Source organism: Streptomyces sp. NPDC021093 (assembly GCF_044333135.1).
In the GTDB taxonomy this organism is placed as follows: domain Bacteria; phylum Actinomycetota; class Actinomycetes; order Streptomycetales; family Streptomycetaceae; genus Streptomyces.
In genome coordinates, this window is the sequence record NZ_JBIRQJ010000014.1 from 197,396 (window position 1) to 306,298 (window position 108,903).

The 108,903-nt window shown below is 70.4% G+C and carries 94 protein-coding genes and 3 pseudogenes (1 of these 97 running past the window's edge); 43 read left to right on the forward strand and 54 right to left on the reverse strand.

Annotated features, from left to right (window positions below; translation table 11 throughout):
• On the forward strand, window positions 1–225 hold the end of the coding sequence (locus tag ACH4SP_RS36105; RefSeq protein ID WP_398421528.1) for an NlpC/P60 family protein. The gene continues 1,032 nt to the left of window position 1, outside the view; only the last 225 of its 1,257 coding nucleotides appear in the window; the start codon falls outside the window, past its left edge; it ends in the stop codon at window positions 223–225.
• 19 nt (window positions 226–244) lie between these two features.
• On the opposite strand, the gene ACH4SP_RS36110 is transcribed toward ACH4SP_RS36105, so the two are convergent.
• From ACH4SP_RS36110 to ACH4SP_RS36130, 5 genes are read right to left on the reverse strand one after another with little or no spacing between them, the layout of a single operon-like run.
• Entirely contained in the window at window positions 245–1,528 is a 1,284-nt protein-coding gene (locus tag ACH4SP_RS36110) for a styrene monooxygenase/indole monooxygenase family protein (protein WP_398421530.1), read from the reverse strand.
• A 33-nt stretch (window positions 1,529–1,561) separates the two neighbouring features.
• Complete coding sequence (locus ACH4SP_RS36115; RefSeq protein ID WP_398421532.1) at window positions 1,562–2,182, reverse strand: GTP-binding protein; 621 nt, start codon at window positions 2,180–2,182, stop codon at window positions 1,562–1,564.
• Window positions 2,163–2,597: a DUF742 domain-containing protein gene (locus ACH4SP_RS36120; protein ID WP_398421534.1), complete on the reverse strand. Its 435-nt coding sequence runs from the start codon at window positions 2,595–2,597 to the stop codon at window positions 2,163–2,165. Before ACH4SP_RS36120 ends, ACH4SP_RS36115 begins: the two co-directional genes overlap by 20 nt.
• The gene (locus tag ACH4SP_RS36125) at window positions 2,594–3,073 is read right to left on the reverse strand and encodes a roadblock/LC7 domain-containing protein (RefSeq protein ID WP_398421536.1); all 480 of its coding nucleotides are present in this window, start codon (window positions 3,071–3,073) and stop codon (window positions 2,594–2,596) included. Before ACH4SP_RS36125 ends, ACH4SP_RS36120 begins: the two co-directional genes overlap by 4 nt.
• Window positions 3,070–6,069: a nitrate- and nitrite sensing domain-containing protein gene (locus tag ACH4SP_RS36130; protein ID WP_398421538.1), complete on the reverse strand. Its 3,000-nt coding sequence runs from the start codon at window positions 6,067–6,069 to the stop codon at window positions 3,070–3,072. The genes ACH4SP_RS36125 and ACH4SP_RS36130 overlap by 4 nt, the downstream gene beginning before the upstream one ends.
• A 376-nt stretch (window positions 6,070–6,445) precedes the next feature.
• On the opposite strand from ACH4SP_RS36130, the gene ACH4SP_RS36135 reads away from it, so the two are divergent.
• On the forward strand, window positions 6,446–7,225 hold the full coding sequence (locus ACH4SP_RS36135) for a protein phosphatase 2C domain-containing protein (protein WP_398421540.1): 780 nt from the start codon (window positions 6,446–6,448) through the stop codon (window positions 7,223–7,225).
• Window positions 7,226–7,439: 214 nt separating this feature from the next.
• Here ACH4SP_RS36135 and ACH4SP_RS36140 read toward each other — a convergent pair whose 3' ends face one another.
• Complete coding sequence (locus ACH4SP_RS36140; protein ID WP_398421542.1) at window positions 7,440–7,871, reverse strand: MarR family winged helix-turn-helix transcriptional regulator; 432 nt, start codon at window positions 7,869–7,871, stop codon at window positions 7,440–7,442.
• Between the two features lie 265 nt (window positions 7,872–8,136).
• Here ACH4SP_RS36140 and ACH4SP_RS36145 point away from each other — a divergent pair, with 265 nt between their 5' ends.
• A complete protein-coding gene (locus tag ACH4SP_RS36145; RefSeq protein ID WP_398421709.1) occupies window positions 8,137–8,901 on the forward strand; it encodes a lysozyme in 765 nt (254 codons plus the stop codon).
• Window positions 8,902–9,010: 109 nt separating this feature from the next.
• Here the strand turns inward: ACH4SP_RS36145 and ACH4SP_RS36150 are convergent, their stop codons facing one another.
• A complete protein-coding gene (locus ACH4SP_RS36150; RefSeq protein WP_398421544.1) occupies window positions 9,011–11,929 on the reverse strand; it encodes a M4 family metallopeptidase in 2,919 nt (972 codons plus the stop codon).
• Between the two features lie 98 nt (window positions 11,930–12,027).
• Between ACH4SP_RS36150 and ACH4SP_RS36155 the strand changes: the two genes are divergently transcribed.
• Window positions 12,028–13,038 carry a helix-turn-helix domain-containing protein gene (locus ACH4SP_RS36155; protein ID WP_398421546.1) on the forward strand — a complete coding sequence of 337 codons (1,011 nt, stop codon included), beginning with the start codon at window positions 12,028–12,030 and terminating at the stop codon, window positions 13,036–13,038.
• A 102-nt stretch (window positions 13,039–13,140) separates the two neighbouring features.
• Here ACH4SP_RS36155 and cspE read toward each other — a convergent pair whose 3' ends face one another.
• The gene (gene cspE, locus ACH4SP_RS36160) at window positions 13,141–13,344 is read right to left on the reverse strand and encodes a transcription antiterminator/RNA stability regulator CspE (RefSeq protein WP_398421711.1); all 204 of its coding nucleotides are present in this window, start codon (window positions 13,342–13,344) and stop codon (window positions 13,141–13,143) included.
• 314 nt (window positions 13,345–13,658) lie between these two features.
• On the opposite strand from cspE, the gene ACH4SP_RS36165 reads away from it, so the two are divergent.
• Window positions 13,659–14,054 (forward strand): VOC family protein, encoded by a 396-nt coding sequence (locus ACH4SP_RS36165; RefSeq protein ID WP_398421548.1) that lies wholly within the window; start codon window positions 13,659–13,661, stop codon window positions 14,052–14,054.
• A gap of 94 nt (window positions 14,055–14,148) precedes the next feature.
• Here the strand turns inward: ACH4SP_RS36165 and ACH4SP_RS36170 are convergent, their stop codons facing one another.
• The 3 genes from ACH4SP_RS36170 to lon form a co-directional block, all read right to left on the reverse strand.
• Window positions 14,149–15,048: a hypothetical protein gene (locus tag ACH4SP_RS36170; protein ID WP_398421550.1), complete on the reverse strand. Its 900-nt coding sequence runs from the start codon at window positions 15,046–15,048 to the stop codon at window positions 14,149–14,151.
• A 74-nt stretch (window positions 15,049–15,122) separates the two neighbouring features.
• Window positions 15,123–16,010 carry a TIGR03619 family F420-dependent LLM class oxidoreductase gene (locus ACH4SP_RS36175; protein ID WP_398421552.1) on the reverse strand — a complete coding sequence of 296 codons (888 nt, stop codon included), beginning with the start codon at window positions 16,008–16,010 and terminating at the stop codon, window positions 15,123–15,125.
• A 157-nt stretch (window positions 16,011–16,167) separates the two neighbouring features.
• On the reverse strand, window positions 16,168–18,585 hold the full coding sequence (gene lon, locus ACH4SP_RS36180) for an endopeptidase La (RefSeq protein ID WP_398421554.1): 2,418 nt from the start codon (window positions 18,583–18,585) through the stop codon (window positions 16,168–16,170).
• Window positions 18,586–18,766: 181 nt separating this feature from the next.
• Between lon and ACH4SP_RS36185 the strand changes: the two genes are divergently transcribed.
• Both ACH4SP_RS36185 and ACH4SP_RS36190 read left to right on the forward strand, forming a co-directional pair.
• Window positions 18,767–19,417: a GNAT family N-acetyltransferase gene (locus ACH4SP_RS36185; RefSeq protein WP_398421556.1), complete on the forward strand. Its 651-nt coding sequence runs from the start codon at window positions 18,767–18,769 to the stop codon at window positions 19,415–19,417.
• Window positions 19,418–19,603: 186 nt separating this feature from the next.
• Window positions 19,604–20,161 (forward strand): hypothetical protein, encoded by a 558-nt coding sequence (locus tag ACH4SP_RS36190; protein WP_398421558.1) that lies wholly within the window; start codon window positions 19,604–19,606, stop codon window positions 20,159–20,161.
• A 46-nt stretch (window positions 20,162–20,207) separates the two neighbouring features.
• Here ACH4SP_RS36190 and ACH4SP_RS36195 read toward each other — a convergent pair whose 3' ends face one another.
• The gene (locus ACH4SP_RS36195) at window positions 20,208–21,134 is read right to left on the reverse strand and encodes a rhomboid-like protein (protein ID WP_398421560.1); all 927 of its coding nucleotides are present in this window, start codon (window positions 21,132–21,134) and stop codon (window positions 20,208–20,210) included.
• Window positions 21,135–21,762: 628 nt separating this feature from the next.
• Here ACH4SP_RS36195 and ACH4SP_RS36200 point away from each other — a divergent pair.
• The 3 genes from ACH4SP_RS36200 to ACH4SP_RS36210 all read left to right on the forward strand — a co-directional run bounded on the left by ACH4SP_RS36200 (window position 21,763) and on the right by ACH4SP_RS36210 (window position 27,920).
• A complete protein-coding gene (locus ACH4SP_RS36200) occupies window positions 21,763–22,500 on the forward strand; it encodes a response regulator transcription factor (protein ID WP_362418308.1) in 738 nt (245 codons plus the stop codon).
• Window positions 22,497–23,771 carry a sensor histidine kinase gene (locus ACH4SP_RS36205; RefSeq protein ID WP_398421563.1) on the forward strand — a complete coding sequence of 425 codons (1,275 nt, stop codon included), beginning with the start codon at window positions 22,497–22,499 and terminating at the stop codon, window positions 23,769–23,771. Before ACH4SP_RS36200 ends, ACH4SP_RS36205 begins: the two co-directional genes overlap by 4 nt.
• Window positions 23,772–24,050: 279 nt before the next feature.
• Window positions 24,051–27,920 carry a multifunctional oxoglutarate decarboxylase/oxoglutarate dehydrogenase thiamine pyrophosphate-binding subunit/dihydrolipoyllysine-residue succinyltransferase subunit gene (locus ACH4SP_RS36210; RefSeq protein WP_398421565.1) on the forward strand — a complete coding sequence of 1,290 codons (3,870 nt, stop codon included), beginning with the start codon at window positions 24,051–24,053 and terminating at the stop codon, window positions 27,918–27,920.
• 121 nt (window positions 27,921–28,041) lie between these two features.
• On the opposite strand, the gene fxsT is transcribed toward ACH4SP_RS36210, so the two are convergent.
• From fxsT to ACH4SP_RS36240, 6 genes are all read right to left on the reverse strand, one after another.
• Window positions 28,042–31,032 carry an FxSxx-COOH system tetratricopeptide repeat protein gene (gene fxsT, locus ACH4SP_RS36215; protein WP_398421567.1) on the reverse strand — a complete coding sequence of 997 codons (2,991 nt, stop codon included), beginning with the start codon at window positions 31,030–31,032 and terminating at the stop codon, window positions 28,042–28,044.
• Between the two features lie 25 nt (window positions 31,033–31,057).
• Window positions 31,058–32,272 carry an FxsB family cyclophane-forming radical SAM/SPASM peptide maturase gene (locus ACH4SP_RS36220; RefSeq protein WP_398421713.1) on the reverse strand — a complete coding sequence of 405 codons (1,215 nt, stop codon included), beginning with the start codon at window positions 32,270–32,272 and terminating at the stop codon, window positions 31,058–31,060.
• A gap of 37 nt (window positions 32,273–32,309) precedes the next feature.
• On the reverse strand, window positions 32,310–32,570 hold the full coding sequence (locus ACH4SP_RS36225) for a hypothetical protein (RefSeq protein ID WP_398421569.1): 261 nt from the start codon (window positions 32,568–32,570) through the stop codon (window positions 32,310–32,312).
• Window positions 32,567–36,088: an SAV_2336 N-terminal domain-related protein gene (locus tag ACH4SP_RS36230; protein WP_398421571.1), complete on the reverse strand. Its 3,522-nt coding sequence runs from the start codon at window positions 36,086–36,088 to the stop codon at window positions 32,567–32,569. The genes ACH4SP_RS36225 and ACH4SP_RS36230 overlap by 4 nt, the downstream gene beginning before the upstream one ends.
• A gap of 4 nt (window positions 36,089–36,092) precedes the next feature.
• Window positions 36,093–37,154, reverse strand: a complete 1,062-nt coding sequence (locus tag ACH4SP_RS36235) for an AAA family ATPase (protein ID WP_398421573.1) — start codon at window positions 37,152–37,154, stop codon at window positions 36,093–36,095.
• Between the two features lie 217 nt (window positions 37,155–37,371).
• Window positions 37,372–39,351: a trypsin-like peptidase domain-containing protein gene (locus ACH4SP_RS36240; RefSeq protein WP_398421575.1), complete on the reverse strand. Its 1,980-nt coding sequence runs from the start codon at window positions 39,349–39,351 to the stop codon at window positions 37,372–37,374.
• A gap of 194 nt (window positions 39,352–39,545) precedes the next feature.
• On the opposite strand from ACH4SP_RS36240, the gene ACH4SP_RS36245 reads away from it, so the two are divergent.
• Window positions 39,546–39,731 (forward strand): DUF6104 family protein, encoded by a 186-nt coding sequence (locus ACH4SP_RS36245; RefSeq protein ID WP_007266501.1) that lies wholly within the window; start codon window positions 39,546–39,548, stop codon window positions 39,729–39,731.
• Between the two features lie 64 nt (window positions 39,732–39,795).
• On the opposite strand, the gene ACH4SP_RS36250 is transcribed toward ACH4SP_RS36245, so the two are convergent.
• Window positions 39,796–40,647 carry a hypothetical protein gene (locus ACH4SP_RS36250; RefSeq protein ID WP_398421577.1) on the reverse strand — a complete coding sequence of 284 codons (852 nt, stop codon included), beginning with the start codon at window positions 40,645–40,647 and terminating at the stop codon, window positions 39,796–39,798.
• A gap of 192 nt (window positions 40,648–40,839) precedes the next feature.
• Between ACH4SP_RS36250 and ACH4SP_RS36255 the strand changes: the two genes are divergently transcribed.
• Window positions 40,840–41,817 carry a DUF4097 family beta strand repeat-containing protein gene (locus ACH4SP_RS36255; RefSeq protein WP_398421579.1) on the forward strand — a complete coding sequence of 326 codons (978 nt, stop codon included), beginning with the start codon at window positions 40,840–40,842 and terminating at the stop codon, window positions 41,815–41,817.
• Between the two features lies 1 nt (window position 41,818).
• Window positions 41,819–42,916 carry a helix-turn-helix transcriptional regulator gene (locus tag ACH4SP_RS36260; protein WP_398421581.1) on the forward strand — a complete coding sequence of 366 codons (1,098 nt, stop codon included), beginning with the start codon at window positions 41,819–41,821 and terminating at the stop codon, window positions 42,914–42,916.
• Window positions 42,917–42,999: 83 nt separating this feature from the next.
• Here ACH4SP_RS36260 and ACH4SP_RS36265 read toward each other — a convergent pair whose 3' ends face one another.
• From ACH4SP_RS36265 to ACH4SP_RS36305, 9 genes are all read right to left on the reverse strand, one after another.
• Complete coding sequence (locus ACH4SP_RS36265) at window positions 43,000–43,734, reverse strand: N-acyl homoserine lactonase family protein (RefSeq protein WP_398421582.1); 735 nt, start codon at window positions 43,732–43,734, stop codon at window positions 43,000–43,002.
• A 367-nt stretch (window positions 43,735–44,101) separates the two neighbouring features.
• Window positions 44,102–44,659, reverse strand: a complete 558-nt coding sequence (locus ACH4SP_RS36270; protein ID WP_398421584.1) for a hypothetical protein — start codon at window positions 44,657–44,659, stop codon at window positions 44,102–44,104.
• A 102-nt stretch (window positions 44,660–44,761) separates the two neighbouring features.
• Window positions 44,762–45,322 carry a Clp protease N-terminal domain-containing protein gene (locus ACH4SP_RS36275; RefSeq protein ID WP_398421715.1) on the reverse strand — a complete coding sequence of 187 codons (561 nt, stop codon included), beginning with the start codon at window positions 45,320–45,322 and terminating at the stop codon, window positions 44,762–44,764.
• Window positions 45,322–45,531 (reverse strand): helix-turn-helix domain-containing protein, encoded by a 210-nt coding sequence (locus tag ACH4SP_RS36280; protein ID WP_398421586.1) that lies wholly within the window; start codon window positions 45,529–45,531, stop codon window positions 45,322–45,324. The genes ACH4SP_RS36275 and ACH4SP_RS36280 overlap by 1 nt, the downstream gene beginning before the upstream one ends.
• 126 nt (window positions 45,532–45,657) lie before the next feature.
• On the reverse strand, window positions 45,658–46,050 hold the full coding sequence (locus ACH4SP_RS36285) for an ASCH domain-containing protein (protein WP_398421587.1): 393 nt from the start codon (window positions 46,048–46,050) through the stop codon (window positions 45,658–45,660).
• 55 nt (window positions 46,051–46,105) lie between these two features.
• The gene (locus ACH4SP_RS36290; protein ID WP_398421589.1) at window positions 46,106–47,563 is read right to left on the reverse strand and encodes a glycoside hydrolase family 5 protein; all 1,458 of its coding nucleotides are present in this window, start codon (window positions 47,561–47,563) and stop codon (window positions 46,106–46,108) included.
• A gap of 63 nt (window positions 47,564–47,626) precedes the next feature.
• On the reverse strand, window positions 47,627–48,592 hold the full coding sequence (locus tag ACH4SP_RS36295; RefSeq protein WP_398421591.1) for a zinc-binding dehydrogenase: 966 nt from the start codon (window positions 48,590–48,592) through the stop codon (window positions 47,627–47,629).
• A gap of 63 nt (window positions 48,593–48,655) precedes the next feature.
• Window positions 48,656–50,413, reverse strand: a complete 1,758-nt coding sequence (locus tag ACH4SP_RS36300; protein ID WP_398421593.1) for a protein kinase — start codon at window positions 50,411–50,413, stop codon at window positions 48,656–48,658.
• Window positions 50,414–50,613: 200 nt separating this feature from the next.
• On the reverse strand, window positions 50,614–51,825 hold the full coding sequence (locus ACH4SP_RS36305) for an NADP-dependent malic enzyme (RefSeq protein ID WP_398421595.1): 1,212 nt from the start codon (window positions 51,823–51,825) through the stop codon (window positions 50,614–50,616).
• Between the two features lie 625 nt (window positions 51,826–52,450).
• Here ACH4SP_RS36305 and ACH4SP_RS36310 point away from each other — a divergent pair.
• The 3 genes from ACH4SP_RS36310 to ACH4SP_RS36320 all read left to right on the forward strand — a co-directional run bounded on the left by ACH4SP_RS36310 (window position 52,451) and on the right by ACH4SP_RS36320 (window position 55,234).
• Window positions 52,451–53,410 (forward strand): ABC transporter substrate-binding protein, encoded by a 960-nt coding sequence (locus ACH4SP_RS36310; protein ID WP_398421597.1) that lies wholly within the window; start codon window positions 52,451–52,453, stop codon window positions 53,408–53,410.
• A gap of 94 nt (window positions 53,411–53,504) precedes the next feature.
• A complete protein-coding gene (locus ACH4SP_RS36315; protein WP_398421599.1) occupies window positions 53,505–54,476 on the forward strand; it encodes an amino acid ABC transporter permease in 972 nt (323 codons plus the stop codon).
• Complete coding sequence (locus tag ACH4SP_RS36320; RefSeq protein ID WP_398421601.1) at window positions 54,473–55,234, forward strand: amino acid ABC transporter ATP-binding protein; 762 nt, start codon at window positions 54,473–54,475, stop codon at window positions 55,232–55,234. The genes ACH4SP_RS36315 and ACH4SP_RS36320 overlap by 4 nt, the downstream gene beginning before the upstream one ends.
• Window positions 55,235–55,295: 61 nt before the next feature.
• Here ACH4SP_RS36320 and ACH4SP_RS36325 read toward each other — a convergent pair.
• Window positions 55,296–55,700 (reverse strand): annotated as a pseudogene (locus ACH4SP_RS36325) (SAM-dependent methyltransferase); the annotation flags it as partial.
• A 954-nt stretch (window positions 55,701–56,654) separates the two neighbouring features.
• Window positions 56,655–57,224 (reverse strand): hypothetical protein, encoded by a 570-nt coding sequence (locus tag ACH4SP_RS36330; RefSeq protein WP_398421602.1) that lies wholly within the window; start codon window positions 57,222–57,224, stop codon window positions 56,655–56,657.
• 116 nt (window positions 57,225–57,340) lie between these two features.
• Here ACH4SP_RS36330 and ACH4SP_RS36335 point away from each other — a divergent pair, with 116 nt between their 5' ends.
• A complete protein-coding gene (locus ACH4SP_RS36335; protein ID WP_398421604.1) occupies window positions 57,341–58,177 on the forward strand; it encodes a Scr1 family TA system antitoxin-like transcriptional regulator in 837 nt (278 codons plus the stop codon).
• Window positions 58,167–58,346, forward strand: a complete 180-nt coding sequence (locus tag ACH4SP_RS36340; protein WP_398421606.1) for a DUF397 domain-containing protein — start codon at window positions 58,167–58,169, stop codon at window positions 58,344–58,346. The genes ACH4SP_RS36335 and ACH4SP_RS36340 overlap by 11 nt, the downstream gene beginning before the upstream one ends.
• Before the next feature lie 218 nt (window positions 58,347–58,564).
• On the opposite strand, the gene ACH4SP_RS36345 is transcribed toward ACH4SP_RS36340, so the two are convergent.
• From ACH4SP_RS36345 to ACH4SP_RS36365, 5 genes and pseudogenes are all read right to left on the reverse strand, one after another.
• Window positions 58,565–59,494, reverse strand: a complete 930-nt coding sequence (locus ACH4SP_RS36345) for a major capsid protein (protein WP_398421608.1) — start codon at window positions 59,492–59,494, stop codon at window positions 58,565–58,567.
• A gap of 55 nt (window positions 59,495–59,549) precedes the next feature.
• Complete coding sequence (locus ACH4SP_RS36350; RefSeq protein ID WP_398421610.1) at window positions 59,550–60,044, reverse strand: phage terminase small subunit P27 family; 495 nt, start codon at window positions 60,042–60,044, stop codon at window positions 59,550–59,552.
• An 867-nt stretch (window positions 60,045–60,911) separates the two neighbouring features.
• The gene (locus ACH4SP_RS36355; RefSeq protein WP_398421612.1) at window positions 60,912–61,409 is read right to left on the reverse strand and encodes a hypothetical protein; all 498 of its coding nucleotides are present in this window, start codon (window positions 61,407–61,409) and stop codon (window positions 60,912–60,914) included.
• A 1,601-nt stretch (window positions 61,410–63,010) separates the two neighbouring features.
• Entirely contained in the window at window positions 63,011–64,591 is a 1,581-nt protein-coding gene (locus ACH4SP_RS36360; RefSeq protein WP_398421613.1) for a recombinase family protein, read from the reverse strand.
• 49 nt (window positions 64,592–64,640) lie between these two features.
• Window positions 64,641–65,009, reverse strand: a pseudogene (locus ACH4SP_RS36365) (class I SAM-dependent methyltransferase); the annotation flags it as partial.
• A gap of 121 nt (window positions 65,010–65,130) precedes the next feature.
• On the opposite strand from ACH4SP_RS36365, the gene ACH4SP_RS36370 reads away from it, so the two are divergent.
• Window positions 65,131–65,760, forward strand: coding sequence for a CGNR zinc finger domain-containing protein (locus ACH4SP_RS36370; RefSeq protein ID WP_398421615.1), 630 nt, complete (start codon window positions 65,131–65,133; stop codon window positions 65,758–65,760).
• Here ACH4SP_RS36370 and sodX read toward each other — a convergent pair.
• A complete protein-coding gene (sodX, locus tag ACH4SP_RS36375) occupies window positions 65,664–66,170 on the reverse strand; it encodes a nickel-type superoxide dismutase maturation protease (RefSeq protein WP_398421616.1) in 507 nt (168 codons plus the stop codon). The genes ACH4SP_RS36370 and sodX overlap by 97 nt on opposite strands.
• Before the next feature lie 155 nt (window positions 66,171–66,325).
• Between sodX and sodN the strand changes: the two genes are divergently transcribed.
• Complete coding sequence (sodN, locus tag ACH4SP_RS36380) at window positions 66,326–66,721, forward strand: superoxide dismutase, Ni (protein ID WP_398421618.1); 396 nt, start codon at window positions 66,326–66,328, stop codon at window positions 66,719–66,721.
• 7 nt (window positions 66,722–66,728) lie between these two features.
• Here sodN and ACH4SP_RS36385 read toward each other — a convergent pair.
• Window positions 66,729–66,851: pseudogene (locus ACH4SP_RS36385) on the reverse strand (site-specific integrase); the annotation flags it as partial.
• Here ACH4SP_RS36385 and ACH4SP_RS36390 point away from each other — a divergent pair.
• The 3 genes from ACH4SP_RS36390 (at window position 66,849) to ACH4SP_RS36400 (ending at window position 69,654) form a co-directional block, all read left to right on the forward strand.
• Complete coding sequence (locus tag ACH4SP_RS36390; RefSeq protein ID WP_398421620.1) at window positions 66,849–68,201, forward strand: DUF3631 domain-containing protein; 1,353 nt, start codon at window positions 66,849–66,851, stop codon at window positions 68,199–68,201. The pseudogene ACH4SP_RS36385 and the gene ACH4SP_RS36390 sit on opposite strands and share 3 nt — an antisense overlap.
• Before the next feature lie 74 nt (window positions 68,202–68,275).
• Window positions 68,276–68,815 (forward strand): NUDIX hydrolase, encoded by a 540-nt coding sequence (locus tag ACH4SP_RS36395; protein ID WP_398421621.1) that lies wholly within the window; start codon window positions 68,276–68,278, stop codon window positions 68,813–68,815.
• A 407-nt stretch (window positions 68,816–69,222) separates the two neighbouring features.
• A complete protein-coding gene (locus ACH4SP_RS36400; RefSeq protein ID WP_398421623.1) occupies window positions 69,223–69,654 on the forward strand; it encodes a hypothetical protein in 432 nt (143 codons plus the stop codon).
• Window positions 69,655–70,140: 486 nt separating this feature from the next.
• On the opposite strand, the gene ACH4SP_RS36405 is transcribed toward ACH4SP_RS36400, so the two are convergent.
• Both ACH4SP_RS36405 and ACH4SP_RS36410 read right to left on the reverse strand, forming a co-directional pair.
• On the reverse strand, window positions 70,141–70,479 hold the full coding sequence (locus ACH4SP_RS36405; protein ID WP_398421624.1) for a hypothetical protein: 339 nt from the start codon (window positions 70,477–70,479) through the stop codon (window positions 70,141–70,143).
• A 62-nt stretch (window positions 70,480–70,541) separates the two neighbouring features.
• Entirely contained in the window at window positions 70,542–71,861 is a 1,320-nt protein-coding gene (locus ACH4SP_RS36410; RefSeq protein WP_398421626.1) for a helix-turn-helix domain-containing protein, read from the reverse strand.
• A 149-nt stretch (window positions 71,862–72,010) separates the two neighbouring features.
• Between ACH4SP_RS36410 and ACH4SP_RS36415 the strand changes: the two genes are divergently transcribed.
• Complete coding sequence (locus tag ACH4SP_RS36415; RefSeq protein ID WP_398421627.1) at window positions 72,011–72,463, forward strand: ATP-binding protein; 453 nt, start codon at window positions 72,011–72,013, stop codon at window positions 72,461–72,463.
• Window positions 72,464–73,029: 566 nt separating this feature from the next.
• Here the strand turns inward: ACH4SP_RS36415 and ACH4SP_RS36420 are convergent.
• Window positions 73,030–73,332, reverse strand: coding sequence for a hypothetical protein (locus ACH4SP_RS36420; protein ID WP_398421628.1), 303 nt, complete (start codon window positions 73,330–73,332; stop codon window positions 73,030–73,032).
• Window positions 73,333–73,484: 152 nt separating this feature from the next.
• On the opposite strand from ACH4SP_RS36420, the gene ACH4SP_RS36425 reads away from it, so the two are divergent.
• The 8 genes from ACH4SP_RS36425 to ACH4SP_RS36460 all read left to right on the forward strand — a co-directional run bounded on the left by ACH4SP_RS36425 (window position 73,485) and on the right by ACH4SP_RS36460 (window position 83,289).
• Complete coding sequence (locus ACH4SP_RS36425) at window positions 73,485–73,676, forward strand: hypothetical protein (protein WP_398421630.1); 192 nt, start codon at window positions 73,485–73,487, stop codon at window positions 73,674–73,676.
• Window positions 73,673–74,377: a hypothetical protein gene (locus ACH4SP_RS36430; RefSeq protein WP_398421631.1), complete on the forward strand. Its 705-nt coding sequence runs from the start codon at window positions 73,673–73,675 to the stop codon at window positions 74,375–74,377. Before ACH4SP_RS36425 ends, ACH4SP_RS36430 begins: the two co-directional genes overlap by 4 nt.
• Entirely contained in the window at window positions 74,374–75,612 is a 1,239-nt protein-coding gene (locus tag ACH4SP_RS36435; RefSeq protein WP_398421633.1) for a hypothetical protein, read from the forward strand. Before ACH4SP_RS36430 ends, ACH4SP_RS36435 begins: the two co-directional genes overlap by 4 nt.
• On the forward strand, window positions 75,606–76,472 hold the full coding sequence (locus ACH4SP_RS36440) for a hypothetical protein (protein WP_398421634.1): 867 nt from the start codon (window positions 75,606–75,608) through the stop codon (window positions 76,470–76,472). The genes ACH4SP_RS36435 and ACH4SP_RS36440 overlap by 7 nt, the downstream gene beginning before the upstream one ends.
• A gap of 47 nt (window positions 76,473–76,519) precedes the next feature.
• Window positions 76,520–77,032, forward strand: coding sequence for an AAA family ATPase (locus tag ACH4SP_RS36445; RefSeq protein WP_398421636.1), 513 nt, complete (start codon window positions 76,520–76,522; stop codon window positions 77,030–77,032).
• Window positions 77,033–77,407: 375 nt separating this feature from the next.
• Complete coding sequence (locus ACH4SP_RS36450) at window positions 77,408–80,716, forward strand: RHS repeat-associated core domain-containing protein (protein WP_398421638.1); 3,309 nt, start codon at window positions 77,408–77,410, stop codon at window positions 80,714–80,716.
• Between the two features lie 122 nt (window positions 80,717–80,838).
• Window positions 80,839–81,354, forward strand: a complete 516-nt coding sequence (locus tag ACH4SP_RS36455; RefSeq protein WP_398421640.1) for a hypothetical protein — start codon at window positions 80,839–80,841, stop codon at window positions 81,352–81,354.
• 1,356 nt (window positions 81,355–82,710) lie between these two features.
• A complete protein-coding gene (locus ACH4SP_RS36460) occupies window positions 82,711–83,289 on the forward strand; it encodes a hypothetical protein (RefSeq protein WP_398421642.1) in 579 nt (192 codons plus the stop codon).
• Between the two features lie 207 nt (window positions 83,290–83,496).
• Here the strand turns inward: ACH4SP_RS36460 and ACH4SP_RS36465 are convergent, their stop codons facing one another.
• Window positions 83,497–84,174, reverse strand: coding sequence for a YdcF family protein (locus tag ACH4SP_RS36465; protein WP_398421644.1), 678 nt, complete (start codon window positions 84,172–84,174; stop codon window positions 83,497–83,499).
• A 22-nt stretch (window positions 84,175–84,196) separates the two neighbouring features.
• Window positions 84,197–85,297 carry a helix-turn-helix domain-containing protein gene (locus ACH4SP_RS36470; protein WP_398421646.1) on the reverse strand — a complete coding sequence of 367 codons (1,101 nt, stop codon included), beginning with the start codon at window positions 85,295–85,297 and terminating at the stop codon, window positions 84,197–84,199.
• Between the two features lie 161 nt (window positions 85,298–85,458).
• Between ACH4SP_RS36470 and ACH4SP_RS36475 the strand changes: the two genes are divergently transcribed.
• Together ACH4SP_RS36475 and ACH4SP_RS36480 are read left to right on the forward strand one after the other, a co-directional pair.
• A complete protein-coding gene (locus ACH4SP_RS36475) occupies window positions 85,459–85,830 on the forward strand; it encodes a hypothetical protein (protein ID WP_398421648.1) in 372 nt (123 codons plus the stop codon).
• Between the two features lie 8 nt (window positions 85,831–85,838).
• Window positions 85,839–86,267 carry an ATP-binding protein gene (locus ACH4SP_RS36480; RefSeq protein ID WP_398421650.1) on the forward strand — a complete coding sequence of 143 codons (429 nt, stop codon included), beginning with the start codon at window positions 85,839–85,841 and terminating at the stop codon, window positions 86,265–86,267.
• Between the two features lie 64 nt (window positions 86,268–86,331).
• On the opposite strand, the gene ACH4SP_RS36485 is transcribed toward ACH4SP_RS36480, so the two are convergent.
• Both ACH4SP_RS36485 and ACH4SP_RS36490 read right to left on the reverse strand, forming a co-directional pair.
• Entirely contained in the window at window positions 86,332–87,078 is a 747-nt protein-coding gene (locus tag ACH4SP_RS36485; protein ID WP_398421652.1) for an SDR family oxidoreductase, read from the reverse strand.
• Window positions 87,079–87,101: 23 nt separating this feature from the next.
• Window positions 87,102–88,235 carry a diaminopropionate ammonia-lyase gene (locus tag ACH4SP_RS36490; RefSeq protein ID WP_398421653.1) on the reverse strand — a complete coding sequence of 378 codons (1,134 nt, stop codon included), beginning with the start codon at window positions 88,233–88,235 and terminating at the stop codon, window positions 87,102–87,104.
• Window positions 88,236–88,337: 102 nt separating this feature from the next.
• Between ACH4SP_RS36490 and ACH4SP_RS36495 the strand changes: the two genes are divergently transcribed.
• The 3 genes from ACH4SP_RS36495 to ACH4SP_RS36505 all read left to right on the forward strand — a co-directional run bounded on the left by ACH4SP_RS36495 (window position 88,338) and on the right by ACH4SP_RS36505 (window position 92,657).
• Entirely contained in the window at window positions 88,338–89,363 is a 1,026-nt protein-coding gene (locus ACH4SP_RS36495) for a LysR substrate-binding domain-containing protein (RefSeq protein ID WP_398421654.1), read from the forward strand.
• A 147-nt stretch (window positions 89,364–89,510) separates the two neighbouring features.
• The gene (locus tag ACH4SP_RS36500) at window positions 89,511–90,875 is read left to right on the forward strand and encodes a hypothetical protein (RefSeq protein WP_398421656.1); all 1,365 of its coding nucleotides are present in this window, start codon (window positions 89,511–89,513) and stop codon (window positions 90,873–90,875) included.
• Window positions 90,876–91,034: 159 nt separating this feature from the next.
• Window positions 91,035–92,657: a DUF2079 domain-containing protein gene (locus ACH4SP_RS36505; protein ID WP_398421658.1), complete on the forward strand. Its 1,623-nt coding sequence runs from the start codon at window positions 91,035–91,037 to the stop codon at window positions 92,655–92,657.
• A 36-nt stretch (window positions 92,658–92,693) separates the two neighbouring features.
• On the opposite strand, the gene ACH4SP_RS36510 is transcribed toward ACH4SP_RS36505, so the two are convergent.
• The 5 genes from ACH4SP_RS36510 to ACH4SP_RS36530 all read right to left on the reverse strand — a co-directional run bounded on the left by ACH4SP_RS36510 (window position 92,694) and on the right by ACH4SP_RS36530 (window position 98,255).
• Window positions 92,694–93,449, reverse strand: coding sequence for an ANTAR domain-containing protein (locus ACH4SP_RS36510; protein ID WP_398421660.1), 756 nt, complete (start codon window positions 93,447–93,449; stop codon window positions 92,694–92,696).
• A gap of 106 nt (window positions 93,450–93,555) precedes the next feature.
• The gene (locus tag ACH4SP_RS36515; RefSeq protein ID WP_398421661.1) at window positions 93,556–94,437 is read right to left on the reverse strand and encodes an ANTAR domain-containing protein; all 882 of its coding nucleotides are present in this window, start codon (window positions 94,435–94,437) and stop codon (window positions 93,556–93,558) included.
• A 23-nt stretch (window positions 94,438–94,460) separates the two neighbouring features.
• On the reverse strand, window positions 94,461–96,338 hold the full coding sequence (locus tag ACH4SP_RS36520) for a CheR family methyltransferase (protein ID WP_398421663.1): 1,878 nt from the start codon (window positions 96,336–96,338) through the stop codon (window positions 94,461–94,463).
• A gap of 47 nt (window positions 96,339–96,385) precedes the next feature.
• Entirely contained in the window at window positions 96,386–97,000 is a 615-nt protein-coding gene (locus ACH4SP_RS36525; RefSeq protein ID WP_398421665.1) for a chemotaxis protein CheB, read from the reverse strand.
• Window positions 97,001–97,301: 301 nt separating this feature from the next.
• On the reverse strand, window positions 97,302–98,255 hold the full coding sequence (locus ACH4SP_RS36530; RefSeq protein WP_398421667.1) for a LysR family transcriptional regulator: 954 nt from the start codon (window positions 98,253–98,255) through the stop codon (window positions 97,302–97,304).
• 281 nt (window positions 98,256–98,536) lie between these two features.
• On the opposite strand from ACH4SP_RS36530, the gene snpA reads away from it, so the two are divergent.
• Window positions 98,537–99,175 carry a snapalysin gene (snpA, locus tag ACH4SP_RS36535; RefSeq protein ID WP_398421669.1) on the forward strand — a complete coding sequence of 213 codons (639 nt, stop codon included), beginning with the start codon at window positions 98,537–98,539 and terminating at the stop codon, window positions 99,173–99,175.
• Window positions 99,176–99,260: 85 nt separating this feature from the next.
• Here the strand turns inward: snpA and ACH4SP_RS36540 are convergent, their stop codons facing one another.
• Together ACH4SP_RS36540 and ACH4SP_RS36545 are read right to left on the reverse strand one after the other, a co-directional pair.
• Window positions 99,261–100,058 carry a DUF6304 family protein gene (locus ACH4SP_RS36540; RefSeq protein WP_398421670.1) on the reverse strand — a complete coding sequence of 266 codons (798 nt, stop codon included), beginning with the start codon at window positions 100,056–100,058 and terminating at the stop codon, window positions 99,261–99,263.
• 96 nt (window positions 100,059–100,154) lie between these two features.
• Window positions 100,155–100,742 carry a dihydrofolate reductase family protein gene (locus tag ACH4SP_RS36545; protein ID WP_398421672.1) on the reverse strand — a complete coding sequence of 196 codons (588 nt, stop codon included), beginning with the start codon at window positions 100,740–100,742 and terminating at the stop codon, window positions 100,155–100,157.
• 155 nt (window positions 100,743–100,897) lie between these two features.
• On the opposite strand from ACH4SP_RS36545, the gene ACH4SP_RS36550 reads away from it, so the two are divergent.
• Window positions 100,898–101,479, forward strand: a complete 582-nt coding sequence (locus ACH4SP_RS36550; protein WP_398421674.1) for a TetR/AcrR family transcriptional regulator — start codon at window positions 100,898–100,900, stop codon at window positions 101,477–101,479.
• A gap of 114 nt (window positions 101,480–101,593) precedes the next feature.
• On the opposite strand, the gene ACH4SP_RS36555 is transcribed toward ACH4SP_RS36550, so the two are convergent.
• From ACH4SP_RS36555 to ACH4SP_RS36565, 3 genes are all read right to left on the reverse strand, one after another.
• Window positions 101,594–102,187 carry a GNAT family N-acetyltransferase gene (locus tag ACH4SP_RS36555; RefSeq protein WP_398421676.1) on the reverse strand — a complete coding sequence of 198 codons (594 nt, stop codon included), beginning with the start codon at window positions 102,185–102,187 and terminating at the stop codon, window positions 101,594–101,596.
• A 163-nt stretch (window positions 102,188–102,350) separates the two neighbouring features.
• Window positions 102,351–103,406, reverse strand: coding sequence for a family 2 encapsulin nanocompartment cargo protein polyprenyl transferase (locus ACH4SP_RS36560; RefSeq protein WP_398421678.1), 1,056 nt, complete (start codon window positions 103,404–103,406; stop codon window positions 102,351–102,353).
• 141 nt (window positions 103,407–103,547) lie between these two features.
• Window positions 103,548–104,960 (reverse strand): family 2B encapsulin nanocompartment shell protein, encoded by a 1,413-nt coding sequence (locus ACH4SP_RS36565; protein ID WP_398421679.1) that lies wholly within the window; start codon window positions 104,958–104,960, stop codon window positions 103,548–103,550.
• A 271-nt stretch (window positions 104,961–105,231) separates the two neighbouring features.
• Between ACH4SP_RS36565 and ACH4SP_RS36570 the strand changes: the two genes are divergently transcribed.
• The 4 genes from ACH4SP_RS36570 (at window position 105,232) to ACH4SP_RS36585 (ending at window position 108,783) form a co-directional block, all read left to right on the forward strand.
• Window positions 105,232–105,675 (forward strand): RrF2 family transcriptional regulator, encoded by a 444-nt coding sequence (locus tag ACH4SP_RS36570; protein WP_398421681.1) that lies wholly within the window; start codon window positions 105,232–105,234, stop codon window positions 105,673–105,675.
• A 148-nt stretch (window positions 105,676–105,823) separates the two neighbouring features.
• On the forward strand, window positions 105,824–107,002 hold the full coding sequence (locus ACH4SP_RS36575; RefSeq protein ID WP_398421683.1) for a globin domain-containing protein: 1,179 nt from the start codon (window positions 105,824–105,826) through the stop codon (window positions 107,000–107,002).
• A 200-nt stretch (window positions 107,003–107,202) separates the two neighbouring features.
• Window positions 107,203–107,793: an N-acetylmuramoyl-L-alanine amidase gene (locus ACH4SP_RS36580; RefSeq protein ID WP_398421685.1), complete on the forward strand. Its 591-nt coding sequence runs from the start codon at window positions 107,203–107,205 to the stop codon at window positions 107,791–107,793.
• A gap of 99 nt (window positions 107,794–107,892) precedes the next feature.
• Window positions 107,893–108,783: a 1-aminocyclopropane-1-carboxylate deaminase/D-cysteine desulfhydrase gene (locus ACH4SP_RS36585; protein ID WP_398421687.1), complete on the forward strand. Its 891-nt coding sequence runs from the start codon at window positions 107,893–107,895 to the stop codon at window positions 108,781–108,783.
• Window positions 108,784–108,903 lie beyond the last annotated feature (120 nt).

The following is a 108,903-nucleotide window of genomic DNA, read 5'->3' on the forward strand; positions in this document are numbered from 1 at the left end:
GCGATCTACCTGGGGAACGGGCAGGTCGTGCAGGCGCCGCGCCCCGGCGCGCACGTGAAGGTGTCGCCGATCGCGTCGAACCCGGTCCTGGGCGCCGTCCGCCCCGACCCGGCGCTGGCCCCGCTCCCGTCGTACGTACCGCCGGACCTGCCGACGGGACGCACGGTGGACGGGAACGAGTCCGACGCGGGGTACGGGGCCGAGGCGGCGCCCGACGGGAACTAGGCCCCCGGTTCGCCCCGGATCAGGCGCTCGCGGACTCGGCCACCGACGCCAGGTACGCGTTCGTCTTCTCCGGCTCGTAGAAGAAGTCCTCGAAGTCGGCCGGGTCGTTGAAGCCGTTCGCGAACCGCTTTGCCACCGGCGGGAGTTGACCGGCCGCGCCGATCAGGTTGAGGACGTGCTCCGGCGGGACGCCCAGCATCGCGTTGGTCCACTTGGTGACGTGCTGGGCGGTGTCCCAGTAGCGGTCGAAGGTGCGCTGCATCCACGTCTCGTCGAAGTCCGCCTCGCCGTGCGAGACGATCGAGTCGAGGTACGAAGCGGCGCACTTGGAGGCCGAGTTGGAGCCCTGCCCGGTGATCGGGTCGTTGGCGACGACGACGTCCGCGACGCCGAGGACGGCGCCGCCGCCGGGGAGGCGGCCGATCGGGTTGCGGACGGTGGGGGCGTACCGGCCCGTCAACGTGCCGCCCGCGTCGGTGAGTTCGACGTTCGTGGCGCGGGCGTACTCCCAGGGCAGGAACTTCTCCAGCAGTTCCAGCGTGAGGGAGAGGTGCTCGGAGGGGTCCTTGATGCCCTTGAAGGCGTCGATGGGGCCGCCGGGGATGCCCTCCCAGAAGAGGATGTCGGCGCGGCCGGAGGTGGTGAGGGTCGGCATCACGAACAGCTCGCCGACGCCGGGCACCAGATTGCAGCGGACCGCGTCGAAGTCGGGGTGCTCGGGGCGCGGGCCCATGCCGTGCACGTACGCGACGGCGAGCGCGCGCTGCGGGGTCTCGTACGGGGAGCGGGAGGCGTCCCGGCCGAAGAGCTGGACCAGCTCGCCCTTGCCCGCGCTGACCAGCACCAGGTCGTACGTACGGGCGAAGAAGTCCAGGTCGGAGACTGCCGCGCCGTGGATGACGAGCTGGCCGCCGCGCTGCGCGAAGGTGTCCATCCAGCCGGCCATCTTCACGCGCTGGTCGACGGACTGGGCGTAGCCGTCCAGCTTGCCGACCCAGTCGACCGGGCGAGTGGGGTATCCCCTGCTCGAACTCTGTTGAGAGCTTGGGGAACCGTCGGGGGCGGCGACGGAGACGCCGACGCCCTCGATGCGCGGGGCCTGGGACTCCCAGAAGTTGAGCCGGAGGTCGCGCTCGTGCTGGAGGGCGGTGTGGAACATGCACTGCGTCGACATGACCTTGCCGGCCCGGATCTCGTCGGACGTGCGGTTCGACATCAGGGTGACTTCGTAGCCCTTGGACTGCAGTCCCAGGGCGAGCTGGAGGCCGGACTGACCGGCTCCGACTATGAGGATCTTCCGCATGGGGTGGGTGGCTCTTTCACTCGGCAAAAAGACTTAGGCGGGGGTGGCGTCCAGGGCGTGGGCGACCATACCGAGGAGGGTCTCGACGACCGAGATGCGACTGCGTGCGTCCATGATGACGACGGGGACGTGCGCCGGCACGGACAGCGCCTCGCGGACGTCGTCGGATCCGTAACTCTCGGTGCCCTCGAAGTGGTTGACGGCCACGATGTACGGGAGGCCGCAGCTCTCGAAGTAGTCGAGCGCGGGGAAGCAGTCGGTGAGGCGGCGGGTGTCGGCGAGGACGATCGCGCCTATCGCGCCGCGCACCAGGTCGTCCCACATGAACCAGAACCGCTGCTGGCCCGGCGTGCCGAACACGTACAGGACGAGGTCGTCGTCGAGCGTGATCCGGCCGAAGTCCATCGCGACGGTGGTCGTCGTCTTGTCCGGGGTCGCGGACAGGTCGTCGGTGTCCTCGCTGGCGGTGGTCATGACCGCTTCGGTCTTAAGCGGGGTGATCTCGGAGACCGAGCCGACGAAGGTGGTCTTGCCGACGCCGAAGCCGCCCGCGACCACGATCTTGGTGGCGGTGGGGGCCCGGGTGTGGTCCAACTGCCAGGCGGCCGGATCCGGTTCGGGAGTGGTGGTGGCCTCAGAGGCGACGGAGCCCATTCAGGACCCTTTCCAGCAGTGCGCGATCGGGGCGGCCGGCGCCGTGGCCGGTTCCGTACACGCGGATCTTTCCCTGGTCGGCCAGGTCGCTCAGCAGCACCCGGACCACACCCAGCGGCATCTTCAGCAGAGCGGCGATCTCGGCGACCGTACGCATCCGGCGGCACAGCTCGACGATGGCCTGCATCTCGGGGCCGACCCGCCTGCCGGGGGCGCGGCCGGTCAGCTCGGGGCGCTCCGGCGACGCTTCGACGGCGGGGGTGTCGAGGGCCGCCACGAACGTCTCCACCAGGAGCACGTGCGTGAACCTCGTCCGTCCCCCGGTGAGGGAGTACGGGCGGACGCGCGCGGGACGGCGGCCCTCACCGCGTATCGGCAGCCGGGACGGGGCCGGCGGAGAGCTCTGCGGGATCAACTCGCACTCTCCATCGACTTGCGCAGCTCGGTGCGGAGTTCGGGGGTGAGGACGTGCCCGGCGCGGCCCACGAAGAGCGCCATGTGGTACGCGACGATGCCCATGTCGCAGTCGGGTGCGGCGTGCACGCCGAGCAGCGAGCCGTCGCTGATCGACATCACGAAGAGGCTGCCGTGCTCCATGGCGACCATCGTCTGTTTGACGCCGCCGCCCTCCATCAGGCAGGCGGCCCCGACGGTGAGGGAGGCGAGGCCGGAGACGATGGTGGCGAGGTCGGCGGTGGAGCCCTTGGGGCTCACCAGTGCCGGTGCGGTGTCCACCAGCATGTGGTCCGGGTCGGAGGACAGCAGGAGGAGTCCGTCCGAGGACACGACGGCGACCGAGACGAGACCGGGCACCTCCTCCACCAGATTGGTCAACAGCCAGTGCAGATTACGGGCTTCGGTGCTCAGCCCGTATGTGATCGGCGCGGTCAACTGCGTGCCTCCTCGACGGTGTCCCCCTCGGTGTCGGTCCGGTTGGTCCTGTCGGTCTTGGTCGTGCCGGTGGTGCTGGTCGTGCCGGTGGTGCCGGTGGTGCCGGTGAAGCTGATGGTGCCGGTCGTGCTCTTGGTCTCGGCACCGGGTTCCCCGATTGCCCCGTCTACCCCGTGATCCCCGTTGTTACCACTACTTGCGATCTCTGCTTCGACATCACGCCTGCCGTTCTTCGCCCCCTGGTGGAATCCGCCCAGGCGACGGCGCAGTGCGTCGGCGTCAACTCCGCCGGTGCGCTGCGGCGTGGCGTCGGCCGCCGGCTTGACGACCTTGGGGGTGCGCTTGGGGAGACCCTTGTCGGTGAGACGCGGAGTGGTCGGCTCCGGGTCCGCCTGCGCGGTGGGCTCCGTCGCGGCCTCTGGTACGGGCTCGGGGGCGGGGGCCTGCTGCGGGAGGCGGATCTCCCGGGTGGGCTGGTCGGCCTGCGGCTCGTCGTCCCGTACGGCTGTCTCGTCGGACGTACGGGCGCGGGCGCCGTCCTCCGCATCGGCCTGCGCCGCCGCCTCCGTCGCCTCCGCCGCTTCGGCCGCCGCGACGGCCTTCTCCGCGACCGCGATCAGCGGGTCGACCGCGGGGCGGGGCTCAGGGGAGGGCTCCGGGTCGGACCCCGGTCCGGGCCCCGGCCCGACCGCGCGGCCCGGCAGGGTGTTGGAGTTGGCCTCGGCGACCGAGCCCGGCAGCCGGTGCAGGGTCTCCGGCACCGAAGGCACGGCGGGCGGCTCGGCCGGCAGGAGCGCCTTGGGGAGGATCAGGACGGCCGTCATGCCGCCCTGCTTCTGCTCGCGCAGCTGGATGCGTACGCCGTGCCGGGCGGCCAGCAGTGCGGCGACCTGGAGGCCGAGGCCCTCGCCGTCGCCCACCGGGGTGTACGCCGCGGGCTTCGACAGCCGCGAGTTGAGGTCGGTGAGCCGGTCGGGGGCCATGCCGATGCCCTCGTCCTGCACGGACAGCATGATTTCGCCGCTCTCAAGCAGCCAGCCGGACAGCTGGACGTGCGCGTCGGGCGGCGAGAACGAGGTGGCGTTCTCCAGGAGTTCGGCGAGCAGGTGGCTGAGGTCGTCGGCCGCGTACCCGGCGACCTGGGCGTGCGGCGGGAGTGCCTGCAGGGTGACCCGCTCGTACCGCTCGATCTCGCTGATCGAGGCGCGCAGTACGTCGACGAGCGGGACGGGCCCGGTGTGCGCGACGCCGTGTTCGGTGCCCGCGAGGACCAGGAGGTTCTCGCCGTGGCGGCGCATCACGGTCGCCATGTGGTCGAGCTTGAAGAGGGTGGCGAGGCGGTCCGGGTCCTGCTCGCGCTCCTCCAGCGTCTCGATGACGGCGAGCTGGCGCTCGACGACGCCGAGGGTGCGCAGCGAGAGCTTGACGAAGGAGGAGTGGACGGTGGAGCGGAGGTCGGCCAGCTTGGCCGTGGTGTCCTGTGCGCGGGCCAGCAACTCGGCGTGTTCGGCGGCGAGTTGGCTGTTCTCGGCGGCGAGGGTACGGCGCTGGGCGTCGAGGGTCTCGCGCTGGCCCGCCAGGTGGCTGCGGTCACCCGCGAGCTGTTCGGCACGGGCGCCGAGGTCGAGCAGTTTGCCGTGCAGGGTGTTGAGGGAGCGGACGACCTGGGCGTACTCGTCGTTGCGCCCGGTGTAGCGGACCGGCTCCTCGGTCTCGGGGGCCGCCGCGAGGCGGGCGGCACCCAGGCGCAGCACGGCGAGCGGCTGGGTGAGCGTACGGGCGACGGCGGTGGAGATGCCGACGGCCAGCAGGAAGCAGGCGGCGAGCAGGCCGATGCGGAATTCGAGGGCGGAGACGTCGTCGTCGCGCAGGGCGGCGAGGTTCTGGGTCTGCGCGGAGGCGAGGGCGGCCTCGGCGCCGCGCATCCGGTCGACCCGGGCGGTCAGCGCCGCGTCGACCTTCTCCGCGCCGATGCGGCGGTCCGCGGCGCTGAGGGTCGGCTGGTCGGTGAGGGCGTTCAGGTACTGCTCGGCGGTCTTCACCTCGGGGCCGCTGACGGTCGCGGCGAAGGAGTCCCGGTCCTTGGCGGGCGCGGCGAGGGCGAAGTCGGCGAGGGCGGCCCGCTCGCGGTGGCGGGCCTGCTGGGCGGCGGCGCTGAGGGCGTCGCGGACCTGCTTGCCGTTGCCGCTCTCGCTCCGTACGAGCAGCCCGGTGGCCGGGTCGAGGCGGAGCGTGGACTCGCCGCGCGGCACGGCGAGCGCGGCGAGCAGCAGGCCGCGGGTGGCGGCGGCCTGCTCGACGGCGCTGCCGAGGGTGGCGGGCGCGGGTCCTGAGCCGCCGGCCCGGGGCGGGGTCTTGCGGGCGAGGTCGCGGGAGAGGCCGCGGAGCTCGTCGAGGACGGTGGAGTACCCCTTGTGGAGGTCGAGGGGGGTGGCCCTGCCGGTGGCGGCGTTGCCGGTGCCGGTGCCGGTTTCGGACTTGGCGTTGTCGGCGGCGCGGCGCAGGGCGGGGATCTTCGCGATCGCGGTGCGTACGGAGGCGGGCAGGTCCGCGCCGTCGTGCGCGGCGAGCTCGGCGATCTGGCGGTCCACGCGGGAGGTGCGGTCGGCCTGGGGGGTGCCCTTGTCGCGGCTGTTGGCGCTCCCCTCGGCAGAGGCGGGGCCCGCCACGAGGGCGGTCGTCTCGTCGCGCTCGTCCGCGAGGGAGTGCGCGAGGGCGAGGGCCTGCCGGTTGAGCTCGGAGAGGTCCAGCAGGGCCTGGGAGCGGGTCAGTTCGTCGGATGCGGTGATCAGGGCCGGGGCTCCGGCCGCCAGCACGACGACGCCGACGGCGGCCACGGAGGCGACGAGCCGGTTGCGTACGCGCTTGGGGCGTGGCTGCTTGGTGGCGCCGGGGGGCTGCCCCTGGGGCTGCTCGCCCTGGAGGCCCTCGTCGCCGACGCTGCCCTTGCTGACGCTGCCGCCCCGAGGCCGCTTGTTCTGCACCGGTGCTCGCATTCTTGGTTCGTCCGCCCAGGTGGCCGAGGTGACGGCTGGTACATCTACGTCTGGTCACATGCGGACCGAGCGCCCCGCCCCTCACCCCTGTTCCGGCCTTCGACCATTCCAGCCCCCGGGGAGGGAAGCGTGCATCAACCGCTCCGCCACCCGAACGAGTGAACATCACTCAGGAGTTGGCGAACAACTCCCGTCACGGTCCGTCAGCCGCCCTTTCGGTGTGCCGGTTGGAAGTTCCGTGCGGGCTTTGGCAGGATGCACCCCCGCAGCTTCCCGGAACACATCATTCCGTCCAAAAGCAGGCAGCTGACCTGCTGGTATGGGCCACATCGCGCCTCTCGGGGGCGACCGGGCGGGGTCCGGCAGACTGGCTCTCATGCGCATCGAACTCGCCACCGCCCCCGGAGACCCCGAACGCCCCAACGAGGACTGGACGTCCGTGGCGCTGCCTGCGGCGGGGCCGACCGGCCAGGGCGGAACCCTCGTCGTCCTGGACGGGGTGACCCCGCCGCCGAGCGAGACGGGGTGCGTGCACTCCGTACCGTGGTTCACGGCGCGGCTCGGCGGTGCGCTGATCGAATTGTCCGGTTCACGGCCGGATTTGACCCTCGCGGAGGTCCTGGCCGCCGCCATCTCGCGCACCGCGGACGCCCACCGGAGCACCTGTGACCTTTCTCACGTACGTACGCCTCAGGCAACGGTGGTGATGGTGCGTTGGGGGGCGGCGACGGTCGAACACCTCGTGCTCTCGGATTCGGCACTGCTGCTGGAAGGGGCGGACGGGGCGGTACGGGCGGTGCTGGACGACCGGCTGGACCGGGTGCCCCGGGAAGCGCTCCGGTCCCATGCGACCGCCGACGTCCACCGGAACGCGGAGGGGGGCTTCTTCACTGCGGCGGCGGATCCCGCGGTCGCGGGAAGGGCGGTCGTCGGGGAGACGCCGAGGGGAGAAGTGCGGGCGCTCGCGGCGATGACGGACGGCGTCACGCGGTGGGTGGACACCTTCGGGGCCGGGGACTGGACGGAGTGCATGGGGGTGCTCCGCAAGGAGGGGGCACAGGGGCTGATCGACCGGGTGCGGGAGCTGGAGCGGGGCGGGGTCGTGGACCGCTGGAAGCGGCATGACGATGCGGCGGTGGTGTACGCGGAGCTTTGAGGGGGGCGGGGCGGGCCGGTGGTCGTCGTGCGGGTACGTCGTGGCTGGCCGCGCAGTTCCCCGCGCCCCTAAATGCCTGCCCCCTAGCCCTCTTGGGCAGCGGGGCCGCCCCCCGGGGGGCGGAACGGGTGGGCAAGGGGGCGGCCCCCCACCGCGGCACGCCCCACCCCGACCGCACACGCTCGCCACCGCTCCACCCCGCGCCCACGACCGCCTACCCCTCCGCGCGCATGTTCAACTGGTGGAGGAGGCGGGCCAGTTCGGCCACCTCCACGCGGTCCCAGTCCGCCAGCTTCTGGACGTAGCTCGCGCGGCGGGCGTCGCGGACTCGGCGGAAGCGTTCCCGGCCCTCCGGGGTGAGGAGGACGAGGGAGGCGCGCCCGTCCGCCGGGTCCGGTTCGCGGGCCACCAGGCCCAGCTCCTCCAGCGCGCGCAGCTGCCGGCTCATCGTCGCCTTGCCCACCCCGAACCACGCCGCCAGTTCCGTGGCCCGCTGCCGGTCCGCCTCGTCCAGGCGGACGAGAAGGCCGTACGCGGCAGGCTCCAGTTCGGGGTGGACCTCGCGGGCCAGGTCGCCCGACGACGCCCGCGCCCGGCGCAGGAAGAGCGCCAACTCCCGCTCCAGCGCGAGGAATTCCTGATCCACGATGACCTCTCCTGTCGACCCCGGCACCGGCTCGGCGCCGGTGGCGGAAACTTTCAGCGGCAGGCATCGCCGCAGTTCGTCCAGTATTTCGCAGGTGTGGACCAATGTCGGCACAGAGGCCCTCTTCCGTCCCACCGGTCTACGTGCGTAGCTTTCGTTCGGCAAGGCCACTTCAGTCGCTTTGTCGATCTTTCGGAGGCACGCAATGCACGTGCTCAGAGCAAGATCCGCCGTCATCGGCACAGTCACCGCCGCCGCACTCTGCCTGGCCCTCACCGCGGGCGCCGCAGGAGCCGCAGGGGCGGACCCCGCCCCCACTCCCCCGCCCGGCTCCGCCCACATGGGCATGGGCGTCATCGAGCACGACGGCCAGGGCGGACTCCCCCCGGCCGCCCCCTTCGCCGAACAGACCGAGGGCGTGGACGTCTCCAGCCACCAGGGGAACGTCAACTGGGCCGCCCTGTGGACCAGCGGCGTCAAGTGGGCCTACGCCAAGGCCACCGAGGGGACCGGCTACAAGAACCCCTACTTCGCGCAGCAGTACAACGGCTCGTACAACAGCGGGATGATCCGCGGGGCGTACCACTTCGCCCTGCCCAACAGCTCCAGCGGCGCCGCCCAGGCCACCTACTTCGCGGGCAACGGCGGCGGCTGGTCGCGCGACGGGCGTACGCTGCCCGGCGCGCTGGACATCGAGTGGAATCCGTACGGGGCACAGTGCTACGGCAAGACGCAGTCCCAGATGGTGGCGTGGATCAGGGACTTCCTGAACACGTACAAGGCCAGGACCGGGCGCGACGCCGTCATCTACACCGCGACCAGCTGGTGGAAGAGCTGCACCGGCAACTACGCGGGCTTCGGCGCGAGCAACCCGCTCTGGGTGGCCCGGTACAACACCACCGTCGGTGAACTCCCGGCGGGCTGGGGCACGTACACGATGTGGCAGTACACCTCGTCGGGCCCGATCGTCGGCGACCACAACAGGTTCAACGGGGCCATCGACCGCGTGCGCGCCCTCGCCAACGGCTGACGGACGGGCCGACGGCTGACGGCTGACGGCTGGCGGACGACACGTGAAGGACCCCCGGCGCGCGAGCGCCGGGGGTCCGGTTCACCAAGTGACCGCAGGGGTCAGGCCGTCAGCAACGACCCGCCGCCCGGTCCCGGACCACCAGGTCCGTGTTGCTCGTGGTGCCGTCGATCCAGACGACCCGCTTGCCGGTGTCGGCCGAAGCCCCCGCCTGGTCGCCGCGGTTGCAGGAGACGCGCTCGCCCTCACGGGTGCCGGCCGCGTCGAACTGCCACAGCTTCGGCAGCGTCTCGTTGCGGTACACCGTGTCGGGCAGCGAGGCGCCGACCGTCACGGCCTCCTCCGAAGCGGTCAGGTCCAGGGCGAAGAGCGCCTTGGCACCGGCCTCCGGGCTGAGGTCGAGGAGCTTGGTGCCGTCGAGGTTGGCACGGCGGACGGCCATCTGGCCCTCGTCCGCGGCGTTCTCGTCGACCAGCCAGGAGACATGGGTCCTGGAGAGGCCGGTCTGGCCGAGGCTCTCCACGGCCGCCTTCTGCGGCAGGACGTTCGTCTTGCCGGTCTTGGTGTCGAGGAGCTCGACGTCCAGCTTGTACTCGCCGTTGACCGGCCACAGCTTCGCGTACGCGACCTTGCCGTCCTTCACCGAGGGCAGCGCGGAGGAGAGGTGGTAGCGGCCGCCGTCGACGTAGGCCTGCGCGCCCGTCTTCAGGTTCTTGTACGCGGCGTGCCGCCCGCCGAACGGGTCGCTCTCCTCCCAGACGACCAGGTCACCGTCGATGCGGAGGCCCTGGAGGCTGGTGTAGGAGGACCAGACCTTCTTGGCCGGGCCGCCCGCGACGGGGCGGACCATGACGTCGATGCTGCTCGTGCCGAAGGCCGCCCAGACGACGTTCTTGCCGTCGGTCGCCGGGTAGACGTGGAACTTGCCGTCGTTCGGGCTGATCAGCTTGGGCGCACCCTTGCCGTCGGTGCGGCCCGCGTAGACCGAGTACGGCTCGGAGCCGTCGTCGTTGGACTTCGAGACGGCGTACCAGCCGCCGCCGGCGCCCGCACCCGTGCCCGCGGTGTTGAGCTTGCCGAGGAGGGTGTCGGAGTCCATGCCGAGCGCGTCCTCCCAGCCCGGGACGATGCCGTGGGCGTTGAAGGAGCGCGCGATGACCTTCTGGTCCTTCGCCGAGACCAACAGGTCCTTGGCGGCGGCGACGATCGCGTTGCGGCCCTCGGTGAAGCCGTCCAGCGGAGTCAGGTACTCGGAGAGGGCCTTGTAGACGATGCGGTCGGCGAGGTCCTTGTCGATGTCCTGGCGGATGTCCCAGAGGGCGCCGGAGAAGATCGTCGAGTTGAGGTGCACACCGCCGTTGTCGACGTCGTACGCGACGCCGAGGAAGTCCTTGGAGGTGGTGCGGCCGTCGTTCATGTCGCGCAGCGCGCAGTCCCGCTCGGAGAGCGTGCGGCACAGGTCCTCACCGACGAGGCCCGAGTTCGGGTCGTCCATGGCGGTGCCGGAGGCGTTGGTGTCGATGGCGTTGCCGAAGTAGTCGGCGAGGCCCTCGTTGAGCGCGCCGGACTGGCCGACGTACACCAGGTTGGCGGTGTTCTCGACGACGCCGTGCGTCATCTCGTGGCCGACCACGTCGACGTCGGAGGCGAGCGGCTTGTACTCGTCGTCGCCGGAGCCGTACACCATCTTCGAGCTGTCCCAGAAGGCGTTGACCCACGGCTGCCCGCCGTTCGTCACGCCCACCAGGGAGTTGATGGCCATGCCGCGGCCGTCGAGGCTGTCCCGGTTGTGCTTCGACTTGTAGTAGTCGTACACCTGGGTGCCGGCCCACTGCGCGTCGATGGCGCCCGCGTCGGTGGCGTCCTTGCTGAACTCCTGGACGGGCGAACCGAATTCCTTGATGCCGGACGGCCACTTGCCCGACGCGTCATTGGCCTCGACGCCGCGCGCGTCCCACGTGGTGATGGGGCTCTTGCTGCTGCCCTGCATCCGCACGTAGTCGCTGAGCGTGTACTCCTTGCGGGAGGAGTCGAAGTACAGGTTGAGGTCGACCTTGGTGCCGTCGGTCTTGACGCCGGTGCCGGTGGCGTCGGCGGGGCCGAGCGCCTTCGCCGCGGCCTTCCGGGCGGGTGCGGCCTTCTGGGCGGGCGCGCCCTTCTGGACGGCGCCCTTGGGGGCCTGCTTCGGCGTGCCGAACGTCTTGATGCTGCTGTACTGCAGGACCGGGAAGCCGGCCTTCGCGTCGATGTAGACCTGCCGCAGCACGGGCTCGCCGGTCACCGGGTGGTTGCCCTTGACAGTCACCTGGCGGGTCAGGACGCCCTTGCCCTGCGGGAGGACGACGAGCCTGCCCGCGGTGCCGGTGAGGGCCGTGGCGGCCTTGGACTTCTGGCCCTCGGCCTTCCGTACGTCCTTCTTGCTGAGGTTCTTGCCGTTCAGCTCGCGGTTCACGGCGGCGACGGCGCGCTCGACGGCGATCTTCTCGGAGACCGAGGCGGTGGTGCCGGTGGCCAGCTTCGTGAAGTACTTGCCGGAGGTGCCGACGACGGAGCGCTTGCCGCCCTTGTTCTCCATCCGGACGACGTACTGGCCGCCGAGGACGTCGAGTCCCTTGTACTTCTGCTGGAGGCGGACGGTCTCGGTGCCGCCCTTGGCCGCCTGCGTGCCGACGGCCTTCAGGTCACTCTGGGGGTTGCCGATGCGGTACCGGCTCTGCTTGTCGGCGAGGTGGCCGATGGCCGCATCGGCGGCGCTGCCGGTCGCCTTCGCGGGCTCGTTGATGCCGTCGACCAGGGCCGGGGTCGCGGTGTCGGTCCCCGGGATCACTTCGGCCGCTGGGGCCGCGGGGGCCGCGGGCGCGGCCTGCGCGGCGGGCACGACGCCGGCGAGGAGGGCAGCCGCTGCGAACGTCGCGGCAACCCCCTTGGATATACCGGCACTTGTGATGCCGGATCTTGCTGCGCGCACTCGGGTTCTGTGCTGCACGCTTCCCCTCCCACGGTACGGACGAGCATTGGGCACGGCCATGCAAGTCGCTGTGTGTTCAAGTCGGCAATGTTTCCTGTGTGTTCAGATGTGGACACGCACACTTGTGTGCATGGTGTGCTCACGAAAGAATTCGGCCCATGATCGAGGGGGAAGAACTGCACAGCCTCGGCCTGGGGGAGGTCGAGGGACGCGTCTACGAGGCCCTTCTGAAGGAACAAGCCTCCTGCACAGCTCAGTTGGCAAGACTCCTGGAACTCCCCGTTCCGCGGATCGAAGAGGCCCTGACCAGCCTCTCCGCATCCGGCTTCACCGTCCCCGACCCGGACGGAACACCTCGCCCGGCCGCCCCGGCCGCCGCGATCCGCACACTCATCCATCGACGTCAAGCGGAACTCCACATCCGGTCAGCCGAGTTGGAGCGGCTGATGATGTCCGCCGACCGCATCGCGGGCCGCCTCACGGCGGGTTCACACAGTGCGTCGGAGGGCGGCATCGAAATCGTCACCGGCCCGCGCCAGATCGGCGAGCGCGCCGAGTCGCTCCTCGCCTCCGCCGAACAGGAGGTGGTGATCCTGGACCGCCCGCCGTACGCGAAGGCCGACGCCGACCATCCCGACCGGCCACCGGCCCTGGACATCGAGGCCCTCCTCGCCCGGGGCATCACGGTCCGCGCGGTCATCGACCGGGAGGGCCTGGGCTTCCCGGGCCGGATGCGCTCCCTCACCGCCCTGGCGGCCCGCGGCCTGCGGGCCCGCGTCACCTCGGGCGTACCGACGAAGCTCATCGGCATCGACCGCCGCATCACCCTCCTCCCGCCCACGGAGTCGGCCGACCCGACCGCCTCGGCCCTGGTCGTGGGCGACGCGCTGCTCCGCAACGCCCTGCTCCCGCTCTTCGAGACGGTGTGGGACCGCTCCATCCCCCTGGGCAGCAGCGGTACGGGCCCGACGTCCGACCCCGTGTCGGGCCAACAGCGGGAGCTGCTCGGCCTGTTGGCGGCCGGCCTCAAGGACGAGGCGATAGCCCGCCGGCTCGGCGTGCACGTCCACACGGCCCGCCGCCGCATCACCCGCCTCCTGGAAGCACTGAACGCGGAGACCCGCTTCCAGGCGGGGGCACAGGCGGCGACGAGGGGGTGGCTGGCCTGAGCCGATGAACGGACGGGGCGCGGTGACCCCGGGACCGCACCGACGGCCCCGGGGCCACCGGGCTACAGGGCTACAGGACTACAGGACTACAGAGCTACAGAGCTACAGAGCAGTGACGTTGGCCGCGGAGGGCCCCTTCGAGCCGTTCTCGATGCTGAACTGGACGCGCTGACCCTCGGCCAGGGTCTTGAAGCCCTGGCCCTGGATGGCGGAGAAGTGGACGAACACGTCCGCGCTGCCGTCCTCGGGGCTGATGAACCCGAAGCCCTTGGACTCGTTGAACCACTTCACCGTTCCGTTGATCAGATTCGACACTGCGCACTCCCTCTTCCTGCCGGATGGTGCCGGACGTACGGACACGGGGTCCCTGGCCGGAACCACCGCCACTGATCGTGATCATGGCAGTCGCCCGGAAACGCGTCCACGGACGGAATCCGGCCACGGCCCGCCCCGAAGGGCAGCAGCGCCCCCTTCCCGAGGGGATCCGGCCGCGGGCCGTACGCACTCTTGACGCCCCGTGATCCGCATGCATAACCTCCCGGCACGGCATCGCGCGTCGGCCACCGGCCGGGTGGGGCGTGGAGGTAGCCCGTGAGTTTGCCCATCGGAGGCATTCCACCGTGTCAGTCCAGCTGAATCACACGATCGTCTTCTCCCGTGACAAGCGGGAATCCGCAGAGTTCTTCGCCCACATCATGGGCCTTGAAGTCGGCGCCGAATGGGGCCCGTTCATCCAGGTCACCCTCGCCAACGGCATCGAACTCGACTTCGCGACGCTGCCGCCCACGCAGGACGTCTTCCCGCAGCACTACGCGTTCCTCGTCAGCGAGGACGAGTTCGACGGCATCTTCGCCCGCATCCAGGCCAAGGACCTGCCGTACACGGCGGACCCGCACGGCAAGCAGCCCGGCGAGATCAACCACAACGACGGCGGCCGGGGAGTCTACTTCCCCGACCCGTCGGGACACGGCCTGGAGGTCATCACGGTGCCGTACGGAGGGTTCGGGACGGCGTAGCGGTACGCGGCGAGCACGGCGAGCACTACGACGGAGGCGGGACCCTTCCGGGCCCCGCCTCCGCTCTATGACCTCTGCCTCTGCCCCTCTGCCTCTACTCGCCCTCGGTGAAGAGCTCGTCGGCGGACGAGACCGTCCAGGCCAGCTCCGACCAGCGGCCGAGCACGTCGAGGTCCTTGCAGGAAGCGATGCGTTCCCTGGCTTCGAGGGAAGGCTCCAGCCCTCGACGCTCCAGCACCGTCAGCAGGGCCGCTGCACGCTCCTCGACACGACCCTCCGCAAGGCCCTCCACGCGGCCCTCCGTCCGCACCTTCTGAGCAGCCTCGGAACGGAAGAAGATATTCAGGGTGTCCATCAGTTTCCTCCAGGTCTGCTGGGCCGACGCGTCCGCCAGACCCGCCTCGACATATTCGGCGTAGATCACCGCTTCGTTCGGGTCCAACCCGTCCAGGGCATCGGCCAGTGCTTTCAGTATGGCAGCGACGCCCGGATCATTACCATGCGTGATCGCAGAGAACACGGCGAGTGGAACATTGCTCCGCACCTGCTCCGGCTCGGCGATCACCGGAACGTTGTCCGGCCCCAGTACCAGCGGCCTGACCAGCAAGGATGGCAGCCCCGGCAGGCCGAACTCGATCGGCTTCGCAGCCCAGCGGGCCGTTGCGCGATCGTGGCACAGCACCAGCAGCACGGGCTGGCAGTCGTACTTGTCCAGCAGGTACGCCAGGTAGTAGGCCCAGCTGCGTCGTTTGCGCTCGGCCGGGCGGCCCTGGGACTCCAGAATGACGAAGTACTTCGCGCCCTTCGTGTCGATGCGCAGGATCGTGTCCGCGCGGCGTTCGATCGCTTCGATCTCGGTCAGGTCCACGCTGACCGGCTCGATCTTGTCGTACGCGGGAAAAGGGACGCCCAGTAGTTCCTGGAGGGCGTCGATCAGCAGGCCGGTGTCCCGTTGGAACACCTTGTGCAGGGATTCGTGGTGCGCTGAGACCATGGCCCGGACGCCAGGGCGGTCCCGGCATGTGCCGCAGGCTCATGCCGGGCATTCACCCGGATGGGTTGCGGCAGCTATCCGGCCAGTACCAACTCGCGTATTGCCGCGCCCAGTTCGAGTGCCTCGGCCGGTTCGCGGACTGCCTGTTGGAGTTCGACGAAGACGCCGTCCGCACCCGTTTCCCGTACGCCTCGCAGGATCGTCGCGATGTCCTGGGCGGACTGACCGGCCTTCACGTTGCAGCGGATCTGCTGGCGCAGGGTGTCCGGGTCGCGGCCCGCTTCCTCGGCGGCGTTGCGGGCCGTGGTCCAGAGTGCGGTGTGGGCCGCCGCGGGCAGGGCGACTCCTGCCCAGCCCGCCGCCCGGCGGCCTATCCGGCGCATCGCGGCCGGGGTGAAGCCGCCCAGGAGGACGGGCGGGCCGCCGGGCTGGACCGGGCGGAGGTCCACGTGCGAGCGGGGGATGGTCCACTCGGTGCCCTTGTGCTCGAAGGGGTTGGTGGTCCAGATCGCTTCGAGGACGTCGAGTATTTCGTCCAGGTGCTTGCCGCGCTTGTGCCAGTCCGCGTTGACGGAGGTGTACTCGTCACGCAGCCAGCCGACGCCGAAGCCCGGGTCGAGGCGGCCGTTGCTGACCTGGTCGAGGGAGGTGAGGCTGCGGGCCAGGAGCAGGGGCGGGTACCAGGGGGCGTTGAGCGTGCTGGTGCCCAGGCGGGCGCGGGTGGTGGCGGTCGCCGCGACGGTGAGGACGGTGAGCGGGTCGAGGAAGGTGGTGAAGCCCTCGGGGTAGGGGTTCTCCTTCGTGTGACCCGTGTAGATGTCGCTCGGCGCGACGGGGGTCAGGGAGCGGTCGCCGACCCAGAGCGAGTCGAAGCCGATCTCCTCCGCGTCGCGGGCGAAGGAGGCGATGAGGTCGGGGCGGGCGTGGGTGCCGTACTGGGGCAGGGTGATTCCGATGTCCATGACATCAATCTGTATCACCGGGGCATGTGGGAACGTCCATGGTTCGGCGGGGTGTTGTCGTCGTCGTACGGGGCCTCGCCGGCCCACGGGCGTACGCGGTGAGGGGCGGGACGGGGTCGATTCCCGTACCGCCCCTCTCACTTGAGAGCGCTGAAGGCTACGCGGCCACCCGCGCGGCCACCCGCGCCGGTGCCAGCGCGAGCTCCAGCACCTGGCGGACGTCCGTCACCGGGTGGACCTCCAGCTTTTCGAGGATCTCGGCGGGGACGTCGTCCAGGTCGGCCTCGTTCCGCTTGGGGATGATCACGGTGGTGGCGCCTGCCCGCTGCGCGGCGAGGAGCTTCTGCTTCAGGCCGCCGATGGGCAGGACGCGTCCGGTGAGGGACACCTCGCCGGTCATCGCCACGTCGTTGCGGACCTGCCGCCCGGAGAGGAGCGAGGCGAGAGCGGTCGTCAGGGTGATGCCCGCACTCGGCCCGTCCTTGGGCACCGCGCCCGCCGGGAAGTGGATGTGCACGCCCCGGTCCTTCAGGTCGCGGACCGGCAGCTCCAGTTCGGCCCCGTGGGAGCGGAGGAAGGAGAGCGCGATCTGCGCGGACTCCTTCATGACGTCACCGAGCTGGCCGGTGAGGGTCAGACCCGCGCCGCCCGTCTCGGCGTCGGCGAGGGAGGCCTCGACGAAGAGGACGTCGCCGCCCGCCCCGGTCACGGCGAGGCCGGTGGCCACACCGGGTACCGCGGTGCGCCGCTCCGCCGGGTCCTGGGCGGACTCGGGCACGTGGTGCGGGCGCCCGATGAGGTCGCGCAGGTCGCCGTCCTGGATGGCGAACGGCAGCTCCCGCTCGCCCAGTTCGTGCTGGGCGGCCACCTTGCGCAGGAGCCGGGAGACCGCGCGCTCCAGGTTCCGTACGCCTGCTTCACGGGTGTACTCGCCCGCCAGCTTGCGCAGCGCCGACTCGTCGAGGGTGACCTCGCCCGGCTCCAGGCCCGCCCGGTCGAGCTGGCGCGGCAGCAGGTGGTCGCGGGCGATGACGACCTTCTCGTCCTCGGTGTAGCCGTCGAGGCGGACCAGTTCCATGCGGTCGAGGAGGGCCTCGGGGATGGCTTCCAGGACGTTGGCCGTGGCGAGGAAGACCACGTCGGAGAGGTCGAGTTCGACCTCCAGGTAGTGGTCGCGGAAGGTGTGGTTCTGGGCCGGGTCCAGGACTTCGAGCAGGGCTGCGGCCGGGTCGCCGCGGAAGTCCGAGCCCACCTTGTCGATCTCGTCGAGGAGGACGACGGGGTTCATCGACCCGGCCTCCTTGATGGCGCGGACGATACGGCCGGGCAGCGCGCCGACGTACGTACGCCGGTGGCCGCGGATCTCGGCCTCGTCGCGGACGCCGCCGAGGGCGACCCGGACGAACTTCCGCCCCATCGCGTGGGCGACGGACTCGCCGAGCGAGGTCTTGCCGACGCCGGGCGGGCCGACGAGGGCCAGGACCGCACCGCCGCGACGGCCGCCGACCACGCCGAGCCCCCGGTCGGCCCGGCGCTTGCGCACCGCCAGGTACTCGGTGATGCGCTCCTTCACGTCGTCCAGGCCGGCGTGCTCGGCGTCCAGGACCTCGCGGGCGCCCTTGATGTCGTACTGGTCCTCGGTGTGCTCGTTCCAGGGGAGTTCGAGGACGGTGTCGAGCCAGGTCCTGATCCAGGACCCCTCCGGGGACTGGTCGCTGGACCGCTCCAGCTTCTCGACCTCCTTGAGGGCGGCATCGCGCACCTTCTCGGGCAGGTCGGCGGCCTCGACGCGGGCCCGGTAGTCGTCGGACTCCTCGCCGTCCGACTCGCCGTTGAGCTCCCGCAGCTCCTTGCGCACGGCGTCGAGCTGCTTGCGCAGCAGGAACTCGCGCTGCTGCTTGTCGACGCCCTCCTGGACGTCCTTGGCGATGGTCTCGGCGACGTCCTGCTCGGCGAGGTGCTCGCTCAGCGCGGCCAGCGCCAGGCGCAGGCGGGCGACCGGGTCGGCGGTCTCAAGGAGTTCGATCTTCTGGGCGGTGGTGAGGAAGGGCGAGTAGCCCGAGTTGTCGGCGAGCGCGGAAACGCCCTCGATCTGCTGGACGCGGTCCACGACCTGCCAGGCGCCGCGCTTCTTCAGCCAGGCGGTGGCGAGGGCCTTGTACTCCCTGACCAGCTCGGCGACCGCACCCGGCAGGGGGTCGGGGTCGGCCTCCTCGATCCGTACGCCCTCGACCCAGAGCGCCGCGCCGGGCCCGGTCGTGCCCGCGCCGATCCTGACGCGGTCGCGGGCCCGGATGAGGGCGCCGGGGTCGCCGTCGGACAGCCGGCCGACCTGCTCGACGGTGCCGAGCACGCCCGTACCGGCGTAGGTGCCGTCGACGCGCGGAACAAGAAGCACCTGCGGCTTGCTGCTGTCTGAAGAAGCGCCGCCGGCACGAGCAGCGGCCTGTGCCGCCTCGACCGCCGCACGCACCTCGGTGTCGGACAGGTCCAGGGGCACCACCATCCCGGGCAGCACGACCTCGTCGTCGAGCGGCAGCACGGGCAGGGTGAGCGGTGTGGACGTCGATGCCATGATCTCCCCTTGGGCAGTGAAGTTGAGCTATGTGGACTCAATGCATGTGAGCTGCCCAGTGTTCCCCAATCCGTGTTCGCTCTGAGCGATCAGCCGTCGACGTCGGACGCTCCCGCGAGATGTAATAGCCCCTGATTAACAGTGACCATTACTCACCACAGCGGACAGCAGGGGGAACCTCATGGCCTTCGCCACCACCACCGACGCCGTAAGCGCCTGGGCCGAGGGGTGGGCCGTCTCGCGCGGGGCCGCCGATCCGGTGCCGCAGCCGTGGGGCGTGACGATCGACATCGGCCTGCCGAAGGCCGTCACCCGGCACGTCCTGTTCGACCGGTACTCCTCCGACGAGGCGACGGTCCGCAAGCTGCTGCACGCGGACGCGGCGCCCGGCACCTGGATCAAGTTCGTGGAGCCGCCGGAGGCGGTGGCGCCGTGGCTGGTCGAGGGCTGGGAGTACGACACCCCCGGCCATCTGATGTCGCTGGAGCTCACCGCGGACATGTCCGCCCCCGACGTACCGACCGGCTACATCCGGCGCAGCTGGACCCGGGCCGGGCTGACCCACGTACTGGTGCTGGCCGCCGACGGCTCCCTCGGCGTGCGCGGCCAGGTCGCGGTCACCGGACGCACGGCGGTCGTCGACCAGGTGGAGACCAACCCGGTGCACCGGCGCAGGGGCCTCGGCACCCTGATGATGCGCACCCTCCAGGCGTACGCGGCGCAGCAGGGCGCCGAGGACTGCGTGCTCGGCGCGACGGACGACGGCCGCGCGCTGTACTCGACCCTGGGCTGGCACCGGCACTCGGCGCTGACGGGAGTGTTCCGGGCATAACCCCCGGGGTTCCCGCGAGTGGAACGCGATGGTGCGGTCCGTACGTCAGAGCGACAACAGGCAGCAGCAGACGACACGGCACACGACGGGAGCACCATGCGATGGCGATCCGCACGAGCTGGGGCACGGGCCGGAGCACGGGCCGGAGCACGGACTGGGGCAGGGGCACGGGCAGGTACGGGAGCGATGGCGGCGGCAGCCCTGTGCGGGCTGCTGCTGACGGGCTGCGGCAAGGGGACGATCGCCGACCCCGGGACGGTCACCGGCAGCACGGGCCCGTCGGCCGGTACTTCGGCGGGCACCTCACCGAGCACCGGCACACCGCCGGGCACCGCTCCGGCACCGACCACCGCCCCGCCCACCGGACTCCCGCCGTCCTCGCCCCCGGAGCCCACCACGTCCGTACCCGGGAAGCCGAAGCGGCTCGTCGCCGGCACCCTCAGCGGCGGCATCGACGGCCGGCACCGCAGTGTCGTGGTGAACGACGACGGGTCGTACACCGCCCTGGACCGTAAGAAGCCCCCGAAGACCGGGCGGATGGCCCCGGCCGAGCTGGCCGAACTCCGCGCCGCCCTCGCCGATTCGGACTTCGCGACGCTGCCCCGGGTGTCGGTCGCCAGCCCTCCGATCGCGGACGGGATCGCCACCGCCGTGGTCTACCAGGGGCGCGAGGTCGTCACGGACGGCATGAAGAAGGTCCCGAAGCTGGACCGGATCATCGCCGCCCTGCCGGGCCTCGGCTGATCCGCCCCGCCCGATCGGTCCGCCCCGTCCGATCGACCCCGACCGATCAGAGGTACGAGGGAGCGGCCCGCTCCGCCTTCCAGCGCCGTACGAGCGGCCAGGTCGCCAGCCCCAGGCACAGGGCCAGCGGGTGGCCGAGCGCGGTCAGCGGGTCGGTGTACGCGATCAGGTCCTGCAGCAGTACGAGCGAAACGGCGCCCAGCAGCCCCCACCGCAGCCACTTCAGCCGCAGCACCCCGGCGAGCGCGCCCACGGACGCCATCAGGCCGAAGCTGATGCCGAAGTCGAGCCGGTGGAGGGAGGTTTCGGGCAGGTGCCCGACCCAGACGGCGATGCCGACCGGGACTTCGGTGGCCAGCGAGGCGACGACGTGCCCGAAGGCGAAGACCCCCGCGGCGCGGAGTCCGCCGATGCGGCGCTCCAGCGCGGTGAGGATCACCAGGAACCCGAGGGCGTACGGAGAGGCCAGCCCTCCGGCCACCCACAGCGCGCTGCCCGCCAGGGCGACGATCGGGGTGTGCGTGAGGTGGGCGACGTCGGTGCTGGAACCGCGCAGCATCGCGGAGACGGTGGCCGGGTCGCCGAACTGCGCGTAGAGAGAGGTCGCGATCAGGACCAGGGCGTAACAGAAGGTGAAGGGGGTGCCGGTGGGGGTGGGCAGCAGGTGCCAGAGGTGCCAGCGCCGATCGGGCCCGGCAGGCAGGTCGGCGGCGGCACGCACACCCGTGACGGCAGGTGCGTCCCCGGCGGCAGGTGCGTCCGCGATGCCAGATGCACCAGTGACGGCAGGTCCTCCCGCGATGGCAGGTGCTCCCGCGACGACAGATGCATCGGACAGCGCTCCCGGCCCCGGCGCGGACTCCAGTCCCGACCCGGACTCCAGCCCCGGCCCTGACTCCGACCTCGCCCCGGACTCCGGCCCGCAGGGCACGCCCGTGTCCTCGACCGCCCCGTCGTGCTTCTTCTGCTTCATTGCTGCACGGTGCACTGCGTGAGGCCTCTTTCCCCCGGGCACCGCGCCCCGGGGCGGGCGGCCGGAATCGTCAAGCCACGCCCGTGTCCCTCGGCCGCGTCTCTCGCGTTCGCTTGCTGCTTCTGAAGCAGACAACGCTCACCCTCCGCCGGATTCTCCCACCACGTCTATGACTCACGTCACATCGGGTGCGGCCGAGGCAACCTTCCCCTCATCTGTCGCGTCGGGCACGGTCGCAGCGGGCCGGGAAGTACACGTGAGCGGGCCGGGACGAGGGGTGCCGACAGCCTCCGGTGCCCCACCCGAGGCAACATTCACAAGTCCTACACGTTTGCGCGTACAACCATGTCCCCGGTGAGCAACGGGTTACCGAGCCACCACAGTGCGGCACGATGCCTACGCAACGTCTACCTCCTTGTGCACAGGGCGAGTAGCGGCGCCGGGACTTTCGAAGAGTCATTGCGGAATGTCGTATTCAGCGAGATTCGGGCGATGAGGAATGAGTTGCCCGCGGCGTCGCTTTCGGGGCCTGTAGGGGCCGTTGCACCGCGTAGCCGTGAGCTGGTCAGTGCCCTTACGCTGCTCACCTGACCGCGGGATCTTACGAACGCACTCCAGGGGCGGGGCGATGGAGCAGACACACACCAGCCACAACGGCCTCGCGGCCACTCCCGGCGCACAGCGCCGGGTACTGGTCGTCGAGGACGATTCCACGATCGTGGACAACATCGCGGCCCGGCTTCGGGCCGAGGGCTTCCAGGTGCAGACGGCGGGCGACGGCCCTGCGGCCGTGGACACGGCCGAGGCCTGGCAGCCGGACCTCATGGTCCTCGACATCATGCTGCCGGGCTTCGACGGGCTCGAAGTCTGCCGCCGGGTCCAGGCGCAGCGCCCGGTGCCGGTGCTCATGCTCACCGCACGCGACGACGAGACCGACATGCTCGTCGGGCTCGGGGTCGGCGCCGACGACTACATGACGAAACCGTTCTCCATGCGTGAGCTGGCGGCGCGGGTGCACGTACTGCTGCGCCGGGTGGAGCGGGCGACGATCGCCGCCGCCACTCCGCGCAGCGGCATCCTCCGCCTCGGCGAGCTGGAGATCGACCACGCACAGCGGCGGGTGCGGGTGCACGGCGAGGACGTCCACCTCACGCCCACCGAGTTCGACCTGCTGGTCTGTCTGGCGAACACGCCGCGTGCGGTCCTCTCCCGCGAGCAGCTGCTCGCCGAGGTGTGGGACTGGGCCGACGCGTCGGGCACCCGGACCGTCGACAGCCACATCAAGGCGCTGCGGCGCAAGATCGGCGCGGAGCGCATCCGTACGGTGCACGGCGTGGGTTACGCGCTGGAGACGCCGGCGCCGTGAGCACCGCGGCCGGGACGATGAACACGGAGAAGGCGCGGCGACGGACGGTACGGCGATGGGTGCCGGGGCAGCGGCAGGAGTCGCGCCCGGTCCTCAGATGCCCCGACTGCGGGCACCGCGTCCGCCGTCCGCTGCGGGAGAGGCTCCGCTCCGGCAGGTTCCTGAACCAGGGGTTCCTGCTCGGCGTCCGGTCCCTGGTGTCCCGGTCCTTCACCCGGCGCCCCTTCACCATCAGGGCGAAGCTGATCTCGCTCGTCGTCGTGTCGGTGGCCCTCACCACGGGCCTGGTCATGGTGGCGCTCGCCACCAAGACCGAGCTGCGCTTCATCACCGTCTTCTCGATCATCGCGTCGATGCTGATCACCCAGTTCGTGGCGCACAACCTCACCAAGCCGCTCGACGAGATGCGGGACGTCGCCGCCGCGATGGCGCAGGGCGACTACACGCGGCGGGTCGGCGGCGAGGGCAGGCGCGACGAGCTCGGCGGTCTGGCCACCACGCTCAACCGCATGGCGGACGAGCTGGGGGCCGTCGACCAGAACCGCAAGGAACTGGTCGCGAACGTCTCGCACGAACTGCGCACCCCCATCGCGGCGCTCCGTGCCGTCCTGGAGAACGTCGTCGACGGCGTCGTGGCCGCCGATCCGGAGACCATGCGGACCGCGCTCAAGCAGACCGAGCGGCTCGGCGGTCTGGTGGAGACCCTGCTGGACCTGGCCCGGCTGGACAACGGCGTCGTACCGCTGAAGGCGCACCGCTTCGAGGTGTGGCCGTATCTGTCGGGCGTGCTCAAGGAGGCCAATCTGGCCGCCGCGCAGCGCGGCCTGGTCTCCGGGTCCGGGCACCACACCCGCAAGGACGTACATCTGCACCTGGACGTGTCGCCGCCCGAGCTGACCGCGCACGCGGACCAGGAGCGGCTGCACCAGGTCGTCGCCAACCTCATCGACAACGCCGTGAAGCACAGCCCCCCGCACGGGCGGGTCACCGTGCGGGCGCGGCCGGGAGAGCTGCCCGACAGCCTGGACCTGGAGGTCCTGGACGAGGGGCCCGGCATACCGAAGTCGGAGTGGCACCGGGTTTTCGAGCGGTTCAACCAGGGGAAGGCACCCGCCAAGCCCGGTTCGGGCAGCGACGGCGGTACGGGCCTCGGCCTGGCCATCGCGCGCTGGGCGGTGGAACTGCACGGCGGCCGGATCGGCGTGGCCGAATCCGAACGCGGCTGCCGGATTCAGGTCACCCTTCCGGGGACCGCTCGCGCACGCGGTTGACGTAGGGTTCGAACCAGAAACGGACGTTCTGCGTCCGTCCTGCCAGGATGCGGATCTAACGGCCGTGTCCTCGGTCGGATGCACCCGGCTCGCACCCGGTTGACGAGAGGTCCACAGCGGAACCACGCTTGTTTCCCGCCAATTCGTGCGCCGAAACCAGCTCTCCGATGTGACTTACGCGACGGTTGACCCGCCCGGTCTGCATCTCCCGGCCGGGGAGGCGTAGCCTTTATTTCCGCTGTCCACCACCTTGCGAAGCGGAAGAGGGCGGTTAACGCCGTGTCGTCTCAGTCCCCCAGTAGCTCAAGTCTCTCGTCGACCGACCAGGACGGGCAGGGGAAGAACCCTGCCGCGGCCTTCGGTCCCAATGAGTGGCTCGTCGACGAGATCTACCAGCAGTACCTCCAGGACCCCAGTTCCGTCGACCGAGCGTGGTGGGACTTCTTCGCCGACTACAAGCCGGGCGCGGGAGTCTCCGGCGGTACGGGCGAGAAGTCGGTCCCCGCATCCGCGGCCGCCCCGGCCCAGGGCGCACCGACGCCCTCCGCCGCGACGCAGGCCGCGCCCGCCGCGCAGGCCCCCGCCACGGGCACCCCGGCCGCCGCGGCACAGCCCGCGAGCACGCCGGCCGCGCCCGCCGCCCAGGCCGCGCCGGCTCCGGCCGCCGCCAAGCCCGCCGTCCAGGCACCCGCACCCGCTCCCGCCGTCGCCAAGGCATCCGCTCCCGCTCAGAAGGCCGCACCTGTGAAGCCCGCTCCTGCCGACGGGGCCACCGCCCCGGCCGGCCCCGAGTTCGTCACCCTTCGCGGCCCCGCCGCCGCCGTCGCGAAGAACATGAACGCCTCCGTCGAGGTGCCCACGGCCACGTCCGTGCGCGCCGTGCCGGTGAAGCTGCTCTTCGACAACCGCATCGTCATCAACAACCACCTGAAGCGGGCCCGGGGCGGGAAGATCTCCTTCACCCACCTCATCGGCTTCGCGATGGTGCAGGCCATCAAGGCCATGCCGTCGATGAACTACTCCTTCACCGTGAAGGACGGCAAGCCGACCCTGGTGAAGCCGGAGCACATCAACTTCGGTCTCGCGATCGACCTGGTGAAGCCGAACGGCGACCGCCAACTCGTCGTCGCCGGCATCAAGAAGGCCGAGACGCTCGACTTCTTCGAGTTCTGGCAGGCCTACGAGGACATCGTCCGCCGGGCCCGCGACAACAAGCTGACGATGGACGACTTCACCGGTGTGACGGTCTCCCTCACCAACCCGGGCGGCCTCGGCACCGTCCACTCGGTGCCGCGCCTGATGCCCGGACAGTCGGTCATCATGGGCGTCGGCTCGATGGACTACCCGGCCGAGTTCCAGGGCACCAGCCAGGACACCCTCAACAAGCTCGGTATCTCGAAGGTCATGACCCTGACCTCGACGTACGACCACCGGGTGATCCAGGGCGCCGCCTCCGGCGAGTTCCTGCGCGTCGTCGCCAACCTGCTGCTGGGCGACACCGGGTTCTACGACGACATCTTCAAGGCGCTGCGGATCCCCTACGAGCCGGTCCGCTGGCTCAAGGACATCGACACCTCGCACGACAACGACGTGACGAAGGCCGCCCGCGTCTTCGAGCTGATCCACTCCTACCGGGTGCGCGGCCACGTCATGGCCGACACCGACCCGCTGGAGTACAAGCAGCGCAAGCACCCCGACCTCGACATCAACGAGCACGGGCTGACGCTGTGGGACCTGGAGCGCGAGTTCGCCGTCGGCGGCTTCGCCTCCAAGTCGATGATGAAGCTCCGCGACATCCTCGGCGTGCTGCGCGACTCGTACTGCCGCACCACCGGCATCGAGTTCATGCACATCCAGGACCCGAAGCAGCGCAAGTGGATCCAGGACCGCGTGGAGCGCCCGCACTCGAAGCCCGAGCGCGAGGAGCAGCTCCGCATCCTCCGCCGCCTCAACGCGGCCGAGGCCTTCGAGACCTTCCTGCAGACCAAGTACGTCGGCCAGAAGCGCTTCAGCCTCGAAGGCGGCGAGTCGGTCATCCCGCTGCTCGACGCCGTCATCGACAGCGCTGCCGAGTCGCGCCTGGACGAGGTCGTCATCGGCATGGCCCACCGCGGCCGGCTGAACGTCCTCGCGAACATCGTGGGCAAGTCGTACGCCCAGATCTTCCGCGAGTTCGAGGGCAACCTCGACCCGACGTCGATGCACGGCTCCGGCGACGTGAAGTACCACCTGGGCGCCCAGGGCACCTTCACCGGTCTGGACGGTGAGCAGATCAAGGTCTCGCTCGCCGCGAACCCGTCCCACCTGGAGACGGTCGACCCGATCATCGAGGGCATCGCCCGCGCCAAGCAGGACATCATCAACAAGGGCGGCACGGACTTCACGGTCCTGCCCCTCGCGCTGCACGGCGACGCAGCCTTCGCGGGCCAGGGCGTCGTGGCCGAGACCCTGAACATGTCGCAGCTGCGCGGCTACCGCACCGGCGGCACGATCCACATCGTGATCAACAACCAGGTCGGCTTCACGGCCTCCCCGGAGTCGGCCCGCTCCTCCATGTACGCCACGGACGTGGCCCGCATGATCGAGGCGCCGATCTTCCACGTGAACGGCGACGACCCGGAGGCCGTGGTCCGCGTCGCGCGCCTCGCCTTCGAGTTCCGCCAGACGTTCAACAAGGACGTCGTCATCGACCTGATCTGCTACCGCCGCCGCGGGCACAACGAGACGGACAACCCGTCCTTCACCAACCCGCAGATGTACACCCTGATCGACAAGAAGCGCTCGGTGCGCAAGCTCTACACCGAGTCCCTCATCGGTCGCGGCGACATCACGCTGGAAGAGGCGGAGCAGGCGCTCCAGGACTTCCAGGGCCAGCTGGAGAAGGTCTTCGCGGAGGTCCGCGAGGCCACCCAGGCCCCGGCGGCCACCCCGGTCCCGCAGCCCGAGGCCACCTTCCCGGTCTCCCTGGAGACGGCGATCTCCCAGGAGGTCGTCAAGCGGATCGCGTCCTCCCAGGTCAACATCCCGGACAACGTCACCGTGCACCCGCGGCTCATGCCGCAGATGCAGCGCCGGATGGCGATGATCGAGGACGGCACGATCGACTGGGGCATGGGCGAGACCCTCGCCATCGGCTCGCTCCTCATGGAGGGCACCCCGGTCCGCCTCTCCGGCCAGGACTCGCGCCGCGGCACCTTCGGCCAGCGCCACGCGGTCCTGGTCGACCAGCACACGGGCGAGGACTACACCCCCCTCAACTACCTCTCCGACGAGCAGGCCCGCTACAACGTCTACGACTCGCTGCTCTCCGAGTACGCGGTCATGGGCTTCGAGTACGGCTACTCGCTGGCCCGCCCCGAGGCGCTCGTCCTCTGGGAGGCCCAGTTCGGTGACTTCGTCAACGGCGCCCAGTCCGTCGTCGACGAGTACATCTCGGCCGCCGAGCAGAAGTGGGGCCAGCACTCCGGCGTCACGCTGCTCCTGCCGCACGGCTACGAGGGCCAGGGCCCGGACCACTCGTCCGCCCGCATCGAGCGCTTCCTCCAGCTGTGCGCCCAGGACAACATGACGGTCGCCATGCCGACCCTCCCGTCCAACTACTTCCACCTGCTGCGCTGGCAGGTCCACAACCCGCACCACAAGCCGCTCATCGTCTTCACCCCGAAGTCGATGCTGCGTCTGAAGGCCGCGGCGTCGAAGGCCGAGGAGTTCACGACGGGCGGCTTCCGCCCCGTCATCGGCGACTCGTCGGTGGACGCGGCCGCGGTCCGCAAGGTCGTCTTCTGCTCCGGCAAGGTCTACTACGACCTGGAGGCCGAGCGGCAGAAGCGCGGCGCCACGGACACCGCGATCATCCGCCTTGAGCGCCTGTACCCGCTGCCGGGTGCCGAGCTCCAGGCCGAGATCGCCAAGTTCCCGAACGCCGAGAAGTACCTGTGGGCCCAGGAGGAGCCGGCGAACCAGGGTGCCTGGCCGTTCATCGCCCTCAACCTGATCGACCACCTGGACCTGGCCGTCGGCGCGGACATCCCGCACGGCGAGCGCCTGCGCCGCATCTCGCGCCCGCACAGCTCGTCCCCGGCGGTCGGCTCGGCCAAGCGCCACCAGGCGGAGCAGCAGGCACTGTGCAACGAGGTCTTCGACGCGTAGTCGCCGACCGCTGCTGACGCAGTAGCTGTAGTCGTACGAGGCGAAGGGCCCGGTCCCGCGAGTTGGTTTCGCGGGACCGGGCCCTTCGGCGTGCGTACGGGGACCGGGCCCCGGGGCTCCCTCAGAGCGCCTGCGGTTCGAAGTCCCAGTACGGGCGGCGTCCGTCGCGCACGTACTGGACCTGCTGGTGCTCGTCGGGGAAGTGGGCGGCGAGCCGGGTGAGGGCGTCCTGGCGGATCTGCTCGGCCTCCTCGGTGCGGCCGACGGTGTGCAGGTCCTGGGCGAGACCGGCCGCCAGGTTGAGGGTGAGGACGTGCGAGTCGCCGACGGCGGCGCGGGCCCGGGGCAGGGCGGCGCGGCCCAGCTCCGCCGCGCCCTCCGGGTCGCCCGCCGTCGCACGGGCCGACGCGGTGTTCATGGCGATGCCGATCGACCAGGCGTGGCCGGTGCCCAGGGCGGCCTCCATGGTGGCGCGGGCGGCTTCGGAGCGCGCGAGTGCGGCGGTGTGTTCGCCCTGGTCGCGCTGGATGAGCGCGCAGTTGTCCTGGACCCCCGCCGTGTACGGGTGAGTTGGGCCGAGCTGGGTCTCGTAGCGCGCGGCGGCCTCCTCGGCGATCTCGCGGGCGCCCGGCAGGTCGCCGGTGTCGCGCAGCAGCATCGCGTAGTCGGCGCTGACCAGGAGTGCTTCGGGGTGGTCGGGGCCGCGGCGGCGGATGATGTTCGTGCGGACCTTGCGCATCAGGGCGCACGCGTAGTTGAGGTTGCCGTCGCGGCGCATGCACAGGGCCAGGTTGTGTTCGGCGATCAGGGTCTCGCTGTGGTTCTTGTCGAGGACCTGGGCGTGCAGGCGGCAGTTCTGTTCCTGGATGTCGAGGGCCTCGCGGTAGCGGCCGAGCAGCCGCAGCATCCACGCGGTGTGCAGGCCCGCGTGCAGGGTGAGGCGGGCCTTGCCGCCGAAGAGCCGGATGGACTCCTCCAGGATCTCGCTGTGCCGGTCGTAGGCCTCCTGGTAGTGGCCCTGGAGGCCGATGGTGATGGCGAGGTTGGAGCGGATGGAGAGGATGCGGGGGATCTGGAACTCGCCGAGGAGGTGGGTGGCGTCGCTGGCCGCCTCGTCGAAGAGGGTGCGGGCCTCGTCGTACGCGCCCAGTGCCATCAGGGTGCCGCCGAGGCCGTTCTTGGCGCGGACCAGTTCGATGGGGCGGACCTCGGAGCCGGAGGACACCAGGGCGAGGGTGGCGCGGCCGATCTCCTCGGCCTCCCGGTAGGAGCCGAGCCTGCGTTCCATGTTGGCGTGCTGGTGGCGGGCGACCAGGACGTCCGGGTCGGTGGGCCCGGAGAGCTTCGTCCAGGAGTCGGCGGCGGACGCGCTGAGCCTGCGGCCCTCGATGTACTCGCCGCGCACCCGCAGGTACTCGACGCAGTTGAGGACGACCGCGCGCACGTCCCGGTCGGTGGAGCCGAGGGCGCCCGCGAGTTCGAGGTGCGGGACGAGTTCGGCGTACCGGGGCCAGGTGGAGCCGTCGCCCGGGTCGCGCGGGTCGCCCGCGACGAGGACCCGGCAGGCGATGTCGGACGCGCGGGCGAAGTCGGCGGCGGAGAGGTGGCCGCGGACGAAGCGGTGGAAGAGGCGGTGCATGCGCAGGGTGCCGACGGTGACGATGTCCAGGCGCGGGCCCGGCTCGTACTCGACGCGCATCGACGTCGCCTCGGACAGGCTGCGCAGCGCCGAGTTCCAGGTGCTGGGCTCGCTGACCAGGGCCGCCAGGTGGGCGGGGAGGTCGCCGCCGCGGGCGGTGCGCAGCAGGCGGGCGGGGACGACGTCGGGCGAGAAGAAGGCGAGCAGGACGAGGAGTTCGTACACCTGCGGGTGCTGTTCCATGAGGCCGTTGACGGTGCGGCCCCAGGCGGCCTTGAATCCGGCCGGGTAGTTGTCGGCCCGCCCGACCTCCGCATCGTGCGGGTTGCCGTGCCGGATGTCCCGTACGTAGTCGGGGACGGAGGCCGCCGGGTGGATGTCGAGCCAGGCGGCGGTCTGGGCGATCAGCAGCGGCAGGTCCTGTACGGCGGCGGCCAGCTGGTCGGCGTGGGCGGGGCTGAGGCGCTTGGCGCGCAGCAGGGCGAAGGCGACGGACTCCTCCCGCTCGAAGGGCGGCAGCTCGATCAGCTCGGCGCCGTACTCCGACCACTCGGTGCGCGGGGTGGTGATGAGGAGGTGCCCAGGCCCGCGCGGGAGGATCGACTCGATGGCCTCGGGGTCCTCCGCACCGTCGAGCACGACGAGCCAGCGGCCGCGCCGGCCGAGCTCCTCGCAGGCAGCGTCGATGTGGTCGCTGAGCTGGTCGCGCTGAACGGGGGCTACCCCCAACTCCTCCGCCAGATCGGCGTATTCGGAGCGGGCCCGGAGCCGGACGGAGGCGCCGACCCACCACACGATGTCGTACTCGCCCGCGTGCCGGTGCACGTACTCGGTGGCGACCTGCGTCTTGCCGACGCCGGGCGGGCCGTGCAGGGCGACCCGGGCACCCGGGCCGATCTCGGCGAAGGCGTCGTGGAGCCTTTCGAGGATTCTCTCGCGGCCGGTGAAGCGGTGGTTGTGCCGGGGCGCGTTGTCGATCTCGCGCAGGTCGTCGGGGAAGCGCGGACCGCGGCCCAGGTCGACGGGGGCGGCGACGCCGGGCCGGAGGCCGGCGGTGGCGAGCAGCCTGCGCCGTGCCTCGGCCGGGCCGAGGCCGCGCAGCCGGGTCGGGCTCAGCGGTTCGGCGGCCGGAGGGAGGGTGGCGGCGGTGACGGTGACGGCGGTGATCCGCTCCCCGTACCGGGGGACGATCTCGCGCAGGACCTCGCCCCAGGCGTCCTGGCGGTCCTGCGGGAGCCGCAGGAACCAGTCGTCGACGACGATCAGGACCCGGCCCCGGGTGGGCGCGTCGAGCAGCTCGGTGAGCGCGGACGCGTCGGCGGTGCGGTGCAGCGGGTCCCAGCGGACCAGCTTGGGGCGGGCGTCGGCACGGGTGAGCTGGTACCGCATCCAGTCCGCCCAGGACTGGGACTGACCCGCGTAGACGACTGCTACGTACTGCTTCGGCCGGGGCTGTTGCGGCGCGCTGGACATGGGGCGGCTCTCCTCGTCCGTCAACTCATCTGTGGCACACGCCCGTTGGTGGAACGCTACACGGGGGCAGCTGCTCCGCCACCCGCCGGGCGGCATGCCGGACGAAGCGCTCCAGGTCGGCGCAGTACACGCTGGGGTGCCGGAAGTCGTCGCCGGGTACGGGGTGGCCGCCGCCCGACGCGCAGTAGCGGTGGGCGTAGTTGCCGCCGCCGCAGACCCGGACGACGGGGCAGCCGCGGCAGGTGCCGGAGAGCGCCCGCACCCCGCGGTGGCGGGCGGCGATCCCCGGGTGCCGCAGCGCCTCGTCGAAGGTGTGGTGCACGACGTCGAGGCCGGTGGCCGGGGCTCCCGCGTACGTCGACTTGAGCGAGTCGACCTGTTCGATGCTGCCGTCCGTGTCGACGACGACGGCGGCGAGCGGGGACAGCCCGACGGACTCGGCTGCGCTCTCCCCGCCCAGCAGCAGCGCCACCACCTCGGTGAAGAGCCGGATCCTGGGCCGCTGCCCGTCCGCCGCAGCCCACCACAGGTCGAAGGCACGGACCAGCCAGTCGCCGTACGGGGTGGGGGCGGGCCGGTACCGCCCGGGGACCTGCCGTCCCCAGTTCCGGTGCGGCAGCAGGAAGTCGAGGGCCGGCGGGCGGAGCGCGCACAGGCTCTCGTACACCTCGTGCGGGTCGCTCGCCACGTCGATGGTGCAGAGCAGTCCTGCGTACGAGGCCGGGTGGCGGTCCGCGAGCAGCCGGGCGGCCCTCGACGCGGCGGGCCAGGAGGGGCGTCCGGCGTGGTCGGTGCGGCGGGAGTTGAGCGCGGCGGTGCCGCCGTCGAGGCTGAGGCCGACGCGGATGCGGGCGGCGGCGAGGGCGTCGAGCACGGACGGGGTGAGGAGGGTGCCGTTGCTCTGGACGGTGGCGGTGACGGCGGTGTGCGCGGGGACCTCGGCACGCACCGCATCCGTGTAGGCGATCACCGCCGCCGGGCCCTTCAACAGGGGTTCGCCGCCGTGGAGTTCTATGCGCAGGCGGGGCAGGCGGTGCGCGGCGGCGTGCTCGGCGATGCGGCGGGCGGTGGCGCGCACGGTCTCGGGGGTGACGGCCGCGGGGCGCTCGCGCCAGGTGCGGTCGGGGCTCTCGTAGATGTAGCAGTACGTGCAGGCGAGATTGCACCGGCTGTGCACCTTGAGCACGAACTGCCGGAAGGGGACGGTGGGTTCGGTAGGTTCCGTGGAGGTGGAGGGCATCGCGGGGCTGGAGAGGTGGCCCTCCGCATACACCTTTTCAGCCATGCGCCGCGCCTTCACGGGACGGCCCGTCCTCGCAGTACAGCGCGTCCTCGTACTCGTAGTACGGCCCGTCCTCGTAGTACGGCCCGTCCTCGTAGTACGGCGCGTCCTCGTAGTACGCGACGGTCCGCTCGCCGCGTGCCTCCCTCGCGCACAGTTCGGCGAGTACGGCGGCGAGCGCGGGGTGCGCGACGGGCGCGCCGGGGGCGGGCCTGGCGAGAACCGGCAGCGGCCCCGTCCCGCAGTCGGGCGTCACGCCGGACCGCCCTGCGGGTCCAGCCGCCGGACGGCCTCCTGCGCCTCGGCGGCCCCGGGGGATCCCTGCTTCCCCAGCTCCGCGTACAGCCGCATCGCCGCCCGGTACTCGGCGAGCGCGCGGGCGGAGCCCGCCGTGCGTTCCAGGACCTTGGCGCGCAGCCGCCTGGCGTCGGCCTCGACCTCGGGGAGGCCCGCCTCGCCCGCGTTCTCGGCGGCCCGCCGGTAGTAGTCGGCCGCGTCGTTCCAGCGGGCCGCCGACCGGCCGCGCCCGGCCTGCTCCTCGGCGACCTTCGCCCTCAGCTGCCAGCTGCCCGCCGCGATTTCGGTCCCCTCGCTGCTGCGGGCCGCCGCGCCCAGCATCCAGTCGGCCTCGTGCAGGTCGGACTGGCCCTCGCGGGCCAGGTAGCGGGTGAGGAGCGCATGGCCGAGTGCCATCCGGCGGGCGGGCATCTCGGGGTCGCCCTCGGCGGTGTTGTCGACGGCCGCGCGCATCATCCGTACCGCGTCGTCCCACTCCTCGGCCTGGATGAGTGCCTCGCCGAGCGACTCCAGTGCGTACGGGGAGAACTCGCCGTTCCGTTCGAGCCCGGCGAGCGAGGACCACCAGGCGTCGATCTCCTCGTCGAGGTAGACGCGGTCGCCGGTACGCGCGTAGGCGTCGGCGAGCGCCCAGGCGAGCTGCTGGAGGACCAGGGTGCGCAGGGCGCGGTCGTCGCCGGTGAGGGCGAGGGCCCGGCGCAGCACGGTGAGGCGTTCGGCCTCGGCCTCGGGCACGCCCTCCTGGTACGCGCGGAGTGCGAAGTCGAGACCGAGGCAGGCGTGGACGAGACGGCGGTCGAGACCGGCCGGCGCCGACGGGGACGCCGGTGGCTCCGCCGGGGCCGCCGGATCCGCGGCGCTCCGTACGTGCTCGCTGCCGGGCACCGGAACGGACACGGCGGAGTCCTCGACGGCGTCCTCCCCGAAGTCCTCGGCGAACACGGACCCCTCGTCCGCCGGACCGCGGTCGCCGCCCCGCTCCCGGTCGAGCCCGGCGACCAGCCTCCGGTACGCCTCGACCGCCCGGCCCGCCCGCTGCCGCCCGGACTCCAACTGGTCCGGGCGCGGCTCCCAGTGGACCTCGCCCCGCCCCAGCAGGTGCATGGCGCTGTCGAGGAGGAGGCTCGCGGCGTACTCCGCGCTCTCCGTCGTGTCCACGTGGTTCCAGGTCAGCGCGACGTCGACGGCGTCTTCGAGGACCCGGGCCGTCCACCGTCCCGGCCCGCCGTACTCGTCCTCCAGCAGGCCCGCGAAGGCCGGGTCGGCGCCCCAGGACGCCATCACGCGCAGGGTGTCGAGCAGCTCCGCGTACGTACTGTCCGCGGCGTGCTCCCGCTCGGGCTCGGCCTCCCGCAGACAGCGCACGGCCTGCCGGTACAGGGCGACCAGGACCCGCTGCACGGGGTGGCTGCCCCGCTCCTGCTCCCGTACGAAGTCGGGCAGCGCCGCCGCGTCCAGTCCGGCCGCCGCCACCTCCGAGGCGACGGCCAGCAGGGCGGCGTGCCACCGCACCAGCAGCTCGGTGCCCAGGGAGCCCGCCTCGGCCCTGGCGAACGCCTCCAGCGCCCCCCGCAGGTCCTCCACGGTGCGCCTGGCCTCCCAGCGCAGGTGCAGCGCGGCGCCGTACTGCGCCCAGAGGTCGCCGGGCGCCGGGGCCCCCGCGAGGGCGGTCCGCAGCAGGGAGATGGCTTCGTCGAGGTCGCGGGAGACGTGCCGGGTGACATAGCTGCCCAGCAACTCCCGGGCGCGTTCGGCGAGTTGTCCGAGGCTCCCGCCGGTGGCGGTCACCTCGGCCGGTGCGACCGGCACCGTCTGACCGAACCGGCGCAGCACGTCGGCGGACACGCGGGCGAAGGCGCGCAGCCCGTCGTCCTCGATGGCGCCCGGGCGGCCCTGCGGGGCCTCGCCGGCCTCGCCGGCCAGGTACGCGGCCGCCAGGGCGGGGAAGTTGCGGGCCGTGCGCCCGTAGCGGGACTCCAGGTAGGCGGAGCAGTGCTTGAGGACCAGGTGTGCGTCGCTGACCGCGATCTGCTCCAGCAGTTCCGCGCGCACGCCGTCGATGAACTCGTACCCGATCAGGTCCCCCACGTCGCCGCCGCGCCGCAGCAGTCCGCCGAGCATGACCTCGGCGAGGACCTCGGGCCCGCTGTCGGGGAGCATGGCGCGCTGGACGAGCTGCATGACGGGCAGGACGAGCGGGGCGGCGGCCAGGTAGACCGCGAGCCGGGCGGCGTCGGGGGACGCGGACCTGCGGTAGGCGCGCACCCGGTCGGCCGGGGACACCACCCGGTCGGTGCGGCGCGGGGCGGCGGACGCGGGGTGCTCGGCGCGCACCCATCCCGCGACGGTGTGCAGGCTCTGCCCGGTCGCCCCGGAGACGAGCCGCACCCACGCGCGCAGCGGCCCGGGGCGGGGCGCCAGGACGGGTACGGGGAGGGCGCCGGGACCGGGTGACGTACCCACCGACGGGTGGAAGGCGAGCCGCCCAGCAGGGCCCTCACCACGCACCAACTCGCCCTGTATCGCGGGCAGATGGGTGCGCCGCCACATGCGCTGCGGCAGCGGCTGGACGACGGCGACCGGTGCGGTGGCCGCCCAGCCGTGCAGCAGCCGCTGCATCTTGCCCGAGCGCCACAGGGGTCCCGCGCAGTCGCTCAGGACGAGGGTGAGGCGGCGCCCCGTGGGGTCGCGGAGTTCCTCGGCCCGGTGCAGCGGGGCGCCGGGGGCGGCGGACAGGGCGACGGCCGCGTCCCCGTCCGCGTTCTCCCGTACGTAGTGGATGCGGACCTCCCGGAACGCACCCGAGCGTTCGCAGATCTGCCGCAGCTCCTGGAGGGTCTCCTCCCACACCACCATCGAGGTGGACACGTCCATCACGAACTGCACTCGGGCGGCCCGCCGCCTGCTGCCGCGCAGCACGGGCACCACGATGCCGGTGTCGGCGGCCCGGTCGGCGGTGGCCTGCTCGTCGAGGGCGTCGGGGCCCGCGGCGGTGCGGGTGGGCGCGCGGTAGCCGCGCAGCGGTCGTAACGCCCTTTGCAGGGCGAGTGGTTCGGGCAGTGCGGCGGCGGTCGGCACCCGCACCCGGCCGCCCGGCGCCTCCGCGGCGGCTCCCTGGTCCTCGCCTTCGGCGCCGCGGCCGGGTCCCGGGCCCGACACGGCCAGCTCGGCGGTGAGGGCGGCGGGCAGCCGGATGCCGCGCGGCGGGGTGGTGTCGGGGAAGCGCTTCGTACGGTCCGCGGGCGGCCGGAGTCCCGGCGGGCGCTGCTCCGTCGGCGCCGGGCCGCCCTGTTCCGGCACCCGTTCGGGATGCACCGCGGGCGCCCAGCGGGCCAGCCACAGCGCGTCGGCGAGCTCGTCGGGGTGCGGGTCGATGCCGAGCTCGTGCAGACCGGCGACGAGTGACGTCAACTGGGCGGTGCTGGCACCGGAGTTGATGTGGTCGCCGTCGGCGAGGACGTGGCGTCGGCCGGCCATGGCGTCAGCGCTGCCCGTGCTCGGCGGCGGGCCGCAGCAGCAGCTTGCCGAGGCCCTGCTGCTGGGCGTTGCGGGTGAGGTAGATGGCGTTCAACAGCTGGTCGGTGGGCCGCAGTTCACCCCCGGGGTCCTCGGTGAAGAGGTCGACGAGGTCCTGGTGGGTCTCGTCGGCGCGCTCCCCGAAGTGGGCCTGGACCATGGCGGCGAGGCGTTCGCCGCGCGCCGGGTCGAGGTGGACGTGGATGCAGCGGCGCAGCAGCGGGGCGGGGAACTCCCGCTCCCCGTTGCTGGTCATGACGATCACCGGGAAGGCGTGGCAGCGCACCTGCCCGCCGGTCACCGGCACCCGCCGCCCGTCGTCGCTGAGGACGTCGACCGTGTGCTGTCCCGGCCGGTCGGCGATCCGCTCCAGCTCGGGGATGTCGAACTCGCCCTCCTCCACGACGTTGAGCAGGTCGTTGGGCAGGTCGATGTCGCTCTTGTCGAGCTCGTCGATGAGCAGGACACGGGGACGGAGGGTGGGCAGCAGGGCGGTACCGAGCGGCCCGAGGCGTACGTAGCGGCCGATGTCGGTGCTGTTGTCGCGGCTGCTGTCGTCACGCCCGGCGGGCCGCTCGTCCGGCCCCGCGGCCTGCCGGGCCTCCTGCCTGCCGTACAGCTGCGCGTCCTGGAGCCGGCCGATCGCGTCGTAGGTGTAGAGCCCGTCCTTCAGTTCCGTACGGCTGACGACCGGCCACTGCAGCACCCGGCCCAGGCCCAGCTCGTACGCGATCTCGTGGGCGAGGGTGCTCTTGCCGGTGCCGGGGTCGCCGGTGACGAGCAGCGGCCGCCTCAAGTAGAGGGCGGCGTTGATGAGTTGGAGCGAGGTGGGGTCCTGTGCGGAGAGTGCCGTACGGTCGCCGAGCCGCCGGGTCGACGCGGCGTCCAGCGGCGGTGCGTCGGCGACCGTGCCGGTGAGCGGCGCTCCGTCGAAGCGGCGCCAGCGCGGCGGTTTCGGGAGGCTGTCGATGCGGCCGGGGGCGGGGTCCCCCTTGCCCTGGTAGATCAGCCACTCGTGGACACTCATGGCATGCTCCTCGTCGTCGGTCGGTCGTGGCGTGCCGTGGCCTGACCGACGGGGGCAGTCGGTGCCCGCAACGGGCCCCTGAGAATGTACCCAACTCCCCCGCGCGGACAGGCTGGTTCCGGCCATCGTGGCCGGGCGAACAGAGTGACGCGGGATGCCCCGGGAGCGCGCGTGACGGCCTGCGCGACGGCATTCGGACCTGCGTTCGCGACGTCATTCATGACGGAGAGTCGTACGGGTCCGTGTCGCCCGGCACCGGTCGCCGCGGGTCGTCGTACAGCAGGGCGAAGCCCCCGGCGGGGTGCGGCTGGTCGGCCGCGCTGATGGCCGCCCTGATCCGCCGCAGCCGGTCCGGGAGTTCGGCGGCGCCGTCGGCGCGGGCGAGTTCGGCCACGGTGAAGGCGTGCAGCACGTCGCAGGACTCCCGGCAGCGCACCCCGGCGTGCCCTTCGATGTGCCACAGCGCAATGCCGTGACCTGCGGCGATGGCGTCGCCCAGCGCCCGTGCGCCGATCTTGTCGCGGGCGCCCCGGCACAGCACCGGTATCTCCCCGTCGGCGAACGAGGCGAGCAGGCCCTTGGTGAGGACTCCGCCGCGCGGCGGGGTGCGCCGGGCGACGAGCCGGGGCGCGGCGTGGGTGGCGTCCCAGCGGGCGGTCCACACGTCGTTCGGCACCCCGAGCCGTTCCAGCTGACGGACCACGACCGGGCGGCGCACCCCCAGGAGCTCCTTGAGCTCGCGCTCGTGGAAGTTGGCCTTTTCATTGACCTGCCAGTGGTGCACGGCGTGGTCGAACTCCCCGAGATCCATGGCGATTTCGAGTGCCGCGGGCCACGTGTCCACGTCGACCAGGGAGAACAGGTCGGCGAGCGGCGCGCCGACCTCGTGGATGAGGTCGGCCGCGGGCACGGCGTGCCCGTCGTCCACCGGGAAGCCGTCGCTGTCGCCCATCCGCAGCGTCCAGTCGTAGCTGGCCCCCTCGCCCTCAAGGCGCAGCAGCTCCAGGACGACCACCGGCCGGTCGTCGTCGGGCCCCGGGTAGCGGCGCGGCCCGCCGTCGTCGGCCCGCGGCAGCACCGCGGCGGGCAGCGGCTCGGGCTCGCGCAGCCCCGCCCCGGCCGCCGCCCCGCCCCTGCGCTGCTCGATCCACTCGGCGAGTTCCCTGCTGCCGAGCCCCTGGGAGGCGGCGAGGCGCTGTACGTCGTCGAGGTAGCGCAGGAAGAACTCGGCGCGCTGCGGGGTGGCCCCGTCGTACAGCTCGCCGTGCCCGTCGCGCCAGGCGACCGGCGCCGCCACCGGGTCGCCGACCCGGTACCTGGGCAGGGCGATCCGGGCCAGGGTGATGACGGCGTACGGGCTGGGCGGCGGGGGCAGCGCGGCGAGCAGGCCGAGCGCGGTGCGCCGGTCCTCCGGCGTCCACCTGCCGCTGCCGTACGCTCCGCCGGCGCCGGGCAGTACGGACTGGCGGCCGATCCAGTCGTCACCGGCCGACGACCAGCGGCGCTCGTGCCACTTGTCGTGCTCGCGGACGATCTCCTGGTAGAGCTCGCCGAACTGGCGCAGCGCCGTGATCGCGACGGACAGCCCGCCGGACAGGTCGTCGGGGCGGCGCGACTTGGTGACGCCGACGACGGCGCCGCCCGCCGGGTCGAGGACCGGTCCGCCGGAGAGACCGGGCAGGATGCGCACCTCGCTCTCGTCGAAGCGGCGCCCGTACGGTGCCCCTTCGTGCACCCGCACCCGGGTCTCCGCCGCCCAGGGCCGCCCGGCGCCCTCGCCCGCCTCGCCCTCGGGCACGTACCCGTGGACGGTGCGCAGGCTGCCGACGGGCTGCTCGCCCCAGTCGGCGAGCCACACGCACTCGTGGCGGACGCCGGGCGTTTCGAGGCGGACCACGGCGAGGTCGAGGCCGGGCGGGACGGGCCCGCCCGCGGAGAGGTCCCAGAGCGAGGCGGCCAGCCGGGCGCGGACCGGCCGCCCGTCGTGGAGGCCGTCGCCGCGCACCAGGAAGACGGTGTCCTGCTTGTCCCGCAGGGGGCCGCGCAGGACGTGCGCACAGGTGACGATCAGCCCGGGGGCGACGAAGAAGCCGCTGCCCCACATGCGCGGGGGCACCGGTCCTTCCGGGCCTTCCGCGGTGAAGTGGACGGTGGCCGCGGCGGCGAGGTCGGCCAGCCACTGGCTCGACTCAGGCATCGCGGATGCCGCCGTTCATGCTGTGACCCCCCGTGGTCGCCCAACTGCCGTGCTGGCGCAGTGTCTTTCGCCCCTGCTCCTCTAGGACTGCGACGAGGCTACCGGTCCGTCCGGTTGCACGGCAGCCCCGGGAATCGGGCAGATCAGGACGGGGACGGCACCGGGTGCCCCGTCGTCCGTTTTATTCTTGACCCATGTACTTCACTGACCGTGGCATCGAAGAGCTGGAGAAGCGGCGCGGCGAGGAGGAGGTCACCTTCGAGTGGCTCGCCGAGCAGCTGCGTACGTTCGTGGATCTCAACCCGGACTTCGAGGTCCCGGTGGAGCGGCTGGCGACGTGGCTGGCGCGGCTGGACGACGAGGACGAGGACGACGAGTAGGACGCGCTGATCGACCAGCAGTGCCCGTAGTACGCGCTGATCGACCAGCAGTGCCCGCCGGACCTCACCCCCGGGCGCGCATCCTGTCGTACGTCAGGCCCAGCGCGCCCTGGGTGACCAGCAGTCCGCCCGCGACCGCCCACCCGGCGGCGGAGCGCCGCAGCCCCCAGACCAACAGGGGTACGCCCAGGCCCAGTTGGACCGCCCCGACGAGCCGCGCCTTGGGACCCCGTACCCAGGAACCGAACGGGCTGTGGTCCATCACGTCCAGCTCGGCGCGGAGCGCGTCGCGCCAGCCCGACCACTCCACGGCTTCCGCCCCCACCCCCGAGCGGGCCACTTCGCGCAGCCGGTCGGCGCTCTCGCCGGGGGTGAGTCCGGGCGGCAGTTCGAGCCCGGCCCGGTGCAGCAGGGCGACCAGGCCAACCAGCCGGGCCCTGGCGTCCGTGTCCGTGTCGGGCCCCGCCAGCTCCTCCAACCGCTCCATGTCGTGCACGGGGTCGAGCGCGAGCCGCGCCGCGAAGGTGCGCATCGCCTCGTCCTCGCCGACGGGGGTGCCGTCGGCCAGCCACTCGTAGCCGACGGTCCGCCGGAATCCGGCGGCGAGGGTGTATCCGGCGTGGTCCTGGTCCCACCAGAGGGCGAGCACCGGCCAGCTGGCGCCGACCGCGAGGGCGGTCGCCCAGCCCGCGAGGACCCGGTCGACGGGTTCGTACGCGCTCCCCTGCGCCAGCCAGGGCTTGCCCTCGGGAACGAGGACGCTCCAGCCGTCGCCCGCCGGGGCGAGCAGCATCCGCTCGCGCAGCAGGTGGGCCGCGGGGCGCACGTCGTCGACCGGGGCCCGGCAGAGCAGCAGGGCCCCGGTGGCGTGCGCGGGCTGCGCGGAGTGCGCGGACGAAGACACCGGGTGCGACATAACGCCCACGCTAGGTCAATTCACCGGCATCCACCTCCCGCACCCCCGCACTCCTTATCTTGACTTCACCCAACCGCGATATATCGTGTTGAACAGAAGACGCGATATGTTGCGTCCCCGGGGAAGACCGGCTGAAGACCGACCGGCGACCGACCTGAGACCGACTGAAGACTGGCTGGGGAAGGAATCACCATGACCGAGTGGTCCGTCACCGAACCGCAGAAACTCACCTTCGACGCGCCCGTGACCGCGCTGAGCGTGCGCATCGTCAACGGCACCGTCAATGTCGTCGGCACGGACGGGCTCTCCGACGGGGAACCGACCGCGCGCCTCGAAGTGACCGAGCTGGACGGCCCGCCGCTGGTCGTCACGCACAAGGACGGCACGCTCACCGTCACGTACGAGGACCTGCCCTGGCACGGCTTCCTCAAGATGCTCGACCGGCGCAGCTGGAACCGCTCGGCGGCCGTCACGCTCACCGTCCCCGCGGGGGCGAAGGTCGACGTGGGCGTGGTCGGCGCCAACGCGGTGGTCACGGGGATCCGGGAGCGCACGGAGGTGCGCGGGGTCACCGGCGAGACCACTCTGGTCGGCCTGTCCGGGCGGGTGAAGGCGGAGACGGTCTCCGGCAACGTCGAGGCCCACACCCTCACCGGCGACCTGCAGTTCAAGTCGGTGACGGGCGACCTGACGGTCATCGACGGCGCGGGTTCCTCCGTCCGGGCGGACTCGGTCAACGGCGCGCTGCTCATCGACGTCGACACCGCGCACAGCGGCCCCGCCGACATCGACCTGACGACGGTCACCGGCGAGATCGCGATCCGCCTCCCGCACCCCGCCGACGCGAAGGTGGAGGCGAACACCACCAGCGGGTCGGTCTCCAACGCGTTCGAGGACCTGCGGGTATCCGGCCAGTGGGGGCAGAAGAAGATCACGGGCACGCTGGGCACGGGCGCGGGCAAGCTGCGCGCGACGACGGTCTCCGGCGCGATCGCGCTGCTGCGCCGGCCGCCGCTCGACGAAGGGCTGCTGGACGACGCACCGATCGACAACACCCCGGGTGACGCCCCCGGCGACACCCCCGGCGCCCCCACCGACTCGCCCTCCGGCGCCCCCTCCGACACTCCCGGCGACACCCCCGGCGACGCTCCTTCCGGAAAGGTCCTCTGACATGCCTCCCGTCTTCGCCCACGGCCGACTCCGCCTCTACCTCCTCAAGCTGCTGGACGAGGCGCCGCGCCACGGCTACGAGGTGATCCGCCTCCTGGAGGAGCGCTTCGAGGGCCTGTACGCGCCGTCCGCCGGCACCGTCTACCCGCGCCTGGCCAAGCTGGAGGCCGAGGGCCTCGTCACGCACGCCACCGAGGGCGGCCGCAAGGTGTACTCGATCACCGAGGCGGGCCGCGAGGAACTGGCGGGCCGGGGCGGCGAGTTGGCCGACCTGGAGCTGGAGATCCGCGAGTCGGTCTCCGAGCTGGCCGCCGAGATCCGGGACGACGTACGGGGCGCGGCCGGCGACCTGCGCCGCGAGATGCGCGCCCAGGCCGCGGACTCGAAGGAGCCCTCCGCCGACTCGAAGGGCGACCGGGGCGCCCCCTGGGGCGACAAGGAGGCCTGGCGCACCGCGAAGGAGGAGATGCGCAAGGCCCGCCAGGAGTGGAAGGAGCAGGCCCGCCGCGCGAAGGACGAGAGCCGCCGGGCCCGCGAGGACGCCCAGGAGGCCCGCCGCCAGGCGAAGGAGACCGCCGAGCGGGCCCACGAGCAGATGCAGCAGGCGGCCCGCCGGGTGGAGGAGCAGGTCCGCGAGCACGTGGCGCGCGGCGACTGGCCCTCCGCCGTACGGGAAGGACTCGCCGAGATCGAGAAGGAGTTCAGCCGCAGCTGGGGCAAGGACTTCGGCCGCTTCGGCCGCCCGCACGAGGCACCCGACATCAAGGTCGAGCGGGCGGACAAGGCACCGGCCGGGGACGCGTGGGAGGAAGCGGTACGGGATCACCCCGCCCGCGAGGACGCACGCCCGAACCCGGCCGGGCAGACCACGGACGCACCCCCGAAGGAGTCCCTCCCGGACTGGGCGTTCGAGGACGCGAAGCCCGGCTCCGACCCGGCCCGCGACCTGGACCGCCTCCTCGACCGCTTCCGCGACGACATCCGCGACGCGGCCCGCGACCACGGCGTCTCCTCGGCCCAACTCACCGACGCCCGCGCCCGGTTGGCGTCGACGGCGGCACACATCGACGGGCTGCTGCGGGGCCGTCCGAAGGGATAACCGCTGCGGAGGGGGTGTCGGGGGCCGCGGCACGGACCCCCGACACCCCCTCCCCCCTTGGGGTCGGCGCACAGTGCCCTGCCTCATTCCGTTACGGGTGGCGCAGCAGTCGCGGCGCCGAGGAGGCCCGCTGCGGCCGGGTCGTGCGCGGCGAGCACGACGAGCCCCGGGTACCGCACCGAAAGCTGGGCGACGTACCGCGTCGAGGCCTGGAGACCCGCCTTGTCGCCGACACCTGGAACGTGCCCCTTCGCGAGGAGGTCGACGTCGTACGTCAGGTCGCCGACGAACAGCAGAGGGGTCATGCCGTCCTGCCGCACCAGCATGGAGAGGGACCCGGGCGTGTGTCCCGGAGTGGGGATCACCGTCAGCGAGCCGTCCTCGAACAGGTCCAACTCCCCTTCTTCCAACGGCTTCCAGCGGAGTCCGGGCAGGAAGATGTGCTTCTTCAGGTAGCCGCGCGCCTCGGCGAACCCATCGCGCGCAGTGGCGAGCTCGGAAGCCGCGACGACGATTTCAGCCTGTCCGAGTTCGGCGAGGCCACCGATGTGATCCTGGTGGAGGTGTGAGATCACGACGGTCCGCACATCGGCGATGTCGTACCCGATACTCGCGAGTTTCGCGCTCAGCGTGTCGTCGGCGCCGATGGCGAACCGGGCAAGGCGCGAGTACATGAAGCCTGCCGCCCCGCCGGGGAAGTACGCGGGGTCCGTGACAGAAGCACGGTCCTGCCCCGTGTCGAACAGGACCAGACCCGCTTCGTGTTCGACGACGTAGACGTTGATCGGTCGCGGCTGCGTCCAGCGGCGGGAGGTCATCAGCCACCACAGGGTTGGGGTTCCGGTGCGCGCAACGTGCTCTGGACGGATCCTGACGGTGCCGGTACTCGCTACGGAGACTCGCCTTATGGGGCACATGCGGCAACGCTAAATTCCCTCACATGTGCCCGCAAGCCGTAGCCGCAGGCGTGTGTTTTCGGCGAATGACTGAAGGGGGCCTTGCAGTTGTGGCAGGACCCCCTGTCACCAGCGAGCCGGCCACCGAGCGCCGCCACCTCCAGCACGAACGCCGCCCGGTGCGGAGCGAAGCCGTTGCGGGGCGCGACTACCCGTACAGCCGTGCGGGAGCCCCGCTACCCCGTTCCGTCTTCGTTCCAGCAGGGGGCAACCCCTCGCGCCTCCAGTGCTAAGCGCACTGCCACAGGAACCTCCCCTCCTTCCCGTCGGGCGACAGGAAGGCGTATCCGATCCCGGTGTCCCCGAAGTCGACCTCGAAGGGCAGCGCGGTCGAATCGAGCTGGGCCACCAGCTCCCAGCCCTCCCCCGGCACTTCCTCGCCCTGCAGCCAGCGCGGCTCCACCCCCGGCCCGCCCAGGAACTGCCAGCACTCCTCGTCGGGGTCCGGCTCCCCGAGCACCGGCAGGTGGTCCGCCCCGGCGGTCGGGCCCGCCGCCAGCTCCCGCACCCCGGCCACGAAGTCCGGCACCCGGCCGCCCGGCTGGACGATCAGCGCGTTCTCCCCGCCGTCCGGCTCGAAGGTGTCCTCCCCGCTCCCTGCCATGAAGAGGTAGGCGAGCGCGCCGTCCCGTACGGCGAACTGCCCGATGAACTCCATCGGTTCGCCGGATTCCTTCGAAAGGGGCCACTGCGCCTCCTCCCCCCGCCACACCGGCTGCCCGCCCACCTTGGTGACCGGCTCGGTCACGGGGCCCTCGGCGGGCACGAATTCAACAGGCGCGGGCACGGACACGGGATCCTCCGGGGCAGACGGAAAACGGGCGGGCGTTGCCGAAAACCCTAGCCCCCGGGTCCGACAACACCCGCCCACCAGCTCCCGCTTCAGCCTCTACTTGACTCCGCCGAACATCGCCCGCTCGACCTCGCCGTACCCCGCCCCGTACTCCCCGAGCACGTCCGAGACCACGCCGGGCCGGGCCGTCAGCGCCAGCAGCAGGTGTTCGTCGCCGATGTGATGGTCGCCGCGTCCGATCGCCACCCGGAGCGACTGTTCGATGGCCTTCTTCGCGCCGGACGCGAACGGCCGGTGCCCCTTCAGCAGGCCCCGCCTGAACCGGCCGCTCTTGCGCCCGCCCAGCGCGCCCTCCCCGTGCGTCTCCTCGACCTTCGCGACGATGGCGTCGACGTCGATTCCCATGTCGGCGAGCGCGGACGCCTCCGCCTTCGACATCCCGCCGCGCCGACGCGCGTCCGCGAGGGAGGCGGCGACCGCGTCCCGCTGCCGGTCGATGCCGAGCGCGGCGAAGGCGAACGAGGCGCGACCGCCCTCGGTGTCCATCAGTGCCAGCAGCAGGTGCTCCTCGGTGACCTGCTCCGCGTCCAGCCGTTCCGCGTGGGTGACCGCTCCGATCACCACGCCCCGTGCGCTCTCCGTGAACCGTTCGAACATCATCGACCTCCATGCTTCTTGTGCACGGCCTGCTTGCTGACGCCCAACTCGGCAGCGATTTCCTGCCACGACCAGCCCTGGTTGCGGGCACCCCGCACCTGTACGGCCTCCAGCTGCTCAAGCAGTCGCCGCAGAGCGGCCACCGCGCGCAGTCCGACCCGTGGATCTCGGTCTCCCGCCCTGGCGGCGAGATCGGTTGCTTCGGTCATGCTTGTCAATTTACGTTGACAGCACCCCTCCGTCAACCCCTGTTGACGATCGGGGTCGGGCGCGGGTGCGTCCCGTGGGGTGGGCCGTGGGGTGGGCCGTGGCGCGGGCCGTGGGGCGCGCGGGCCTCAGTCGGCCAGTCGGAAGCTCAGGCAGACGATCAGGGTGCGGGGCCCCACCTGGACTCCCTGGGCGCCCCAGTACCGGGCGTGCCCCTCGCGCCAGTGATCGGCGGACCGGAACCCCTCACCCTCGCTGTCGGCGAACTCCCGGCCCACCTCGCCGAACGGTCGGATCTCGACCCCGGTGACGACGATGTCGACCAACCGGTCCCCGGCGTTGTCGACCACGACCAACCGCTCGCCGACGTGCTCAAGCTCCTCGCCCTCGGCCCGGTACTCGTCGTGGAGGCCGGCGGTACCGCGCTTCTTCCCCGCCACCACGAGCGCGTTGAGCTCGTCCCGGAAGTCGCCCGGCGTCCCGAACTCCATCACCCGCAGTCCGTCGATTCGTGGCCACATGGTGGACCAGGCTAGGGCCTGACCGGCGCGCGGAGGAGTGTCACGCAGCAACGCCCTACCGCTTCCGCACCGTCACCGAGACCTCCGCCCCCGGCACCGCACGCACCCGCACCTTCGCCGCCTTCCCGGCCGCCACCTCCCGCGTCCCGGTCCACGCCCGGCCGCTCACGCTCACCCGCCACCCCTTCGCGCTCGGCGGCAGCGACACCTCGCTCACTCCTCCGCCGCGCCAACTCGCCTCGTAGGCAAGGGAGTAGCGCCCGGCGACCGCGTCGTACGACTCGTTCCGCACCCGCCCCGCCACCGCCGCCGCGTAGGGCGCCGCCGTCTGCTGCTTGTTCCCGCGGAGTTCGCCCGCCGCGTCCACCGCGCAGTAGCCACCCCCGTAGCACCACACGTAGCCCGCCCACCCGGAGCCGTAGCGCGCCATCGAGGCCAGCGCGTCCCGGTAGAAACTCCCCATGTTCGGGAGGTCGTTGTTGAGCGGGCCCCACTCGCCGACCACGACCGGCACCCCGTACCGCTTCGGATACTGCGTGACGGCCGCCTCGTACGCCTCGATCCAGCCGGCCCCCGGGTCGTAGTCCGCGCCCGCCTCCATCCCCGCGTTGTAGAAGTGCGGTGCGTAGACGACCTTCCGCTTCGGGTCCTTGATCCTCCCGAGACCCGTCGGCACTCCCTCGCCCACGATGGGGGTCGGCTCGACGAAGAGCCAGTTGTCCCGGTCGACCGAACGGACCGCCGCCGCAAGCCGGTTGTGCATCGGGGTGATCTGGTCGCGCTCGATACGGCGGGCGGCCGTCGGCAGGTCCTCGCCGTCCTTCAGTTCGCCCATCGGCTCGTTGATGAAGTCGTACCCGAAGACCGCCGGGTGGTCCTCGAACCGGTCGGCGAGCAGCCGCCACACGGCGGCCTGGGCGCGCCGCAGGTCCTCGTCCTCGTAGAGGTGCGTGAAGGCGCGCTGCACGGCGGGCTGGAAGTACTCGGAGAACCAGTCGTCCGGCTGAGGGGTGAAGGGAAGCCCGTCCGTCCGCGTCGCCCATTCCGGGATGCCGCGGTGTCCGAAGGCGGGCCCGAAGACGTCCTGGTGGCCGTCGAGCAGCACCTTCACGCCGTACTTCCGCGCCCAGTCCAGGATGCGTTCGATCTTGCGCAGGTACTGCTCGCTGTACCGCCCGCGCTCGGCCTCCAGGTCGTCCCAGAAGATCAGCAGGCGGGCGAAGTTGAAGCCCTTCGCGCTCATGTCGCGGAAGTGCTTCTCGGTGATGGCGGAGAGGGCCGCGTCCCCGCGGTTGGTCTTGTCCTCGACGTTCCAGCCGCGCAGCGTGAGGACGCGGCCGTGGTCGTCGGTCAGCTTCGGGATGCTCCAGGGCCCGGGAGCCGGACCGAGACCGGTAGCCGGACCGGGACCGGGATCCTGTGCCGCGTACGCGGCGGGGGCGGCGATGCCCCCGCCCGCGAGCAGCGCCCCGCAGGCCAGACCGACGACGACTCTTCCGTACGTGCTGCGCATGGGGGCACTCCTCCGGCATCACAAGTCAGGTGCCGGAGATCAAAACAGCGCCCCCCTGGACTCTCAAGACCCGGTGAGCACAATCTTTCCGAAGAGGTCCCCGCCCGCCATCCGCTCGAAGCCCTCCCGGGCCCGGTCCAGCGGCAGTACGCCGTCGATCACCGGCCGTACGCCCGTCGCCGCGCAGAACGCCAGCAGGTCGGTCAGCTCGTCCTTGGAACCCATCGTCGAGCCGACGACCTTCAGCTCCAGGAAGAAGATCCGGTTGAGCTCGGCGGAGGCGGGGCTCGGGCCGCTCGTCGCCCCCGAGATCACCAGAGTCCCGCCGGGGCGCAGGGACTTGACCGAGTGCGACCAGGTCGCCGCGCCCACCGTCTCGATCACGGCGTCCACCCGCTCCGGCAGCCGCGCCCCCGCCTCGTACGCCTCCACCGCCCCCAGCTCGACGGCCCGCTTCCGCTTGGCCTCGTCGCGGCTGGTGGCGTACATCCGCAGCCCGGCCGCCCTGCCGAGCACGATCGCGGCGGTGGCGACGCCGCCGCCCGCACCCTGCACGAGGACCGCGTCCCCCGGCCGTACGCCCGCGTTGGTGAACAGCATCCGGTACGCGGTCAGCCACGCGGTCGGCAGACAGGCCGCCTCCTCGAAGCTGAGCTCCTTGGGCTTGGGCAGCACGTTCCAGAGCGGCACCGTCACGCGCTCCGCGAACGTCCCCTGGTACTTCTCGGTGAGGATCGACCGCTTCTCGTGCGGTCCGACGCCGTGCCCGGTCTCGCCGATCACCGAATGCAGCACGACCTCGTTGCCGTCGGCGTCGATGCCCGCCGCGTCGCAGCCGAGGATCATCGGCAGCGCGTCGCCCCCGATGCCCACCCCGCGCAGCGACCACAGGTCGTGGTGGTTGAGCGATGCGGCCTTCACCGTCACGGTGGTCCACCCGGGCCGGACCTCCGGCTCCGGGCGCTCCCCCAGCTCAAGGCCGTTCAGCGGCTGGTCACGGTCGATGCGGGCTGCGTATGCGGCGAACATGGCCCGACCATAGGCCGCACCGGCCACGTGACGGAACAGCTCCGGGGTGTGACCCGCACCGCGTCACGCCCCTGCGCCTCCGTGCCACCCCGGTCCCGCCAGCGTCTGCCAGCCCCTGGTGATCTGGTCCCGTACGTCGCCACCGCCCGCCGCCAGCAATTCCACGAGCGCCGCACCGTCCGCCGGGCGCCCGGCCGGATCGGCGGTCAACGCCCGCGCGACCACGGCCGCCAGCCCCGGATCCAGCGCCTGTACGGCCGCCAGCGAGGCGGGCTCGGGGCCGGTGTCCACGATCCGCCGGATCACCGCGCCCGTGCTCGTCGCGTGGAACGGGCTCGCCCCGTGCGCCGCGCACACCACGCAGCACGCCCAGGCCCACACGTCCGCGGCCGTCCCGACGGGCTCGTCCCCGAACTGCTCGGGCGCCATGTACGTCAGCGTCCCCGGCCCGCCGCCGGTACGGGTGAGCCTCGTGCCGTCCACCAGGGCCGCGATGCCGAAGTCCAGCAGGCGCGGCCCGGCGCTGGTCAGCATGATGTTCGCGGGCTTCAGATCCCGGTGCACAAGCCCGAGCCTGTGCACCCCGGACAGCGCGGTGCCCAGCGCGAGCGCGAGCGCCCGCAGCGCCTGGGCCGACCCGATCGGCCCCTGCTCCCGCAGATGGACGTCGAGCGGCCGCCCGTCCAGCAACTCCATTGCCAGGTAGGGCCGTCCGGAGTCGACCCCCGCGTCGAGCACCCGCGCGGTGTACGCGCCTGGCACCATGGCCAGCACCTCCGACTCGCGCTCGAACCGCTTCAACAGCTCGGCGTGGTCGAGGAGTTCGGGGTGGATGGTCTTCAGGGCCACCTGGGTTGCGGACCCCTCGCGCCGGGCGAGGTAGACCGTACCCATACCGCCCGAGCCGATCCGGCCGATGAGGTGGTATCCGGCGATCGTACGGGGCTCGTTGGGGTGGAGCTCCTGGTACGGGACGGAGGAGGCGGGCGCGGAGTTCACCGGCTGGGTCGGCACGTACGGGGCGGGCCGCCCCAGCGCGGGGGCGGACACCGGCGGCTCGGCCTGCGCCGACGCGGTCGACGCGTACGGGTTCGGCACCGGCGGCCGGGCCGGAGTCGCGTTCGCCGACGCGGTCGACGCGTACGGGTCCGCCGCCCCCGGCGCGACGGACGGCGCGGGCCCGAACGCCCCCGCGGGTCCAGGGACCGGTGCCTGAACCGGGATGCCCAGCACCCGCCTGCTGACCAGCGCCGCCACGATCTGGCACACCAGCGCCGCCACCACCAGCCCGAACGGCGCGATCAGCCCGACCAGCAGGCGCAGCGCGAGGGAGGCGGCGAGGCGCGGGCCGACCGCGCGCAGGCCCCGTACCGGCCCGTCCGGGGACGGCACCCCGACCACCCGCACGTTGCGCTGGGTCAGAAACCACAGCAACAGCCACAGGAACAGCACCGGCCCGGCGACGCTGAAGAACGCGATGCGCGCGGGCACGAACGCCAGGGCGAAGGCACTCTGGAGTTCGTCGACGTCGGGCAGGTAGATCCCGCTCGACAGCAGCGCGAAGCCGGGCACGCTCTCGGAGCTCGTCCACACCATCAGGCCGAACGCGCACACGAACCCCAGCAGCAGGTCCCGCGCCACGGACGCCGGAGGCGCCGAGAGCTTCACCCGGCCCGCGCGGATCTCCGGCTCCTGCGCCCGCACCTCGCGTTGCAGCCGGACCAGCTGCTTCAGCGAGGCCAGCCGTACCACCAGCGCGGGCACGGCCACCCCGACGAGCCCCCATGCCAGTACCAGCCCGGACGTGTCCAACTCCGCCATGTGTCCCCCGTGTCTCGCATGTACGCCCGTCGGCCGAGCAGTGACGGAGTATAGGCGCGCGATCACCCCCGCGGGCGGCCCAAGTGCCGTACCCCGCAAGCGAGTACGGGCCGCGCCCGTGCCCCCCGCACCGGGGACACGGGCGCGGCCCGTACTCGTACTCGTACTCGTACTGCAGCGACTGCTGCAGCGACCGGCGACTAGCGCCGCGCCACACCCTCCGCCCGAGCGGCAGCGGCGACCGCCGCGGTGACCGCCGGGGCGACCCGCTCGTCGAACGGCGACGGGATGACGTAGTCGGCGGCGAGCGCGTCGCCCACCACGTCCGCCAGCGCGTTCGCCGCGGCGATCTTCATGCCCTCGGTGATGCGCGAGGCGCGCACCTGGAGCGCACCGGCGAAGATGCCGGGGAAGGCGAGGACGTTGTTGATCTGGTTCGGGTAGTCCGAGCGGCCCGTGGCGACGACCGCCGCGTACTTGTGGGCGATGTCGGGGTGCACCTCGGGGTTCGGGTTCGCCATGGCGAAGACGAACGCGCCGGGGGCCATGGACGCCACCGCGGGCTCCGGGACCGTACCGCCGGAAACGCCGATGAAGACGTCCGCGCCGGCGAGCGCGGAATCGAGCGATCCGCTCAGCCCCGCCTTGTTCGTGAGCTCGGCCAGCTCGCGCTTGACCGGCGTCAGGTCGTCGCGGTCGCGGCTGACGATGCCCTTGCGGTCGGCGACGGCCACGTCACCGAGCCCGGCCTCCAGCAGGAACTTGGCGATGGCGACGCCCGCCGCGCCCGCGCCCGAGATGACGGCGCGGAGGTCGGCCAGCGAGCGGCCGGTCAGCCGGGCCGCGTTGCGCAGGGCCGCCAGGGTCACCACGGCCGTGCCGTGCTGGTCGTCGTGGAACACCGGGATGTCCAGGGCCTCCTGGAGCCGGCGCTCGATCTCGAAGCAGCGCGGGGCCGAGATGTCTTCGAGGTTGACCCCGCCGAAGGACGGGGCGAGACGGACGACCGTCTCGATGATCTCTTCGGTGCTCGTGGTCGCGAGCGCGATCGGCACCGCGTCGACGCCGCCGAACTGCTTGAAGAGGATTGCCTTGCCCTCCATCACGGGGAGGGAGGCTTCCGGACCGATGTCACCGAGGCCGAGGACCGCCGTGCCGTCGGTGACGACGGCGACGACGTTCGACTTCCAGGTGTAGTCGTTGACCAGGTCCGGCTGCTCGGCGATGGCGCTGCACACCTTGGCGACACCGGGCGTGTACGCGAGGGACAGGTCGTCCTTGTCGCGGATCGGCACGGTGGACTGGACGGCCATCTTGCCGCCCCGGTGGAGCGCGAAGGCCGGGTCGAAGGGCTCATCCGGCCCCACGCCCGTACCGGTACCGGTTTCGGGATTGACGATCTCCGCTGCCATGTTCTCTTGACCCCTTAAGTCTTCATCAGTTGAGGGTGGCCACTCCTGGTTGAGGAGGGGTGGGCGGGTCCGCGCACGTGCCCTGCCCTGGGTGGTTGGCCCACCCCGGCAGGGGGAGGTACGTGCGCGCGGGCGCGCCGCACACGCGCCCTGGGCCCCGGATGAGGGGTGTAATGGTCCTTCTTACCGGACGGGGCACACCGGCGACGAGTCCGTATCCGAGCAGTGACGGAACGTGAGCAGCGCGTCGGTGGAGTTGAGACGACTCATGATGCGATGTCGGACAAGTTCCGCAGAAGTCCGGTACTTGTCCTGTTGTGCACCTTGATTTGTGTCCGCATCGCGAGACTTGCCGGAGTTTCTCCGGTAGTAAGGCAACAACCCTGCAGAAGGTCCGGCCTTGATGTACCGGCCCGTTGGGGTTCGGGGATCACCCGTTATCTGATTTTGACATGACGGGCCCCCTTAATGACCTGGTCCGAATGGCAAGATGCCGACATCACACCTGGTCGTGTCCGGTCGTGCCACCCAGAGCCGCGTGCTCGACCGCCCCGACCTGCCCGGAGTTCCGGGCCCCGGGCCACCGGGAACACGGACATCCACCCTCATCTGCCGGAGGACCCCCATGACCGCTCTCTCCCCCCGCCGCTCGGCCGCACGGTCCCGAATAGCCGCGGTCGGCGCGCTCGCGGTCGCCGGAGCCCTGGTTCTCACCGGCTGCGGCGACCAGACCGGTGCCGGTGACGGCGACGGCAAGGCCAAGGACGGCGGGAAGGGCAACGCGCTGTTCGCCAAGCTCCCCGAGGCGGTCCAGAAGAAGGGCACCCTGGAGATCGGCACCAACGCCGAGTACGCCCCGATGGAGTCCAAGGAGGGCGGCCAGATCGTCGGTGTCGACCCGGACATCGCCGCCGCGCTGGGCGAGAAGCTGGGCGTCAAGGTGAAGTTCACCGACGCGAAGTTCGACACCCTGGTCACCGGTGTCAACGCGGGCCGCTACGACCTGGCGATGTCGTCCATCACGGACACCAAGGCCCGCCAGGAGGGTCTGGACGAGAAGGGCAAGAAGCTCGGCTCGGGCGTCGACTTCGTGGACTACTTCATCGCCGGCACCGCCGTGTACGTGAAGAAGGGCAACCCGCAGGGCATCAAGTCCATCGAGGACCTCTGCGGCAAGGGCGCGGCCGTCCAGCAGGGCACCACGTACGAGGCCGCCCTGAAGACCGCGTCCAAGAAGTGCACCGACGGCGGCAAGCCGGCCATCAAGATCGAGTCGTTCGAGAACGACACCGAGGCGCAGACCCGGGTGCGGGCCGGCGGTGCGGCGGCCGGTGTCAACGACTACCCGGTGGCGGTGGACCTGGTCCGCAAGGCCGGTGGCGGCAAGACCTTCGAGATCGTCGGCGAGCAGTACGAGGCGGGCCCGTTCGGCATCGCCGTCGACAAGAAGAACACCAAGCTGCGGGACGCCGTCAAGGAAGCCCTCGACGCGATCATCAAGGACGGCTCCTACAAGAAGGTGCTGGAGAAGTGGGGCGCCCAGACCGGCGCGATCGACGCCGCCGCTGTCAACAGCGGCAAGTGACCGGTCTCGGACACAGCGGCGTACGCGTCCGGCGCAGGCGTCCGGCACGCGTGAGCGACGTACCACTGAGCAGCACCACTGAAGGGCAGTCGTCATGACTGAGAAGTTCAGCAAGGAGCCCGCGGACACACCTCCCGCAGGGCACTCGGGTGCGACGACGGTCACCCCGTCGCCGTCCGTCCCGGCCGAGGCCATCAAGGCCATCCCCGTACGCCACTACGGGCGTTGGGTCAGCGGCGTGATCGTGGTCGCGCTGCTGCTCCTGCTCGGCTACTCGTTCTCGCAGGGCGAGATCCAGTGGGGTGCCGTCACCGACAAGCTCTTCGACGACACGGTCGTCGCGGGCGCCGGGCGCACCCTGCTGATCAGCGTGCTCGCCATGGCGATGGGCGTGGTGCTGGGCATCGTGCTGGCCGTGATGCGGCTCTCGAAGAACCCGGTGACCAGCGGGGTCGCCTGGCTCTACATCTGGTTCTTCCGCGGCACGCCGGTCTACCTCCAGCTGCTGCTGTGGTTCAACCTGGCGCTGATCTTCCCCGTCCTCAACCTCGGTCCTCTCTACAAGGACGAGATGACGGACGTGATGACCCCGTTCCTGTGCGCGCTCCTGGGCCTCGGCCTCAACGAGGCCGCGTACATGGCGGAGATCTGCCGGGCCGGTCTGCTGGCCGTCGACGAGGGCCAGACCGAGGCCTCGCAGGCGCTCGGCATGAGCCAGGGCAAGACCCTGCGCCGCATCGTGATCCCGCAGGCGATGCGGGTGATCGTGCCGCCGACCGGCAACGAGTTCATCAACATGCTGAAGACCTCGGCGCTGGTGTACGCGGTGACGTACAACGAACTGCTGCGCTCGACGTCGGCGATCGGCTCGACGTCGTACGCCGTGATGGAGATGCTCTTCGTCGCGGCCCTCTGGTACCTGGTGATGACGAGCGTGTTCAGCGTCTTCCAGTTCTACCTGGAGCGGCGGTACGCGCGCGGCTCGCTGCGCTCGCTGCCGGACACCCCGTGGCAGAAGATCAAGGCGAACCTGCTCGGCCTGGGCAGTGAGAGGGGCACCCGATGACCGCCATGGTGAAGGCCGAGGGCGTACGCAAGTCCTTCGGCCACACGGAGGTGCTCAAGGGCATCAGCCTGGAGGTCGCCACCGGTGAGGTGTTCTGCCTGGTCGGCCCGTCGGGCTCCGGCAAGTCGACCTTCCTGCGGTGCATCAACCACCTGGAGAAGGTCAACGCGGGCCGCCTCTCGGTCGACGGCCAGCTGGTCGGCTACCGGCAGAAGGGCGACAAGCTGTACGAGCTGAAGGACAGCGAGGTCGCCCGCCAGCGCCGGGACATCGGCATGGTCTTCCAGCGCTTCAACCTGTTCCCGCACATGACAGCGCTGGAGAACGTCATGGAGGCGCCCGTACAGGTCAAGGGCGACACCAAGGCGGTCGCCCGCGAGCGCGCGAAGAAGCTGCTCGACCGGGTCGGCCTCGCCGACAAGGCCGGCAACTACCCGTCCCAGCTCTCCGGCGGACAGCAGCAACGCGTCGCGATCGCACGGGCGTTGGCGATGGAACCGAAGCTGATGCTCTTCGACGAGCCGACGTCCGCGCTCGACCCGGAGCTGGTCGGCGACGTACTGGACGTGATGCGCTCCCTCGCCGAGGACGGCATGACGATGATCGTCGTGACGCACGAGATGGGCTTCGCGCGGGAGGTCGGCGACTCCCTCGTCTTCATGGACGAGGGCGTGGTCGTGGAATCCGGCAGCCCGCGGGACGTACTGACCAATCCGCAGCACGACCGGACGAAGTCGTTCCTGTCCAAGGTGCTGTAGGCGCACGCTCATGACGGAGGGGCGGTACGGACTTCCGTACCGCCCCTTTGTCGCGCACGCCCTACTTGACCGCGAGCACCAGCGCGTCGGAGGGCGACGACCACACCGCCCGCGCCTCCCCGAACCCGGCCGCCCGCAGCGTCGCCGCGTGCCACTCCACCGAGGGGGTCTCGCCGTCCGCGTGCTCACCGAAGATCGCGAAACGCTCGGCGGTGGGGGCCGCCAACTCCGGGTCGGCGGCGGCCAGTTCCCACCACTGGGCCCAGTCCCGCACCTCCCCGCCCTTCGTACGCTCCATCACCGCGTGCCGCAGCGCCCGCTCAGCGGCATTGATCCGCGGGGTCGTCGGATCCTTCATCCGGTCCGCGTTCATGAACACCCCTCCCGCACGCACCAGTTCACCGAGCTGCCCGTACAGCGTGCCGAGCGGTCCCAGCTTCAGCCAGTGCAGCGCGGTGGCGGTCAGGAACACCCTCTAATCACACTGTAGCCAGACAGCACACCCGGGTACAGACCAGCCCCGCCCACGCGCCACGGAGAGGCACACGGACGGGGCTTCTAACGGCCGGGAATACGACCCCCGTCAGCAGCCGAAGCCGTGTCCGCAGCTCTGACAGGTGCACCAGTTGCCTGACTTGGTAGCTGTACCCCCGCATTGGGAGCAGTGCATTCCCGGGCAGGGGTCGGGGACTCGTCGGGGTCGTCGGGCCCACAGCGACCGCAGATGGCGTCCACCTCGACGGGAGTCAGTCCCGACCCTCGGAAGCTTGGGTCCAGTCGGCCTATCACTTCCTTTGGCCCGTCGCACTTCCGGCAAACCAAGGCCGACGGGTCCGCTCCCTGCTTGACCATGCGGACAATCCGCGCAACTGCTTCGGCGTCCCTCTCGCTTTGCACGTATGACTCCCACGCTCACAGGTAGCCTCCTTCTCCTGCACCCCACTATGGGGCGGGGTAGTTGAGTTGCGTGATGTGCTTCCGTGGTCTCACTCGAACGTGTGCCCCGTCCCCTCCTAGAGCCGCTAGGAGAAGCTGGGGCCTTGCGGTTTGTGCTCCGCCCCGGTTGTCCTCGAACCACCAAGAACACAACCGGGGCGGAGCCTTACCCGTCCGCCGGGCATCATCCCGGGGTGCGCCGGGCCCCCCTGATCATCAACGGGCGGGGTCTTGAGCCATCCCCCGGCCGGGAAGCCAAGCCATAGGGGGAACCGGGTTCAACCAGCCAGGGGATGGAGTCAGTTGGGGGACGGCAGCCGCGTGTGACAGGCGGGGCACCGCCGGTTGCCCTTCGTCCAGAGAACGACTCTCCGGCAGCGCGGATTCGGGCAAGTCAACGTCACCTCACCGCCCTTGCTGCGATCAGGGCCACCACGCCCACGAACAGCGCGAACATCACGATGCCGCCGAGTCTGGTCACTGGTCATGAGCCCCGAAGCATCCGATGGAGAAGCTGTGTTGCGCACTCCACCGCGCCGACATCAACCCGTCCCAGGTCCAGCTTCATGCGGCCCAGCGGGTCGGCGTGGATCTCCGCTTCCGGCATGTTCAGCCCGATCGCGTGCAGGGCGGCGCGTAGGCGGTCCAAGGTGGTCCTGGCCCGCTTTTCCTCTGCCGCATCAGGCTGTGCCCAGAGCAGTTGGCAGTGCGTCCGCAGGACGTCCCAGTACATACCGGTGTCCTGAATGAGGCTCAGCATGTCGCCGTTCTGCTGCATCACTTTGGCGTCAGCAGACCTGATTGTGTCGGTCACCCAGTAGCCGTTTTCGATGTGCTGCCTGCGTTGCAGGAGACTCGCCAGCCGACTGGCGCTGATCATGTCGATGGCACCCATGTACAGCAGTGGGACGCCGTCGGGGTTGGCAACGACCCGCATGTCCCTGGTTCCGACCAGCTTCGCGTTGAGGCCCGCTTTGATGTCCCGGTACAGGCCATCCACGTAGCGTGCTTGCCGGGCCTCGGGTGTCTCTGTCTCCTGCACAGGGGCCGTCATCGTCAGCTCTCTTCCTTGCGAACTCCGCTGTCCTAGTTACAGGTTGACTACGCATCCGTACGATCACTAGTAGTTGCACCCGGACAAACGGGTTGTCCGGTTGAGGGGGGGAGAGGATGCCGGAACACGAAGAGCCGGACGGCGCGCAGGACCCACGTAGCTTCTGGCACGCGGAGATCAAGCGCCTCCGAGAGAAGGCGGGGTGGCTACAAGAAGACCTTGCACGGGAGATCAACGTCTCTGAGGACTACGTGAGTCGCCTCGAACGAGGGGTTCGGCCTCCCACGCGTGAACTGTCGATACGACTCGACCAGGCCCTCAAGACCGACGGCCATTTCGTCCGCCTCTTCGTTCTCCTTGAGAGTGCCGGAACGATCCCGTCGTTCTTCGCCTACGTCGCTGAGACGCTGAAGACGGCGGCCCGTATCGAAGCGTTCGAACCGAACTTGATGCCCGGACTGCTTCAAACCCCTGAGTACGCACGTGAAGTGTTCAAGGCCGTATGGCCATATCGCGCTCCGGAGAAGATTCAGAGCATGGTGGACGATCGCATGGGGCTTGCTTCGATCCTCGATCGAGAGGACCGGCCCGAGTTCTGGACCATCCTTGGTGAGAGTGTCATCCGGGACGTTCTTCCCTGTGGGGTCATGCGGGACCAGCTTGTGCACGTCCTCGACATGGCGGAGCAGGGCAAGGTGGTGGTGCAGCTCCTACCGGCCGACGTAGGGATGCATGCCCTGAAGACCGGGTCGCTGTGGATTCTGACCTCTGACGATGGCTCGCAGCTTGCGTACACCGAAGGGCCTCACGCGGGCCATACCATGGACTCCCCAGCTGAGCTTGCGAACTGCCGAAGGTCATACGATCTGGTACGAGCCGCTGCGTTGCCGCCGGTAGCGTCTCTCGCACGGATCAGGACGGCGCTGGAGGAACTGAAGCACCATGGCGATTGACCCGAACTGGCACAAGTCCAGCTACAGCGGAGGCGAAGGTGGAGCCTGCATTGAGGTCGCTGAGAACGTCCTCGGCGCCACGATGTTCCGTGACACGAAGATCGAGAACAGCCCGATCATCACCGTGGAAGACTCGACCTGGGGCATGTTCCTGACCCTGATCAAGTAGTCGCCGCCCTGGGATACCTGAACGCTGAACGGCCCCGTCACAACGCCCGTGGCGGGGCTTTCGGCGACCCCGGAACCCGTACACAGCGAGAGCGGCCAACATGCTGCGGGCACTCAACGCACCGTTGCGAGGCCCCTCCCCTCCCCGGACGGACACGACCAAAGCCCCCGTCCCCGCCGCCCATGAGGGTGACGAGCACGGGGGCTCTGTGATGTGGGTCAGCCGTTGAGGACGTTGGTCAGACGTGCGGCTGCCTTGCCGCCGAAAACGCCCACCCCACAGTAGAACTCGATGCGGGTGCGGTACGCGGGCTTGATGGTGAGCTGCCCGAGGTCGTCGACCTGGATTCCGCCGTTGGTCAGTCCTGTCACGGCCTGGTCGTCCTCGTCCTGACCGAAGCGCACAGCGAACATCTCCGAGCCGTTCACGGTCGGCGGAAGGATGTCCGCCCCGGTGCGGGTCTGACCGGCATCAAGGATCGGAATGCCGTTGTACCGGGTGACTTCCTTCCGCGTCAGGTCCTCACGGATCTGCTCCACTCCGCCGACCCGGCGGGCAGCCGCGCGGATCTTCCCGATCACCAGGGCGTTGGTGTAGATCGCACCGTTGCCCCCGGTGAGTCCAGGCACGGCGCCAACCAACTCGTCCAGCTTGTCGAAGAAGGCGAGGGTGTCAGTACTGCCGTTGCCGACCACGGGCACGTTCGCGTTCAGGATCTGTGCGCCGGCGAGCCGCTTGCGCAGACCCTCGAAGCTCTTCGGGTTCTGGGAAACGTCGCCGTTGAAGAACGTGTCATCGAATGTCCGCGCCGCTGACTTGACCTTCATCGCAGTCTGTACCGCGCGGAGATCATTCACGTTGCCCCGGGTGCGCACGTCGAAGGTGTCCACGTCCGCATCTCCACCGAGGATGACCAGAGATTCGAACTTCTGGTTCACGACGCCGGTGGACTCGGTGTAGCCCTCCCCGACGGACCGGAACGCGACCCCGGGCAGTACGGCTTCCTCGTTGTAGGCGTAGGCGTTGCCTTCGATGGTCAGCAGCGGGATTCGATCCAGCACGCTGGACGCCTGAATGAACGTCTCGATCACGCCGCGCTGAAGCTGAGCAGTCGAGAACTTCGCGGACTCGGCAAGGGTCAAAGCCATAGGTGTGTCTCCTGGTAAGCAAAAAGTGGGACGTTCGGATTGGGTGGGTGCGGGGTCAGTCCCACACGTCCGACTCGTCGTCGGTTTCCGGTGTCGTGATGGCGGTGCGTGCGCTGGGCGAGAGCCCGAGTTCACGGATGTAGCGGGCGAGTTGGGAGCGGTACTGTCCGGCGATCGTGGTAGCCCCGTTCTTCTGCCACCCGCGCTCGCCCCGGACGAGCAGCCCGTTCGCGGATAGTTCGCGCTCGCACTGGTCGATACGGGCGACGGTGACGCAGTAGTCCTTCAACACGGTCGTGTCGGTGTCCCCGAGCCCGACCGCGAGTTTCAGCACGGGGACGACGCGCTTCCACTCCTGTGCGGCGACCAGTCGACACCGGGCGTTGATGGCTTCTTGTTCGGGGTCATCGGCGGGGCGGAATGTGTCGCGCCAGTCAGGCTCGGCGAGTTCACCGGGGGGCACCTTCACGCTCTCCGGTACGGGCCGCTTGCCGGGGTTTCCCTCGCGGACTACTTGCAGTGCGGGTTTCCTCCGCCACGGGTCGGCCATGGGCACTTCCTTTCTGTGTTTCGGGCATGCCGAAGGGGCCGCGCAAACGGCTCTGGTTGCGGTGCTGGTTCGTCGCCTCCCTGCCGCTCAACTAGTGCGAGAGGAGGGGGTACCCGCCTGGTCGGGGTCACTGCCGACGGGGCTGGACCCTCTCGGCAGCCCAACCACCCGGTTGAAGCCGCGCGGTCTCGCGGTTGTGGCACGACGTGCACAGCGGACGCAGATGCTTGAACGCATCCGGTGTCGACTCACCCCGAGCAACCAACTCGCGTCGGCTCAAAGGGAAGTGGTCGGCAACGTTCGCAGTGCGCGAGCAGAGCACGCACCACGGGTTGGCGTACAGGAACGCCTTACGGACTCGCTGCCATCGTGTGGTGTAGACAGCTCCACCACGTGACGCACGTTCTCGGTTCGCCTCACGAGCATGAGCAGGGCAGCGACCGCCAGTTGTCAGCTCGGGGCACCCAGGGACAGAGCAAGGGGGGCGGGGTTTGCGGGGCAGGGGGGTCACCTCCGAGCGGGTGTGAGTGAATAGCAAAGCTGCGGTATGTGCGGTTACTTAGTGTCAATGCTTGGAGGATTGCACCTACTGCCGTTCACTTACGCCTCAGTATTTGGAGGTTCGTATGTGACGACGTTCCCTATCAAGCCTCTTGGCAAAGCGTTGACGCCACGGTGCAGTAGAGCCATGACAAAGAACCAAACCCACAACGATTCAGGCCCGAGCTTCGAACTACGTTGGGGTGGGTTGCACTTGACCATTCAGCGGCTGCCCGTATGGCTTATCTCGTTGGTCACCGCAGCGGGCAGCATCGGGGCCGCGTGGTGGGTGGGGCAGTGAACGGAGGGCATGCCCGGCATGGCGGTTCAGTCCGTTCCGGTGATGTACGCGTCACGGTCGGCCCGGCGCTGGTCGGCTTCCGCCGTGGCGATGGCCCGTGCGTGCTCGTCGGCGAGCCTGGTCACGTCGCCCATCAGGTTGGCATCCCCGACGGTGACGGCTGCCACAGCCCGGTAGTCAGCTCCTGTGTTCACTGCTGCGTTCTGCGCTTCGACCGACACGTCCCACGCCCGGTAGCGGGCTGCCCGCATCTGTGCCCAAGCCTGGAACCACGGCTCAGCACCGAGCAGTTCCCTAAAACGCTCCTGCGGCCCAGTACCGCTGCGGCGGACGCTCTCGGCGTCCTGGTACCGGTTGTCGAACACCCGGGCGTCGTACGCCTTGCTGCGCTCGTCCTGGCGGGCGGCCTCGGCTTCCTGCGCAGCGTGCAGTTCAGCTTCCGCAGCGGCAAGCGGGGACGCGCTCTTCTCGGCGCTCGCACGGAGCTTGGCAACCTTCGCGGCCAGCGTCTCAAGATTCGTCATGGTGTGATGCCGCCCCACTGTCGGGCGGGCTTCCTTCCTTCTGGTTTCGGGCATGAAAAAGCCCCCGTGATCTGTCAGGGGGAACCGGTCTTGCTATGCGAGTTGTCGGGTCTTGCGTTTGCGGTAGTCGGCCTGTTTGCACCGGGCCGAACAGAACCGTCTAGGGCGGCCTCTTCCGGTCCATCCGGCGCTCTCATCACAATGGGCGCACCGGGCGGCCTTGCGGTCCTCTAGGGCGAACTCAGCGGCCTCTATGAGGTCTTCCTGTGCGTTGATGCAGTCGTATCCCGCTTCCTCGTTGTAGTCGCAGAACCGCTTGCGCGGGTGCCACACCTCGAACAGCTCGCCGCACAGCGGGCATGGCTTCATGGGTGGAAGCTCTCGGGTTTGCTTGGCACGGTGGGCTGCCTGTCGGCAGGCGGGCGAGCAGAACCTCTCTTGCCTGCCGGTCAGGTACTCGCCGCAGCGTTCACAGCGGTCTAACCGGTCAGCATCGGAGTAGTAACCCACGAGCGTCCCCTCTGAGGTGTGCGACCAATCAGAATGACGTGTCACAGTCCCCGGTTCTTTCTTAGATTTCTTAGTTCTTTCTATTTTTTGTTACGCGTCAAAAAAATAAGTAACTCAGCACCCTTCCACCTCCCTCCGCTGCTGCTTGTCGAGTCGGGCAGCCCAGCCCCGGCAGGCGCCGGAGCAGAACCGAGGCGGCCGCCCACGGCCCCCGTAGGACACCCGGACACCGCATCCGTGGCGCGCACACTCCGGCCCCTGCGACAGGCGTTCTGCCAGGCGTAGGGCAGCGTCCACGAGCCGGTGCACGTTTGCCGCGCTGCCCTCGCCCCGGTGGGCCAGCGCCAGCGCTGCCGCCTCGGTGCGCGCCAGTGTCCGTATCAGAGCGTCATGTTGGGTTGCACTCATGGGCCTCCCTTGCTTGCTTGTAGTCGTGCTGGTGGTCAGCACGCTTGCGCCGATGGTGAGGACGCTCCCTTCCGGGTTTCGGGGAGAGCGAGGGTTTCTTCTGCCCCATCAGTAGGGACCAAGGGATTCCGGAACCCTTTGCCCCCGCAGTAGGGACCAAGGGGTTCCGGAACCTGTGCCCCAGTAGTAGGGACCGAGAGGTTCCCGCCTCCTCAGTGGTAGGGACCGAGGGGGGTCCGAGAAGCGGGACGCACAACGCAAAGCAAACCTGTGACCTGCATCACTTAACGGCGCAGGAAGCCCCTCCCTGCGCCGAGGGACGGTCGAAGGTTTCCCGAGTACCGCCCCTCACTATGTTGTAGGGATCAACGATCGCCTGCGATATCGGGATGGAGGTCACATACAGGCAGTAACGGGTGTGCAACCTTCACATGTTTTTCACTCTTCGATGGTGGGGTCGAGGTCGCCGCTATCCGCGATCATGACGCGCCGGGTGCCGAGCTTGCGCCACCCGCCCGGGGTTCCCAGGACTGGCAACGACGGCCCTGCCCGACGACAGCAACGGGGGAAACCATCGGGCCATCATTCGAAGCCACGCATGCCCCCAGGGGCGCCGAACGGCCCGCCACCGGGGGAAATCCCGGCAACGGGCCGCAAGGGGTACTGGGGGCCAAGTAGGACTCTCAGCAGTGCTCTTCGAACTCCTCAAGGTCGGCCGCCGCTTCCAGTTCGGCGCGTTCCCTTGCCGCCTTCGCATCCAACTCTCGCTGCTCCGGAGAGAGCCCCGTTCTGCGAATCCGATGCTTCGCGCCCCGAGGATGGAGAGTCACGCGAACGTCGTACCCGTTCAGGATCTCTCTACGGGCCGCATCATCGGATGCGGCGTTCCACTCGTCCTCGATGGTTCGCCCAAGTGATATCCACCGCATTCCCGCCGGACGCTCGGGAAGCTTCTTCAACTCCTCGATCTCTCGGGTCATCCGTGCGTACTCGGACCGATACCACTCCGTATCGGATTCCGATTCATACAGCCCCGCTTGGCGGTCACCTCGCAACCGCGTGCGGTCAGCCTCTATCTCGGCAGCACGAGCGGCATACCCTGTGCCGGGATCGAATTCCTTGCGCATGAGCTGATGGAATCCGTACTCGGCGAGGAACCAGTCCGCAACTTCCCTATCCATCAAGGGAACGGACATGGTGGGGGCCGGCTTGCAGTGGGCCGACGACGCAACTCCACGCGTGCGGGCGGTACAGCCGTAAGACGGGTTCTGACCCGACCGCGCCACCATGTAGAGCCGGTGCCCACACGCGCCGCAGAACGCGACTCCTGAAAGCAACCGAACCCCTTTCGGGGCGCGTGTGCCCGTCCACTTCGGGGCCGTCCTCGCAATCAGCGCATCACGGGTGGCACGGTCCCACAGAGGATCGGCGATCCGTACGCCATGCCCGTCCGGCCCGATGACGGGGCGTTCGTCATGCATGAGGTAGCCCAACGACGCCTCACTGATCAGCATTCGCTTGAGAGCCTTGGCGTTCCACAAGGCCCCTGTGGGCTTGCGCCCATACATCACCGCACGGTGATCGGCGGGAGAGAGCACCCCGGCACGGTTGAGCCGCGCGGCTTCGGTGTGGACGGTCACTTTCCCGGTTTCGTCCGCGAGGATGCGTTCCGCCACGTCGCGGAGAATCAGCGACGCAACCGGGTCCAGCTCGACACGATCTACGTTGCCCGTGGGAATGGTGCGCACAAACTGGTAGCCGTATCGGTTCTTCTGCTTCGGCTGTCCGGCGGTGCGCGCCCGCTTGGTCTCGTCACGGTTGCGCTTCTGGATGGCCCGCAACTCCATCTGCGCACCGAACGACTCCATGGACAGCCGCATTTCGTCGGCGGGGTCATCCAGGTTCCACGGGCCGTCGTGCCCGTGGGTGATGAGCAGACGGCCGGACTCGTGAACCATGTAGGCCGTGTTCAGTACGTCCCGCTGGTTGCGTCCGATCCGGTCCACCGCCGATCCGGCGATACCGTCGTACGGGCCCATCTCTTCCCGCAGCCACGGGCCGAGCTTCGGCCGGGTCACAGGGTCCGTAGCCCCCGATACTTCCCAGTCGTCGGCCCACGCGATGACGTGTCCTCCGACTGCTTCAACGGCGCCGAGTACCTGATTGAGCTGCTTCTCAGGGCTGTTGGTCGAATCTGACTTACGAGAGAGGCGACGCACCCCCACCAGGCACTTACCGCACCCGTCGTACTCCGTCGTGATCATGCGATCCATCTTGCGTGAACTCCGCATCCGCACGCATGTGCGTTTTGCGGGCGTTCCCGGTCAGCACCGCGTCGTAGCTGTCGTACGGAAGCTTGCTCCGCCACGCGGGATCGGCGAGGTCCGCGGAGACGAACTCGACCCGCCCGTCCCCCTCGAAGGTCCCGCGGGCGATCGCGAGGAGCGCCGGGTCGAGATCGACGCCGGTACTCGTCGCCTTCGGGAACCGATGCAGCAGCCTGCCCGTGATACTTCCCGTACCGCACGCGAGGTCGAGCACCCGCGGCTCGGGCCCGACGACCGCCTCCACCATGTCGAGCATGACCCGGAAACGCTCCTCGCGGTCGGGCAGGTACCACTCCTGCTGCCGGTCCCAGCTCCGCTGCCACGCCGCCCAGTCCGTACCCACCGGCTGACCCACCGACTGACCCACCGACTTGCCCACCACGGGAAACCACCCATTCCGTAATACTCTCGACCGAGAACCGCCCATTACGTCAGACGCTCGCACCGAGACTAGACCGCCCCTGTAAGGACTACAAGTGGAACTGGCCTATTACGCTGACTACGCCGTGCGCCTGGTGAACAGCGAGGAACCGGCCCGCAACAAGGACTCGCTCACCTCGGTGGAAGCGGTCCGCGACCTGTTCGGAGAGAGTCAGCAGGCGGCCCGCCGGGCCACCGACGCCGACGTCACCCGCTTCCGTTCGGTCCGCGCCCGCCTCCGCGCGATCTTCGAAGCGGCCGACACCGGCGACGAGACCCTGGCCGTCGACCTCCTCAACTCGCTCCTCCTCGAATTCCCGGTGAGCCCGCAGATCTCCGGCCACGAGACCCGCAAGAGCGACGGCAGGCCGGACTGGCACATGCACCTCGCCGAGCACCCGTCGAACGTGACCGCGGGATACGCGGCGACCGCCTCCATGGGCCTGGCCTTCCATGTCACCGAGTACGGCCCGGAACGCCTCGGTCTGTGCCAGGCCGCACCCTGCCGCAACGCCTACCTCGACACCTCCACCAACCGCTCCCGCCGCTACTGCTCCGACCGGTGCGCGACCCGCGCCAACGTCGCCGCCTACCGCGCCCGCAAGCGCCTGGAGACGGAGCGGTCGGCCAGCACCGGCCGCACCGCCGACAGCAGCCAGGAGGCGACCGTGCCCACGGACCGCTGACGCCCGGCCCGCATCGGCCGGTACCTGGCCCGCACCCGCCCGAGCACCAGGGCGGGCGGGACGGCCCCGAAGGTCCGGGAGTCGGACATCTCCTCGTCCCGGTTGTCCCCGAGCACCCACCAACCGCTCTCCCGCCGCTCCACGATCCGCTTCACCACCAACAGGTCCTGCTGCAACGGGTGCCGCAGCACCGCGACGTCACCCGGCCGGACCTCGGCGCCCCAGTGCACGAGCACCTGATCGCGGTGGCGCAGCGTCGGCACCATGGAGAGCCCGCCGACCTCGGCGAGCCCGAACGGCAACAGGGCCCGCTGAGCACCACGTTCCCGCGCCCGCTCCCGCGCCTGCTCCCTCTCCTGCTCCCTCGCCCTCTCCTGCTCCCGCCCGTACTCCCGCCCGTACTCCGTCATCTGCGGCACCTCCCGGTTCCGATCCATCGCCGCCCCCGGTCCCATACTGACCCCGGACTTTTGACCTAAGCCCCCGGGGGCACTCGCGAAAAGGCGCTCTCCACGGAGTAATCTCCACCCTTGAGAAGACGATCACGAGGAAGGATGCGATTTACATGCTCTCCCGCCTGTTCGCCCCCAAGGTGAAGGTCAGCGCCCACTGCGACCTCCCGTGCGGCGTGTACGACCCCGCCCAGGCCCGCATCGAGGCCGAGTCGGTCAAGGCCGTCCAGGAAAAGATGCAGGCCAACGACGACGCGCACTTCCAGGCGCGCGCCGTCGTCATCAAGGAGCAGCGCGCGGAGCTCGCCAAGCACCACGTCTCGGTGCTCTGGAGCGACTACTTCAAGCCCCCGCACTTCGAGAAGTACCCGCAGCTGCACCAGCTGGTCAACGACACCCTGAAGGCCCTCTCGACCGCCAAGGCGTCGACGGACCCGAAGACCGGCGCGAAGGCTCTTGAGCTGATCGCCGAGATCGACCGCATCTTCTGGGAGACGAAGAAGGCCTGATCTCCCTCTAGGCCGTCTGACCTGCACTTTCGTGGGTCGCGTCGCCTAGCTGTCCGCACCCGGTCCGCAGGCCGCCGAGCACGGCGTCCATGACGGATCGGGTGCGGTCTTCTTCACCCGGCCACAGGTGCGGACCATCAACGGAGGCCGGACCGACCACGGGGACCGCCGCACCGACTCCCTGGGTGCGGACCTTCTGACCGAGCTGCGAACGGCGATCGGCCGGTACGTGGTGCTGCCGAGTCCGGAGGTACTGACCGCCGTCACCTTGTGGGTCGCGGCGACCCACCTCCAGCCCGCACTGCGGCACGTACCCCGACTGGCAGTCGTGGGCCCGACCAAGGGCTGCGGCAGGTCCCGCCTCCTGGACGTGCTCCACGAGACCGTGCACCAGCCGATGATGACGGTGAACACCTCACCGGCGGTGATCTTCCGCATCATCGGCGAGAACCCGCCGACCCTGCTGGTGGACGAGGCCGACACCGTCTTCGGCCCCAAGGCCGGTGAGAAGGAGGACCTGCGCGGCCTGCTGAACGCCGGACATCAGCGCAACCGGCCCGCCTGGCGGGTCTCCGGCCCCGAGCACAAGCCGACCGCCTTCCCCACCTTCGCCATGGCCGCTCTGGCGGGAATCGGCGACCTGCTGGACACGATCATGGACCGGGCCGTGGTGGTCCGGATGAAGAAGCGCAAGGGCAGCGAGAAGATCGCACAGTTCCGCTCGCGTCACTCGGTACCCGAACTGAACGCGCTGCGAGATCAGTTGAGCGGCTGGCTGGTCCCGCTCCTCGATGCCGCCTCACGTCTCATACCGTCCATGCCCGTCGAGGACCGCGCCGCAGACACCTGGGAACCGCTGGTCATCGTCGCCGACCTGGCCGGCGGGGAGTGGCCCGCCCTTGCCCGTGCCGTCTGTCTGGCCATGACCAAGCACCAAGCGGGCCAGGACGAGGAGTCCACGCTCAGGACGCGGTTGCTGCGCGACATACGACGCGTCTTCGCCGATCACGGCGACCCCGAGGCCCTGCGTACGCAGGATCTGCTCGCAGCCCTCGTCACGGACGCAGAATCCCTCTGGCCCGAGTACGGCAAGAGCGGGCTCAACGCACACCTCCTGTCCTGCCTGCTGCGCGAAACGGTCACCCGCTACGAAGCCGCCCTGCGCACGGTCCTCCCCACCCACGCCGACCGCGTCCTGACCGACCCGGCCTGGCCAGCCCTGACCACCGTCCTGCACCGTGCGGAGACCAACGGCCGCCGTCCGGCCGAGCTACTGGCCGAAGCCGCCGAGGGGCGCGAACTCGACACCGCCGAACTCCCCGCCCAAGTCCTGATCTGGCGAATCGGCAGCGCACCCGACCGCCGAAAGGCCGCAGCAACAGCAGCTAGCACACTGACCACCGCACGGAACCAGTCAGCCACACCAACGCCGGTGGCCAGCAACCCCGAATTTCCGTCCTCACGACGCCGCGGACGATGATGTCCCCAGCAGGCGGACGGATTCTCGTCACAGTGACATGCTGGAGTCCTCACTGAAACAAGGGAGTTGGGCACATGCAGTGGACCGTCCATGGCGAGCGGCAGATCTACAGCAATCCGTGGGTCAACCTGTGGCTCGTGGACGTGCAGCAGCCCGACGGTCGGCGGTGGGAGCACCACGTCGTACGGATGCGACACCTGGCTGTGGCCGCCGTGGTCGACGACCAGAAGCGCGTCCTGATGATGTGGCGCCACCGCTTCATCACCGACACCTGGGGCTGGGAGCTCCCGATGGGCCTCATCGAGGCCGACGAGACTCCTGAGCAGGCCGCCGCCCGTGAGGTCGAGGAGGAGACCGGCTGGCGGGTCGAGGGCGTCAAACCTCTGGTGTACGCCCAGCCCGCCAACGGCATCACCGACTCCGAGCACTACGTGTTCCGTGCGGACGCCGCCTCGTACACGGGCCCGCCGACCGAGCTGAACGAGTCCGACCGCATCGAATGGATTCCCATCTCGGAGCTCCGGGGCATGATCGACCGCCGCGAGGTGGTCAGCAGCGGCAGCCTGGTCGGTCTGCTGTATCTACTCCTGGACGAGGCGACCGGCGGGGCCTAAGCGGTCCGGTGAGTTGGCTGCGTTGGGTAGTGTCATCCGGTCACGGTCCGCGCCGCTCTCCACCGCTTCGCGGACGATGGGATCGAGGCGCTGCCCGATGCCCCTCGCCCGGGCCGCACTGGCCGATCTGCTCTACGTTCCCGCCGAAGCGGGGATCACGTGGACTGCCCCGGCCCTGTGCGACTGGCTGAGCGAGCTGTTGCACCGTGAGGGTTTCCGCCGGAAAACGTACCCGTGACAGCAGTGGAGGCGTCCAGCTTGGCCCAGTGATCCAACCGGGCAATGTTGGGCCGCTCACCTTCGGTTAGCCCGCTGGCCAGTCGTGATCCGCCATCAGGGAGCTACGTCAGCGAGGTTCGTGCAGCAAGTCTCCGCCAGGTGGCGGCAGTTCGCGTAACTTCCTGACTATGGAGGCATCGCGGGACGACTTCGACCGGCAGCACGTCGACAACGACATGAGCGGGAACGTCTACGGAACATCGGGGCAGTTCGGCAATGTCTACGGAGACGTTCATTTCCATGGACCCACGTCCGTACCGCCCCCGTCCGACGGCGCCCCGAAGCAAGCTGAAGGCATCGGGGGAGCGAAGCGGAAGAAGAACAGCTCCAAGGGGAAGCGGCAACGGCGAGAAGCGGCCGAGCGTGCCCGGCAGCAGCTAAGGGCGGACGACAACAAGGCGATCAAGGGGTGCGGGCTCCTGGTGCTTGGGCTGGCCGTTCCGGGCTTTATCTACCTCGGCCTCGTTACCCGCGATTGGGCAGCTGCCGGCGTGGTCGTAGGGGTAGTAGCCGTAATCCTCTTCCTCGGTGGCGCTGGCATAGCCATGCGCGGTGACTGATTCACGCAGTGTCTATGCGGTGCCCAATGGTGCTGGCGTATCTTCCGAGGCATGAGCGAAAAGCGGTCCGTACGCAATGAGTTCAGTGGTGATGCTCATGGGCCAGTCGTCCAGGCAGGGGAAATTGGTCGGATCGTCTTCAACCCGCCACCGCCAGGGTTGCCACCGGAAGATCTGGCGACCTACCAGAGGCTGTTGGCCAGGGAGGCGGCCCGAGCGAACGCCGAGGATATGGCAGCACAAGCGGCTCAGGTGGAAGCAGCGAGCCGCGCCCACAGAGCACTCAGGGCGCGGCGACGTAGATGGTGGTACCTACTTCTTATGCTCCTCTGGTTTGGAGCAGGTGCCGCGTATGTCTGGTTCACGCGGTCTCTTGAGGCTCCCCGAACTGAGGTCATGGTGCTGTGGCTCGCTGGGACACTCTTCTTCGTCTTCCTCGGTGCAAGGACTTCGCATGAGGCTCAGACCGGGCACCGTCTGACCTGGTCAGACATGTTGCGGTGAGCTTGAGGTGACCGCAGGTCTCCACTCCTGCGCGATCGAGTGGACGACGTAGCGCAGCGCGTCGGGCTCGTCGATCTTCAACGGGACGTCCTCGCCGCGTGCGGTGGCCTGCGGGTCCCAGCTGTATGCCGGGAGTTCGCCGAGCGGCCCCTCGCGTGAGGAGTGGACGAGCAGCTGGTCGGCAACGAGCAGGCTGGACACGGAGCGGATTCCGTCCGTGACGTCGTTGGTCGCACGAGCGAGGCCCGAGTGCCCGTCGGCCCACCCCCAGCGCGCCCACACCAACACCGACTCCCTCGGCGAAGCCGTCGACCAAGCCATGACCCGACAACGAGACCAGATCCGGCAATCAGCAAGAAACTCCAACCAAGCCGCTTATAGGGTCAGCCGAAGGCGTCGCGCATGCGCTGTTCGAAGGCAAGGACGGGGGCCTCGCGGGCGTGCGGCAGCATGCGGCGGTGCAGTTCCTGGACGTGGCCGCTCACACGCGGCGAGTCGATGGCCGTGGTGAGGTCGAGGGCGAGGCCGGCGCTGGTGCATGCCTGGTCGAGCTTGCCCTGTTGGAGCTGGGTGCTGGCCAGCCAGTAGGCGTGGAAGGCACGGCCTCGCTGCTGGTCGGCGTTCTCCCGGCGCAGGCCCTCGGCGATGAAGGGTTCGGCGCGGGCTGCTTCGCCGAGGCGTGCGTAGGCGATGCCGGTGTCGACGAGGAGCTTGGTCTCGTCGAAGTACCGGACCCAGGAAGGGGCTTCGGCCTCTTGTCCGCGTGCGTGCTCGTACTGGTCGCGGGACCGGTCCACGGCCTGGTGGCAGGCGTGGGCGTCGCGCAGGGTGGCGTGGGCGAAAGCTTCGCGCAGGTTCAGCATCGACATGACGAGGGGGTGTTCGCTTGCGGCGCGGGCTGCGTCCTGGGCGCGGCAGGCGAGGGTGACGGCGTCGTTCGGGTTGCCGTCGTAGGTGGCCAACAGGCTCATGCAGGACAGCACGTTGGCCATGAAGAGGCGATCACCGTGGGCATGGGCAAGCTTGAGTGCCTGGGTGAAGTAGGTGCGGGCGGTGCTGTACTGGCGGGCGTCGAAGTAGGCCCAGCCGGAGAGTCGGGCCAGTTCCGCGGCGACCGTTTGCAGGTCGTCGCGCAGCCCGCCCTCGGCGGAGTCCAGGAGACGGCTGACGTAGCGCAGATGGCCGACAACGGCAGGCCGTAGGGTCGCCCCGCCGTGTTCGTTGTCGCGCCGCCAGTAGTCCTCGACGGTGGAACGCAGGGCTACGAGGGTGGAGCGGGTGGCTCGCCCGTCGACCAGGGCGAGCAGGTCGTCCAATTGCTCTGCCTCTGCCGGTTCGGCGGGCTGGGGCTTTTCGGGTCGTACGGGGTGGGCGGGCTTGGGCACCCGCACCTCCGTGTGCGTCGTGGCCGGGATCTCCCAGGGCCGGTGGGCGAGGCCCAGCATCGCGCCAGGGATGCGCAGTCCGTCGGCTACGCGCTCGATCACGTCGATGTGGGCCAGAGAGCGCCGCCCGGCCATGATTTCGCCGACCCGACTGGGCGTCATCCCGCACAGGGCCGCGATCCGCGAGGGATAGATCCCGGCCTTGACCTTGACCAGCCGGAATACGCGGGCGAAGTCCCGGCGGCGGCAGGCGTCCTGCCATTCCGCACTGGCCAGTAGCTCGGGTGGCAGGGCCCGGTGGACCGGTGAACGCGGCACTCGCCCCCCTCACTTGCCCTTACGGGCGGACCGGTGTGGGACCAACTCCTGACGAGGTTACCCACGTTGGGTAATCACGGTGACCTGATCCCGTAATCGCCGTAGCGGTGCACTCGTACCCCACAGCCCGCCCGCGACGAGGGGACGCGATGCACGCGATGACCGCGCACGACCGACAGACCACCACCCAGCAGTGGCAGATGCAGTTCCGCTCGGTACGCAAATGCGTCCCCCTCGTCCGCGGTCTCCTCACCAAGAAGCTCGCGAACTGGGGATACGGCCAGGACGACATCGACCGAGTGACCCTCGTCTGCGGGGAGCTCTCCGCCAACGCCATCGAGCACGGCGGCAGACATGGCCCCCTCTTCGAGGTCAAGGTGACCGCCGAGGGCCCGCACTGCCTCGTCGAAGTATCCGACGCCAGCCGCACGCCGCCCCGCCCCGTCGAGGCCGACCAGGACGACGAAGGCGGACGCGGCCTGCTCCTCGTCGCCGCCCTCGCAGAAGAGACCGGCCACCACGACTGCCACCCGACCGGCAAGACCGTCTGGGCCCGTCTCGTCCTCGACGCCCCGAAGGGAGAGACCCCGTGCACGAGCTGAGCACGAACCGAGTTGCCTCTGATCGCAGAGCAGTTGAGGAAGGCGAACCCATCATGCGCGTGCTGTACCTGCTCAACATCTCCAACCCCGACCGGCTCTCGTCGGACTCGGGCTGGATCTTCGCGGATCTGCTCGCCCCGGCACTGGCGGACGCCGGAGCGGAGGTGACGGTAGCCGCTCCGGCTCCGGCCGGGGATTCCCGGTGCGGGTTCCACCGCACCCGCGTTCCGGGGACGAAGTACCGGGCCCGCTTCTCGGCCGACCTCGACGAGCTGGTGGCTCTCGTACGCAGCGAGAGGCCGGACGTGGTGGTCGCCAATCAGATCGAGGAAGCCCCGGCGGTCCGCACCGCGCTGCTGGAGGCGGGCTCGGATGCGCTGCTGGCCGGGTACTGCCACTACCTGCCGTTCTCTTTCGACGAGGACGGTGAGATGCAGCTCGACCCGTCGCTGGACGACGCCGGTCTGGGCCGGACCGTCCTGCTGTCCTTCGCCGCCGGTCTGGCCGCTTGCGACCGCGTACTGGCCCACTCCTCGACGGCCGCCTCTTGGATCTCGGCGGCGGCCTCACGGATGACAGTCGAACTCGGCGACCGGCTGCGGGTGGTGCCCGCCCCGCGCGACGAGCGTCTGGTGCGCGACCCCGCCCTCGTCCGCCGTCAGTCCGACGGCGGGGCGATCGGCGTCTACAACCACCGTCTGTACGCGCACTACGGCACCGCGCAGTTCGTGGACCTGGCTCGCGCACTGACCGCGTCGGCGTCCGTACGGCTGCGTGTCCTCGACCTCTGCGGTGATCGCCGCTCCTCCCGCACCGGCCTGGACAGCAGCCCCGAGCGGATGCGCGATGAGCTCGCCGCGCTGCCGCATGTGCAGGTCGTCTCCGACCGGGGCGACCGCATCCGGTACAAAAACCTGCTCGCCGGTTCGCGGTTCGGGATCGCCCCGTTCCGGCCCGGCTGCCCGTGGTCCATGAGCGTCATCGACTGCCAGGGCATGGGCCTGCCGGTGATCTCCCTCGGTTGGGCTGGCTCGCCGAGCACATCGACCCCGAGCTGTGCTTCTCCACCACCGCCGAGGCCGTCGAACTGGCCGAGCGCCTCGCCGTCGACGACGAGTTCCACGCCGTGCATGTCAAGCACGCCCACGCCTCCACCGCCGACTTCGCGCCCGCCCTCATCGCCGCTCGCTACCTGGAGGCGATCTCGCGATGAACGGCTTCGACGCGGTCCTGCTCTCGTACGACGAGCCCATGGCCAACGCCCTCCACTCCCGGCTACAACGCGCCCTGGGCGGCACCGTCAAGCGCCTGCACGGCGTCCACGGCATGCGCAGGGCCTACCGGCTGTGCGCCGAGGTCGTCGACCGCGAGCAGTTCTTCCTCGCCGACGGCGACTTCGACATCGACCCCGAGTTCGCCCCCGCCGCCGTCGCCCCGCTGGAGGAGGGTGTCTCCATGCGGGTCTGGCAAGCCACCAACCCCATCACCGGCCTGAGCTACGGATACGGCGGCCTCAAACTCATCCGCCGCAGCGCATTGCGCGAGATGGGCCAGGCCGTCGACGTACTCGCCGCACTCCCCGGCCGCATCGAGTTCGCGCAGCAAACGGTGGGCGTCACCCGCTTCAACCAGACCCCCTTCCACGCCTGGAAGGCGGGGTTCCGTGAGTGCGCCATGCTCTCGCGCGGCAGCGAGTACGGCATGGACGACGCCGACGCTCGCACCCGGCTCCAGTCGTGGACGGACAGCCGCTCCGGCGAGTACGCCTCATACGCAACGGCCGGCGCCCACGACGGCATCGCCTTCGCCCACGAGGCCGCACGCGACACCGCCCGCTTCGACTACCTCAACGACCCGGACTGGCTCCGCGCCCGCTTCACCACAGCCCATGGCGACCAGGCGGTCTCCGGATGACCGGCCCTCTCGTCCTCATCGAGCCGTACGCCCACCGGCCGGGCGGCCACCACCAGCACGCCCTGGTGGCGCTCGCCCGCGCCCGCCCCGGCAGCCTGGTCATCGCACCACACGGCATCACGAGGGAGACGACCACCGCCCTACGGAAGGCGAAGGCACGGGTGATCACGGCACCGTCCGGGACCGTTGCTGCTGTGCTGATGGCGGGCTCCCGCTTCGCGTCGGCCGTCGCTGCGGTCGGCTTGTGTGCGTTCCACTCCGGCCGCTGGCCCCGCGCCGTACGACGTCTGCCACATCAGGTGACGCTGCTGGCCAGGTGCTTGACGGAGGCAGCCGCACTGCGGACGGCCCGTGTCCGCGCTCCTGACCTCGACGCCGTGGTCATCCTGACCGCGAGTGAAGCCCTCCACGGCCTGGCAGCGCTCCTCGGCGGCCAGCCGCATCTCCGCTTCGTGCACGAGGTCAACACCACCGAAGACCTTCCGCTTCGGCTCGTCGGACGGCTCGCGCGCCGGGCAGAACCCAGAACGATCGCGCTCTACCCCACGGCTGCCATCGGCAAAGAAGCCACGAACCACTTCCCCGGCCTCTCCAGCCAAGTCCGGACGTACGCAATCGACGACGGCACCGAGCGGATCTCGCCTTCGGAACGAGCCAGTGGGAGAACGGCGTTCGCGATTCCCGAGGAGGAGCCCGCCCTCTGCCTGATGGGCGGGTGGTGGCCGCACAAGGACCTCGGCACCCTCGACGTTGCCCTCGGCAAGCTGCGTCACCCGCTGCACCTGCTGGTCGCTGGTCACCCACTGGACGAACCCACCCTGAACCGCTGGCGACAGCTCCCGAACGTCCGCCTGCATCTCACTCGCGGCCCGGTCGGCGAGCAGTTCCTCCGGCTCGTCTACGCCGCCGCGGATGCAGCCCTGGTCGTACGCCGTCCAGGCGTCGCCAAGGAGTCCGGCCTGGTGATGGACAGCGCCCGCTACGGCGTTCCGCTCCTCGTCTCCGACCACGACGCGACCCTCACCGACGCCCTCCAGGACAAGCCCTGGGCCCGCATCTTCACCGCCGCAGACCCCACGTCCCTCGCCGAAGCCCTGGGGGCCACCACGTCTACGCCACTCCCCCGGCCCGGCCCGGACGCTTCCCGCCTGCTGGGGATGTGGCCGGCCACCGACCAGGCGGACTTCCTCACCCGGGCCTACGCACGTCTCCTCCCCAAGGAGCCCCGATGCTGACCGCACCCCCACCCATGATCGCCGTCATCGGCCCCGTCGAGCCACCCCTGCTGACCTCCTGGGTAGCCCACTACCACGAACTCGGCATCGAACGCTTCCTCCTCGCCTTCCACTTCCCCGACCACGTACCGACCGACCTCCGCCACGAACTTCACGCCACCATCCGAGAGCTGGGCATCATCCCCACCGGATGCAGCACCGGCCCCTGGCACGAGCACACCAACACCCAGCTCCGCGACGCTCTCCGTGCCACGGCAGGCCCCGGATGGCACCTGATCGCCGACGCCGACGAATTCCAGCAGTACGCGGCCCCACTCCACGAGATCACCGACCACGCGGACCGCACCCGCCACAAGACTGTCGGCGGCCTCCTCCTCGACCGCATCTCCACCAGCGGACGCATGACCGACTGGTCTCCCGCGCAGGGCCTCGACCACGCCTATCCCCTTGGCGGCCACCTCACCCACCGCCTCCTGTACGGAGACCCCCGCAAGATCGTCCTCGCCCGCCACGACATCGCCCTCGCATCCGGCAACCACCGAGCCCCAGGCCACCACGCCGACCCCGCCCACCTGGCCGCCGTCCACCACTTCAAGTGGCGCTCCGGAATCCTCGAAGACCTCCGCCGCCGCGTCACCCACTTCAGCTCCGGCACCTGGCAAGAACACACGCCCGCCGTACGCGACGAAGCCAGCCGCCTCCTCACCCACCTCAACGACCATGGCGGCGCCATCAACTTCGCCGACCCCCGCTTCGCCTTCCGCCGCGTCAGCCTCGACCAACTCCCCTACAACTGGCTCGCCGAGGCCCACACCATCCACACCACCTGGCGGCCTCGCACCCCTACCGCCCGCAATTAGGGACAATGCCCGCACCACCCCCACAGCACCACGAAGGGACCACCCCCATGCCGCTCGCCGTCCTCCTGATCGGCATCACCGGTTCCGGAAAAACCACCCTCGCCAAGGCCCTCGCCTCACGAGGCTTCACCCGCCTCTCCGTCGACGAAGAAGTCCACCGCCTCCACGGCCGCTACGGCATCGACTACCCCGAACACACCTACCTCGAGCGCGAACGCCCCGCCGTCGAAACCATCCGCCAACAGCTCGCCGCCGAACTCACCGCAGGCCACGACGTCGTCCTCGACCACGGCCTCTGGACCCGAGCCGACCGCACAACCTGGCAGGCCACCGCCCGCCGGGCCGGCGGCCAACCCGTCCTCGTCTACCTCCCGGCCGACCGCGACGAGCTCCTGGCCCGCCTCAACGAACGCAACCAGCGTGAGGACGCCAATGCCCTCACCGTGACCCCAGAAGCACTCGACGACTTCTTCGCCCGCTTCGAGCCACCGGCCGACGACGAACGCGCTGTGGTCTACAACGGCGACCTGGACACCGCTCTCAAGCACTGGCAGAGGTGAATCCGCCGACCCCATCCCTGCGCAACAGCCGCACCGTGGCAGGGGCGGGTTCAGGCCAATTGGTGCCGGATACATGGAGTTGCAGGCCACTCGGCGTCTGAAGTGAGGAAAGAGTGCCCACAGGGAGGTCTTTTGTCAGGCACGTGAAGATTTTCGGGGCTGGAAGTGAGGACAACCCTGTGCGGTTCCGTTGGGGGCGTGTGAGCGTGCGGGGGCTCGGTGGCCAGTGGGGCTGCGGGGGTTTGTCTTCCTGAGAGGAAACGAATGTCTTTGCGTGTCATGAGTGCGTCGCGTGGGCGTGCCCGGGTTCGTGTCAGACAGGCAGCCATAGCGGCTTCGGTCGCAGTGGCTCTCGTGGCGGGCGCGGTGCCGGCCATGGCGGCTCCGGCGGATCCGGGACCGGTCACGCCGCAGACAGCCTGGGGCAAGGGCGGCGGCAAGGCGGCGATGCCGCCGGTGAAGGTCGGCCGGACCCAGGCGCCGGACGCGTTACGGGAGAAGGTATCCGGCCAGGTCGCCGGGTGGCGGGCGGCCCAGAAGGCGCGGGCGCAGGAAACGGCTCCGCCGTCCTCGGCCAGGGCGGTCGCGCCGCTGGCGGCGTATGTGCCCAAGGGGCAGGGGCAGGTGCCCTGGCACCAGATCTCCGATGTGCGGGTGACGGACTCCCTGGTGGCCCGGGTCAATTACTCGACGGGCAACCTGATGCTGGCCGCGACCGATCTCCAGGTCACGGGGGTAGGGAAGTCGCTGCAGCTGAGCAGGACGTACAACTCCCTGGACGCGCCGTGGGGGAAGGTCTCGCAGCGCTGGTGGCAGGGGTACGAGCGCTACCTGCAGATCCTGGACGCCGAGAACAAGGTGGTGCTCTACGACGCCACCGGCGGTGCCGTGACGTTCACGAAGGCCGCGGACGGCTCGTACACCACCCCCAAGGGCTACCGGCTGGACTTCAAGAAGTCGGCGAACGGCGAGTACACGCTCACCGAGCGCGGTTCGGGGGCGAAGGACACCTACAGCGCTGCCGGAACGCTGGTGAAGGTGTCCGACCGCAACGGCGGCGACATCGCCGTCGAGCAGCACGACGCGGGCGCCGAGCACAAGGGCTTCAAGCTCACCGACTCCCGCTCCGGGCGCACCATCGACCTGGTCAAGACGGACGCGTCGCAGTGGCAGGCCAAGGACAACGCCGGACGCACGGTGGTCTACGACCTCAACCCGGCCGGCGATCTCGTCAAGACGACCGACCCCGAGGGCAAGGCCACCGTCTTCGGGTACGACGCGGACCGCCGCCTGACGAAGATCACCACCCCGGAGGGGCGGGTGACGGTCTTCACCTACGACGCGCAGAACCGGGTCACCTCGATGAAGCGGGCCACCGGCTTCAACGCCTCAGGGGAGACCGGCCCCACCCACACCTACACGTACACCGACGGCGAGGGGCAGGCCGGGACGACCGCCGTCGCCGACCCTGCCGGGAACACCACGAAGTACGAGCACAAGGCGGACGGTGAGATCACCAAGGTCACCGACGCGCTGGGCCGCAACCGGGAACGCACCTACGACGCGAACCTGAACCTGCAGACCGCCGCGGACGCCATGGGCGCCGGGTCCGACCCGGCCAACGTCACCGCCTACGGCTGGGACACCCGCTCCAACCCCGCCTCCCTCAAGCTGCCCACCGGGGCGACGACCTCGCTCACCGGGTACCGGACCATCGCCGGCGCGGACGTTCCGGGGAAGGTCACCTCGGCGGACGGAGTCGAGGTCAGCTACGACTACGACACGGCGGGCAACACCACCAAGGAGACCGTCGCCGGAGCCGACGGCGGCACCCGTACCTTCGCCTACAACCCCAAAGACGCCACCTGCGGCGGTTTCCAGGGGCAGCGCTGCGAGGTCAAGGACGCCAACGGCAAGGCCACGAAGTTCGCCTACGACGCCAAGGGCAACCTGTCCAAGGTCACCCCGCCGAACCCGCAGGGCGCCACCAGCTACACCTACGACAGCCTGGGCCGGGCTGAGACCGCCATTGACGGGCGCGGCGTCAAGACCGTCTACGCCTACGACAACCGCGACCGCATCACCAAGGTCTCCAGCACCAACGCGACCGTGACCTACGCCTATGACGGGGACGGCAACCTCAAGCAGCGCTCGGACGCCACCGGCCTCACGAAGTACGACTTCGACCCGCTCAACCGCGAGACCGTCCGCACCCTCCAGGACGGCTCGCAGACCGTCCTCGTCTACACGGCCGAGGGCAACGTCGAGTCCTACACCGACCCGGCCGGCACCGTGAAGTACACCTACACCAAGACCAACAACCTGGAGACCCTGACCGAACCGGACGGCAAGAAGACCGCCTACACGTACAACGCCAACGACGCCCGCACCAAGCGGACCCTGCCCAACGGAATCGTGGAAACCACCACCCTGGACAAGGCCAACCGGCCGACCCGGATCACGGCAGCCTCCGCCACCGGCGGCACCATGATCGACCTGACCTACAGCTACGCGTACGCCGCAGGCGGCGTCACCAAGGACGGCACCCAACTTCGCACCCGCACCGACGCGGTCGACGGTCTGAAGCGCACCTTCGGGTACGACTCCGCCGGACGCCTCCGTGACGCCAAGGAAACCAAGGGCACAACGCTGAACAACAGCTGGTTGTACTGCTACGACAAGGCGGGCAACCTCACCTCCCAGAACGGCAACCTCCCCGCCGCCCCCACCCTGAAGGCAGCAGCGGACACCTGCCCCGGCGGCACCACCTACACCTACGACGACGCCTCCCAGCTCACGGGAGTGAACGGCTCTACCAGCGGCTGGTCCTACGACAAGGCCGGCAACGAAACCGCCGCCGCCCCCACCCCGCAGACCGCCCGCAGCGGCGGCCAGTGGAGCGACTTCTCCCAGCTCACCTCCCTCACCCAGGGCGGCAAGGACTTCAAGGGGCGCTACGCCTCCACCGACCAGTCCGAGCGCACCCAGTTCGGCGACACCACCTACCACCACGGCCCCGTCGGCCTCTCCGCCCAGACCAAGGCCGGAGTGGACATGAACTTCACCCGGGAACCGGCCGGAGACCTCAACTCCTTCCGCACCAAGGGCGAGAGCTACTACTACCTCACCGACGGCCTCGGCACCGTCGAAGGCGTAGCGAACGCCAAGGGCGAGAAGATCAACTGGTACTACTACAGCCCCAACGGGATCACCGCCGCTACCGAGCAGGTTTCCCAGCCCTACCGGTACGCGGGCGGCTACCAGGACACCACCGGGCTCTACCACAACAAGGCCCGCTACTACGACCCCAACATCGGCCGCTTCACCCAGCCCGACCCCTCCGGCCTCGAAACCAACCCCTACCTCTACGCCGCCGGCGACCCCACCAATCTCATGGACCCGAGCGGACTTCTATTCGGCCTCAAGTTCTCCAAGGGAGCTATTCTCGGCGCGATAGTAGGCGGCCTGGTGGGAGCCGCCTTCACAGTGGCAGGGCAGCCGGCCGTCGGCGCTGCGGTCGGTGGTTGTCTCGGCGGTGGAGCCGCTAAAGCGATTGACGGAGGCACCCTCGCAGAGGTTGGCGGAGAATGTCTCGCATGGGGAGGTGCCGGCCTTCTCCTCGGAGGGGGAGGCGCCGCAGGCTTCAAGGCCGTAAAAGGCTTCGTGAACAAGCGCGGCCTGTAGCCAGTTAAGTTGATGTTGCACCGGAGGGGCAAACGCCCCTCCGGTGCAATCGAACGCAAGCGTCACGCTTCAGCTTTTCCTGGGAGAGCACCATTAACATTCTTCGACGTTTTCTGTTCGGTGTGGCAAGCAGCGCTGCACTTTTCTGCGTCATGCTGGCCTACTACTTGTTCGCGCCATGGACGCAGACCAGTTGGGGTGAAATGGATTGGGGGAAGTTGATACTATTCTCACTGGTTTTCGGAGGCATGGGGGCCCTAACGACCCATGGCCGCACCAGTTCAGAGCTGACCAAGTCGGTTAATAGGCTCATCCATCAAGACGAAGTGGTCAAGGCCCTGATTTCTGTCCGGCATATCTCGCGAGGCCGCAAGCGCAATAGGCTGCGGCCAGAAGATCACATCCTCGTTCTGACAAACCGCCGACTTATTGCTTTTGCACAACGGCGCCTCACGGGATCTCCGGGTGAGGAAGCGTGGGCCTATGATCGAAATCAGAACATCACGGTCGAACTACCGGAGGGAAAAAAACACCTCACAATTCACCTACCCGCTGAAAATTTCCAGGAATTTCACGTAGGTGCATCTTCCCGCAGCGAAGCAACCCGGTTCGTCGACGAGTGCAATTTGGGCCGTTGACGCGACGACGGAGGAGCGGGGCAACCATCGGGGGCACAGCAATCTCAGCGGCTCTCTCGGGCGATACATCCTTGATCATCGGGGGCACGGCAATCGGCGGCGCCATCACCGCTGTTGGCTCGGTGAGGGAGGGCTGTCGGACGGGCATGGCGTGATCGAACACCGCCTAGGAGCTGCAAGGGTCCTGCTGGTCACCGCTTCCGGGTTGTGGCTCGCCGTGGCGATCGGCTCGGCCGGTAACTCGTGGCTTCGCGCCGGGCTTGCTGCTGGGGGTGCGGTCTTGATGGCTGTAAGTGCGGTTCTTCCCTCCGCCCGCCTGGTCTCCCACAAGCCACCGCCACGGACCCGGCGGTGGGGACGGCCTCTCGTCATGGTGGTCGTAGCAGTCCTGGCACTCGTGGCCGTCGGCCAAGTGGTCTGGGGAGATGCACAGCAGGCCCTGATCCCCCTGGCAACAGCGCTCACCGGGCTTGCCGGGGTACTGATCAGCAGAGGTCAGGGCGGCTCCCGACCCAAGAGACCGTAGATCTTGAATCCTCCCCTCCCCGGGGAGGATTCATCGGACTGACTCTGTTCACGAATCGTGGCTCTGGCCCACTTCCTGGGCCCTGCGAACGTGAAAAGAGCCAATCGGACGGTTCACCCGACCCCGGATAGTGGGGTTGAAAGCCAACAGGGTTGGGCGCTTGCCCTCGCTCGGTGATCGAGACCTCGCGCCCAGTCCGCACACAGTCCGCAGGACACCCATTCACGACCGTCAGCACCCATCGCCAGCCACCCCCAAAAGGCCAGGTCAGCGACCTGAGGCACCCATCACCGCAGGTCACCGACCCACCCCCCTACTAGGAGACGAAGAAGGCCTGACCTTCCTCTCCCCTCCCACCGGCGCTCCGCACCCGGCGCGCCGGCCAGGGGCCCACGACGAGGCCCGGCGAGCACCCTCGCCGGGCCTCGTCGCGTTCCCGGTGCCGGGGAACGCCCCACCCGATCTCCACCGTGTCCTGTCCGTGTCTCCTCACCTCCACCGACTCTCGGCGTACGGCAGCATGCGGCGGTGCAGTTCCTGGACATGACCGCCCACCCGTGGCGAGTCGATGGCCGTGGTGAGGGCGACGCCAGCGTTAGTGCATGCCTGATCGAGGGTTCCCTGTTACAGCTGCGTGCTGGCCAGCCAGTAGGCGTGGAAGGCTCGTCCTCGCTGCTGGTCGGCGTTCTCGCGGCGTATGCCCTCAGCGATAAGGGATTCGACGCGGGCTACTCCGCGTCCCAAAAACCTCGAACAGGCTCCAAAGCCCCACGCCTGGCGGTACGTTCACCATCCCCCCACAGCCACCGCAGCACCATCGAAGGGGAACCGTGAGTCAGCCGCCACCGCCCGGTCCGCACCACTATCAGCAGCAGCCATACCCCGGGCAGCAGTACGCCCCGTACCCGCCGCCGCCCCCGAAGAAGGGCATGTCGACCGGTGCCGTTGTCGCGCTCGTCCTAGGAGGCCTGTTCCTTCTGCTCCTGCTCATCATTGTGATCGTCGCTGCCGCCTTCAGTGGCGGCGGAGACACCAGCGGCAAGCCCAAGAGCCCGCCCGTTTCCGTGTCGAACGCACCAGACGCGAAACCCGCCGACAAGGCTCCAGTTGCGAAGGCGCCGGTTGCCAAGTCGCAGGCTGAACAGTTCAAGGCGTTCGTGGCGACGTCAGGCACCAGCGCCGAGAAGACCGCAGCCAAGCATGTGACACGTGTGCAGGGAGCAAACAAGAAGAACGACATCATGGACGTCGCGGAGATCCACACCGACTACACGGGCGGGCTCCTCGGCCCACACGGCGGGGACGGCAAGCTTCTCGCTACCGCGTTCGCCGAGTGGAAGTCCTCCAAGAACGGCCTGGTGTCCGTTTACGACGCCAAGGGCGAACTCCTCGCCAACGGCAACTACTGAACGCAAGGAATTGGTGCACCCGATCGAGGGACTGCATCACCTCCTTCACCAGCCCCGTTGCCGTCTCGGAACTCAACGGCCTCCGGTTCGAGCTCACCAACGTAGAGGCCCCCACAGTGCGCACGCTGCTTGGCACCGTCTGACCGGACGGCCAAGATGCAGGGCCGAATTTCCCATGCTGGGATCCTGCGGCCCGGCATACGCGGGTCACGAGGTGATGAGTCGGCCGGTGAAGCCTGCCGTGAGAAGGGACTCGTAGGCGGCATGCACGTCCTTCGGGACGTCCTGCTCGATCGCGAATCCGAGCTTGGGGTACTCGATCAGCCGCTGGAGGTCGCCGACGAGCATGTCCAGGACGAGTTTCTCGTCGCCGATGCTCTTGACGTAGTCGTCGAACTCCATGGGCTCTGAGGCGCAGAGCACTTCGACCTCGGGCCAGAGCTTGCGGGCGGTGGCGTAGGAGCGGCGCTCCATGTACGGCTTGGAGACCAGGAGGACGGTGGCGGGGTTGATCCCGGCGTCGGCCAGGACCTGGCGGGAGAGGGTGACGTTCTGGCCAGTGTTGGCGGCGTTCGGTTCCAGCAGGATGGCGGAGTCGGGGACTCCTAGGGCCAGGGCGTGTTCGCGGTAGTGGACGGCTTCGCCGCGCGGGAAGCGGGTGGCTGTGGTGGGGCTGTTGCCGCCGGTGAAGACCATGGTGGGGAAGAGGCCGGCACGGTAGAGGTCGGCGGTAACGGCGGCCACGCCCAGGTCGTGGCTGCCGAGCCCGATGGCGGCGTCAACGGGGCGCGGGGTGTGGTGCATCTGATGGTGGTTCCAGATCAACTGAGCAGCCTTCCACTGCTGTTCGGTGATGACCCGCTGGTTGTCCGTCGTACCCGTCACTGGCGTCTCTCCCTGGTCAGCGTCACCGAAGCCGGGCGGTCCCGCGCACGGCCTGTGTGCGTGTGATGTTCTCGATGCTGCGGCGCTGGTGACTGAGGCCGTATTCGGCGGCCACCTTCGCGGCTTTGTCGAGGACTCGCAGTCCATCTTCCAGGGTGGCGGCGTCGGACAGCAGGATGTGCCCGTGGGCGGTGTCGAGGCGTACGCGTTGCATGGGTGAGTCGGTTGTTCCGGTGGTGCGGGCGATGTCGATGAAGTGCAGGGCCGCGGTGAGGTCGCCGGTGCCCCGGTGGGCGAGGGCGAGTTTCTGGTGGGCCACCGACCAGTCGTCGGGCTCCGTGAGGTCTTCGAACTCGCGGGTGGCGGCGAGCATGACGCGCGAGGCGTAGTCATGGTTGCCGTCCTTGCTCAGGGCGGTGCCCACCCACAGCCTGGCGCGGGCCCGGTCGCGGCGGGAGAGCCGGTCGTCGACGGCCAGGGTCTCGTAATGGCGGGCGGCAGTGTCCAGTTGGCCGGACATCTCGGCGACGACGGCGAGGGAGAGGTCGAGCTGGGCGACCCGGCGCGGGATGTCGAGCCGGGAGAAGACCGAGCGGGCCCCGGCGTACGAGCGCTGCGCCGAAAGGGGTCCGAGTACCGCGCCCTGATCGCGCTGGAGATCTCCCTGCAGGGCTGTGGACCGGGCGTGGAGGTACAGGCCCTTGTCATCCAGATCCGCGGGCTCGAAGCGGGAGAGCCAGCGGCGGAGCAGGTCGTCGGCGAAGGCGAAGTTCTGCCGGGAGAGCGCGACGACCGTGCGGTCGAGATCGTCGGTCCACGTCTCGTACTCCCACGCACGAGGGCCAGCGACGGTCACCCTGCGGGCTCCTCCGGGGCCGGGGTGCCCCGCCTCGGACAGGTACGTCTCGAACCGCAGGTGGACGCTCGCGTCGGCACGGGCGAGGGCGGTGTCGAGGATGGCCTGGGTGTCCGGTCTCGGCTCGGTGGAAGAGCGGAGCTTCTCCCACTTGGAGACCGTACGTACACCGACGCCGAGGTGCTCGGCGAAGGCGCGCACGCTCATGCGCAGGGCAAACCGCAAGGCCCTGGCCTCCAGGCCGGTCCAGTGGTGCACGGTCGCCACGCAGCGCTCCCTTCCGACCCTTCCGTTCGCCATGGAAGCACGCGCTCCCGGCGCCGGGGACTGAAGTGCCACGGAAGTGCAACACACGTTCATTTCCAGGCCGTTGGGGCGCCGCGACGCTCGAAGAGCATCACTCCCGAGCCTTTTGGACGGCTGTCAGAATGGAACCCCTCACCGAACACCGCCCGGTCAACGGTCCCGTCGTCTACGGGTACCTGCGACTGGACCGCGCCTCCGACGGACGGCAGCAGGCCCTGTCCACAGCGCTGGCCCAGTACTGCCTCCGGCACGAACTCCAGCTCTCCGGAGTTTTCATCGACCGCGCCGACCGGACCGGCCGCGCTGCGGCCTTCACCGGGCTGCTCGACGTCCTCGCCCTGCCCGACTCGTACGGAGTCGTGATCCCCGCGCCCTCGCACCTCGGTCCGAGGGCGGTAGCCGCCGCGCATCGGAAACGGATCGAGAAGACCGGCTCACGGCTCCTGCTCGTCCGAGGGGCCCACCGGTCTCCCGTCCTCGGCCACCGAAAGTGAGGACCACCATGCCCGACACAGCACAGAAGTACTTCGATGCCAAGCCCGAATCGGTGCGCCAGGCCCGCGAGTTCGCCACCGACACGCTCACCTCCTGGGGCCTCGTCGGCCCGCTGGAGGACGTGCGGCTCTGCGTCTCAGAGCTTGCCTCCAACGCACTGGTCCACGGAACCCGCCTCGACCACGGCTTCCTCGTACGCCTCTCCACCGACGAGGACGACGAGGACTTCGTACGCCTGGAAGTCCACGACAGCCGCAACCCCGACGACCAGGCCCACCGCCCCACGGTCTGCCACGCCTCCTCCACGGACACCGCCGGCCGCGGGCTGCACATCGTCGAACTGCTCGCCGACTGCTGGGGCGTGGAAGAACGCGAACCGTACGGCAAGGTCGTCTGGTCCCGCTTCAAGGCAGTACCGGAGATCCGGTCCGTCTGATTCTGGACGCCCCGAAAGAGGAAGCCCCGGCGGTCTCCTGTGGCAAGGGTTTCCGCGGTGACGGCTACGAGTCCTGGGCCGTCGCCGCCAGGACGATTTCCCTGAGGCACACGCGCTGCGGTGCCTGGTAGGCGTACCGGATCGCGGCCGCGACGTCCTCCGGGGTCAGGGCGTCCGTGGACTCCTTGTACGCCTGGTAGTCGGCCTTGATGGCCTCGTCCGTGGTGTGGGAGAGCAGTTCGGTCTCGACGACGCCCGGGGCAATGGTGGTGACGCGGACGCCGTGCCCGGCGACCTCGGCCCGGAGGTTCTCGGACATGGCGTGGACGGCGAACTTGGTGCCGACGTAGACAGTGTGGTTCGGATAGCCCTTCCGGCCCGCTACGGAGCCGACGTTGACGATGGTGCCGCGGCCTCGGCCGATCATGCCGGGGAGTACGGCCCGTACCCCGTTGAGCAGGCCGCGCACATTGACGTCGAGCATCCGGTCCCACTCCGCCGCCGGTTGATCGGCGACCTCGCCGAGCAGCATCACGCCCGCGTTGTTCACGATGGCGTCGGCGGGACCGTACACGGCCTCCGCCTCCTTCACGGCGGCGGTGAGCGCGGCCGCGTCGGTGACGTCCACTGCACGGGTGAGGGTCGAGGGCAGGCCGAGGGCGTCCAGTCGGTCGACGCGGCGGGCCAGCAGGAGCAGCGGGTGGCCGAGTTCGGCGAAGGCGCGGGCGGTGGCCGCACCGATGCCGGAGCTGGCGCCGGTGATGACGATCAGGGGCTTGCGGGAAGGGGAGGAGGACGAGGACGAGGTCATGGTGTGTTCCAACGTTCTTGGTGCTAGAGGGGGTTCGTGGTGTGGGGGTTGGCTTCGGCGCCCTCGGTGTTGAGCAGCACGACCGTGTGAGTGCTCTGTTCCGCCAGGGCCGCGCGGCGTTCGGGGGCGGAGGTCAGGGCTGCTCGGGCGCCGGCCAGTGCGGCCGCTCCGCAGGGGCCCGAGGAGACCCCCAGCGCCGCCAGGTCGCGGGCGGCTCGGGCGCTTTCGGGGTCCGTGACGGCCACCGCGGCGTCGAGTCCGTCACGGAGCAGGGGCCAGGCGGCACTTGAGGGCGTGCCGCAGTTGAGTCCGGCCATGGTGGTGGTGCTGGTGGACACGCTGGCCGGGCGGCCCGCTTCGAGGGATGCCAGGACGCAGGCGGCCGCGACCGGCTCGACGCTCAGCAGCGACGGCGGCGGGGCGTCCCGCGGGGCTCGGTAGTGGCTCACCGCCGCCTGCGCGAGCGAGCCGACACCGACCGGGACGGCGACCAGCCCGGCGGGCTCGGCGCCCAGCGCGTGCAGCTGCGCGTCGATCTCGTCGAACAGCGTGGCGTAGCCCTCGACGATCCAGCCCGGGATCCGCGTGTGGCCGGGCAGCGCGGTGTCCTGTACGAGGACGGCGTCCGGTTCGCGTGCGGCGGCCTCGGCGGCCCGGCGTACGGCGTCGTCGTACGAGCCGCCGGTCCGGGTGACCCGTGCGCCCTCGCTCTCGATCGCGGCGACCGCCGCCGGGTGCACCGCGCCGGGGACGAAGACGTGGGCGGGCAGGCCGAGGAGCCGGGCGGTACGGGCCACCGCGCGGCCGTGGTTACCGTCGGTGGCGGTGACGAGCCGCGCCCCGGCCCTGTCCCCCAGTTGCTGCCCGGCCCTGTCCCCCGACTGCTCCCCCGACCGCTCCCCCGACCCTTCCTTCAGTGCCCGGTGGATCGCCCAGGAGGCGCCCAGGATCTTGAACGCGGGCAGGCCGAGCCGGGACGACTCGTCCTTGACGAACACCCTTCGAACCCCCAACTCACGTGCGAGTGAAGGCATTTCGCGCAGTGGGGTCGGCGCGTAACCGGGCAGAGCGGCATGGAAGGCAGCGGCCCCGTGCGGGGCCGGCGGACAGGTCCAGGAGCGGGCGGCCGGATGTGCGTACCAGTGAGCGGTGGGCATGACGATCACCCTGCCGTGCCATCATCTCAACGGTCCAGCACATCTTTTCGAGCGATACCCGTCGGGAATCCCGATGAGTGGAGGAAGAGGAAGGGATTCGGCATGCTCGATCTCCATCGGCTGCGGCTGCTGCGCGAGCTCAAGCACCGCGGCACTCTCGCCGCGGTCGCGGCCGCCCTCTCGTACAGCCCCTCCTCGGTCTCGCAGCAGCTCTCCGTGCTGGAGTCCGAGGTCGGCGTGGCACTCCTCGAACCGGTGGGGCGGCGTGTGCGGCTGACCGAGCAGGCCGAGATCCTCGTCGCGCACACGGAAGTCCTGCTGGAGCGGCTGGAGCGGGCCGAGGCCGACATCGCCGCCTCGGTGACCGCCGTCACGGGCACGCTGCGGGTCGCCGCCTTCCAGACGGCCGCGCTGACGCTCGTCCCGTCGGCGCTCACCCTGCTGCGCGATGACCATCCGGAGCTCCGCGTCCACGTCACGCAGGCAGAACCGGAGGGAGCCCTTCCCGCCCTGCTCGCGCGGGATGTGGACCTGGTCGTGGCCGAGGAGTACCCGGGGCACGCGGTCCCCCGCTCCACCGGGATCGACTCGGCGGACCTGTGCGCCGACGAGATACGGCTCGCTCTCCCGCCGAACAGCGCCGACGCCGTACGACTCACCCTCCCGCCGAACAGCGCCGACGCCGTACGGCTCGCCCTCCCTGCGGACAAAGCCGCCGCCGCCCACACCCCGGAAGCCGCGCGCGCCGCCGCCCCCGCTCACCCCCCGGAAGCCGCGCTGCGCGCGCTGTCGGGCCACCCCTGGGCCATGGAGCCTGCGGGTACCGCCTCCCGGCAGTGGGCGACGGCCCTGTGCCGGGAGGCCGGCTTCGAGCCCGAAGTGCGGTTCGAATCACCTGACTTGCTCGTCCAGCTGCGCCTCGTGGAGCAGGGCCACGCGGTGGCGCTCCTGCCGGACCTCCTGTGGGGCGGGAGCACGCCGAGCGTTCCCCTGCTGCGCCTGCCGGACCGCGCCGGCACCCGGCGGCTCTTCACGGCCGTACGGCACGGCAGCGGGGGCCACCCGGCGGTCCGAGCGTGCCGCGCGGCGCTGGTACGCGCCATGGAGCGCACCCGCTGCCTGCCGTGATGACCTGTTGCCCCCCTTCCGGGCTGTTCGTCGCCCTTCCACCCCCAATTCCCCACTTGTGCCCGCACAGTGACGTATTCGTGAAGGCCGACGCTTAAAGGGTGTGGCCGGAAGGACGGCCACCTCGCATCCAGGAGGTCCATCCCCTTGCGCACCCACACCCGCGTACGCGTTCGCAGCGCCGTGTTCGCAGCCGTACTCGGTTCGCTGTCCCTGTTCGGTACGGGGGCCACGCCCGCCGTGGCCGACAGCAGCACGCCACTGCCCATCGGCTCGTACCGCGACATGGCCGTCGACGGCGCCCACCAGCGCGTCTTCCTCACCGATCCGTTCGGCGGCACCGTCCTGGTGACCGACTACACGGGCCAGGTCGTCAAGCGGATCGGCAACGAGGCCGGGGCCTGGGGCGTCGCCCTCTCGCCCGACTCGGCCACGCTGTACGTGGCGCTCCGCGACGCCGGGGCGATCTCCGTGATCGACACCGCCACCCTGGAGGAGCGGGCCCGGTACGACACCGGCACCGGTTCCGGCGCGTACGCCGGTCCGACCTCGCTGGCGCTGGCGGGCGGAAAGCTCTGGTTCGGGTACAGCCTCGACACCTGGCGGGGCGCACTGGGCTCCGTCGACCTCTCCGCCGCCGACCCGGTCGTCACCCGCGGAGAGGGCCTCGACACCTTCCGCGGCTCGCCCCATCTGGCCGCCGCGCCCCGCGATCCGGACACGCTGGTCGCCGCCGAGTCCGACGGCAACAGCGCCACGCTGGCGGTGTACGACGTGAGTTCCGGCCGTACCTCGGAGCAGGCACGGCGTACGGCCCCGGGACCCGACGGCTGCGCGAGCCTCCAGGACCTCGCGCTGACGCCCGACGGTTCCCGCGTGGTCGTCGCGTGCGCCAGCCCGTACTACCACCAGGCGTTCCGTACCAGCGACCTGTCGGACGACGGCCGCTACACCACCGACAGCTACCCCAACTCCGTCGCCGTCGCCCCGGACGGCACGATCGCCGCGGGTTCTTCCTCGCTCGACAAGGACGTCTGGGTCTACCGGCCGGGCGGAAACACGCCGTTGAAGTCCCTGGACACGGGCACGGAGCAGACCGCGACCGGCGGGCTCGCCTGGGCCCCCGACCGCAGCCGCCTCTTCTCGGTGACCGGTGACTACAACTTCGGTCCGCTCTCCCTGAAGGTGGTGGACGATCCGGCCGTGCGGCAGAGCACGCTCGGGCTCCAGGGCCCCGCGAGCGCGCGGAAGGGGAGCCAGGTCACCCTCACCGGTTCCCTCGCCCCTGCGGACGGACTCGCCGCGGGGACCACCGTCTCCGTGAAGCGGTACGACGCCGCCGCCCCGGACGGCGTGCTCCTCGCCCCCGTACCGGTGGGCGCCGACGGCACGTTCTCCTTCACCGACCGGCCGGGCACGGTCGGCACGGTGCGGTACGCGGCCGAGTTCGCGGGCGACGGCTGGCTGACCCCGGCCACGGGCGAGACCAGCTTCCCGGTCACCCGCCGCTAGCAGCGGCACGGTGAGGCCCGCGGCCCCGACCCGCTCACCCGGCAGGGTCGGGGCCCGTTCCGTGCGGGACCCGCTTGGATGGCTTCCGGCGTGACCCGTAGGTTGGGGCAGCCGAATACGGTCGAATGCGGGTACGAGTACGACATACGAGTGGGGAGCATGGTGGGGTCTGCGGTGCGGAAGAAGGAGCCGGAGTCCGGGCAAATACCCGGGCGCGGGACCGGGGCCGGGACCGGAGCCACCGCTTCGTACCCCCGGGGCGAACGCCTCCTCACCGCGCTCCGGGAGCGGATCCCCGGCCCCCGAACGCTGGCGTGGTCGCTCACCGCACTCTTCTTCGTGCTCTATTCCACCGTGGCGATTCTCCGCAACGACCGCATGCTCAACGGCGGATTCGATGTCGGGATATTCGAGCAGGCCATCAAGGCCTATTCGCTCGGGCAGGCCCCTGTCGTCGAGTTGAAGGGGCCGGGGTTCAATCTCCTCGGGGACCATTTCCATCCGATTCTGGTACTCGTGGCGCCGTTCTACCGGCTCTTCCCGAGTACGGAAACCCTTCTCGTCGTGCAGTCCGCGCTGCTCGCCCTCGCTGTTCTTCCGCTGACGCGCTGGGCCCACCGTGCCGTCGGGCCGGTCGCCGCGCTGGTGGTGGGGTGCGGGGTCGGGGCGTCCTGGGGGATCGTCTCGGCGGCGGCCAAGGACTTCCACGAGATCGCGTTCGCGGTGCCGCTGCTGGCGTTCAGCGCGGTGGCGCTGGGGCAGCGGAGGTGGTGGGCGGGGGCGCTGTGGGCCGCGCCGCTCCTCCTCGTCAAGGAGGACCTCGGGCTGACGCTGTCCGCCGTCGGCGCGTACATCGCCTGGCAGGCGGTACGGGAGAGGCGGGGAGCAGGCCGCTCGGTGGCGGGACGGCGGGAAGCGGAATCGCCCGCGCCAACGACCGGGGTCAATTCGCGCCTCTGGCTGGGAATTTCCACCATTCTCCTCGGCGTCATCGGTACCGCCCTGGAAATTCTCGTCCTTCTCCCCGCGATGAGTCCCACCGGCGGATTCGCGTACTGGGGACAAATACCGGGCGACGGGGCGTCGTCGTCCGGCTCCGGAAATGTGCTGACCCTCGCTCTCGGCGTTTTCTGGCCGCCGATGAAATACCTGCTGCTGCTCATGCTGGCGGCGCCGGTCGCCTTCTTCGGCGTACGTTCTCCGCTGCTGCTGCTCTGCGTACCGACCCTCGGCTGGCGGTTCGTGGCGGGCAACGAGCACTACTGGCAGCCGGGGTTCCACTACAGCGCGATCCTGATGCCGGTGCTGTTCGCCGGTTTCGTGGATGTGCTCAGCCGGCGGAAGGACCTGCTGCCCGGCGTACGGCGGCGGCGCGCGCTCGCCTTCTCCGCGGCCTTCACCGCGGTCACGGCCGCCGTCTACCCCCTCCACGACCTCGTCCTCCCGTCCGCCTGGCGCACCCCGGAGCACGTCGTCGTCGCACGTCAGATCCTCGACCGGATCCCGGACGGCGACACCGTCGCCTCCTCCAACCGCCTCGCGCCGCTGCTCACTTCGCGTACGACCGTGAGCCTGGTCTGTTACGGGACCGGGCCCGACCCCGCCGCCCCGACCGGCCTGCCCGCGAACCCGCCGCAGTGGGTGGTCTCGGACCGCACCGACCCCACCGTCAAGGTCCCCTGCCCGATCGCCCGCACCGAACGCATGCTGCGCCTCTACCGCGAGCACGGCTACGTACAGGTGACGGAACAGGACGGCATCACCCTGCTGCGCAGGCCGTAGCGGCGCGGGGCGGCCCCGAGTCGGCAGGACGCCGTGTCAGCGTGCCGAAGGCCGGTTCAGTGCACTGGGCGGTCCCGGTCGCAACCGGCCCTCCACCACGTCGCGCGCCGTGTCGTGGATCTTGCGCTGGTGCGCGCGGGCATGCCCGCGCAGGACGGCGAACGCTTCGTCCATGGGGAGCGCAAGCCTGGCAGCGAGGATGCCCTTGGCCTGCTCGATGACCAGCCTGCTGGTCAGTGCCTGCTCCAGCTGCGCCGTCCTGACCCGGCTCGCGCTCAGCTCCCGCTCCCGGAGCACGGAGATCGCGGCCGCGTCCGCCAGGCACCGTCCGAGAGCCAGCACGCCCGACGCAAGGGCGTGCGGGTCGGTGCACAACAGGACGAGTGCGCCCACGACTTCGTCACCCTGGCGCAGTGGGATCGCGCCGGCCCGGGCGTAACCCCGCTCCCGAGCCTCGGGGGCGTATCGCGGCCAGCGCGCGTCGGCCGGCGGTCCGTCGAGCGGGACATCGAGGCTCGCGCCGCCCCGGAGACAGTCGGGTCCTGGGCCCTCCTGCCAGTCGACGGCGAGCCTCACCAGGGTTTCGGCCTGTGGGTCCGACGCGGCGACCCTGGCGGGCCGGGTGCCGGCGGGGGCGAGGAACACCGCCGCGGCGTGCACGTCGAGAAGTCCGACCGTGCTGTCGGCGAGCATGGTCAGGAACGTCAGGACGTCGTGGGAGTCGTCGAGCGCGCCGATGGCCTCCGCGATCGTCACGAAGGTGCGGGCGACTCGCTGTGCCGACGTGGTCATCGTGTCCGCCCCCTGCTCTGAGTTCCTCACACAACCCGCCTTGCCTCCTGCGGCAGTTGACACCCACTGGCGGCCACAGCGCCGGGTGCTGGTCGCCCCGCAGGCCTCAGTCAACACCGAACAGGCCGAGACGGAGTCGCAAAGAGCCGGAAACGATCTGCGCTGCGACAGATTCGGCTGATTCCCCTACCGCGAAGGCTCGCGCCTTGATCAGCGCCAGGGCGTCCTCGACCGGACACCGCACCTGCTCCGAGAGTACCCCGGCCGCCTGGTGCACAACGGCCCGCAGATCCGCGCCGCCGTACAGACCGGGGTCCGCGTCGGGCCCCAGCAGCACCCCGCCCGCCAGCGTCGCCGCCATCTCTTCGAGGACCCCGCCCTCGGCGACGCCGGGCCGGGGGTCGAAGACGGTGAGTGCCCCGATGCAGCCGGAGGGCGCGGTCAGCGGAAAGGCGACGACCGCGGTCAGTCCCAGACCGGCCAGCCCCGCGCCGTACCCGGGCCACCGCTGCTCGACGGCCGCGCCGGAGGCGGCGACGGGAAGCCGCCCGCCCACGGCGTCCCGGGCCGGGCCTGACCCCAGTACGTACTCCAGGTCCTGGGCTCCACGGGCCGGTGGGTCGGATGCGGCGACTGCGATCTGGCTCAGGTCGACGCCGACGAGGGTGAGCGCGACACTTCGGGTCCCGCAGGCGTCCGCGACCTCGGCCATGAACAGGGGGCGGTCACCGCTGCCGGCCGACCACTGCGCCGCGCGCACGGCGAAGGACTTCTGGAGCTGGGCCGCCGTCCGATGGCGGACAGCGACCTTGCGGTGCATATCGGCCATGGCCGTGTGGAAGGGGAGTCCGGTCTCCGCCGCGAGCCGCTCGTGCCGTTCGACGAGGAGCATCTGACGAGCCTCCCGGGCGGCTGCCAGGGCCGCGCGGTGACGTGCGGCCCCTGCCAGGTCTCCTGCCGCTTCCGGGTTCCCACCCTGTGCCGTCATGCGCACAGCGTACGTCCGCCGGGTCAGTCGGCGGTGTCGTGCGGGACATCTTCCATCAGCAGGACCACTCCGCCGTTGTGGCCGTCGAACGGGGAGCAGGTGACCAAGCAGTTGATGCTGCGGCCGATGCGGTTGACGGCGGGAATGCTGAGGGGCTTGGAGCGCTCTCCTGAGGCGATGCACTGCTGGATGACCTCGCGGAGTTCGGTGGTCGGCAGGCCGAAGTCCAGGGCGAAGAAGTTCTCGTCGACGACCTCGTCGACGCGCAGGCCCCACAGTCCGATGGCGCCCCGGTTCCAGCTCTTCACCCGCATGTTCGCGGAGAGGACGATCACGCCGGCGGCGATGGAGCCGACGACTCCCTCCAGGAAGGCGCGGGCCTCGTCGAGATCGGCGGTGCGCAGCCGCATCTCGTCGTTCATGGTTTCCAGTTCCTCGTGCCCGGACTGGAGTTCCTCGTTGGTGGTCTCCAACTCCTCGTTGGTCGACTGGAGTTCCTCGTTGGTGGTCTCCAACTCCTCGATGGAGGACTGGAGTTCCTCGTTGGTGGTCTCCAACTCCTCGTTGGTCGACTGAAGTTCCTCGTACGCGGTCTCCAGGTCCTCCCGGACGCGCTTGACCTCGGCCTTGAGCTGGGTGGCCAGGGTGACGTCGATGAAGGTGATGTTGACGGCGACGGGCAGACCGGGGCCGCCGGAGATCGGCTGGATGAGGACGTCGAAGTACTGCACCATGTCGCCCAGGTGGCGCTCGGCGCCGTTCACGCGCAGGGTACGGCGCTCGTGCGTGGCCTGGTCGATGAGGGAGCGGAGCTCGATGGGACGGTAGGAGAGCTCCAGGTCCTGGAAGGGACGGCCCATGTCGTGGGCGGTCAGCCCGAACCGCGCCCGCGCCTGGCTGTTGATCATGACGACTGCGCCTTCCGCGTCCAGGGCCACCCCGGCGCTGGGGGCGGCGTCCAGGATGAGGTCGCGGAGTTGGCGGGTCCGGGTCGCCTCGCGCATCTCCGTACCGATTCCCGTACTTGCTCTGATCTTGGGGGCGGCGGGGGTGTACGGCGTGCTGTCGCCACCCGAACGGCGACGGAAGATCCGCTGGCGGATGCTGACCGCCTCGAACCGCTCCGCGTCGTTGAGCAGCATCTCGGCCTTGCCGAGGAAGAGGTGGCCGCCTTCGCGCAGCGCGAAGTGGAAGCGGTCGACGATCTGCGTCTGGGCCTCGACGTTGAAGTACATCAGGGTGTTGCGGCAGACCAGCAGGTCCAGCCGGGAGATCGGGGCGTCCCGGGTGATGTCGTGCCGGCCGAAGATCACCCGGCGCCGCAGGTCCGGCCGGAAGACGTACTTGGCGCCGCTCTGCTCGAAGTAGCGCTCGCGCAGTTCGGTGGGGAGGGGTTCCAGGGACTTCGCGGAGTACAGCCCGGAGCGGGCCTCGCGCAGCGCCTCCTCGTCGATGTCGGTGGCGTAGATCTTGACCCGGTTCAGGGACTCCTCGACGCCGAGGACCTCCGCGAACATGATGGCCAGCGAGAACGCCTCCTCTCCGCTGGAGCAGCCCGCGCTCCACACCCGGATCTCGGAGTCGCTCCCGGCCTCTTCGACGATCTGCGGGACGACCTCGCGCTGGAGCATGTCCCAGGCGCCGGGGTCGCGGAACACCGAGGTGACGTTGATGAGGATGGTGTTGAACAGCGTCCGGAACTCACCGGTGTCGGTCTCCAGCAGGTCACGGTAGTCCGCGTATCCCTGGACGCCGACGTCCACCATCCGCTTGCGGATGCGCCGCCCCAGCGTGGACCGCTTGTAACCGGTGAAGTCGAATCCGCGGGCGTCGCGGAGGAAGTGGAGCAGTTCCTCCAGCCCCTGGTCGGCCCCTGGACCCGCAACCGGCTCTCTCGTCACTGCTCACTGCCTCTGGTGTGTGATCGGTCGACCGGTGCGACCGGTCGTTACGTGGCCGCTGCCGCACCCACAAGAGCGCGCAGTTCCGCCGCGAGGTCCTCTAGAGGTAGCACACGGTCGACGGCACCGGTCGCGACCGCTGCGGACGGCATCCCGTCGAATTCGGCGCTCGCGGGGTCCTCGGCGAGGACGGTCCCGCCCACCCCCTTGACCCTGACCACTCCCTCCGCACCGTCCACGCCCGTACCGGTGAGCACGCAGGCGAGGGCGCGTGAGCCGTAGGACTCGGCGACGGAGGCGAAGAGGAGATCGGCCGAGGGGCGTACGAAGTGCACGAGTTCGGTGAAGGACAGCCTCACCGTGCCGCAGGCGCCGACCAGCAGATGCCGATCGGGCGGCGCCACGTACACCTGCCCCGGCCTGATCCGCTCCCCCGCCTCGGCGAGCTTCACGGGCAGCGTGGAGCGCCGGGCCAGCACCTCGGCGATGAAGGTACGGTGCTTGCGGTCGAGATGCTGTACGACGACGACAGGCACCGGGAAATCACCCCCGAGCCCGCCGAGCAGCACCCCGAGCCCCCGGATCCCACCGGCGGACGAGGCGACCGCCAGGACGGCGTACGGCGGCTGTGCCTGGTCAGGTACGCGCTGCGGTGCCGTCACACCGCAAGCGTATCGGACGGGTCCGCGCAGGAGCCGGGCCGGAATCGGTCCTCGTGTGCGGGTCATGTACAGGTCGGACCGGGACGCCCCGGGGGTTGCGCGGAACCGGTCGGCAGCTCCGCGGCCCGGCAGCGGTCGGTGGGCCCCGGAATTTTCTCTTCCCCGTACGCATGACCCGCCCGCCGCCGGGCACGTGAGCGTACGAGGGCCCCGCCACGTTCCCCCGTCGTGGCGGGGCCCCTTCGCGTCCGCCCCTTCGCTTCCGGCACGTCGCTCCCGCCCCGCTGCTCCCTGCCGCGTGCTACGCCCCCACCAGCGGACTCCCCGCCCGCTCCAGCCACTCGCGGTACCCGGCCGCCCGCAGCGCCGCGTCGCGGTAGGCGGCCTCCAGGTCCGCGTACAGGAGCGGGAGTTCGGCGAGTCCCGGGCGGGCCGCCAGGAACAGGCGGACGCCCAGGGGGTCGTCGCGGAGGGGGCGGATGGCCATGTCGTCGCGCGGGCCCGAGGTGGGCTGGCAGGGGGCCACCGCCTCGCCTATGACGATCAGGGAGGAGGCGGTGAGGTAGTCGCCGTGCAGGAGCGGCGGGTCGAGTCCCGCGGCGGTCAGGACGCGGCGCAGGCCGTCGCGTTCGCCGTCCACGCTGGGGTCGACCATCCAGCGGTCGGCGGCCAGGTCGGCGAGGTCCACGACGGAGGCGGCGGCGGCCGGGTGGTCCAGCGGGAGCGAGACGAACTGGGGCTCCCGGTCCAGGAGTACCCGTATGTCGAGGCCCGGGGGGACACGGAGGGGGCAGCCCTCGACCTCGTGCACGAAGGCCACGTCGAGGGTGCCGCAGGCCACCATGCGCAGGAGGGCGTTGGCCGACACGTCGACGTGCAGGCTGGTGCCGGTGTCGGGGAGGCGCAGCCGGAGTCTTCGCAGCCAGCCCGCGACGACCCGGCTCGCGGTGGAGCCGATGCGCAGGGACGGGCCCTCACCCAGCGTACGGGCGGCCTCGGCGCGGGTCTCCGTGATGAGTTCGGTCATGCCGTCGACCAGGGGGCGGGCCCGGGCGAGGAGGGACTGGCCGAGCGGGGTGGGGCGGCAGCCGGTCCTGCGGCGGGAGAAGAGCTCGGCGCCCAGGGAGTTCTCGATGCGGCGCAGCTGGGTGGTCAGGGACGGCTGGCTCATGCCGAGGGTGCGGGCGGCCTTGTGCAGACTGCCCGCGTCGGCGATCGCGCACAGTGCACGAAGATGTCGCACCTCCAGCTCCATGGGGGTGAGAGTAGAGCTGCACCACGGCGCGCACCAGATGTTCTTCTGGTGGTCATGGGGTCAAGTGGCTGGAATTCAGCCTGAGTTGAGGGGGTGTGGTGGGGTGTGGCGGGGTGCGGAAGCAGCGCCGGCGGTCACCGGGAAGGCCCGGGTCGGGGGATGTCACCGTGCTATCACCGGTTGACATCATCCGCAGCGCCCTCCCGCTCCCCCACACTCTCCCCAGTCCCACCCACGCCCGGACCCACCGGGCCACGGACAAGCAGGGAGAACCCCCCACCATGAGACACCCCCGCGCCCTCCTCGCCACCGCTCTCGGCCTCGGCCTCGCCGCCGTCGGCGCCGCACCCGTCGCGAACGCCACCACGAGCGCCCCGGCGTCCACGGGTTCGTACGCCTCGTACATCTCGTACGAGCAGTCCAAGGAGAACGCCGCCGCCACCAAGGCGTTCCAGCAGGCCGTCATGAAGTCGGTCCGCGAGCAGCGGGCCGCCAACCCCGGCATCAAGGTCGTGACGGTGCGCTACAACGCATCCGCAGCCCCGACCTTCCGTTCGCAGATAGCCAGCTCCACCCAGATCTGGAACAGCTCCGTCAGCAACGTGAAGCTCCAGGAGACCACCTCCGGCGCCAACTTCACGTACCGCGAGGGCAATGACTCGCGCGGCTCCTACGCCAGCACGGACGGTCACGGCCGCGGCTACATCTTCCTGGACTACCGGCAGAACCAGCAGTACAACTCCACCCGCGTGACCGCCCACGAGACCGGTCACGTCCTGGGCCTCCCGGACCACTACTCCGGCCCGTGCAGCGAGTTGATGTCGGGCGGCGGCCCCGGCACGTCCTGTCAGAACCCCAACCCGAACGCCCAGGAGCGCGCCCGGGTGAACCAGCTGTGGGCGAACGGGCTGGTCGGCTAGTCCCTTCCCCCCGTCACCCCTGGATGCGCCCGTACGGCCTCGGCCGTACGGGCGCACTTCCTTCTGCGCGGAGAGGTCGAAGGCGTCAGCCCGCGAAGGCCTGTGGTGGCTTGAAATCCCCCTGTACGTGCGCGAGTTCGGCCCGCGGCGCGGGGAACGCACCCCGGTGTCCGGTCCCCGCGCCCGCGTCGGGCCTGCGTTCGAAGTCGGGGCAGCGGTGGGTCTCCTGGACGGTGCCCGAGCTGCTGCCCCAGAGGTCGAGGAGGGCGCCCCGGTCCTCGACCGCGCGGTACGCGTCCTTGGCGTCCCTGAAGCAGGTCAGCGCACCGAAGAAGCCGGTGACGGGACTTCGGGTACCCGTCATGGGGCTGCCGGGAACGCCCGCGCCGCCCGAACTGCCGGGAAAGTAGTCGGAGAAGGCGCACGAGAGGCACGACTTGAGGTAGCTGCCGGAGGGGAGCTGGCGCTGGATCTCGGCGAGGGCGTCCGCGAAGTCGCCCGAAGCCTGCCCGGACAGGAACAGCGCGCCGTCGAAGTGCAGGGCGAGCCCGAGGTGCAGGCGGTCGAGGCCGGGGCCGTCGGCTGCCGGGCGGCCGAGGGTGAGCAGACAGCGCAGGACGGCGCGGTGGACCGTCCCGTCGTCGTACACCGGCATCGGTATGTCCCACTCCAGGACGCAGCCGCACAGCGAGCCCTGCGGGGCGAGCGTGAACAGGCCCTCGTCCGGGGGCTCTTCCGGCACCGGGCGCAGCCCGTCGAAGCTCTCGCCGGCGAACTCGGCCTCTCCGATGCGGGCGCGCAGCCGCTGCCCGTCCGTGCTGATGGTGAGGGCTTGCGTACCGGCGCGATGGCGGTACCAGCCGACCCATGACTCTCCTGTCATGGGCGGGACTTTAGTGCGTCGACAGGGCCCACCGATCATGCGTCGACGGGGACGGCCGCCGCCGGGAGCTCCGGGCGGCGGCCGTCCGGGTCCGGGTCACCGGGCCGTGCGGTACGTCGTGACGGTCGCACCGTTGCCGAACGCACGGCAGGAGGTCAACTCGTAACGGCGCAGGGCGAATCCGGCCGAGGCGAACGGGACGCCGGAGCCGAGCAGCACCGGGTACGTCTTGACGATCAGCTCGTCGATCTCGTCGATCAGCGCGCCCGCGAGGTCGCCGCCGCCGCAGAGATAGATGTCGAGTTCGCTGTCCTCGGCCTTCAACTCCCGCACCTTTCCGACCAGATCGCCGGAGATCATCTCGACGTCCGGGTCCGGCGATGCGGTGAGGGAGCGGGAGGCGACGTACTGCCGCAGGTGGCCGTACGGGCTGGTGACGTCCATGTCGAGGGCCACCTGGTAGCTCTTGCGGCCCTGGATGATGGTGTCGAAGCGGGTCAGCGGCTTGGCGTCCATGCCGACGGCCTTGCGGGCGGCCGTCGGAACGGTGTCCCCGAACTCACCGAACAGGGTGGCGGGGAAGTCGCCGGTCAGCCACTGCTCGAAGAACGCGCCGTCCCCGGTGTCGGGGTGGCCGATGAAGCCGTCGATGGAGGTGGCGATGAGGTAGGTGAGCTTGCGCAAGCGGAATCCTTTGCCGAGGTGATGTGGCAGGCGGTGCGCCGTAACCACGACGGCTATAGTGCTTCAGGTGTAGTGGTTACGCAAGCCCCTTCCAGAGAAGAGTTTTCGCGGACGCTCCGGTTCGAGAAAGCTCCGAGAGAAAGCAGAGACCCGCCATGGCCCGGAACCCCCAGCGCCGAACCGCCCTGCTGGACGCCTCCATCGAGGTGCTCGCCGCCGAAGGAGCGCGCGGGCTGACCTTCCGCGCCGTCGACGCCCGCGCCGGCGTCCCCACCGGCACCTCGTCCAACTACTTCGCCGACCGCGACGCGCTGCTCGCCCAGACCGCGGTGCGCGTCAACGAGCGGATGGTCCCGGACCCCGCCACCGTCGCCGGCCTGATGGCCCCCGAGCCGTCCCGGGCACTGATGGCGGACCTCATGCGCGATCTCGTACGCCGCATGGTCGCCGAGCGCTCCGGCTACCTCGCGATGCTGGAACTGCGGCTCGAAGCGACCCGGCGGCCCGGCCTGCGCGAGGAGCTGAACCGGACCGTCCGCAAGCAGTACGACGAGAACCTCGACTTCCACCTGGCGTCCGGGCTGCCGGGCGACGCGGACACCATGCGGGTGCTCTACCTGGCCATGAGCGGGCTGCTGGTCGAGCACTTCACGCTGCCCGAGATGCTGTCCGACACCCCCGAGGCACTGGACGCGCTCGTGGAGACGGTGGTGCGGCGGATCGTGCCGGCCGAGTGAACCGGACGGGCCGGGAGCGGGGTCGGCACATGAGCCGGACGGGCCGGGAGCGGGGTCGGCACAGCGGGCACAGCGGGGTCGGCACAGCGGGCACGGCGGGCACGGCCCGCGGGATCAGCCCCGCGGGTCCCGCCACATCGGGTACATCAGCGGCCCGCCGCCGGGCAGCCGGATCGGCTCCCCCAGGCCGGTGAAGCCGAGGCGCCAGTACAGCTCCCGGCTGCGCCCGCTGCTCGCCTCCAGGTACGCACCCGTGTCCTCGCGGTCGCAGCGCTCCAGGACGGGGGCCATCAGGGCCGTGCCCAGGCCCTCGCCCTGCCGCCCCGGGGCCACCGCGATCATCCACAGGTAGGCGTGTGCCCGGTGGTGCGGGTGGGCCGCCGAGGTCAGCGTGGCGACCTGTTCGATGCGCTCGTTGTCCGGGTCGATGGCCGCACGCAGTCTCGCGGGCCCGTCATGGGGCTCCGGCTGCCCCGCCGGGGTGTCCAGCCAGAGCGCGGCGGCCGAACCGTCCTCCGTCATCTCCACCCGCCCGTGTTCGAGGACGACGTCCAGGAAGGCGCCCATGAGCAGCGGATGCACCCGCCTCTTGTGCGCCGCCCCGGGCAGGATCCAACTGCTCACCGGGTCGTCGTGGAAGGCCTCGTCCATCAGCCGCACCACCGTGCCCCGGTCCGCCGCCGTCGCCTGCCGTATTTGTACGCCCATGTCCGTCTCCGTATCACCACCGCGGCACAACTGTCGGACCTGATCCTAGAGTTGGCGGTACAGAGCGGGGCCCGCCGGTGGTACACCGGCGGGCCCCGTCCCTGCGTCCGAGTGCGTACGTCCGAAGAGTCTCCGAAGAGTCAGCACGTGCGCCGCGTCGCGGTCAGCGCGTGCGCCGTGTCACGAACTCCGCGAGGGAGAGGAGTTCGTCCGCCGCACCGAGGTCCGGCACCGCCCGTGACAGGTGGTCCACGGCCCTGGCCATGCGGTCGGCGGCCTGGCTCTGTGCCCAGTCCCGGCCGCCGGCCCGCTCCACGGCGTCGGCGGCCCGCCGCACCGCGGCCTCGTCCATGGCGGGACCCCGGTAGAGCTCGGCCAGTTCGGCGGCGGCCGCGGATCCCGAGGCCATCGCCGCCACGACGGGCAGCGACTTCTTGTGGGCGGCCAGATCGGCACCGGCGGGCTTGCCGGTGTGCGCCGGGTCGCCCCAGATGCCGATCAGGTCGTCGATCAGCTGGAAGGCGAGGCCCGCCTCGCGGCCGAAGGCGTCCATCGCCTCGACCTCCTCTTCCCCGGCCCCCGCGTACAGCGCGCCGAGCGCGCACGCGCACCCGAGCAGTGCCCCGGTCTTGGCCTCGGCCATCGTCAGGCACTCGTCGATGGTGACGTCCTGCGGCGCCCGGTTCTCGAACGCGCAGTCCGCCTGCTGGCCCGCGCACAGTTCGATGATGCAGGCCGACAGCCGGGCGGACGCCCGTGCCGACGCCGGGTGCGGGTCCTCGGCGAGCACCCGCAGCGCCAGTGCGCACATCGCGTCGCCCACGATGATCGCGTCGGGGATGCCGAACACCGTCCAGGCCGTGGGCCGGTTCCGGCGGGTCGGGTCCTCGTCGATCACGTCGTCGTGCAGCAGGGTGAAGTTGTGCGCCAACTCCACTGCCGCCGCCGCTCGTTCGGCGTGCTGCGGGTCGCCGCCGAAGGCCCGCGCGGCGGCGAGGACGAGGGCGGGGCGCAGCGCCTTGCCGGAGGCCCCCGTGGACGGCGTGCCGTCCGCCTGCTCCCAGCCGAAGTGGTAGCGCGCGACCCGGCGGACCTGTCCGGGCAGCGAATCGACCGTCTCACGGAGCCGGGGACCGACGGCGGCTCTGGTGCGGGCGAGGAAGTCGACCGCGCCCTCCGAGCTGCCCGTGGAACCGTTCGCCGCTTGGGTCGTGGTCATCGTCAATGCCAACTCCTCCCGTAGCGGGGGGTGTTGAGCACCCATCGGCACTGCTCCGGTCGGCACCGCGCCGACGGCAACACCCCCACTCACCCCTTACCCCCTCGGGCCGTCCCCTCCTTGCACCCGTCTCCCCCGGGGCTACTTCCAGCGGCCGATCTCGACGCCCTCCAGCACGCCCAGCGCGTCCGGCACCAGCACCGCGGCCGAGTAGTACGCCGTCACCAGGTACGAGATGAGGGCCTGCTCGTCGATGCCCATGAAGCGGACCGACAGGCTCGGCTCGATCTCGTCCGGGATGCCGGCCTGCTGGAGTCCGATGACGCCCTGCTCGGCCTCGCCCGTACGCATGCAGATGATGGACGTCGTACGGGCGTCACTGATCGGGATCTTGTTGCACGGGAAGATCGGTACGCCGCGCCAGGCGGGGATCTGGTTCCCCGCGACCTCGACGGAGTCCGGGACCAGGCCCCGCTTGTTGAACTCGCGGCCGATCGCGGAGATCGCCCGCGGGTGCGCGAGGAAGAACTTGTTGCCACGCCGCCGCGACAGCAGTTCGTCCAGGTCGTCGGGGCTGGGGACGCCGTCGTGCGGCTGGATCCGCTGCCCGTAGTCGCAGTTGGCGAGGAGGCCGAACTCCTTGTTGTTGACCAGCTCGTCCTCCTGGCGCTCGCGCAGCGCCTCGACGGTGAGCCGCAACTGCTGCTCGGTCTGGTTCATCGGCTGGTTGTAGAGGTCCGCGACCCGGCTGTGCACCTTCAGCACGGTCTGGGCGACGGACAGTTCGTACTCGCGCGGCGCCGCGTCGTAGTCCACGAAGGTGTGCGGTACGAGGGCTTCGCCGACATGGCCCGCGGAGAGGTCGATGGGCGCCTCGCCGTACTGGTTGGTGCGCTGGCGCGGCAGGTCGCGGGTCGCCGCGAGGTGGTCGCGCAGCGAGTCCGCCCGGTCGGCGAGCGTGAGCACGTCGTTCCTGGTCAGTGCCAGTACGGTGCACGCGGTCGCGGCCTTCGCCGTGTATCCCCAGGAGGCGTCGGACTCGACGAGCGCCTGGTCGCCGAAGTACGAGCCGTCCGCGAGGGTGCCGAGCACCTGCTCCTCGCCGTACGGCCCGGCGCCGACCTTCTCGACCCGGCCGTGCGCCAGCAGGTAGACGGTGTCCGCGCTGTCCCCCTGCGTCGCGATCACGTCCCCCGCGGCGAACTCCCGCTGCTCGCAGCGGAGCGCGAGCTCGGCGAGCACATCCGCGTCCCCGAACGTCCGCAGCGCGGGCAGTTCGCCCAGCTCGGCGGGGATGACGGACACCCGGCCACCGGTCTGCACGAAGGTGACGCGGCCGTCGCCGACGGAGTAGCTCAGCCTTCGGTTGACCCGGTACGTACCACCCTGGACCTGCACCCAGGGAAGCATCCGCAGCAGCCACCGGGAGGTGATCTCCTGCATCTGCGGTGCGGACTTGGTGGTGGTCGCCAAGTTCCGCGCGGCGGCCGTACCGAGACTCTGCTGCGGCGGCGCCTGCTGTTCGCGGACCTCGGAACCTGCCTCGACCGACATCTGACTCCCTCTTCGAATCGTGCTCTTCGAATCGCGCGTTCTCGCAGCGTGTTGCGCATCGTGCGGGCGGCGCGTGCTGACCTGCGGCAGAAGCCTTTCAGCACCGGGAGTCGCGGCGCCATTACACAAAAGAGTGTGACTAGATCACCGGAGAAGGGGGAATCCCGCGCGACCGAATTGACTCCCGGCGCCTCCGAATTGACTCCCGGCGCCTCCGACGGCACCGCTCACTTAAGTTGCATTTGAGATGCAAGTTACTTAGCGTGAAGCCATGCGGCTGACGAGATTCACCGACCTGGCGCTCCGCGTACTGATGCGCCTGGCCGTCGAGAAGGGCGACCTGCCCACCACCCGCGAGGTGGCGACGGCCATGGAGATCCCGTACACGCACACCGCGAAGGTGGTCTCCCGGCTCCAGCACCTCGGCCTCGTCGAGGCGCGCAGGGGGCGCGGCGGCGGGCTCGCACTCACGGCGGCGGGCCGGTCGGCCTCGGTCGGCACAGTGGTCCGCACGCTCGAAGGACCCGGCGACGTGGTCGAGTGCGAGGGCGATACGCCGTGTCCGCTGCGGTCCGCGTGCACCTTGCGCGGGGCACTGCGCAGGGCCCAGGAGGCGTTCTTCGCAGCACTCGACCCGCTGACGGTGGACGAGCTGGTGACGGCGCCGACGGGGCCGCTGCTCCTTGGCCTCTCGGCGACGCGGCGCGACGACTGACCGGACCTCGCCCCACCCGCCCCCACCGTCCCGCACCGCCCCGGACCGCCCGGCACCGCACCGGCCAATTCCGGCCACCCTGGACCCCGTGTCCGCACACCTCAAAATACGACTCTCACATACCAATTAAGCTTCAGAGGAGCCCGGAATGCTTTCCGAGACCGCCACCGCGACCGTCCGCGCCACCCTCCCCGCCGTCGGCGCCGCCGTGGAGGACATCACCGCGCTCTTCTACGAGAAGCTGTTCGCCGCCCACCCCGAGCTGCTGCGCGACCTGTTCAACCGGGGCAACCAGGCGGCGGGCACCCAGCGCCAGGCCCTCGCGGGCTCGATCGCCGGCTTCGCGACGTACCTCGTGGAACGGCCCGAAGAGCGCCCGGACGCGATGCTGAGCCGCATCGCCCACAAGCACGCGTCGCTGGGCGTGAGCGCCGGTCAGTACAAGGTGGTCCACCAGCACCTCTTCGAGGCGATCGGGGAGGTGCTCGGCGACGCGGTGACGCCGGAGGTCGCCGCCGCCTGGGACGAGGTGTACTGGCTGATGGCCAACGCCCTGATCGCGATCGAGAACCGGCTGTACGCGGAGCACGGCGTCCTCAAGGGCGACACCTGGCGCGACTGGGAGGTGGTGGGGCGGACCGAGGAGACGGCCGACGTCGCCACCTTCCGGCTCCGCCCCGCGGACGGCGCCGCCGCCCCCGTCCACAGGCCGGGGCAGTACGTCTCCGTGCAGGTGGAACTCCCGGACGGCGCCCGCCAGATCAGGCAGTACAGCATCTCCTGCGCGCCCCGCTCCGCGCTCCGTACGATCGCGGTCAAGCGGATCGGCGACGGCGAGGTCTCCCAGCATCTGCACGCGCGCGTGCGCGAGGGCAGCCGGCTGCGCGTCTCCGCCCCGTACGGCGATCTGGTCCTTGAGGACGGCGACGCACCCCTCCTGCTCGCCTCCGCGGGCATCGGCTGCACCCCGATCCTGTCGATGCTGGAGCACCTGTCGGCGACCGGGCACACCTCCCCGGTGACGGTCGTGCACGCGGACCGCTCCCCCGCGACGCACCCCCTGCGCGAGGACCACGGGCTCCTCGTGGAGAAGCTCGCGACGGCCTCGGGCCACTTCTTCTACGAGCGTCCCGAGCCGGGCCACCCGGCCGACCGCACCGGGCTGGTGGACCTCTCCGGGGTGCACGTACCGGCGGGCACGCGCGCGTACCTGTGCGGGCCGCTGCCCTTCATGCGGGCGGTGCGGGAGCAGCTCCTGGCCAAGGGCGTACCGGCGGCGGACATCCACTACGAGGTGTTCGGCCCGGACCTGTGGCGGGCCGCGTAGGTCCGCACAGGAGGGCTGGTGTCCGGAGGACGGGTGTCCGGATCGGCTCGCTCGCCGTACGAGCGGGTGCCTGCGGACGCATGCGCTCCGGCTGCGAGCGGTATCAAGTACTCCGGAGCCGTTGACGCCGGCGGCCGGCCACGCCGGAAGCCCCACGCGCGGCCCCGGCCCATGCCTGCCGCTCAGCGAGGAGATCCCCCATGGCCACCCCCCTCACCGCCAACACGTTCCTGTCCGCACTGCGCGCCGAGGGGGTGACCGTCGTCGAGGTCGGCGACTGGCGCCACCACAACCGCAGCGGCCACGGCCCCTGGGGCCCGGTGCACGGCGTGATGATCCACCACACCGTCACCAAGGGCACCGCGGCCACCGTCCGGCTGTGCCGCGACGGCCACTCGACCCTGCCCGGCCCGCTGTGCCACGGCGTGATCGCCAAGGACGGCAAGGTCCACCTGGTCGGCTACGGCCGCGCCAACCACGCCGGACGCGGCGACGACGACGTACTGCGCGCGGTCATCGCCGAGAAGCGCCTGCCGCCGGACAACGAGGCCAACACCGACGGCAACCGGCACTTCTACGGCTTCGAGTGCGAGAACCTCGGCGACGGCAAGGACCCCTGGCCGGACGCCCAGCTCCAGGCCATCACCCGCGTCTCGGCCGCGATCTGCCGCGCCCACGGCTGGGGCGCACGCTCCGTCCTGGGCCACCTGGAGTGGCAGCCGGGAAAGGTCGACCCCCGCGGCTTCACGATGGAGTGGATGCGGGACAGAGTGCACGACCGCCTGAAGTGAGCCGGTCGGGGACGGGACACGGGGCAGCTGCCCGACAAGGGCCGGGGGCGGGACAAGGGGCAGCTGCCCGACAGGGGCCGGGGGCGGGACAATGAGCGGGTGCCCTCCGCTCTCCCGGGCCTGCGCCCGCAGCTGCCCTCGCCCCTGACCCCCGTCGAGGACGACCGCTTCGGCCGGCACGGCGTGCGGCTCCTGCTCAAGCGGGACGATCTGATCCATCCGGACCTCCCCGGCAACAAGTGGCGCAAGCTGGAACCCAATCTGCGGGCCGCGGCCGGCCGGCCCCTCCTCACCTTCGGCGGCGCCTACTCCAACCACCTGCGCGCCACCGCCGCCGCGGGCCGCCTCCTCGGTTTCCCCACCGTCGGCGTCGTGCGCGGCGACGAGCTGGCCGGACGGCCGCTCAACCCGTCGCTCGCCCAGTGCGCCGCCGACGGCATGCACCTGCGCTTCGTGTCCCGTACGGACTACCGCCGCCGCACCGACCCCGACTTCGTCGCCGGGCTCCTGCCCGGCACGCCCTTCCCCGAGGCGTACGTCGTCCCCGAGGGCGGCAGCAACGCAGCTGCCGCCCGGGGCTGCACGGCGCTCGGCCGGGAGCTCCACGGGGCGGCGGACGTCGTCGCGGTGGCCTGCGGGACGGGCGGCACGCTCGCGGGGCTTGCGGCCGGGCTGGCGCCGGAGCAGCGGGCGCTCGGCGTGCCGGTCCTCGCGGGCGGATTCCTGGGCGCGGAGGTCCGCGCGCTCCAGCACTCCGCGTTCGGCGGGCCGGCGGGCGACTGGGCCCTGGCGGACGGCTTCCACTTCGGCGGGTACGCCCGGACCCCGCCCGAACTCGTCGACTTCGCGGCGGACTTCGAGGGAAGGCACGGGATGCCGGTGGAGCGGGTGTACGTGGCCAAGATGCTGTACGCGCTGGTGGCACTGGTGGGGGACGGCGCGTTCCCCCGGGGCACCCGGCTGGTGGCGGTGGTGACGGGCCGCCCGTAGCCCGTAACCCTCAGCCCTCAGCCTCCTTGGGCAGCGGGGCCGCCCCCCGGGGGCAGTGGGGTCTCCCCTGCTCCTTAAGAGCTTGGCGGGGGTCCCCCCTGCTCGAACGAAGTTGAGAGC

Excerpts from the sequence above, each read along its gene's own strand:
- ACH4SP_RS36110 (WP_398421530.1), bottom strand. The coding sequence starts at position 1,528 with ATGCGGAAGATCCTCATAGTCGGAGCCGGTCAGTCCGGCCTCCAGCTC.
- ACH4SP_RS36115 (WP_398421532.1), bottom strand. The coding sequence starts at position 2,182 with ATGGGCTCCGTCGCCTCTGAGGCCACCACCACTCCCGAACCGGATCCG.
- ACH4SP_RS36130 (WP_398421538.1), bottom strand. The coding sequence starts at position 6,069 with ATGCGAGCACCGGTGCAGAACAAGCGGCCTCGGGGCGGCAGCGTCAGC.
- ACH4SP_RS36135 (WP_398421540.1), top strand. The coding sequence starts at position 6,446 with ATGCGCATCGAACTCGCCACCGCCCCCGGAGACCCCGAACGCCCCAAC.
- ACH4SP_RS36150 (WP_398421544.1), bottom strand. The coding sequence starts at position 11,929 with ATGGCCGTGCCCAATGCTCGTCCGTACCGTGGGAGGGGAAGCGTGCAG.
- ACH4SP_RS36155 (WP_398421546.1), top strand. The coding sequence starts at position 12,028 with ATGATCGAGGGGGAAGAACTGCACAGCCTCGGCCTGGGGGAGGTCGAG.
- ACH4SP_RS36170 (WP_398421550.1), bottom strand. The coding sequence starts at position 15,048 with ATGGTCTCAGCGCACCACGAATCCCTGCACAAGGTGTTCCAACGGGAC.
- ACH4SP_RS36175 (WP_398421552.1), bottom strand. The coding sequence starts at position 16,010 with ATGGACATCGGAATCACCCTGCCCCAGTACGGCACCCACGCCCGCCCC.
- lon (WP_398421554.1), bottom strand. The coding sequence starts at position 18,585 with ATGGCATCGACGTCCACACCGCTCACCCTGCCCGTGCTGCCGCTCGAC.
- ACH4SP_RS36185 (WP_398421556.1), top strand. The coding sequence starts at position 18,767 with ATGGCCTTCGCCACCACCACCGACGCCGTAAGCGCCTGGGCCGAGGGG.
- ACH4SP_RS36190 (WP_398421558.1), top strand. The coding sequence starts at position 19,604 with ATGGCGGCGGCAGCCCTGTGCGGGCTGCTGCTGACGGGCTGCGGCAAG.
- ACH4SP_RS36195 (WP_398421560.1), bottom strand. The coding sequence starts at position 21,134 with ATGAAGCAGAAGAAGCACGACGGGGCGGTCGAGGACACGGGCGTGCCC.
- ACH4SP_RS36200 (WP_362418308.1), top strand. The coding sequence starts at position 21,763 with ATGGAGCAGACACACACCAGCCACAACGGCCTCGCGGCCACTCCCGGC.
- fxsT (WP_398421567.1), bottom strand. The coding sequence starts at position 31,032 with ATGTCCAGCGCGCCGCAACAGCCCCGGCCGAAGCAGTACGTAGCAGTC.
- ACH4SP_RS36220 (WP_398421713.1), bottom strand. The coding sequence starts at position 32,272 with ATGCCCTCCACCTCCACGGAACCTACCGAACCCACCGTCCCCTTCCGG.
- ACH4SP_RS36230 (WP_398421571.1), bottom strand. The coding sequence starts at position 36,088 with ATGGCCGGCCGACGCCACGTCCTCGCCGACGGCGACCACATCAACTCC.
- ACH4SP_RS36235 (WP_398421573.1), bottom strand. The coding sequence starts at position 37,154 with ATGAGTGTCCACGAGTGGCTGATCTACCAGGGCAAGGGGGACCCCGCC.
- ACH4SP_RS36240 (WP_398421575.1), bottom strand. The coding sequence starts at position 39,351 with ATGCCTGAGTCGAGCCAGTGGCTGGCCGACCTCGCCGCCGCGGCCACC.
- ACH4SP_RS36245 (WP_007266501.1), top strand. The coding sequence starts at position 39,546 with ATGTACTTCACTGACCGTGGCATCGAAGAGCTGGAGAAGCGGCGCGGC.
- ACH4SP_RS36250 (WP_398421577.1), bottom strand. The coding sequence starts at position 40,647 with ATGTCGCACCCGGTGTCTTCGTCCGCGCACTCCGCGCAGCCCGCGCAC.
- ACH4SP_RS36255 (WP_398421579.1), top strand. The coding sequence starts at position 40,840 with ATGACCGAGTGGTCCGTCACCGAACCGCAGAAACTCACCTTCGACGCG.
- ACH4SP_RS36260 (WP_398421581.1), top strand. The coding sequence starts at position 41,819 with ATGCCTCCCGTCTTCGCCCACGGCCGACTCCGCCTCTACCTCCTCAAG.
- ACH4SP_RS36265 (WP_398421582.1), bottom strand. The coding sequence starts at position 43,734 with ATGACCTCCCGCCGCTGGACGCAGCCGCGACCGATCAACGTCTACGTC.
- ACH4SP_RS36275 (WP_398421715.1), bottom strand. The coding sequence starts at position 45,322 with ATGTTCGAACGGTTCACGGAGAGCGCACGGGGCGTGGTGATCGGAGCG.
- ACH4SP_RS36280 (WP_398421586.1), bottom strand. The coding sequence starts at position 45,531 with ATGACCGAAGCAACCGATCTCGCCGCCAGGGCGGGAGACCGAGATCCA.
- ACH4SP_RS36285 (WP_398421587.1), bottom strand. The coding sequence starts at position 46,050 with ATGTGGCCACGAATCGACGGACTGCGGGTGATGGAGTTCGGGACGCCG.
- ACH4SP_RS36290 (WP_398421589.1), bottom strand. The coding sequence starts at position 47,563 with ATGCGCAGCACGTACGGAAGAGTCGTCGTCGGTCTGGCCTGCGGGGCG.
- ACH4SP_RS36295 (WP_398421591.1), bottom strand. The coding sequence starts at position 48,592 with ATGTTCGCCGCATACGCAGCCCGCATCGACCGTGACCAGCCGCTGAAC.
- ACH4SP_RS36300 (WP_398421593.1), bottom strand. The coding sequence starts at position 50,413 with ATGGCGGAGTTGGACACGTCCGGGCTGGTACTGGCATGGGGGCTCGTC.
- ACH4SP_RS36305 (WP_398421595.1), bottom strand. The coding sequence starts at position 51,825 with ATGGCAGCGGAGATCGTCAATCCCGAAACCGGTACCGGTACGGGCGTG.
- ACH4SP_RS36310 (WP_398421597.1), top strand. The coding sequence starts at position 52,451 with ATGACCGCTCTCTCCCCCCGCCGCTCGGCCGCACGGTCCCGAATAGCC.
- ACH4SP_RS36315 (WP_398421599.1), top strand. The coding sequence starts at position 53,505 with ATGACTGAGAAGTTCAGCAAGGAGCCCGCGGACACACCTCCCGCAGGG.
- ACH4SP_RS36320 (WP_398421601.1), top strand. The coding sequence starts at position 54,473 with ATGACCGCCATGGTGAAGGCCGAGGGCGTACGCAAGTCCTTCGGCCAC.
- ACH4SP_RS36330 (WP_398421602.1), bottom strand. The coding sequence starts at position 57,224 with ATGACGGCCCCTGTGCAGGAGACAGAGACACCCGAGGCCCGGCAAGCA.
- ACH4SP_RS36335 (WP_398421604.1), top strand. The coding sequence starts at position 57,341 with ATGCCGGAACACGAAGAGCCGGACGGCGCGCAGGACCCACGTAGCTTC.
- ACH4SP_RS36340 (WP_398421606.1), top strand. The coding sequence starts at position 58,167 with ATGGCGATTGACCCGAACTGGCACAAGTCCAGCTACAGCGGAGGCGAA.
- ACH4SP_RS36345 (WP_398421608.1), bottom strand. The coding sequence starts at position 59,494 with ATGGCTTTGACCCTTGCCGAGTCCGCGAAGTTCTCGACTGCTCAGCTT.
- ACH4SP_RS36350 (WP_398421610.1), bottom strand. The coding sequence starts at position 60,044 with ATGGCCGACCCGTGGCGGAGGAAACCCGCACTGCAAGTAGTCCGCGAG.
- ACH4SP_RS36355 (WP_398421612.1), bottom strand. The coding sequence starts at position 61,409 with ATGACGAATCTTGAGACGCTGGCCGCGAAGGTTGCCAAGCTCCGTGCG.
- ACH4SP_RS36360 (WP_398421613.1), bottom strand. The coding sequence starts at position 64,591 with ATGATCACGACGGAGTACGACGGGTGCGGTAAGTGCCTGGTGGGGGTG.
- sodX (WP_398421616.1), bottom strand. The coding sequence starts at position 66,170 with ATGACGGAGTACGGGCGGGAGTACGGGCGGGAGCAGGAGAGGGCGAGG.
- sodN (WP_398421618.1), top strand. The coding sequence starts at position 66,326 with ATGCTCTCCCGCCTGTTCGCCCCCAAGGTGAAGGTCAGCGCCCACTGC.
- ACH4SP_RS36395 (WP_398421621.1), top strand. The coding sequence starts at position 68,276 with ATGCAGTGGACCGTCCATGGCGAGCGGCAGATCTACAGCAATCCGTGG.
- ACH4SP_RS36400 (WP_398421623.1), top strand. The coding sequence starts at position 69,223 with ATGGAGGCATCGCGGGACGACTTCGACCGGCAGCACGTCGACAACGAC.
- ACH4SP_RS36405 (WP_398421624.1), bottom strand. The coding sequence starts at position 70,479 with ATGGCTTGGTCGACGGCTTCGCCGAGGGAGTCGGTGTTGGTGTGGGCG.
- ACH4SP_RS36415 (WP_398421627.1), top strand. The coding sequence starts at position 72,011 with ATGCACGCGATGACCGCGCACGACCGACAGACCACCACCCAGCAGTGG.
- ACH4SP_RS36420 (WP_398421628.1), bottom strand. The coding sequence starts at position 73,332 with ATGCGGCAGCGCGGCGAGCTCATCGCGCATCCGCTCGGGGCTGCTGTC.
- ACH4SP_RS36430 (WP_398421631.1), top strand. The coding sequence starts at position 73,673 with ATGAACGGCTTCGACGCGGTCCTGCTCTCGTACGACGAGCCCATGGCC.
- ACH4SP_RS36435 (WP_398421633.1), top strand. The coding sequence starts at position 74,374 with ATGACCGGCCCTCTCGTCCTCATCGAGCCGTACGCCCACCGGCCGGGC.
- ACH4SP_RS36440 (WP_398421634.1), top strand. The coding sequence starts at position 75,606 with ATGCTGACCGCACCCCCACCCATGATCGCCGTCATCGGCCCCGTCGAG.
- ACH4SP_RS36445 (WP_398421636.1), top strand. The coding sequence starts at position 76,520 with ATGCCGCTCGCCGTCCTCCTGATCGGCATCACCGGTTCCGGAAAAACC.
- ACH4SP_RS36450 (WP_398421638.1), top strand. The coding sequence starts at position 77,408 with ATGGCGGCTCCGGCGGATCCGGGACCGGTCACGCCGCAGACAGCCTGG.
- ACH4SP_RS36475 (WP_398421648.1), top strand. The coding sequence starts at position 85,459 with ATGGAACCCCTCACCGAACACCGCCCGGTCAACGGTCCCGTCGTCTAC.
- ACH4SP_RS36480 (WP_398421650.1), top strand. The coding sequence starts at position 85,839 with ATGCCCGACACAGCACAGAAGTACTTCGATGCCAAGCCCGAATCGGTG.
- ACH4SP_RS36485 (WP_398421652.1), bottom strand. The coding sequence starts at position 87,078 with ATGACCTCGTCCTCGTCCTCCTCCCCTTCCCGCAAGCCCCTGATCGTC.
- ACH4SP_RS36490 (WP_398421653.1), bottom strand. The coding sequence starts at position 88,235 with ATGCCCACCGCTCACTGGTACGCACATCCGGCCGCCCGCTCCTGGACC.
- ACH4SP_RS36495 (WP_398421654.1), top strand. The coding sequence starts at position 88,338 with ATGCTCGATCTCCATCGGCTGCGGCTGCTGCGCGAGCTCAAGCACCGC.
- ACH4SP_RS36505 (WP_398421658.1), top strand. The coding sequence starts at position 91,035 with ATGGTGGGGTCTGCGGTGCGGAAGAAGGAGCCGGAGTCCGGGCAAATA.
- ACH4SP_RS36510 (WP_398421660.1), bottom strand. The coding sequence starts at position 93,449 with ATGACCACGTCGGCACAGCGAGTCGCCCGCACCTTCGTGACGATCGCG.
- ACH4SP_RS36515 (WP_398421661.1), bottom strand. The coding sequence starts at position 94,437 with ATGACGGCACAGGGTGGGAACCCGGAAGCGGCAGGAGACCTGGCAGGG.
- ACH4SP_RS36530 (WP_398421667.1), bottom strand. The coding sequence starts at position 98,255 with ATGGAGCTGGAGGTGCGACATCTTCGTGCACTGTGCGCGATCGCCGAC.
- snpA (WP_398421669.1), top strand. The coding sequence starts at position 98,537 with ATGAGACACCCCCGCGCCCTCCTCGCCACCGCTCTCGGCCTCGGCCTC.
- ACH4SP_RS36540 (WP_398421670.1), bottom strand. The coding sequence starts at position 100,058 with ATGACAGGAGAGTCATGGGTCGGCTGGTACCGCCATCGCGCCGGTACG.
- ACH4SP_RS36550 (WP_398421674.1), top strand. The coding sequence starts at position 100,898 with ATGGCCCGGAACCCCCAGCGCCGAACCGCCCTGCTGGACGCCTCCATC.
- ACH4SP_RS36555 (WP_398421676.1), bottom strand. The coding sequence starts at position 102,187 with ATGGGCGTACAAATACGGCAGGCGACGGCGGCGGACCGGGGCACGGTG.
- ACH4SP_RS36560 (WP_398421678.1), bottom strand. The coding sequence starts at position 103,406 with ATGACCACGACCCAAGCGGCGAACGGTTCCACGGGCAGCTCGGAGGGC.
- ACH4SP_RS36565 (WP_398421679.1), bottom strand. The coding sequence starts at position 104,960 with ATGTCGGTCGAGGCAGGTTCCGAGGTCCGCGAACAGCAGGCGCCGCCG.
- ACH4SP_RS36570 (WP_398421681.1), top strand. The coding sequence starts at position 105,232 with ATGCGGCTGACGAGATTCACCGACCTGGCGCTCCGCGTACTGATGCGC.
- ACH4SP_RS36575 (WP_398421683.1), top strand. The coding sequence starts at position 105,824 with ATGCTTTCCGAGACCGCCACCGCGACCGTCCGCGCCACCCTCCCCGCC.
- ACH4SP_RS36580 (WP_398421685.1), top strand. The coding sequence starts at position 107,203 with ATGGCCACCCCCCTCACCGCCAACACGTTCCTGTCCGCACTGCGCGCC.